The 83,857-nt window shown below is 71.8% G+C and carries 70 protein-coding genes; 31 read left to right on the forward strand and 39 right to left on the reverse strand.

All coding sequences use genetic code 11. The features are described 5' to 3' along the window. The first annotated feature begins 387 nt into the window (after positions 1-387). The 4 genes from JXZ78_RS32070 (at position 388) to JXZ78_RS32085 (ending at position 6,161) form a co-directional block, all read left to right on the forward strand. Complete coding sequence (locus JXZ78_RS32070; protein WP_157851660.1) at positions 388-2,640, forward strand: FG-GAP repeat domain-containing protein; 2,253 nt, start codon at positions 388-390, stop codon at positions 2,638-2,640. A gap of 378 nt (positions 2,641-3,018) precedes the next feature. Next, the gene (locus tag JXZ78_RS32075; protein ID WP_030021932.1) at positions 3,019-4,299 is read left to right on the forward strand and encodes an ABC transporter substrate-binding protein; all 1,281 of its coding nucleotides are present in this window, start codon (positions 3,019-3,021) and stop codon (positions 4,297-4,299) included. Then, a complete protein-coding gene (locus JXZ78_RS32080; protein ID WP_372498458.1) occupies positions 4,296-5,252 on the forward strand; it encodes a carbohydrate ABC transporter permease in 957 nt (318 codons plus the stop codon). Before JXZ78_RS32075 ends, JXZ78_RS32080 begins: the two co-directional genes overlap by 4 nt. Before the next feature lie 3 nt (positions 5,253-5,255). Then, positions 5,256-6,161 (forward strand): carbohydrate ABC transporter permease, encoded by a 906-nt coding sequence (locus JXZ78_RS32085; RefSeq protein ID WP_238783510.1) that lies wholly within the window; start codon positions 5,256-5,258, stop codon positions 6,159-6,161. 27 nt (positions 6,162-6,188) lie between these two features. On the opposite strand, the gene JXZ78_RS32090 is transcribed toward JXZ78_RS32085, so the two are convergent. Beyond that, entirely contained in the window at positions 6,189-7,055 is an 867-nt protein-coding gene (locus JXZ78_RS32090) for an SGNH/GDSL hydrolase family protein (protein WP_033038614.1), read from the reverse strand. 139 nt (positions 7,056-7,194) lie between these two features. Between JXZ78_RS32090 and JXZ78_RS32095 the strand changes: the two genes are divergently transcribed. The 3 genes from JXZ78_RS32095 (at position 7,195) to JXZ78_RS32105 (ending at position 8,982) form a co-directional block, all read left to right on the forward strand. Next, positions 7,195-7,641 (forward strand): GNAT family N-acetyltransferase, encoded by a 447-nt coding sequence (locus JXZ78_RS32095; protein WP_030021936.1) that lies wholly within the window; start codon positions 7,195-7,197, stop codon positions 7,639-7,641. A 62-nt stretch (positions 7,642-7,703) separates the two neighbouring features. Beyond that, the gene (locus JXZ78_RS32100; RefSeq protein ID WP_157851661.1) at positions 7,704-7,844 is read left to right on the forward strand and encodes a hypothetical protein; all 141 of its coding nucleotides are present in this window, start codon (positions 7,704-7,706) and stop codon (positions 7,842-7,844) included. A 190-nt stretch (positions 7,845-8,034) separates the two neighbouring features. After that, a complete protein-coding gene (locus JXZ78_RS32105) occupies positions 8,035-8,982 on the forward strand; it encodes a TauD/TfdA dioxygenase family protein (RefSeq protein ID WP_030021937.1) in 948 nt (315 codons plus the stop codon). Between the two features lie 102 nt (positions 8,983-9,084). Here the strand turns inward: JXZ78_RS32105 and JXZ78_RS32110 are convergent, their stop codons facing one another. The 3 genes from JXZ78_RS32110 to dusB form a co-directional block, all read right to left on the reverse strand. Continuing rightward, positions 9,085-9,993 (reverse strand): ArsR/SmtB family transcription factor, encoded by a 909-nt coding sequence (locus JXZ78_RS32110; RefSeq protein ID WP_050502724.1) that lies wholly within the window; start codon positions 9,991-9,993, stop codon positions 9,085-9,087. Between the two features lie 552 nt (positions 9,994-10,545). Further along, positions 10,546-13,284, reverse strand: coding sequence for a pyruvate, phosphate dikinase (ppdK, locus tag JXZ78_RS32115; RefSeq protein ID WP_030021939.1), 2,739 nt, complete (start codon positions 13,282-13,284; stop codon positions 10,546-10,548). A gap of 430 nt (positions 13,285-13,714) precedes the next feature. Further along, the gene (gene dusB / locus JXZ78_RS32120) at positions 13,715-14,842 is read right to left on the reverse strand and encodes a tRNA dihydrouridine synthase DusB (protein WP_030021940.1); all 1,128 of its coding nucleotides are present in this window, start codon (positions 14,840-14,842) and stop codon (positions 13,715-13,717) included. A 183-nt stretch (positions 14,843-15,025) separates the two neighbouring features. Here dusB and JXZ78_RS32125 point away from each other — a divergent pair, with 183 nt between their 5' ends. After that, complete coding sequence (locus tag JXZ78_RS32125) at positions 15,026-16,516, forward strand: MFS transporter (protein WP_033038616.1); 1,491 nt, start codon at positions 15,026-15,028, stop codon at positions 16,514-16,516. Here JXZ78_RS32125 and JXZ78_RS32130 read toward each other — a convergent pair. Then, entirely contained in the window at positions 16,489-17,403 is a 915-nt protein-coding gene (locus JXZ78_RS32130) for a helix-turn-helix transcriptional regulator (protein ID WP_033038618.1), read from the reverse strand. The genes JXZ78_RS32125 and JXZ78_RS32130 overlap by 28 nt on opposite strands. 53 nt (positions 17,404-17,456) lie before the next feature. Here JXZ78_RS32130 and JXZ78_RS32135 point away from each other — a divergent pair, with 53 nt between their 5' ends. From JXZ78_RS32135 to JXZ78_RS32150, 4 genes are all read left to right on the forward strand, one after another. Beyond that, positions 17,457-18,971 (forward strand): MFS transporter, encoded by a 1,515-nt coding sequence (locus JXZ78_RS32135; protein WP_167745451.1) that lies wholly within the window; start codon positions 17,457-17,459, stop codon positions 18,969-18,971. Between the two features lie 224 nt (positions 18,972-19,195). Continuing rightward, positions 19,196-20,203 (forward strand): aldo/keto reductase, encoded by a 1,008-nt coding sequence (locus tag JXZ78_RS32140; RefSeq protein WP_030021944.1) that lies wholly within the window; start codon positions 19,196-19,198, stop codon positions 20,201-20,203. 113 nt (positions 20,204-20,316) lie between these two features. Continuing rightward, positions 20,317-20,901, forward strand: coding sequence for a TetR/AcrR family transcriptional regulator (locus JXZ78_RS32145; protein ID WP_030021945.1), 585 nt, complete (start codon positions 20,317-20,319; stop codon positions 20,899-20,901). A 74-nt stretch (positions 20,902-20,975) separates the two neighbouring features. Then, entirely contained in the window at positions 20,976-21,596 is a 621-nt protein-coding gene (locus JXZ78_RS32150) for a Uma2 family endonuclease (RefSeq protein WP_033038632.1), read from the forward strand. 18 nt (positions 21,597-21,614) lie between these two features. Here the strand turns inward: JXZ78_RS32150 and JXZ78_RS32155 are convergent, their stop codons facing one another. Together JXZ78_RS32155 and JXZ78_RS32160 are read right to left on the reverse strand one after the other, a co-directional pair. Continuing rightward, a complete protein-coding gene (locus JXZ78_RS32155) occupies positions 21,615-22,247 on the reverse strand; it encodes a response regulator (protein ID WP_030021947.1) in 633 nt (210 codons plus the stop codon). A 20-nt stretch (positions 22,248-22,267) separates the two neighbouring features. Beyond that, positions 22,268-23,479 (reverse strand): sensor histidine kinase, encoded by a 1,212-nt coding sequence (locus tag JXZ78_RS32160; protein WP_030021948.1) that lies wholly within the window; start codon positions 23,477-23,479, stop codon positions 22,268-22,270. Between the two features lie 176 nt (positions 23,480-23,655). On the opposite strand from JXZ78_RS32160, the gene JXZ78_RS32165 reads away from it, so the two are divergent. Beyond that, positions 23,656-24,063, forward strand: coding sequence for a hypothetical protein (locus JXZ78_RS32165; RefSeq protein ID WP_030021949.1), 408 nt, complete (start codon positions 23,656-23,658; stop codon positions 24,061-24,063). Positions 24,064-24,166: 103 nt separating this feature from the next. On the opposite strand, the gene JXZ78_RS32170 is transcribed toward JXZ78_RS32165, so the two are convergent. Beyond that, positions 24,167-25,549: a glycine--tRNA ligase gene (locus JXZ78_RS32170; RefSeq protein WP_030021950.1), complete on the reverse strand. Its 1,383-nt coding sequence runs from the start codon at positions 25,547-25,549 to the stop codon at positions 24,167-24,169. Positions 25,550-25,748: 199 nt separating this feature from the next. Here JXZ78_RS32170 and JXZ78_RS32175 point away from each other — a divergent pair, with 199 nt between their 5' ends. From JXZ78_RS32175 to JXZ78_RS32190, 4 genes are all read left to right on the forward strand, one after another. After that, positions 25,749-26,747 (forward strand): metal ABC transporter substrate-binding protein, encoded by a 999-nt coding sequence (locus tag JXZ78_RS32175; RefSeq protein ID WP_030021951.1) that lies wholly within the window; start codon positions 25,749-25,751, stop codon positions 26,745-26,747. 67 nt (positions 26,748-26,814) lie between these two features. Continuing rightward, positions 26,815-27,588 (forward strand): metal ABC transporter ATP-binding protein, encoded by a 774-nt coding sequence (locus JXZ78_RS32180; RefSeq protein WP_030021952.1) that lies wholly within the window; start codon positions 26,815-26,817, stop codon positions 27,586-27,588. 16 nt (positions 27,589-27,604) lie between these two features. Next, on the forward strand, positions 27,605-28,513 hold the full coding sequence (locus JXZ78_RS32185) for a metal ABC transporter permease (protein ID WP_030021953.1): 909 nt from the start codon (positions 27,605-27,607) through the stop codon (positions 28,511-28,513). A gap of 99 nt (positions 28,514-28,612) precedes the next feature. Beyond that, positions 28,613-29,041: a Fur family transcriptional regulator gene (locus JXZ78_RS32190; RefSeq protein ID WP_030021954.1), complete on the forward strand. Its 429-nt coding sequence runs from the start codon at positions 28,613-28,615 to the stop codon at positions 29,039-29,041. A 79-nt stretch (positions 29,042-29,120) separates the two neighbouring features. Here JXZ78_RS32190 and JXZ78_RS32195 read toward each other — a convergent pair whose 3' ends face one another. The 4 genes from JXZ78_RS32195 to leuA all read right to left on the reverse strand — a co-directional run bounded on the left by JXZ78_RS32195 (position 29,121) and on the right by leuA (position 33,603). Then, on the reverse strand, positions 29,121-29,939 hold the full coding sequence (locus JXZ78_RS32195) for an isoprenyl transferase (protein ID WP_030021955.1): 819 nt from the start codon (positions 29,937-29,939) through the stop codon (positions 29,121-29,123). A gap of 96 nt (positions 29,940-30,035) precedes the next feature. Beyond that, positions 30,036-30,782, reverse strand: coding sequence for a DNA repair protein RecO (gene recO, locus JXZ78_RS32200; protein ID WP_030021956.1), 747 nt, complete (start codon positions 30,780-30,782; stop codon positions 30,036-30,038). Positions 30,783-30,839: 57 nt separating this feature from the next. Continuing rightward, complete coding sequence (locus tag JXZ78_RS32205; protein ID WP_030021957.1) at positions 30,840-31,565, reverse strand: TerB family tellurite resistance protein; 726 nt, start codon at positions 31,563-31,565, stop codon at positions 30,840-30,842. Between the two features lie 250 nt (positions 31,566-31,815). Then, positions 31,816-33,603, reverse strand: coding sequence for a 2-isopropylmalate synthase (gene leuA / locus JXZ78_RS32210; RefSeq protein WP_030021958.1), 1,788 nt, complete (start codon positions 33,601-33,603; stop codon positions 31,816-31,818). Positions 33,604-33,907: 304 nt separating this feature from the next. Between leuA and JXZ78_RS32215 the strand changes: the two genes are divergently transcribed. The 4 genes from JXZ78_RS32215 to JXZ78_RS32230 all read left to right on the forward strand — a co-directional run bounded on the left by JXZ78_RS32215 (position 33,908) and on the right by JXZ78_RS32230 (position 38,067). Next, the gene (locus JXZ78_RS32215; RefSeq protein WP_030021959.1) at positions 33,908-34,972 is read left to right on the forward strand and encodes a M4 family metallopeptidase; all 1,065 of its coding nucleotides are present in this window, start codon (positions 33,908-33,910) and stop codon (positions 34,970-34,972) included. Between the two features lie 61 nt (positions 34,973-35,033). Beyond that, positions 35,034-35,300: a protealysin inhibitor emfourin gene (locus JXZ78_RS32220; RefSeq protein ID WP_030021960.1), complete on the forward strand. Its 267-nt coding sequence runs from the start codon at positions 35,034-35,036 to the stop codon at positions 35,298-35,300. 77 nt (positions 35,301-35,377) lie between these two features. Continuing rightward, positions 35,378-36,769: a GH1 family beta-glucosidase gene (locus JXZ78_RS32225; RefSeq protein ID WP_033038623.1), complete on the forward strand. Its 1,392-nt coding sequence runs from the start codon at positions 35,378-35,380 to the stop codon at positions 36,767-36,769. Then, entirely contained in the window at positions 36,766-38,067 is a 1,302-nt protein-coding gene (locus tag JXZ78_RS32230) for an MFS transporter (protein ID WP_372498459.1), read from the forward strand. The genes JXZ78_RS32225 and JXZ78_RS32230 overlap by 4 nt, the downstream gene beginning before the upstream one ends. Positions 38,068-38,083: 16 nt before the next feature. On the opposite strand, the gene JXZ78_RS32235 is transcribed toward JXZ78_RS32230, so the two are convergent. The 5 genes from JXZ78_RS32235 to JXZ78_RS32255 form a co-directional block, all read right to left on the reverse strand. Further along, complete coding sequence (locus JXZ78_RS32235) at positions 38,084-39,082, reverse strand: GTPase Era (RefSeq protein WP_372498460.1); 999 nt, start codon at positions 39,080-39,082, stop codon at positions 38,084-38,086. Positions 39,083-39,166: 84 nt separating this feature from the next. Beyond that, positions 39,167-40,435: a cation:proton antiporter gene (locus JXZ78_RS32240; RefSeq protein ID WP_030021963.1), complete on the reverse strand. Its 1,269-nt coding sequence runs from the start codon at positions 40,433-40,435 to the stop codon at positions 39,167-39,169. A gap of 103 nt (positions 40,436-40,538) precedes the next feature. Continuing rightward, positions 40,539-41,981 carry a cytochrome P450 gene (locus JXZ78_RS32245; protein WP_030021964.1) on the reverse strand — a complete coding sequence of 481 codons (1,443 nt, stop codon included), beginning with the start codon at positions 41,979-41,981 and terminating at the stop codon, positions 40,539-40,541. Further along, the gene (locus JXZ78_RS32250; protein ID WP_106968844.1) at positions 41,978-43,069 is read right to left on the reverse strand and encodes an alpha-hydroxy acid oxidase; all 1,092 of its coding nucleotides are present in this window, start codon (positions 43,067-43,069) and stop codon (positions 41,978-41,980) included. Before JXZ78_RS32250 ends, JXZ78_RS32245 begins: the two co-directional genes overlap by 4 nt. After that, entirely contained in the window at positions 43,066-44,667 is a 1,602-nt protein-coding gene (locus JXZ78_RS32255; RefSeq protein ID WP_030021966.1) for an NAD(P)-binding domain-containing protein, read from the reverse strand. Before JXZ78_RS32255 ends, JXZ78_RS32250 begins: the two co-directional genes overlap by 4 nt. Positions 44,668-44,975: 308 nt before the next feature. Here JXZ78_RS32255 and JXZ78_RS32260 point away from each other — a divergent pair, with 308 nt between their 5' ends. Beyond that, the gene (locus JXZ78_RS32260) at positions 44,976-46,526 is read left to right on the forward strand and encodes a class I adenylate-forming enzyme family protein (RefSeq protein WP_078624461.1); all 1,551 of its coding nucleotides are present in this window, start codon (positions 44,976-44,978) and stop codon (positions 46,524-46,526) included. A 96-nt stretch (positions 46,527-46,622) separates the two neighbouring features. Here JXZ78_RS32260 and JXZ78_RS32265 read toward each other — a convergent pair whose 3' ends face one another. Together JXZ78_RS32265 and JXZ78_RS32270 are read right to left on the reverse strand one after the other, a co-directional pair. Beyond that, entirely contained in the window at positions 46,623-46,976 is a 354-nt protein-coding gene (locus JXZ78_RS32265; RefSeq protein ID WP_033038654.1) for a cytidine deaminase-like protein, read from the reverse strand. An 86-nt stretch (positions 46,977-47,062) separates the two neighbouring features. Next, positions 47,063-47,893, reverse strand: coding sequence for a helix-turn-helix transcriptional regulator (locus JXZ78_RS32270; protein WP_238783516.1), 831 nt, complete (start codon positions 47,891-47,893; stop codon positions 47,063-47,065). Between the two features lie 233 nt (positions 47,894-48,126). On the opposite strand from JXZ78_RS32270, the gene JXZ78_RS32275 reads away from it, so the two are divergent. After that, positions 48,127-49,668: an MFS transporter gene (locus tag JXZ78_RS32275; RefSeq protein ID WP_030021972.1), complete on the forward strand. Its 1,542-nt coding sequence runs from the start codon at positions 48,127-48,129 to the stop codon at positions 49,666-49,668. Here JXZ78_RS32275 and JXZ78_RS32280 read toward each other — a convergent pair. Continuing rightward, complete coding sequence (locus tag JXZ78_RS32280) at positions 49,650-50,426, reverse strand: AraC family transcriptional regulator (protein WP_030021973.1); 777 nt, start codon at positions 50,424-50,426, stop codon at positions 49,650-49,652. The genes JXZ78_RS32275 and JXZ78_RS32280 overlap by 19 nt on opposite strands. A 103-nt stretch (positions 50,427-50,529) precedes the next feature. Here JXZ78_RS32280 and JXZ78_RS32285 point away from each other — a divergent pair, with 103 nt between their 5' ends. Next, positions 50,530-51,762: an MFS transporter gene (locus JXZ78_RS32285; protein ID WP_238783512.1), complete on the forward strand. Its 1,233-nt coding sequence runs from the start codon at positions 50,530-50,532 to the stop codon at positions 51,760-51,762. An 88-nt stretch (positions 51,763-51,850) separates the two neighbouring features. Here the strand turns inward: JXZ78_RS32285 and JXZ78_RS32290 are convergent, their stop codons facing one another. From JXZ78_RS32290 to JXZ78_RS32305, 4 genes are all read right to left on the reverse strand, one after another. Next, positions 51,851-53,167 carry a hemolysin family protein gene (locus JXZ78_RS32290; protein ID WP_030021975.1) on the reverse strand — a complete coding sequence of 439 codons (1,317 nt, stop codon included), beginning with the start codon at positions 53,165-53,167 and terminating at the stop codon, positions 51,851-51,853. Positions 53,168-53,181: 14 nt separating this feature from the next. After that, positions 53,182-53,679 (reverse strand): rRNA maturation RNase YbeY, encoded by a 498-nt coding sequence (ybeY, locus tag JXZ78_RS32295; RefSeq protein WP_030021976.1) that lies wholly within the window; start codon positions 53,677-53,679, stop codon positions 53,182-53,184. A 20-nt stretch (positions 53,680-53,699) separates the two neighbouring features. Beyond that, positions 53,700-54,728 carry a PhoH family protein gene (locus tag JXZ78_RS32300; RefSeq protein ID WP_030021977.1) on the reverse strand — a complete coding sequence of 343 codons (1,029 nt, stop codon included), beginning with the start codon at positions 54,726-54,728 and terminating at the stop codon, positions 53,700-53,702. Positions 54,729-54,957: 229 nt separating this feature from the next. Then, positions 54,958-56,190, reverse strand: a complete 1,233-nt coding sequence (locus JXZ78_RS32305; protein WP_372498461.1) for a carbohydrate kinase family protein — start codon at positions 56,188-56,190, stop codon at positions 54,958-54,960. Between the two features lie 48 nt (positions 56,191-56,238). On the opposite strand from JXZ78_RS32305, the gene JXZ78_RS32310 reads away from it, so the two are divergent. Beyond that, positions 56,239-57,576, forward strand: coding sequence for a family 4 glycosyl hydrolase (locus JXZ78_RS32310; protein WP_030021979.1), 1,338 nt, complete (start codon positions 56,239-56,241; stop codon positions 57,574-57,576). A 31-nt stretch (positions 57,577-57,607) separates the two neighbouring features. Here JXZ78_RS32310 and JXZ78_RS32315 read toward each other — a convergent pair whose 3' ends face one another. The 4 genes from JXZ78_RS32315 to JXZ78_RS32330 all read right to left on the reverse strand — a co-directional run bounded on the left by JXZ78_RS32315 (position 57,608) and on the right by JXZ78_RS32330 (position 61,575). Next, complete coding sequence (locus tag JXZ78_RS32315) at positions 57,608-58,246, reverse strand: MBL fold metallo-hydrolase (RefSeq protein WP_030021980.1); 639 nt, start codon at positions 58,244-58,246, stop codon at positions 57,608-57,610. After that, positions 58,246-59,331 (reverse strand): S-(hydroxymethyl)mycothiol dehydrogenase, encoded by a 1,086-nt coding sequence (locus JXZ78_RS32320; RefSeq protein ID WP_030021982.1) that lies wholly within the window; start codon positions 59,329-59,331, stop codon positions 58,246-58,248. Before JXZ78_RS32320 ends, JXZ78_RS32315 begins: the two co-directional genes overlap by 1 nt. Before the next feature lie 104 nt (positions 59,332-59,435). Then, positions 59,436-60,779: an enolase C-terminal domain-like protein gene (locus tag JXZ78_RS32325; RefSeq protein ID WP_050502727.1), complete on the reverse strand. Its 1,344-nt coding sequence runs from the start codon at positions 60,777-60,779 to the stop codon at positions 59,436-59,438. Between the two features lie 154 nt (positions 60,780-60,933). Continuing rightward, positions 60,934-61,575 carry a flavin reductase family protein gene (locus JXZ78_RS32330; protein WP_030021984.1) on the reverse strand — a complete coding sequence of 214 codons (642 nt, stop codon included), beginning with the start codon at positions 61,573-61,575 and terminating at the stop codon, positions 60,934-60,936. 170 nt (positions 61,576-61,745) lie between these two features. Here JXZ78_RS32330 and JXZ78_RS32335 point away from each other — a divergent pair, with 170 nt between their 5' ends. Then, positions 61,746-62,549 carry an HAD family acid phosphatase gene (locus JXZ78_RS32335; protein ID WP_030021985.1) on the forward strand — a complete coding sequence of 268 codons (804 nt, stop codon included), beginning with the start codon at positions 61,746-61,748 and terminating at the stop codon, positions 62,547-62,549. Positions 62,550-62,579: 30 nt separating this feature from the next. Here JXZ78_RS32335 and JXZ78_RS32340 read toward each other — a convergent pair whose 3' ends face one another. From JXZ78_RS32340 to JXZ78_RS32350, 3 genes are all read right to left on the reverse strand, one after another. Continuing rightward, positions 62,580-63,485: a ribonuclease Z gene (locus JXZ78_RS32340; RefSeq protein WP_238783513.1), complete on the reverse strand. Its 906-nt coding sequence runs from the start codon at positions 63,483-63,485 to the stop codon at positions 62,580-62,582. A gap of 24 nt (positions 63,486-63,509) precedes the next feature. Then, positions 63,510-63,866: a histidine triad nucleotide-binding protein gene (locus tag JXZ78_RS32345; protein ID WP_030021988.1), complete on the reverse strand. Its 357-nt coding sequence runs from the start codon at positions 63,864-63,866 to the stop codon at positions 63,510-63,512. Positions 63,867-64,056: 190 nt separating this feature from the next. Next, on the reverse strand, positions 64,057-64,848 hold the full coding sequence (locus JXZ78_RS32350; protein ID WP_208870191.1) for a hypothetical protein: 792 nt from the start codon (positions 64,846-64,848) through the stop codon (positions 64,057-64,059). A 184-nt stretch (positions 64,849-65,032) separates the two neighbouring features. Here JXZ78_RS32350 and JXZ78_RS32355 point away from each other — a divergent pair, with 184 nt between their 5' ends. After that, a complete protein-coding gene (locus JXZ78_RS32355) occupies positions 65,033-65,461 on the forward strand; it encodes an OsmC family protein (protein ID WP_030021991.1) in 429 nt (142 codons plus the stop codon). Between the two features lie 91 nt (positions 65,462-65,552). Here the strand turns inward: JXZ78_RS32355 and JXZ78_RS32360 are convergent, their stop codons facing one another. The 4 genes from JXZ78_RS32360 to hrcA all read right to left on the reverse strand — a co-directional run bounded on the left by JXZ78_RS32360 (position 65,553) and on the right by hrcA (position 69,873). Then, complete coding sequence (locus JXZ78_RS32360; protein WP_030021992.1) at positions 65,553-66,296, reverse strand: 16S rRNA (uracil(1498)-N(3))-methyltransferase; 744 nt, start codon at positions 66,294-66,296, stop codon at positions 65,553-65,555. Further along, entirely contained in the window at positions 66,293-67,444 is a 1,152-nt protein-coding gene (locus JXZ78_RS32365) for a nitronate monooxygenase (protein WP_030021993.1), read from the reverse strand. The genes JXZ78_RS32360 and JXZ78_RS32365 overlap by 4 nt, the downstream gene beginning before the upstream one ends. 275 nt (positions 67,445-67,719) lie before the next feature. Then, the gene (gene dnaJ / locus JXZ78_RS32370; RefSeq protein ID WP_030021994.1) at positions 67,720-68,856 is read right to left on the reverse strand and encodes a molecular chaperone DnaJ; all 1,137 of its coding nucleotides are present in this window, start codon (positions 68,854-68,856) and stop codon (positions 67,720-67,722) included. Continuing rightward, positions 68,857-69,873: a heat-inducible transcriptional repressor HrcA gene (gene hrcA / locus JXZ78_RS32375; RefSeq protein WP_030021995.1), complete on the reverse strand. Its 1,017-nt coding sequence runs from the start codon at positions 69,871-69,873 to the stop codon at positions 68,857-68,859. 252 nt (positions 69,874-70,125) lie between these two features. Between hrcA and JXZ78_RS32380 the strand changes: the two genes are divergently transcribed. Beyond that, positions 70,126-70,860, forward strand: coding sequence for an MBL fold metallo-hydrolase (locus JXZ78_RS32380; protein ID WP_030021996.1), 735 nt, complete (start codon positions 70,126-70,128; stop codon positions 70,858-70,860). A 28-nt stretch (positions 70,861-70,888) separates the two neighbouring features. Next, positions 70,889-71,716, forward strand: a complete 828-nt coding sequence (locus JXZ78_RS32385; RefSeq protein WP_030021997.1) for a DUF3097 domain-containing protein — start codon at positions 70,889-70,891, stop codon at positions 71,714-71,716. Between the two features lie 15 nt (positions 71,717-71,731). On the opposite strand, the gene JXZ78_RS32390 is transcribed toward JXZ78_RS32385, so the two are convergent. From JXZ78_RS32390 to JXZ78_RS32400, 3 genes are all read right to left on the reverse strand, one after another. Beyond that, on the reverse strand, positions 71,732-72,322 hold the full coding sequence (locus tag JXZ78_RS32390) for a Uma2 family endonuclease (protein ID WP_030021998.1): 591 nt from the start codon (positions 72,320-72,322) through the stop codon (positions 71,732-71,734). Positions 72,323-72,428: 106 nt separating this feature from the next. Next, entirely contained in the window at positions 72,429-73,661 is a 1,233-nt protein-coding gene (gene hemW / locus JXZ78_RS32395) for a radical SAM family heme chaperone HemW (RefSeq protein ID WP_033038663.1), read from the reverse strand. A 189-nt stretch (positions 73,662-73,850) separates the two neighbouring features. After that, positions 73,851-75,929 carry a SpoIIE family protein phosphatase gene (locus JXZ78_RS32400; protein ID WP_372498462.1) on the reverse strand — a complete coding sequence of 693 codons (2,079 nt, stop codon included), beginning with the start codon at positions 75,927-75,929 and terminating at the stop codon, positions 73,851-73,853. Between the two features lie 587 nt (positions 75,930-76,516). Between JXZ78_RS32400 and JXZ78_RS32405 the strand changes: the two genes are divergently transcribed. Further along, entirely contained in the window at positions 76,517-80,641 is a 4,125-nt protein-coding gene (locus JXZ78_RS32405; RefSeq protein WP_238783515.1) for a HAMP domain-containing hybrid sensor histidine kinase/response regulator, read from the forward strand. After that, on the forward strand, positions 80,638-81,234 hold the full coding sequence (locus JXZ78_RS32410; RefSeq protein ID WP_030023021.1) for a response regulator: 597 nt from the start codon (positions 80,638-80,640) through the stop codon (positions 81,232-81,234). The genes JXZ78_RS32405 and JXZ78_RS32410 overlap by 4 nt, the downstream gene beginning before the upstream one ends. 247 nt (positions 81,235-81,481) lie before the next feature. Here JXZ78_RS32410 and JXZ78_RS32415 read toward each other — a convergent pair whose 3' ends face one another. Then, positions 81,482-83,371, reverse strand: coding sequence for an AMP-dependent synthetase/ligase (locus tag JXZ78_RS32415; RefSeq protein WP_030023020.1), 1,890 nt, complete (start codon positions 83,369-83,371; stop codon positions 81,482-81,484). Positions 83,372-83,857 lie beyond the last annotated feature (486 nt).

Here is an 83,857-nt window from a genome sequence, read left to right on the forward strand (position 1 = left end):
CGGCTCGATTCTGGACCACAACTCATCGTCCACCAGCCACGGTCGAGCACTTCGCTTACTCACACCCCAGCAACTGACGCAGCCATCCGAAGGACACGGCTACTTACGTTGCGTTAGGAGCTCTTAGAGCGGCATCTGTGATCAGCACGGTGTCATTCCCGTCAGCCGTCACCGGAGGCGCCGCTCCTTGCGCCGATGTCCCGCTGAGCCCCGCCACTGCGCCCCGCCTCTGCGGGGCCATACGCCCGTAATCCCCTGACCTCCCCATTGTTAGGATTTGCCGGACCTAGGGGGGCTCGTACATTCGTCGGTCGGGAGAGGAATGACCTCTTCCTGCCCTCCGTCGCACACCGTGGCGCTCCGCGCCACGTCTGGCCAGGAGGGCACATGAGAAGACGTTCACCCGCACCGGGAGCGAGACGATACGGTCCGTTCGGGAAGCTTCTGGGCGGAGCCGTCGCGCTCGGCCTCGCGGCGAGCGGAGGGGCGCTCGCGTCCCCCGCTGCCGCCGCTCCCGCGGCCCCAGCTCTGAAGATCGCGCCGGGGTCGGAGATCGTGAGCGCCGGCGCCACCGGCTTCCTCTCCGTCGACCCGAAGAACACCCTCCGGTGGACGCGTTACGCCGACGGCACGACGACCGAGGTGGGCCAGGACAGCGGCCAGCACACCCAGGACATCGCGCATGGTGCCGCGTCCGACGTGGTGGCGGTGGGCGACAACACCACCATCTCCGCGTCCCGCAAGATCACCCTGCGGGACATGGCCTCGGGGTCGTCCACCCTCGTGGACCTCGGCGCGTACGGCTACATGTACGAGGGCGCGGTCGGGCCCTGGGTGATCGCGGTCAAGAACCTGGAGGGCCGCCAGGAAGCCCACGTCCTCGGGCTCGTGGACGGCAAGCTCACCGACCGGGAGATCGCCGGGCTGCCGGAGAAGACGCGGAAGTTCACCGCGGTCGCCGGGACGCCGGGCTCGGCCCTGGTGCGGTTCACCTCCGGGATCTCGGACCACTCCCCTTACAAGTCCAACGACTACGCGGTGATCGACCTGGCCGCTGCGAAGGTCAGCGACAACGGCGGGCTGATGACCGACGACTGGGCCGGTGCCGCCCTGTCGCCGACACACATGGCCTCGCTCGGCTCTCTCTACGAGGGCAACCGGCGCGTGACCCTCGCCGTCTCGAAGCGCGGGCCGCAACGGCAGCCGTGGAGCAAGGAACAGAGCGGCGTCTACAGCAACATGGTCGGCCTGGTCGGCAACTGGGTGCTGCACGGGAACAAGAACAAGGCGTCGGAAGGGTACTCCGCGTGGTCCTCGGCCCTCCGCGCCAACTTCACCGGCGGCTCCTTCGCCATGGAACGCAAGGTGCTGGACCACGCCACCTCCACCACGCCCACGCCCGAGGGTGACCTGCTGGTGATGGGCGGCTCGGTCGACCAGGGCGAGGGCCTCTACCGGGTCTCCCCCGGGGCGGACGGCGCGCCCGTCACCAAGCTCGTCGCAAGCACCGGCGAACCGACCAGGATCACCCTCCTCAAATCTGCCGTACCCGCAGTCGCCGACCTGGACCGTGGCCGCTGGGAGCCGCGCTGGCAGCTTTCGCGGCTCAACGCCCACGTGACCCTCACGCTGCGCCACACTGCCTCGGGCAAGGAGCGCGCCATCGATTGGTTCCGGAACGTGAGGGAGCCGGGGCCGCAGTGGCTGAACATGGAGTGGGACGGTCTGCTCGACTCCGACGGCGAGCCCACGGCCGCTCCCAACGGTGACTACACCTGGAAGCTCACCGCCGAGCCCGACAACGAAATCGGCCCCGCAATGAACGCGGAAGGCAAATTCACCGTCCGCCGCAAGGCCGCGCCGCACGACTACACCGACAACGGTTCGCCGGACGTGCTGTTCCGTGACTCGGCGGGCAACCTGTCGCTCCAGGACACCTACCACGACTCGCGGAACACGCCGCACCTCAAGGGCACGTGGTCGAAGTCGGCCGGCTGGGGCTGGAACATCTACGACAAGGTCGTCGCAGTCGGTAACGTGGCCGGTGCCTCCGCCGGTGACGTGGTGGCACGGGACTCCGCAGGTGTGCTGTGGCTGTATCTCGGCAAGGGTGACGGAACGTTCGACGGACGGCTGAAGATCGGCGCCGGCTGGAACGCGTACGACGAGCTCACCGGCGGCAGCGACCTCAACGGTGACGGCCGCACCGACCTCCTGGCCCGCGACCGGTCCGGTGTGCTGTGGCTCTATGAGGGCACCGGCAACTGGCGGGCCCCGTTCGCGCCGCGCAAGAAGGTCGGCGCCGGCTGGGACATCTACGACAACATCACCGCCGTCGGCGATGTGGCCGGTGCCTCCGCCGGAGACCTGGTGGCCCGCGACCGTGACGGCGTCCTGTGGCTGTTCCTGGGCAAGGGGGACGGAACCCTCGACGGGCGCGTGAAGATCGGTGCCGGCTGGGGCGGCTACCGTCAGATGATCGGCATCGGTGACGCGAACGGCGACGGCCGTGCCGACCTCCTCGTCACCACGCCGGACGACAGCTCGTACGTCTACCACGGCACGGGCAGCTGGCGAGCCCCGTTCGCCCCGCGCGAGCTGACCGGCATCAGGACGCCGTCGTACGAGACCATCGTCTGACGAGGAACGGCAGCAACGCCGGGCACGCCCGCCCATCGGGGTCGGGACCAGGAGCACTCAGGTTGTGGGTGCCTGGTCCCGGCCCCGCTGTCGTTCAGAGGGTCGCGCGCAGAGGGCCTCGGCACGGGACGTTCGGTACGTACCCGCCTCCGCTTCGGCGGTACGCCGCCCCGGCCACGGGAACACCGCAGCGCGCCCCAGTGCTCACTCCTACGACGCGCTCACCGGCGTTTTCGCGCAGGTGCAATGCGTTCTTCACGGTCGTGCGGCAAAGTAGGCGCTCGCGGCGGACGGTGATCCACGATCTCCGGAGCGGCACGACAGCCGGACGACGACCAGCGCGCGACGCGCGACGGGCTACGGAGGGGGCGATCGGGCATGACTCGCGACATCGGCAGACGGCGGCTGTTCGGGATGGCCGGAGGGGTGGCTGGAGGAGCGGCCCTCACGGTGGCTCTGGCGGCCTGTGGGTCCAACACCGGGCGTAGCGGCAAGGGTTCGGGGCCGGCGCTGAGCCAGTGGTACCACCAGTACGGGGAGCCGGGAGCCGAGCAGGCCGTCAAGCGGTACGCGGCCGCGTACGACAAGGCGCGGGTCAGCGTGCAGTGGCGGCCCGGGGACTACGACCGGCAGACCGCCGCCGCGCTGCTGACGGACTCCGGTCCGGATGTCTTCGAGGTCAACGGGCCGAAGCTGGACCAGATCAAGGGCGGGCAGGTCGTGGACCTGACGGCGGAGATCGAGGCCGTCAAGGGCGACTTCAACCAGGCGGTGCTCGCGCCGAAGATCTGGCAGGACAAGGTCTGGGCGATTCCGCAGACCATAGACACGCAGTTGCTGTTCTACCGGAAGAGCATGCTCAAGGCGGCGGGTGTCGAGCCGCCGCGCAGCGTCGACGAGCTGGTGGAGGCCGCGAAGGCCCTGACCGCGCGGCACCGGAAGGACAAGGTCAAGGGGCTGTTCCTGGGGAACGACGGCGGGGCGGCGGTGCTGGGCGGTACGCCGCTGTTCGCCGCGGGGCTGAGTCTGATCACGGAGGACGGGAAAGTCGGATTCGACGATCCGGCCGCCGCCCGCGTGCTCGGGAAGGTCCGGCAGCTGTACGCCGATGAATCGTTGCTGCTCGGGGCGCCGACGGACTGGTCCGACCCGGCGGCCTTCGTGCAGGGGCTGGCCGCCATGCAGTGGTCGGGCCTGTGGGCGCTGCCGCAGGTCGAGAAGGCGCTGGGGGACGACTTCGGGGTGCTGCCGTTCCCGAAGGACGGCGCCGGGAAGCCGGCCGTGCCGGTGGGCGCGTACGGCTCGGCGGTCAGTGCGCGCAGCAAGCACCGCAAGGAGGCCCGGGCGTACGTGAAGTGGCTCTGGGTGGACGGGACCGACAAGCAGGAGGACTTCGCCCTCGCGTACGGCTTCCACATCCCCGCCCGCACCTCGCTCGCCAAGAAGGCGAAGCAGCTCCAGGAGGGCGCGGCGGCCGACGCGGTCTCGTACGCCACCGAGTACGGCCACGCCGAGCCGCTGCTGTGGACGACGCCGAGCAGCACCGCCTACCAGGACGCGCTCAACCGCATCATCAAGGGCGGCGCGAACCCGGAGAGCGAGCTGAAGGGCGTGGTGCGCAAGGTGGAGGCCGAGTTGCAGCGGGCGAAGACGAAGTGAGAGCGACGAAGGCGGCCGCCGGTACGGGTACGGGCGGACTCCTCGCGCGCCTCCGGGGCCGGCAGAACCGGAACCTGTGGTTCTGGGCGTTCGTGGGCCCGTTCGCGATCGGCCTGGCACTGTTCACGTACGTACCGCTGGCCTGGAGCGTCTACCTCAGCTTCTTCGACGCCCACAACACCGTCACCCCGACGGACTTCGTCGGGCTGGACAACTACACGGCGATGCTCGGCGACGACGCCTTCGTGAGCAGCCTGGGCACGTTCCTGCTGTTCACGGCGTTCATCGTGCCGGCCACGTACGTGCTCTCGCTCGGCCTCGCGCTCATGGTCAACCGGCTGCGCTTCGCCCAGGCGTTCTTCCGCTCGGTCTTCTTCCTGCCGACCGCCTGCTCGTACGTGGTCGCGGCGCTGGTCTGGAAGCTGTCGATCTTCAACGGGGTACGGTTCGGGCTGGCCAACACCGTGCTCGGGTGGTTCGGCGCGGACCAGACCGCGTGGCTGTCCACGACCGACCCGCCCTGGTACTGGCTGGTGATCGTGACCGTACGGCTGTGGTTGCAGGCGGGTTTCTTCATGATCCTGTTCCTCGCCGGACTGCAACGGATCCCGCCGCGCCTGTACGAGGCCGCCGCGGTGGACGGCGCGCGCCCCGGCTGGCAGACGCTCCGGTACATCACCCTGCCGCAACTGCGCGCCACCTCGGTCGCCGTCGTCCTGCTGCTGGTGATCAACGCGTTCCAGGCGTTCGACGAGTTCTACAACCTGATGTCCGACGCCCGCGGCTACCCGCCGTACGCCCGCCCGCCGCTCGTCTACCTCTACTACACCGCCCTCGGGCAGGAACAGAACCTCGGCCTGGGCAGCGCGGGCGCGGTGATCCTGGCCCTGATCATCGCCGTGGCGACCGTCGTCCAGGCCCGCTGGTTCGGCCTCGGACGGAAGGAGGACTGAGCGATGGCCATCAGACGTACGGAGACGACGTCCAGGTCCACGGAAACGGGACGGGTACGGAGGGCGCGCGCGCCGCGCGACCCCCGCGTGCGCGCCGGGCGCGCGCTGCGCGTGGTGACCGTCACCGTCCTCGCCGTCCTCTTCCTCATCCCGTTCTACCTGCTCGTACGCAACGGCCTGGCCACCGAGCAGGACATCACCGCCCCCGACTGGACGTTCTTCCCGCGCGACCTCCAGTGGTCCAACCTGACCGAGGTCTTCGGCGACCCGAACCTGCCGATGGCCCGCGCGCTGCTCAATTCCACCCTGATCGCGGTCTCCACGACGGTGGGCACGGTGCTGCTGGCGTCGCTGGCCGGGTACGGCCTGGCCCGCATCCCGTACCGGCACGCGAACCTCGTCTTCTACGCGATCCTCGGCACCCTGATGGTCCCGGCCGCCGTCACCTTCGTCCCCAGCTTCGTCCTCGTCTCGTCACTTGGCTGGATCTCGACCCTGCGCGGGCTGATCGTCCCGACGCTCTTCAGCGCCTTCGCCTGCTTCATGTTCCGCCAGTACTTCCTCGGCTTCCCACGCGAACTGGAGGACGCGGCGCGGGTGGACGGGCTGGGGTACTGGCGCACGTACTGGCGGATCGTGGTGCCCAACTCGCGGCCCGTCTTCGCGGCCATCGGCACGATCGTCTTCATCGGCGCCTGGAACGCGTTCCTGTGGCCACTGGTCATCGGCCAGGACCGGGAATCGTGGACGGTGCAGGTCGCGCTCTCCACGTTCACCACGGCGCAGAACCTCAACCTGCACGAACTCTTCATCGCCGCGGCGATCTCGATCGCGCCGCTGGTGGTCGTGTTCGTGCTGTTGCAGCGGTACATCGTGGCCGGGGTGGAGCGGTCGGGGATCGACGACTGAGCGAGGGCTGAGGAGCCCACGAGGAGTTCACGGCGAGCCGATGGTTTCGGCCACCGTCGCGCCCGCGTGCGCCATGCCGGTGCCGTTCGGGTGGAACGGGGCCGCCGCCGAGACCGGCAGCAGCCCTTCCATCCACTTCTCGCCCGGCGCGGCGCACACTCCGTGCTTGGCACTGGGCGTACGGAGATCGACAAAGCCCGCGCCGCCCGCGGCGGCCCGCTCGGCCAGCATGGTGTGCAACCGGTCGAAGGTGTTCTGGAGGTAGTCGGCGTCGCCCGCCCAGACGGGCTCCCTGGGCCAGCAGCCGCCCGGCTGGAAGTACGTGCCGTACGAGACGACGTACACCTTCGCGCGCGGGGAACGGCGGTGGATCTGTCCGAGGGCAGAAGTGATCCTGGGGGCTGTGCGGGTGATCCGTTCGGCGAGCCGGTCCCGGCCGCCTGCCGTGTAGACCGACTCGCACGTCCGGCCCAGGCCCGCCGACTGCGGGTGCAGCCGGGCGCAGGACGGCAGGGCGGTACCCAGGCTGATGTCGTTGGCGCCGACAGCCAGGGTGACCAGGTCGGTGTCCGGCCGCAGCGCGTCCAGCTGGGGCGGTACGAGGACGAGCCGCCGCCCGGCCAGGTCCCTGGTGGTCGCGCCGCTGCACGTGACGTCGGTGAGGTCGGCGCCGAGGCGTGCGGCGGCGACGGCCGGCCAGTTCCGGTTCGAGCGCAGGCAGGGGAGGCTGGTCTGGGCCGGGATCAGCGGGCCGGCGGCCGAGGAGTCGCCGAGCGCGACGTAGTGGGGTTGTCGTACGGAGACCGGGTCCGCGACGGCTACGGGCACGCCGAGTGCGGCCAGTGCGGCGGCCGCCGCGACAACGCATCCGGCACGGCGCGGGTTTCGGGCCATCGCACTCTCCTGCTGCTCGTGTGGAGGGACAACCGTGACGACCACGGGCAAGGAAGACTCCCCGTCCGGCTCGCCCGCCAAAAGCGCCGGTGCGGAAACTCGGTGGCGATGCGTGGGGAACCTGTGGGAGAACTCAGGCATGAGCGATGCCACCGCCCCGGCGCAGAAGACGGCACTCACGATCGGCGGTCACGACGCCGGCCTGGACAAGCGCCTGGAGGACGAGCTCGATGCCTTCAATGCCGCTGCCACGGTCGGCGCCGAGCGGGCCGAGTTCTCGGTGCAGGTGACGGACGCGGAGGGCGAGTTGATCGGCGGGCTGAGCGCCTGGGTGTGGGGCGGGCTGTGCGGAATCCATCTCCTGTGGGTACGGGAGGACAGCCGGGCGGCCGGCTGGGGCGCGAAGCTGGTGCGCGCCGCGGAGGAAGAGGCGGTGCGGCGCGGCTGCGACCGGGCCACGGTGTCCTCGTACACGTTCCAGGCGCCGGGGTTCTACGAGCGGCAGGGATACACCGAGGTCGGGCGCGTGCCGGGGATGCCGGGCGGGCACGCGGACGTGTATCTGTACAAGGAGCTGAAGGGCTGAGGCGGGCGGGGGCGGGCGGTGCCCCGTTCCCCGGGTCTCCCGCATGAGGTACGGTGCGTGCCATGACCACGTACTCGACCTTCCGTGAGGCGGAGCCGCTGCGCAGCGGCCCCCACGGCGAGTGCGCGCCCCGCGGCATGACGTTTCTGCGCCGCCGCGGCCGGGTGGGTTCACCCCCGGCCGCCGCTTTCCGCTGTCGGTGACATTCCGGGCGTAACGACCCTCCCGACAGCAGCACCCGCGCACCGCGGCAGCTTCGCACCCGTACGGCAGCGGCGCCTGATTCCGTGATCCCGGTGTTCCTCGGATGCCGGGTACTGGATGCCGGACGCCGGTACGGGCGTCGCGCGCCTCTCTTCGTACCTTTCGCTCCTCTCCCACCAGGAGGACCCCTTGACGGCCACCGCCGACCACACCGCCCCCGCCTCCGCCTCCGCCGCTCTCCGCGACCACCGCATCCCCGCCGACGGCCTCTACGAGGGCACCCGTGTCCTGCGCCGCACGCCGGAGGGCTGGGAGGACCGGCCCTACGAGCGGTTCGAGATCGTTCCGCAGGCCGCGACGATCGGCGCGGAGATCCGCGGTCTCGATCTTTCCCGTCCCCTCGACCCGGCGTTGCGCGAGGAGTTGAACCGTGCGCTCCTGGAGTGGAAGGTGCTGTTCTTCCGGAGGCAGCACCTCACCTCGGCCGCGCAGCGCGCGTTCGCCCGCAACTGGGGCGAACTGGAGACCAATCCGCTGCTGGCCACGGGGGACGCCGAGGACGTCGTACGGTTCGACCGCAGCGCGGTGTCCACGTTCGAGAACGTCTGGCACACGGACGTGACGTTCCGCGAACGTCCGGCGCTGGGCGCGGTGTTGCAGCTGCGCGAGGTGCCGCCGTCCGGCGGCGACACCATGTGGGCGGACATGGCGGCCGCGTACGACGATCTGCCGCAGGACGTACGGGACCGTATCGACGGCGCGACCGCCGTGCACGACTTCCTGCCGGGCTTCGCGCGCTTCTACTCCGCCGAGCGGCTGGCGCCGTTCCAGGAGCAATTCCCGCCGGTGGAACACCCGGTCGTACGGCGGCATCCGGAGACCGGCCGCCGGATGCTGTTCGTCAACACCTCCTTCACCACCCGCATCGTGGGATGGGAGCGGGCGGAGAGCGACCGGATGCTGCGGCTGCTCTTCCAGCAGGCGCACGTACCGGAGTTCCAGGTGCGGTTCCGCTGGCAGGCGGGGGACGTCGCCTTCTGGGACAACCGGGCCACGCAGCACTACGCGGTCAACGACTACGGGGCGGGGCGCCGGGTCGCCGAGCGGGTGGCGATCACGGGCGATCGGCCGTACTGACGCGGGAGGGCGGGAGGCAGGGGGCGGGTGGAGCGGTTGGCGTCCCCTGCCCGTCCTCCCGGGCGCGGAACCCGAACCGCCCGCCCCCAGACCGCCGGAACGTTACTGCACAGCCCCCGCCCCCGGCACCCGCACATCCGCTCCCCGCGCCTCCAGCGCCGATATCTCCAGCCCCCGGGTGTCCACCCCGCGCACGTCCACCTCCGGACCGCCCCGCAGCAGCGCCGCCCCCAGCGGCGTCAACGTGTGGAGTACGGCGTTCCCGTGCCGCAGCGTCAGCAGCAGGCCCGCATCCCGCAGCACCGTCGCGTGCTGGCTGGCCGAGGCCAGTGAGACATCGACGCGGCGCGCCAGTTCGCTCGTCGTGCAGCCGCCGCCCACGCCGTGCAGGATCGCCGAGCGGGTCCGGCCGACGAGCTTGCCCAGCGAGTGGCCGGGCGCGACCGTCGGCATCACGCGCGGCGCGGGGTGCTCCAGGGGGTAGACGAGGACGGGTGTGAGGTCGGGGTCGGCGAAGGTGACGGGCGTGTGACGGCAGAAGAACGACGGGAGCAGGAGCAGTCCCCGGCCGTTCAGGAACAGGTCGCGGTCCACCGGGTAGTCCACTTCCAGGACGGGCGGCCGCCAGCGCATCGCCGGCGGGAGCGAGGCGAGCAGATGGTCCGCGCCACCGTCCAGCAGCGCCCGGCCGCGGGCGGCGCGGTCCGCCTCGATACGGGCCTGGAGCAGCGGCCAGTACGGCTCGACGGCGTTCTCGTAATAGCTCCGCAGCGCGCCGGCGAGCCGGCCGAGCGCCGCGGAATCGCCCTCGCTCAGTTCCCGCAGCCATGCCGGCAGCGGCCGGGTCGCGGGCAGTCGCGAAAGTTCGGCGTGCAGTCGGGCGGGCGGGGTTGCGCGGAGCGCCGCCAGCCCTTCGTCGATGCCGAGCAGCCCCTCCGGAGGCGTCAGGAAATCCGGAAAATAGCCGCGCGTGGGAACGAGCGGCGCCAGCAGCCGTGTTTCACCATTCAACCTGCAACGTGCTTCGGAGCGCCATTTGCCGAAGGCCGTGCCGGGCCGCCGGTCGCGTAGTCGGTGAAAACTTAAAACGGTCTCCCACAGCACGTCAGGGCGCGCGGCAATGCGCACCCGGGCCAGATCCGGTCCACTGAAATGGACGCGTAGCACCGAACCCCCACCAATGCTCCCTAGTCGACCCCCGGCCATCTGAGTATGCACGCAGACACAGCCTGTCACCACGCCCTTTTGGCCAGAGTTGAAAGGGGTCGCGCCAACACGGCGCGCAGGGAAAGCTGTAACTCAATTCGACGGCAGTGCGAATGGAACGGATTGCTCGATCCCGTGGGGGGTGACGAGGCAATGACCGACCGCTCAGCATTTGCCGTGGAAGGCCGTCAACCAGGCCGACATGGCTGACGGCAGCTCCCGAGGGGGGAGTCCGGAGAAAAGCGAGGGCGGCACCTCCGCACAGGTGCCGCCCTCGTCGGGTTCCGGAGCCGGTGTCAGGGTGAGGGTCGGTACGGTCTGACACCAACTCCGGTTGGCCTACCGGGTGTTACGGGTTCAGCGGCTGTCGCTGCCCAGGGACTCCGCCGCCGCGCGGCCCGCTTCGAGGCGGGCGACCGGGATGCGGAACGGGGAGCAGGAGACGTAGTCCAGGCCCACCTCGTGGAAGAAGTGCACCGACTCCGGGTCGCCGCCGTGCTCGCCGCAGACGCCGAGCTTGAGGTCGGGGCGGGTGGCGCGGCCGGCCTCGGCGGCGCTGCGGACCAGGGAGCCGACGCCGTCCTTGTCGATGGTCTCGAACGGGCTGACGCCGAAGATGCCCTTCTCCAGGTAGGCGGTGAAGAAGCTGGCCTCGACGTCGTCGCGGCTGAAGCCCCAGACCGTCTGGGTCAGGTCGTTGGTGCCGAAGGAGAAGAAGTCGGCGGACTCGGCGATCTGGCCGGCGGTCAGCGCCGCGCGGGGCAGTTCGATCATCGTGCCGAGGGTGAGCTTGAGGTCCACGCCGCGGGCCTGCTCGACCTCGGCGATGACCTGCTCGGCCTCCTCGCGGACGATCTCCAGCTCCTGGACGGTGCCGACCAGCGGGATCATGATCTCGGCGCGCGGGTCGCCCTTGGCGGCGTTCTTGCGCTCGGCCGCGGCCTCGGCGATGGCCCGTACCTGCATGGCGAACAGGCCGGGGATGACCAGGCCGAGGCGGACGCCGCGCAGGCCCAGCATCGGGTTCTGCTCGTGCAGCTTGTGCACGGCCTGGAGGAGGCGCAGGTCGTTCTCGTTGGCGTCCTTGCGGGACTCGGCGAGGGCGACGCGTACGGAGAGTTCGGTGATGTCGGGCAGGAACTCGTGCAGCGGCGGGTCCAGGAGGCGCACCGTCACCGGCAGGCCGTCCATCGCCTCGAACAGCTCGACGAAGTCGGCCTTCTGGAGGGGCAGCAGGCCGCCGAGGGCCGCCTCGCGGTCGGCGTCGGTGTCGGCGAGGATCAGGCGCTCGACCATCTCGCGGCGCTCGCCGAGGAACATGTGCTCGGTGCGGCACAGGCCGATGCCCTGGGCGCCGAAACGGCGGGCGCGGGCGGCGTCCTCGGCGTTGTCGGCGTTGGCCCGTACGCGCAGCCTGCGTACCCGGTCCGCGTACGCCATGATCCGGTGTACGGCCTTGACCAGCTCGTCGGCGTCGTCGGCGCCCGCGTGCATCCGCCCCTCGAAGTACTCGACGACCGGGGACGGCACGACCGGCACCTCGCCGAGGTACACCTTGCCGGAGGAGCCGTCGATGGAGACGACGTCGCCCTCCTCGACCACGATGCCGCCGGGCGCGGTCATGCACCGGCGCTTGGTGTCGACCTCCAGCTCCTCGGCGCCGCAGACACAGGTCTTGCCCATGCCGCGGGCGACCACGGCGGCGTGCGAGGTCTTGCCGCCGCGCGAGGTGAGGATGCCCTCGGCGGCGATCATGCCGTTGAGGTCGTCGGGGTTGGTCTCGCGGCGGATCAGGATGACCTTCTCGCCGGAGCGGGACCACTTGACCGCGGTGTAGGAGTCGAAGACGGCCTTGCCGACGGCGGCACCCGGCGAGGCGGCGATGGCCCGGCCGATCTGCTGCGTCTTCGCGTTCTCGTCGAAGCGCGGGAACATCAGCTGGGCCAGCTGCGCGCCGTTGACCCGCTGGAGCGCCTCGGCCTCATCGATCAGACCCTGGTCGACGAGCTGGGTGGCGATGCGGAACGCGGCGCCCGCGGTGCGCTTGCCGACGCGGGTCTGGAGCATCCACAGCTTGCCGCGCTCGATGGTGAACTCGATGTCGCACAGGTCCTTGTAGTGCGTTTCGAGGGTTTCCATGATCTGCATCAGCTCGTCGTAGGACGGCTTGTCGATGCCTTCGAGGTCGGCGAGCGGCACGGTGTTGCGGATGCCCGCGACGACGTCCTCGCCCTGCGCGTTCTGGAGGTAGTCGCCGTAGACGCCCTGCTGGCCGCTGGCGGGGTCGCGGGTGAAGGCGACGCCGGTGCCGGAGTCCGGGCCGAGGTTGCCGAAGACCATGGAGCAGATGTTGACGGCGGTGCCGAGGTCGCCGGGGATGCGCTCCTGGCGGCGGTAGAGCTTGGCGCGGTCGGTGTTCCACGAGTCGAAGACCGCGCGGACGGCGAGGTCCATCTGCTCGCGGGGCTCCTGCGGGAAGTCCCGGCCGGTCTCCTTGGAGACGATGTCCTTGAACCGGCCGACGAGGTTCTTCAGGTCGGCCGCGTCCAGGTCGACGTCGACGCGGACGCCCTTGGCCCGCTTGGCCTCCTCCAGCGCCTCCTCGAAGAGGTCGCCGTCCACGCCGAGCACGGTCTTGCCGAACATCTGGATGAGACGGCGGTAGGAGTCCCACGCGAAGCGCTCGTCGCCGGCCTGGGCGGCGAGGCCGGAAACCGACGCGTCGGACAGGCCGATGTTCAGCACGGTGTCCATCATGCCGGGCATCGAGAACTTCGCCCCGGAACGTACCGATACGAGAAGGGGGTTGTCGGCCTGGCCGAGCTTCTTGCCCATGGTCGCTTCGAGCGCTTCCAGGTGCTTCGACACCTCGGCACGCAGTGCCGCGGGCTCCTGGCCGCTGTCGAGGTAGACCTTGCACGCCTCGGTGGTGATCGTGAACCCGGGCGGAACGGGAAGCCCCAGGTTGGTCATCTCGGCGAGGTTGGCGCCCTTGCCGCCGAGAAGGTCCTTGAGGTCCTTGTTGCCCTCGGTGAAGTCGTAGACGAACTTCGAAGGCTCGGACGGGGTTACGTGGGGATCTTGTGTTTCCGGCACGGGACTCTCTCCTCGCCGCGGGCTGCCCTGACGGCGAGGAACATACCCAGATCGAAGGCGTCTGGGTACGTCCACTCGGTCGACATACGCCCGTAACCCGTCGTCGGCCAGCAGATCGAAAGTCGCCGCGGACGGAGGTCAGGCTTCACGTCCTGAAGACATGGTGGCGCAGCGCGAGCATCGGCGCGCCGAACGGTTACGGAATGCGATGTTCACTTGAACCTGCGAACACGAGATGGGTGGCACCCAGTGCCACCTATTGGAGAGGTGCACTCCCCCGCGAAACGCTCATCTGAGCGTGACCCCTATCAGAGGTGGCGAGAATCACGCCGTCGCGCCGGGCCCGGCACCGCCGTGCGGACCCGGAATCGGACCTGCCGAAAGCCGGGAGGCCGGGCATGCGCCCGGCCTCCCGCGTCGCGTTTACTCCTCAGCCGCCCGAAGTGTCCAGTTCCGCGTCGGCCGTGACGCCCGTACGGTCGTACGGGTCGTCCAGCCAGCCGTCCGGCAGGACCACCCGGTTCCGGCCAGATGTGCGGCCACGGGGTCCGTCGGCGCCCACGGGCCAGGGCTGGTCGAGATCCAGCTCGCTCAGCAGAGCGTCCATTTCGTCCAGCGACGAGGCGATTGCCAGCTTCTTACGGGACTCCGAGCCGATCGAGAAGCCCTTGGTGTACCAGGCGACGTGCTTGCGGAAGTCGATGACACCGCGCGCCTCGTCCCCGATCCACTCCCCCAGCAGCGTGGCGTGCCGCAGCATCACGGCCGCGACCTCCTTGAGGGTCGGCTTCGCGTACGTACCAGTGCCCTCGAAGGCCGCCACCAGGTCGCCGAAGAGCCACGGCCGCCCGAGGCAGCCGCGCCCCACGACCACCCCGTCGCAGCCGGTCTCGCGCACCATCCGCAGCGCGTCGTCCGCCGACCAGATGTCCCCGTTGCCCAGCACCGGGATCTCCGGCACGGCCTCCTTCAGGCGCGCGATGGCCTCCCAGTCGGCCGTACCGCCGTAGTGCTGGGCCGCGGTCCGGCCGTGCAGCGCGATGGCCGTGACGCCCTCCTGGACCGCGATCCGGCCGGCGTCGAGGAAGGTGATGTGGTCGTCGTCGATGCCCTTGCGCATCTTCATGGTGACCGGCAGGTCACCCGCGTTGCCCACCGCCTCGCGCAGGATGGAGCGCAGCAGGTGCCGCTTGTACGGGAGGGCCGAGCCGCCGCCCTTGCGGGTCACCTTCGGTACCGGGCAGCCGAAGTTCAGGTCAATGTGATCGGCCAGGTCCTCCTCGGCGATCATGCGGACGGCCTTGCCGACGGTGTCCGGGTCGACGCCGTACAGCTGGATGGAGCGCGGCTTCTCCGTCTCGTCGAAGTGGATCAGCTGCATGGTCTTCTCGTTGCGCTCGACCAGCGCCCGCGTCGTGATCATTTCGCTGACGAACAGGCCCTTGCCGCCCGAGAACTCCCGGCACAGCGTCCGGAAGGGGGCGTTGGTGATCCCGGCCATCGGCGCGAGGACCACGGGCGGCTGCACCGCGTGCGGGCCGATCTGCAGCTGAGTCATGAGGAGCGGGTTTCCTTCGGCGGTCGACGGGCGGACTGAGCGACCTCCCATTGTCGCGCACTCCCGCGGCTGCTCCGCCAGTGCCGTAGGTCCCCTGGTCACAGGCGCCCGCGGCGGCCCGCCGCGCCCTCGCCCGGCGGCCGCTCCGGAGTCGCCCGCACCCGTTCGTTGTACCGTTCACCTATGCCCGAGCCGAGTCCCGAGCCGAGTCACCGGCGGCGCCTGCTCGTCCTGGCGATCTGCTGCATGAGCCTGCTGATCGTCAGCCTCGACAACACCGTCCTGAACGTCGCCCTGCCGTCCATGCAGAAGGATCTGGACACCTCGGTCTCCGGGATGCAGTGGACGATCGACGCCTACACCCTGGTCCTCGCCTCGCTGCTGATGCTGGCCGGCTCCACCGCCGACCGGCTCGGCCGGCGCCGGGTCTTCCAGGCGGGCCTGGTGGTCTTCTCGCTCGGCTCGCTGCTGTGCAGCCTGGCGCCGAACCTGGAGTGCCTGGTCGCGTTCCGCATGGTGCAGGCCGTCGGCGGCTCGATGCTCAACCCCGTCGCCATGTCGATCATCACCAACACCTTCACCGAGCCGAAGGAGCGGGCCCGCGCGATCGGTGTGTGGGGCGGCGTGGTCGGCATCAGCATGGCGGCCGGGCCGATCGTCGGCGGGCTGCTGGTGCAGACCGTCGACTGGCGCGCGATCTTCTGGATCAACGTCCCCATCGGGGCGCTCGCCCTGTTCCTGACCCTGCGCTACGTGCCGGAGTCGCGCGCGCCCAGGCCGCGGCGCATCGACCCCGTCGGCCAGCTGCTGGTGATCGTGCTGCTCGGCGCGCTCACGTACGCGATCATCGAGGCCCCGGCCGCCGGCTGGGCCTCGCCGCTGATCCTCGGCTTCGCCGCGGCGGCCGTCGCCGCGCTCGCCGGACTGCTGCTGTACGAGCGGCGCCGCACCGAACCACTGATCGACCTGCGGTTCTTCCGCAGCGCGCCGTTCAGCGGCGCCACGGTCGTGGCGGTCTGCGCGTTCGCCGCGCTCAGCGGCTTCCTCTTCGTCAACACGCTCTACCTCCAGGACGTGCGGGGCCTGTCCGCCCTGGACGCGGGCCTCTACATGCTGCCGATGGCGGGTATGACGCTGGTCTTCGCGCCGCTGTCCGGGCGGCTGGTCGGCTCGGTGGGGCCGCGGCTGCCGCTGCTGCTGGCCGGGCTGGCGATGGCGGCCAGCGGGGTGCTGTTCGCGGGCTTCGAGGCGGAGGCGAGCACACCGCTGCTCTTCACCGGGTACGTGCTCTTCGGCATCGGCTTCGGGCTGGTCAACGCGCCCATCACCAATACGGCGGTGTCCGGCATGCCCCGTACCCAGGCCGGTGTGGCCGCGGCCATCGCCTCCACCAGCCGGCAGGTGGGCAGCTCGCTGGGGGTCGCGGTGATCGGCGCCGTACTGGCCGGCGGCACCCGTGTCGCCGCCACCGGCAGCCGGTTCGTCGAGGCGAGCCGTCCCGCCTGGTGGATCATCGCCGGGTGCGGCGCGGCCGTGCTGCTGCTGGGCGCGCTGACCACCGGCCGCTGGGCACAGGGCACGGCGCGCCGTGCCGCGGAACGCCTGGAGTCCACGGGGGACCAGGCCCCGCCGCAGGGACCTGGCGGTCAGCCTTCCGCGCGGATCAGGGCCTGAAGCTGTTCCAGCTTCTCGCGCGTCGCCTCGTCGTCGGGCGTGTAGGTGATCATCTTGGGCCCTGGGCCGGGACCGGTGTACAGGTTGGTGGAGGACAGCCGCAGCAGGCCGACGTCCCGCTGGCGGAAGAGCTTTGACTGGCTCACCGGCCGTACGACCTCCTGGCGCGCCCAGATCTCGCGGAACTCCGGCGAGGCCGCCTCCAGCCGCGCCACCAGCGCCTTCCAGGGCGGCTCGGCGACATGGCCCGCCATCGAGGCGCGGAACTTGGCGGCCATCACGCGCAGCGTCTTGTCCAGGTCCACCAGGCTCGCCCGCCATTCCGCGTGGGTGAACGCCAGCCACAGGCAGTTGCGGTCCTCTTCGGGCAGCGCGTCCACGTCGCACAGCAGCCGCCCGTAGGTGCTGTTGTAGGCGAGGAGGTCGAACCGGCTGTTCTGGACGGCGGCGGGGAACGGCGCGAGCCGGTCGAGCATCTGCCGCATCGCCGGTGACACGCCCGTGCACTCGCTGCCCCGCACCGGATCGGTCACACCGGCCAGCGCGAAGAGGTGGCCGCGCTCGGCCCGGTCCATCTGGAGCGCGCGGGCCACGGCGTCCAGCACCTGGGGCGAGACCTTGATGTCGCGCGCCTGCTCCAGCCACGTGTACCAGGTGACACCGACGGCGGAGAGGTGGGCGACCTCCTCACGGCGCAGGCCCGGTGTACGGCGGCGGAGGCCGCGCGGCAGACCGACCTGCTCCGGGGTGATCCGCTCGCGGCGGCTGCGCAGGAAGGCGGCCAGCTCGCCGCGCCTGACGTCGCCGTCGGTCCGCGCGGGCCCTGTTCTCTCCGGCGTTCTCTCCGGCGATGTCTCCGGCGATGTCTCCGGCATGGTGGCGGTCATGATCCCAGGATGCCGGAGTGCTCAGCGGGTTGCCAGGTAGCACCGGTACCAGGATGAAGAGACTCTGGTACCCCCCTGGGCGGCGGACGATCGTCGTCCTCGTGAGCGATACCGACGTACGCGACGTACGAACCGTCCCGACGCGGGCTCCCGAGCCCGCCCCCATCAGCACCACTCGTTCCACCCACCCCGCACTGACCACCCTCGGCCTGGTCACCGTGCTCCTCGGCGCCGCCCTGCCGATGATCGACTTCTTCATCGTCAACGTCGCGCTGCCGACCATCGACCGCGACCTGCGCGCGGGCCCGGCCCTGCTGGAGATGGTCGTCGCGGGCTACGGCGTCGCGTACGCGGTCCTGCTCGTCGTCGGCGGACGGCTCGGCGACATGGTCGGCCGGCGCCGGCTCTACCTGTGGGGGCTGGCGGCCTTCGGGCTCACCTCGCTCGCCTGCGGCCTGGCGCCGGACGCCTGGACGCTGGTGGCGGCGCGCGTCGCCCAGGGCGCGGCGGCCGCGCTGCTGCTGCCGCAGGTGCTGGCCACCATCCAGGCGACGACGAGCGGGGCGCGCCGGGCCAAGGCGGTCAGCCTGTACGGCGGTACGGCCGGCGTCGCCAGCGCCGTCGGGCAGGTGCTCGGCGGGCTGCTGGTCGCCGCCGACCTCGCCGGGACCGGCTGGCGCGCGGTGTTCCTGGTCAACGTGCCGATCGCCGCGGTGGCGCTGCTGCTCGCGCTGCGCACCGTACCCGAGACCCGCTCGCCGCACCCCAGCCGGGTCGACGTGCCCGGCACCGTGCTGCTGGCCGTCGCGATGGTCAGCCTGCTGCTGCCGCTGACCGAGGGCCGCGCGGCGGGCTGGCCGGTGTGGTCCTGGCTGCTGCCGGTCGTCTTCCCGTTCGCCGCCGCGGCGTTCGTCGTCGTGGAGCGGCGCGCCGAACGGGCCGGACGCACCCCGCTCGTCCCGCCGTCCCTGCTGCGCCTGCGCTCCGTACGCAGCGGCCTGAGCGTGATCCTGCCGTTCTCGGTCGGCTTCGGCGGGTTCATGTTCGTGCTGGCCGTCGCCCTCCAGGACGGTCTGCGGTACGGGCCGCTGGCCGCCGGGCTCGCGCTCGCCCCGCTGTGCGTGACGTTCTTCTTCGCGTCACTGGCCGGACCGCGGCTGGTGGCCCGCTTCGGGCGGCGGGTGGTGCTGGCCGGGTCGCTGATCCAGGGCGCCGGGCTGCTCGCGCTGGCGCTCGTCTTCCGTACGCAGTGGCCCGGCGTGTCCGCGCCCGCCCTGGCGGCGGCCATGGCGGTGCTCGGCGTGGGCCAGGGTCTCGTCCTGCCGGTCCTGCTGCGCATCGTCCTCAGCGAACTGCCCGCGGCGCAGGCGGGAGTGGGCAGCGGCGCGATGGTCACCACCCAGCAGGCCGGTCTGGCCCTGGGCGTCGCGACGCTCGGCACGCTCTTCCTCACGCTGCTGCCGTCACTGGGCGTGCAGAACGCGCTGATCGTCGCACTCCTCGCGCAGGTGGCGACGGTGGGGCTCAATGTGGCGCTCACGTTCCGGTTGCCGCGCGTGGTGCGGTAGGGGCGGGGGTGCGGGGCGGGGCGGGGGCGGCTCCGACCGGCCGACCGGCTGACCGGCTGACCGGCCGAACGACTGACCGGCCGACCGGCACCGAAATGACAGATATTGAAATCTGTCATCGCACATGCCATGGTTGAGGAGGGCCGCCGCCACGTGCCGTGTTCCCCCGCGGCACGTGGCGGCCCGCCACCCACCTCCCCTCCCCCGTTCCTGAGGAGCACCCCGTGGAGACCCGCACCCTCGGCACCACAGGCCCGCAGACTTCGGCCCTCGGCCTCGGCTGCATGGGCATGTCCGCCCTGTACGGCGACCCGGGCGACCGCGGCGAGTCCGTCGCCACCCTTCACGCGGCCCTCGAAGCCGGCGTCACCCTGCTGGACACCGGCGACTTCTACGGCATGGGCCACAACGAGCTGCTGATCAACGAGGCGCTGCGCACCGCGCCGGCGGCCCGCCGCGAACAGGCGCTGACCAGCGTCAAGTTCGGCGCGCAGCGCACCGTGGAGGGCGACTTCATCGGCTTCGACGGCCGGCCCGCCGCGGTGAAGAACTTCGCCGCGTACTCCCTCCAGCGCCTGGGCACCGACCACATCGACATCTACCGGGTGGCCCGCGTCGACCCCGACGTGCCGATCGAGGAGACGGTCGGCGCCATCGCCGAGCTGGTCGAGGCCGGTCACGTGCGGCACATCGGGCTGTCCGAAGCCGGCGCGGACACCCTGCGCCGGGCCGCTGCCGTCGCCCCGATCTCCGACCTCCAGATCGAGTACGCGATCATCTCCCGCGGCATCGAGGAGAAGGTCCTGCCCACCGCGCGCGAACTGGGCATCGGCATCACCGCGTACGGCGTGCTCTCCCGTGGCCTGCTCAGCGGCCACTTCGCGCGCGACCGCAAGCTGTCCGCCGACGACTACCGCGCGGCGAGCCCGCGTTTCCAGGGCGAGAACCTGCACCGCAACCTCGACCTGACCGACGCACTGCGCGTGATCGCCGAACAGAAGGGCGTCACGGTCGCGCAGATCGCCATCGCCTGGGTCCTCGCCCAGGGCGAGGACATCGTGCCGCTGGTGGGCGCCCGTCGCCGGGACCGGCTGACGGAGGCGCTGGGCGCGCTGGACGTCACCCTGGACGCCGACGACCTCGCGGCGATCGAGCGCGCCGTCCCGGCGGACGCCGCGGCCGGCGACCGCTACCCCGCACAGCAGATGGCCCTTCTGGACAGCGAGCGCTGACCTTAGGGGCACGGTCGGGGAGCGTACGGGTACGGTCCGTGGAAGGACGCCTCCGCGTCCGCACCAGGACGCCCTGCCCGGCGCCCCCGACCCGAAAGGCCCGTACGCCCGCCATGCCACCAGCCGAGACCCTGACTCCCGAACGCATCCTCGAAGTGACCGAGGACGTGCTGCGCCGCTATGGCCCGGCCAAGGCCACCGTCGTCGACGTGGCGCGCGCGCTGGGCGTCAGCCACGGCAGCGTGTACCGGCACTTCCGCACGAAGACGGCGCTGCGCGAAGCGGTCACGCAGCGCTGGCTGGACCGTGCGAGCAAGCAGCTCCAGGCGATCGTCGCCGAGGACGGCCCGGCGCCGGAACGGCTGAGCCGCTGGGTGCGCACGCTGTTCACCGCGAAGCAGCACAAGGCGGGCGACGACCCCGAACTGTTCGCGACCTACATGACGCTGGTCGGCGAGAGCGGCGGCGTCGTGGAACAGCACGTCGCCGACCTGACCGGCCAGCTGGCGGCGATCATCCTCGACGGCATCGAACAGGGCGCTTTCGCGCCGGGCGACTCGGCGACCCTGGCCCGCGCGGTCTTCGACGCGACCGGCCGCTTCCACGACCCGTGCTACGCGGCGGAGTGGTCGCGGCCGGGGATCGAGGAGGCGCTGGGGGCGGTGGTGGGGTTGGTGTTGCGGGGGTTGCGGAGTTGACGTAACGGCGACGATTGTCAGCGGTGCCCACTACGCTGAGTGTTGACTGGATCACTTCGCGGGAAGGGCGCATCATGACAGTGATGCTCGAACGACCGAAGATCATAGACGTCCCCCACGGCTCGGCAGCCTTCCAGGAGCTGTGCCGCACCGTCCTGAGCATGGACGTGCCCGATGGATACCGGGCGGAAGTCATCGGGGGAAAGATCGTCATGTCGCCGCGGTCAAGGCCCTACTACTCGGCCATCATGCTCTCGATCGAGGAACAACTGAGGCCGCACGCTCCAGAAGGTCACACCGTTGCAGGTTTCCCCAACCTGGTCGCTTTCCCCGAGCAGGAGCGATGTTACGGGCCCGATCTCTACGGCGTCCCCAGGAAGGTGTTCAAGGGGAAGCGCCGGAAGTTCGTCGACCGCGAGGCGCTTTCGCTGGCCGTCGAACTGACCTCTCCCTCAACACGGAACCAGGACTGGAAAGACACGCTCCAGGTGTACGGGACAGCTGGTGTGCCGGTGTATCTGCTGGTGGACATGCTGGATGAGATGGTCACCGTGTTCTGGGAGCCGGGTGAGAACGGGTACGCCAAGCGCGACACCGTCGAGTTCGGCGATCCGCTGCACATCCCCGCCCCCTTCGACTGCCAGCTCGACACGACCGACTTCGTCGATGCCCTCCTGGACGACGAGGAAAAGTAGGAGACGCACGGCGCCCCCTCACACCCCCAAGAACCGCAACACCGCCAGCACCCGCCGATGATCCGCGTCCGCCCTCGGCAGGTCCAGCTTGGCGAGGATGTTGTTGATGTGCTTGGCCACCGCCGACTCGCTCACCACGAGCGCTCCCGCGATGCCCGCGTTCGACCGGCCCTCCGCCATCAGGGCCAGCACCTCCCGTTCGCGTTCGGTCAGCCGCTCCAGCGGGTCACTGCGGCGCCGTACCAACAGCTGCGCCACGACCTGCGGATCCAGTGCGGTCCCGCCGTCGGCCACCCGGCGCAGCGCCTCGATGAACTCCTCGACGTCCGCGACCCGTTGCTTGAGCAGATAGCCGATACCACTGGTGTTCGAGGCGAGGAGGTGGGCGGCGTACCGTTCCTCCACGTACTGCGACAGCATCAGTACGGCGGTGTCCGGCCACCGCTCCCGGATCTCCAGCGCCGCGCGCACCCCCTCGTCCGTGAAGCCGGGCGGCATCCGTACGTCCACCACCGCGAGGTCGGGGCGGTGCTCCGCCACCGCCGTCAGCAGCGCCTGCGCGTCACCCACCTCGGCGGCCACCTCGAAACCGGCCGTCTCCAGCACCTTCACCAGCCCGACCCGCAGCAGGACGGAGTCCTCGGCGATCACGGCGCGGCGTACGGCGGGTGTCAGGTCGTGCACGGCAACTCCACGGTCATGGTGGTCGGGCCCCCGACGGGGCTGCTCATCCGGAACGCCCCGTCCACGGAGCGCACGCGCTGGGCGAGCCCCTTCAGACCGCTCCCCCGTGCCGGATCGGCACCGCCCACCCCGTCGTCGGCGACGACCACCCGCAGTATCTCGCCGAGGCGGGTCACGGTCACCTCGGCCCGGGTCGCCTCCGCGTGCTTGGCCACGTTGTTGAGGGCCTCGGAGACGACGAAGTAGGCGACCGCCTCGACGGCGGGCGCGGCCCGGTCGGGCAGCTCCGTCCACAGCCGCACCGGCAGCGGCGCCCGGACCGCCAGCCCCGACAGGGCGGCGTCCAGGCCGAGTTCGTCCAGCACCGCCGGGTGCAGGCCGCGTACCAGGCTGTTCAGCTCCTCGATGGACTCCTTCGCCTCGCGGTGCGCCTCCTCGATGACCTGCCGCGCCTCGGGCGGCAGGTCCTTGAGCGTGGCCTTGGCCAGCCCCAGGTTGAGCGCGAGCGCGACCAGCCGCTGCTGCGCGCCGTCGTGCAGGTCCCGTTCGATACGGCGGCGTTCGGCGTCGGCGGCGTCGACCGCTCCGGCCCGGCTCTCGGTCAGGTCCTCGACGCGCCGTTCCAGTTCCTCGGAGCGGCTGACGCAGAGGACGGCGCGTCCGACGATGTTCTCCAGCCGTACGAGGCCGCCGGCCAGGGCGGGGACGGCGGCCAGGACCAGCAGGCCCGCGACGGTCGCGTACCCGAGCGGGGTGGCGTACCCGCGGTGCTCCACCCGCCAGTGCCAGTCCACCGCGAAGATCCACACCAGGCTGGTGGCCGCCGCCAGTGCCGTCACCAGCACCGCCAGCACGGCGAGTTCGAGGAGCCCGAAGAGCGGCCCGATCAGGCAGTTGTAGCCCCACTGCCGCTTCCCCTCACGCAGGCGCAACCTTGGCAGGTCCACGCCGCACAGGGACCGGAAGCGCCACCGCTGGGCCTCGGTCAGGCCGTAGGCGGAGAGGACGAGCAGCGTCAGCGGGATCGGGAGCCCCAACGTTCCCCAGTCGGTCGCCGGCCCGAGGATGTCGCCGACGTGCAGGCATGCCCAGATGCTCAACAGGGGCGGTATGCCGTGCAACGGCGCCCCGGCGCCGATGAAGAGAAGGTCGCGGCGCAGCCGTACGAGAACACGGCGCAGCCGCGGCGGAATGGTCATGAGCAAACGGTATGCGGATGCCTGACAGGCGAGCCATGAAGCCACTGCCCGCTCCCGGGGTGCAACTGGTGCCACCCCGAGTCGGACACCGGCGTTACTGACCGCGACCGCTCTCGCCGGGAGAGTGGATCACGAGCCCGAAAGCCGGGCCGGCCCGACCCGGAAGAGGCGCACCCATGGCACTCATCGCCTTCAACTCCCCTTGCACGGCCCGCCCGTTCACCCTCGTGGCGACCCGCCGCATCTGGGCGGGCCGCATCCTGACCGGCGCCGGGCTGGTCCTGCTGCCGTGGATGGGCTATCTCGCGGGGACGCTGCCGCCCGCGGAGGCGGCGGCGTGGGTGGCGCTGGACGCGGTGGAGGCGGCATGCCTGCTGACCGCCGGTACCCGGCTGATGAACGGGCGGTCCGGTCACCGGGCCGCCGCGGCGGCGGCAGCGGTGCTGCTCGTCACCGACGCGTACGCCGACGTGGCGACGGCCGGGCCGGGCAGCGAGCTGCTGGGCGCCATAGCCATGGCGGTCGGCGCCGAGCTGCCGCTGGCAGCGCTGTGCGGGGTGCTCGCCGCGCGGACGGTCCGGTGAAAGACGGCCTCAATCACCGGCCGGGCTGCGATGTCCAGGCGCACACGCATCGGCCGGGCCGGGGAATCCCCGGCCCGGCCGATGCGCTAAAAACCGACTGGCGTCAGCACCCCAGCAGACGCGCACCCAGGTACGCCTGGATCTGGTCCAGCGACACCCGCTCCTGCTTCATCGTGTCGCGCTCGCGCACGGTGACCGCGTTGTCGTCCAGGGTGTCGAAGTCGACGGTGACGCAGAACGGCGTGCCGATCTCGTCCTGGCGACGGTAGCGGCGGCCGATGGCGCCCGCGTCGTCGAAGTCGATGTTCCAGTTCTTGCGCAGGTCCGTCGCCAGGCCCTTGGCCTTCGGCGAGAGCTGCGGGTTACGGGACAGCGGCAGCACGGCGACCTTGACCGGCGACAGGCGCGGGTCGAGGCGCAGCACCGTGCGCTTCTCCATCTTGCCCTTGGCGTTCGGCGCCTCGTCCTCGTTGTACGCGTCGAGCATGAAGGCGAGCATCGCCCGGCCGACACCGGCCGCCGGCTCGATGACGTACGGGGTGTAGCGCTCGCCGGCCTCCTGGTCGAAGTACGACAGGTCCTGGCCGGACGCCTTGGCGTGCGAGGACAGGTCGTAGTCGGTGCGGTTGGCGACACCCTCCAGCTCGCCCCACTCCGAGCCGCCGAACTGGAAGCGGTACTCGATGTCGGCGGTGCGCTTGGAGTAGTGCGAGAGCTTCTCGGCGGGGTGCTCGTACCAGCGGATGTTCTCCTCGCGCAGGCCGAGGTCGCGGTACCAGTTGTACCGCTGCTCCATCCAGTACTCCTGCCACTGCTCGTCCTCGCCCGGCTTGACGAAGAACTCCATCTCCATCTGCTCGAACTCGCGGGTGCGGAAGATGAAGTTGCCGGGCGTGATCTCGTTGCGGAAGGACTTGCCCATCTGCGCGATGCCGAACGGCGGCTTCTTGCGGGAGGTCTGCTGGACCTGGGCGAAGTTGGTGAAGATGCCCTGCGCGGTCTCGGGACGCAGGTAGGCGACGGAGCCGCTGTCCTGGGTCGGGCCGAGGTGGGTGGAGAGCAGGCCGGAGAACTGCTTGGGCTCGGTGAACTGGCCCTTGTTGCCGCAGTTCGGGCAGTTGATGTCGGCCAGGCCGTTCTCGGGCAGCCGGTTGTGCTTGGCCTCGTACGCCTCTTCCAGGTGGTCCGCGCGGAACCGCTTGTGGCAGGCGGTGCACTCGGTGAGCGGGTCGGTGAACGTCGCGACGTGACCGGAGGCGGACCACACCTCGGGGGCCAGGATCACCGACGAGTCGAGGCCGACCACGTCGTCGCGCGAGGTGACCATGGAGCGCCACCACTGGCGCTTGATGTTCTCCTTGAGCTCGACGCCGAGCGGACCGTAGTCCCAGGCGGCGCGCTGGCCGCCGTAGATCTCACTGCACGGGTATACAAAGCCACGGCGCTTGCTCAGGCTGACGATGGTGTCGATCTTGTCGGCGGCCACGGTGCTCTCTTCATTGCGACGACGAACGGGTGGACAAGGCGGCGCCCTGCGCCTCGACGAGGGGCGGCGGTCGGGATACGCGCGGGCGAATAACTCAGGTTACCGGCGGCCCTGCCCCCCGGATCAAATCGGTTCCCCGGCAGCCCTCCCCGGAGCCCGTTGTTGACAATCGTTTCCACTTTTGTTGAAAATGAGTGTCATGAACGTACGACGTCACATACCCACCGCCGTCCTGGCCGGAGCCTCCGTACTCGGCATGCTCACCCTCTCCGCCTGCTCCGACTCGGGCGGGGGCAAGGCCGACGGCAAGCTGAACGTGACGGCGTCGTTCTACCCGATGGAGTTCCTCGCCAAGGAGATCGGCAAGGACCACGTCCAGGTCACCGATCTGACCAAGCCCGGCACCGAGCCCCACGACCTGGAGCTCAGCCCGCGCCAGATCGCCGACCTCGGCGAATCCGACGCGATCGTCTACCTCAAGGGCGTCCAGCCCGCCGTCGACAAGGCCGTCCAGCAGTCCGGTGTGCAGCACACCGTCGACGCGGCGTCCCTGACCGAGCTGAAGAAGCACGGCTCGGAGGTCGACGGCCACGACCACACCACCGGCGACAACGGCACCGGCCACGACGAGCACGGGCACGAGGGGCACGAAGGCCACGATCACGGGGGCGACGGCAACGACCCGCACATCTGGCTCGACCCGGTGAAGCTCGCCCAGGTCGCCAAGGGAGTCGGCAAGACCCTCGCCGACGCCGACCCGGCCCACCAGGCCGACTACGCCCGCAACACCGACGACCTGGTCAAGAAGCTCGACGACCTGAACAAGAAGTTCGAGGACGGGCTGAAGAACAAGAAGTCGGACACCTTCATCACCACCCACGCCGCCTTCGGCTACCTCGCCGAGCGCTACGGCCTGACCGAGGAAGCCATCAACGGCATCGACCCCGAGTCGGGCGACGTCAGCGGCAGCCGGATGAAGGAACTCCAGAAGCTGGCCAAGGACCACCACGTCAACACGGTCTTCTTCGAGACGCTGACCAGCCCCGCGATGGCCAAGACGCTCGCCAAGGACCTCGGCGTGCAGACCGCCGTGCTCGACCCCATCGAGGGGATCACCGAGAAGTCGCAGGGCAAGGACTACGTCCAGGTCATGGAGGCCAACCTCGCGGCGCTGCAGAAGGCGCTCGGCGCCAAGTGACCGGACGCGCGGAGCGGCCGGGTACCCGGCGGGACACATACGTACGGCACGACGGGAGGACCCGGCCATGAAGGACCAGGACACGGTCATATCCCTGCGCGGGGCGGGTGCGGCGCTCGGCGCACGCCCCGTCCTGCGCGGCGTCGATCTGACCGTACGGCGCGGCGAGGTGGTGGCCCTGCTCGGCGCCAACGGCTCCGGCAAGTCCACCGCCGTCCGCGCGGTGGTCGGCCAGGTGCCGCTGACCAGCGGCGAGCTGGAGCTGTTCGGCACCCCGCAGCGCCGGTTCCGGGACTGGGCGCGCATCGGGTACGTCCCGCAGCGCACCACCGCGGCGGGCGGCGTGCCCGCCACCGTCCGCGAGATCGTCGCCTCCGGCCGGCTCTCCCGTACGAAGCTGAAGTGGCCCGGGAAGGCCGACCGGGACGCCGTCCACCGGGCCCTGGACCTGGTGGGCATGGCGGACCGCGCCAAGGACTGCGTCGAGGCGCTCTCCGGCGGCCAGCACCAGCGGGTGCTGATCGCCCGCGCGCTGGTCGCCTCCCCCGAGCTGCTGATCATGGACGAGCCGATGGCCGGGGTCGACCTGGCCAGCCAGGAGGTGCTGGCCGAGACGCTGCGGGGGCAGGTCGCGGCGGGCGCCACCGTGCTCCTCGTCCTGCACGAGCTGGGCCCGCTGGAGCCGCTGATCGACCGCGCGGTGGTGCTGCGCGACGGCTGTGTGGTGCACGACGGCCCGCCGCCCGAGGCGGTCGGCCAGCACGCCCTGCCCGGCCACGACCACGTCCACCCGCACGCGGACCCGGCCGCCGAGCCGGTCCGGACCGGGCTGCTGACCTGAGACGGACTGACCTGACATGGACCTTTTGAACTACGCCTTCATGCAGCGCGCGCTGCTGGCCGCCCTCCTGGTCGGCGTCACCGCGCCGGCCGTCGGCATCTACCTCGTACAGCGCCGCCAGGCGATCATGGGCGACGGCATCGGCCATGTCGCGCTGACCGGCGTCGCGCTGGGCTTCCTGCTGCGCACCTCGCCCGTGTGGATGGCCGTGCTGGTCGCCGCGCTCGGCGCGATCGCCATGGAACTGGTGCGCTCCAAGGGCCGTACCCGCGGGGACATCGCGCTGGCGATGCTCTTCTACGGCGGCATGGCCGGCGGTGTGCTGATCGTCAACCTGGCACCCGGCGGCTCCACCGCCAACCTCACCAGTTTCCTCTTCGGCTCGATCACCAGCGTCTCCGCCGAGGACGTCACGGTCACCTGTCTGCTGGCCGCCTTCGTGATGGCCGTCACCCTCGGCCTGCGCCGGCAGCTGTTCGCCGTCTGCCAGGACGAGGAGTTCGCCCGGGTGATGGGCCTGCCCGTGCGGTGGCTGAACCTGCTGCTCGCGGTCACCGCCGCGCTCACCGTCACGGTCGCGATGCGCGCCGTCGGTCTGCTCCTGGTCAGCGCGCTGCTGGTGGTGCCGGTGGCCGCCGCGCAGCAGGCCACCCGCGGCTTCGCCATGACCCTCGCGCTGGCCGTCGCCATCGGCGTCGTCGTCACCCTCTCCGGTACGGTCTTCTCCTTCTACGTGGACGTGCCGCCCGGCGCGAGCATCGTGCTGCTGGCCATCGCGGTCTTCGCGCTGATGGCGGCACTGGCCGCCCCGCTGGCCAGAAAGCGCGCGCGGGCCGCCGCCGCGGCCGCCGAACAGTGCACTCTGGATCTGCCCGGCGGCCGCTCCCCCGGCGACGATGTCAGCGTGCAAGGGGCCAAGGGATAGGTACGTACGCGTAAGCGTTGCACCCGGGCTCCGGTCATCACCTGGCACAATGGCCGGACTGATGTGCAGGGGGACGTCCCGAGACCTAGGGAGGCAACGGTGGCGAGCGCTGGATCTCCGGTGCGCGGCCGGTCGACGCGGCAGCGGGCCGCCGTGGCAGCGGCACTGGACGAAGTGGACGAGTTCCGCAGCGCGCAGGAACTGCACGACATGCTCAAGCACCGGGGGGACTCGGTCGGCCTGACCACCGTCTACCGGACGTTGCAGTCCCTCGCCGACGCGGGCGAGGTCGACGTGCTGCGCACCAACGAGGGCGAAGCCGTCTACCGGCGGTGCAGCACCGACGACCACCACCATCACCTGGTGTGCCGCAACTGCGGCAAGGCCGTCGAGGTGGAGGGCCCGGCCGTGGAGAAGTGGGCGGACCAGATCGCCGCCGAGCACGGCTTCCAGGACGTCGGGCACACCATCGAGATCTTCGGTACGTGCGGTGAGTGCGCGGCCAAGGCGGCCGCCGGCTCCGCCTGACGCGGAGCAGGCCGGCAGCGGCACGGAAAAGCGGCCGGGTCCCTGAACCAGGGGCCCGGCCGCTTTCGTACGCGGACTCTCACTGCTGCGGCGCGGACTCCGCCTCCGGAGCGGCACCGAAACGGCGGTCCCGCTTGGCGTATTCGAGGCAGGCGTCCCACAGGTTCCGCCGGTCGAAATCCGGCCAGAGAATGTCCTGGAACACCATCTCGGCGTAGGCGCTCTGCCAGATCAGATAGTTGGACGTGCGCTGTTCGCCCGACGGCCGGACGAACAGGTCCACGTCCGGCATGTCCGGGTAGTACAGGTACTTGGCGACGGTCTTCTCGCTGACCTTCGACGGGTCCAGCTTCCCGGCCCGCACATCGGCCGCGATGGCCGCCGCCGCGTCCGCGATCTCCGCCCGGCCGCCGTAGTTGACGCAGAAATACAGCGTCATGGCGTCGTTGTCCTTGGTCTGCTCCTGGGCGACCTGGAGCTCCTGCACCACGGACTTCCACAGCTTCGGCATCCGGCCGACCCAGCGGATACGGATGCCCAGCGCGTCCATCTCGTCCCGGCGGCGGCGGATGACGTCACGGTTGAAGTTCATCAGGAAGCGGACCTCGTCGGGCGAGCGCTTCCAGTTCTCCGTGGAAAAGGCGTACAGCGACAGGTTCTTGACGCCCATCTCGATGCAGCCCTTGAGCACGTCGAGGACGACGCCCTCGCCGACCTTGTGGCCCTCGGTGCGGGGCAGGCCGCGCTCCTTGGCCCAGCGGCCGTTGCCGTCCATGACGACCGCCACGTGGTTCGGGACGAGTTCGCCGGGGATCTTCGGGGGACGCGCACCGGACGGGTGCGGCTCGGGCGTCTCGTACTCGCGTCGGCCGCGCCCCAGGAATCCGCGTCGTGCCATCCGGTCCACATCTCCTATGCCGTAGTGCGTGGTGCGGTCGGGTCCGAGCCGCCGCCGTCTCCGGGCGGGCGCTCGCCCCCGAACTGCTGAGCCTATCTATTTCTCTACGTACCGCAGCGAGCGCAGGCCGCGCTCCAGGTGCCAGTGCAGGTAGGCCGCGACGAGCCCGCTGCCCTCCCGGACGTGCCGGGGTTCGCACGCGTCCGCCGTCGCCCAGTCGCCGGACAGCAACGCCGCCAGCAGCCCGATGGCCTCGGAGGAGGGTACGACGCTGCCGGGCACCCGGCAGTCACCGCACACCACACCGCCCGACCCCACGGAGAAGAAACGGTTCGGGCCGGGCAGGCCGCACTTGGCGCAGCCGTCGAAGCTGGGGGCGTAGCCGTTGACCGCGAGCGAGCGCAGCAGGAAGGCGTCCAGCACCAGGTGCGGTTCGTGCTCGCCGCGCGCGAGCGTGCGCAGTCCGCCGACCAGCAGCAGGTACTGCTGCACGGCCGGCTCGCCCTCGTGGTCGGTGAACCGCTCGGCGGTCTCCAGCATGGCCGTGCCGGCGGTGTAACGGGCGTAGTCCGTGACGATGCCGCCCCCGTAGGCGGCGATGGTCTCGCTCTGCGTGCACATGGGCAGTCCGCGTCCGACCAGCTCGCTGCCGCGGGCGTAGAACTGCACGTCGACGTGGGAGAACGGCTCCAGCCGGGCGCCGAACTTGGACTTCGTACGGCGTACGCCCCGGGCCACGGCGCGTACCCGGCCGTGACCGCGCGTGAGGAAGGTGATGATCCGGTCCGCCTCGCCCAGCTTCTGGGTGCGCAGCACGACGCCGTCATCGCGGAACAGACTCATGCCGTCCATTCTCGCGCACCCGGCGGCGGCCCCGGTCCCGGCCGGTCCGCACCGCCCTCAGGACGGCGTACGGGCCGCCGCCAGCAGCCGGGCGGTGTCGTCCGGGCACAGCAGCAGGGCCGCGCCCACGGTGGTCAGGACCTCGCGCTCGGACGGCAGGTACGGGCCGTCGGCCAAGGCGATGCGGGCGCCCTGGAGGAGCAGCGACTCCCGGCCCGCCGGGGCCAGGTGCGGCGCCAGCGGCTCCAGCGCCTCGTGCAGCTCTATGGCCAGCGCCGTACCGCACGGGTCGAGGCCGCCGCCGGGACGGCCGACGCTCCCGGAGGCGGCGCGCGACAGGGCGCCGTCGTGCGCGCCGGGCAGCCGGCCGGTGTCCGCGGCGAGCGCGGCGAGCAGCGTCAGCAGCTGGTCCTCCGTGCAGTCCGCGAAGCCCGCGGCGCGCACCGTGCCCACCGCCGTGCCGCGCACCCCGGGCGAGGCCGTGCCGCCGGCGGCCAGTACGGCCAGCGTGACGGTGTGCACGGCGTCCCGGAGCATCGCCGAGAAGCGCGTGGTGGTGGGGTGGTCCAGGGCGTCCAGCGCGAAGTGGCCGCGGCAGGCGGAGCACTCGACGACCGGGCCCGCGGTGCCGCGCGGCAGCAGCGGCACGCCGAGGACGGTCAGACGCCGGCGGCCGGTCCGCCGGAGGTAGTTGCGGTCCCCGCCGCACTCGGGGCAGAAGAACTCGCCGTCGGCGACGGTGCGCCAGGACGTCCGCACACCCATCACAGCCAGCTTGTGCATCACGTCGACCCTCCGTAACGCTCCGGCATCTTTGCCGCGTTGACGTGATGTTAGCCACATCCGTGATGCGGCGTCAGTAGTGCGGACCGGACAAGACGGCCGTTTAAACCGGTTGAACGCCCGAGCGCCCCCCGGCGCTCGCGGAAAGAGCCGGGGGACGCTCGGTACGTCGCAGGTCACAGCCGGTGTGCGGCCCGGAGCCCGGTCCGGCCCGCAGGCCGGGGGCGCGGACCGCACAACGGCCCGGTGATCAGCGGCTCGCGCGGTTGACCGCCGAGACGGCCGCCTTGATCGAGGCGCGCACGATGTTCGCGTCGATGCCGACGCCCCACAGCACCTTGTCGCCGATCGCGCACTCGATGTACGCGGCGGCCTGGGCGCCGACGCCCTCGCTCATCGTGTGCTCGACGTAGTCCAGCAGCCGTACGTCCACGTCGATCGCGTGCAGCGCGTCGAAGAACGCCGCCAGCGGGCCGTTGCCGGTACCGGTCAGGACCGTGTCGGCGCCGCCCACGACCGCCTCGACGGTCAGCGCGTCGGTGCCCTCGGTCGTCGTGGAGGTCTGCGCGCTGCGCAGCGCGATCCGGCCCCAGGCGTTCTCCGGGGTCGGCAGGTACTCGTCCTGGAAGACCGACCAGATCGCGTCCGGCGTGACCTCGCCGCCCTCGGCGTCGGTCTTCTCCTGGATGGTCTTGGAGAACTCGATCTGCATCCGGCGCGGCAGGTCCAGCTTGTGGTCGTTCTTCAGGACGTACGCGATGCCGCCCTTGCCGGACTGCGAGTTGACGCGGATCACGGCCTCGTAGGAGCGGCCGACGTCCTTGGGGTCGATGGGCAGGTACGGGACGGCCCACTCCAGGTCGTCCACGCTCTTGCCCTGCTCCGCGGCCTGGACCTCCATGGCCTCGAAGCCCTTCTTGATGGCGTCCTGGTGGGAGCCGGAGAAGGCGGTGTAGACCAGGTCGCCCGCGTACGGGTGGCGCGGGTGGACCTCCATCTGGTTGCAGTACTCGGCGGTCCGGCGGACCTCGTCGATCTGCGAGAAGTCGATCTGCGGGTCCACGCCCTGGCTGAACAGGTTCATGCCCAGGGTGACCAGGTCCACGTTGCCGGTGCGCTCGCCCTGCCCGAACAGGCAGCCCTCGATCCGGTCCGCACCGGCCATGATCGCCAGTTCGGCGGCGGCCACCGCGGTGCCGCGGTCGTTGTGCGGGTGCACGGACAGGCAGATGTGCTCGCGCCGGGACAGGTTGCGCGACATCCACTCGAAGCGGTCGGCGTGCGTGGAGGGGGTGGAGCGCTCGACGGTGGCCGGCAGGTTCAGGATGATCTCGCGGCCCGCCTCGGGCTGCCAGACGTCCATCACGCCCTCGCAGACCTCCAGGGCGAAGTCCAGCTCGGTGTCGGTGAAGATCTCCGGGCTGTACTGGTAGCCGAACGCCGTCTCCGGGCCCAGGATCTTCTCCGCGTACTCCACGACCAGCCGCGTACCGTCCACCGCGATCTGCTTGACCTGCTCGCGCGAGCCGCGGAAGACCACCCGGCGGAAGACCGGCGCGGTGGCGTTGTACAGGTGGACGGTGGCCTTGTGGGCGCCGCGCAGCGACTCCACGGTCCGCTCGATCAGCTCCTCGCGGGCCTGCGTCAGGACGGAGATCGTCACGTCCTCGGGGATCGCACCCTCTTCGATGATCGACCGTACGAAGTCGAAGTCGGTGGCGCCGGACGAGGGGAAACCGACCTCGATCTCCTTGTAGCCCATCTTCACCAGCAGGTCGAACATCTCGCGCTTGCGGGCCGGCGACATGGGGTCGATCAGGGCCTGGTTGCCGTCGCGCAGGTCCGTGGAGAGCCAGCGGGGCGCCTGGGTGATGCGGTTGTCCGGCCAGGTGCGGTCCGCGATGTCGACGGCCTCGTAACCGCCGTAGCGGTGCACCGGCAGGCCGGAGGGCTTCTGGGTGCGGGTCGCGTTCGTGATCGGGGTGGGGCGGCCGACGGAGTTCTCAGCGTGCTGGGCGGCGATCGACGGATTCGTCATGGTGGCGCGGGGCTCCTCGTGTGTCCGCGGGGGGGGAGAGGCCGACGGGGCGAAAATCGCAACACCGAATCCCGCGGGGAGGGGGTCGGCCTACGACAACAGACCCTCGCCGCGGCAGCTAAGGAGAAGCAGCCCGTAACGCATGATGCACAGCACCCTAGCCGAGGTGACGCGGAATCTGCGGCCCCGTATCAGTATGCGGGACCGGGCCCACGTAACCCCCGAACAGCGATCTACCACACGTTTTCAGGAATCATGACGCCAGGGCGTGACACGCTGATGACCCAGTGCCACATTGCCGTGCATGAACCCTGAAGCCACTGAGAGCCACCCGGTCTTCTGCACGATCGTGCCGCCCCACGTCCTCGACCACCTCTCGCAACTGGAGGACGGGGGCCGTTCCGAGCGCGCCCTGCGCACCCTGGAGCACGACGCCCTGCAGCGCACCCGCCGCCGCATCACCACCGTCCGCGGCATGGCCGCGCCCACCGGCGCCCCGTCGGACAAGCCGAACCGCACGATCTACGACGCGCGGCACCTGGAGACGCTGCCGGGCAAGAAGGTGCACTCCGAGGACGACAAGCCGTCCAAGGACGCCTCCGTCAACCGCGCGCACGCGGGCCTCGGCGCCACCTTCGACCTGTACCTGAAGGTCTACGGCCGGCACTCCATCGACGACTCCGGCCTGCCGCTGAACGCGACCGTCCACTACGGCGAGAACTACGACAACGCCTTCTGGGACGGCCAGCGCATGGTCTTCGGCGACGGCGACAACGACCTGTTCCTCGACTTCACCATCCCGGTCGACGTCATCGGCCACGAGCTGACCCACGGCGTCACCCAGCACACCGCCAACCTGGACTACTTCGGCCAGTCCGGCGCGCTCAACGAGTCCATGTCGGACGTCTTCGGCGCCCTGATCAAGCAGTACGCGCTGGGCCAGAACGCCTCCCAGGCCGACTGGCTGATCGGCGCCGGGCTGCTCGGCCCCAACGTCACCGGCGAGGCGCTGCGCTCGATGAAGGCCCCGGGCACCGCGTACGACGACGACGTCCTGGGCAAGGACCCGCAGCCCGCGACGATGGACGACTACGTCAAGACCTCCCGCGACAACGGCGGCGTGCACATCAACTCCGGCATCCCCAACCACGCCTTCTACCTGCTCGCCACGGCCCTCGGCGGCAACGCGTGGGAGCGGGCCGGACAGATCTGGTACAAGACGCTGACCGGCGGGGAGCTCGACAAGGACGCCCAGTTCGACGACTTCGCACGCCTGACGGTGGCCACCGCGCGCACCGAGTACGGTGAGGGCGACGTCCTCCAGGCCCTGACGAAGGCATGGTCGCAGGTGGGAGTTCCCACCACCTGATCCGCCACCATCTGGCCCGATCTGTCCGTTTCCCCGCACCCCACTGGGTAGGAAGCCCGTCATGCGGATTCAAGTACGACGCACCGGCGGCTTCGCCGGTATCGAGCGCCACGCCGAGGTCGACACCTCCGGCCGCCCCGATGCCGCGGAATGGCACGCCCTGGCCGAGCAGGCAGCCGCCGCCGGCCGGGGCACGCCCCCGGTAGGCGTCCCCGACGGTTTCAGCTACCAGATCACCATCGACGGCCACACGGTCTACGCCTCCGACCCCCGGCTCACCACGGAACAGCGCAAGCTGATCAGCAGAGTACTGAAGGAGGGCTGCTGACCGGCCGCCCGGCCGGCAACTCCGCTTCCGTGCATGCCCCTTGACACAGGTTCCCGCCGGTAACCAGGATCCGGCCCATGGACGGATCACGTGCGCCGGGTGGGTCCTCGTCGGGTGCGTTGCCCCGCTTTCCGGCGGGGTTCGTGTGGGGGGTGTCGACGTCCGCGTACCAGATCGAGGGGGCGGTGGACGAGGACGGCCGCGGGCGGTCGGTGTGGGACGCCTTCGTGGAGCGGGCCGGGCGGGTCAAGGACGGCTCCGACGGCCGGGTGGCGACCGGGCACTACCAGCGGTACCGCGAGGACGTCGCGCTGATCGAGGAGCTGGGAGTCGGCGCGTACCGGTTCTCGGTGGCCTGGCCCCGGGTGATGCCGGACGGTGGCCCGCGGGTCAACGCGGCGGGGCTGGACTTCTACGACCGGCTGGTCGACGCGCTGTGCGCGGCGGGCGTCCGGCCGGTGCCGACGCTCTTCCACTGGGACACGCCGGAGGCCGTCGAGGCGGCGGGCGGGTGGCTGGAGCGGGACACTGCGTCGCGGTTCGCGGCGTACGCGGACGCCGTGGCGGCGCGCCTCGGTGACCGGGTGGACCGGTGGATCACGCTCAACGAGCCCGCCGAGCTGACGCTGCTGGGGTACGGGCTGGGGCAGCACGCGCCGGGCCGGGAGCTGGGCTTCGGGGCGCTGCCCGTGGCGCATCACCTGCTGCTGGGCCACGGCCTGGCCGTGCAGGCGCTGCGGGCGCGGGGTGCGGGCGGCATCGGGATCGCCAATTCGCACGGGCCGACGTGGGCCGCCTCGGAGTCGGCCGCCGACCAGGAGGCGGCCGGGCTGTACGACCTGCTGCTGAACCGTCTGTTCGCGGAGCCGGTGCTGCTGGGGCGCTATCCGGAGGAGGAGCTGACGGCGCCGCTGCTGTCCGGGACCGGTCCGGTGGACGAGGACCTGCGGATCATCGGCGAGCCGCTGGACTGGTACGGGGTGAATTACTACCAGCCGACGAAGGTGGGGGCGCCTGCGGCGGAGGGCGCCGGAGGGGGCGACTTCGCGGGGATCGAGCTGCCGCCGGGGCTGCCGTTCGCGCCTCGGGAGATCGAGGGGTATCCGCGGACGGACTTCGGGTGGCCGGTGGTGCCCGCGGCGCTGACCGAGCTGCTGACCGGGTTCCGCGACCGGTACGGCGACCGGCTGCCGCCCGTGGTCATCACCGAGAACGGCTGCTCGTACGACGGTGTCGGGGACCGGGAGCGGATCGCCTTCCTGGACGGGCACCTGCGGGCCCTGCACGACGCGATCACCGCCGGGGTGGACGTGCGCGGCTACTTCGTCTGGTCGCTGCTGGACAACTTCGAGTGGGCGGAGGGGTACGCCCGCAGGTTCGGGCTGGTGCACGTCGACTACGACACGCTGGTCCGGACCCCGAAGGCTTCGTACTACTGGCTGCGGGACGCGCTTCGGGCCCAGCGGTGACCGGTGCGGGGGCCGCGGGCACGCCCGGGGTCCCCTCGGGCACGCCCGGGGCTCCCGCCGGCACGTCCGGGGCCCTCGCCGAGCCGGTCGAGCGGGTGGGCGGCGGCTGGACCGCGGCGCTGGCGCTGGCCAACGGGGCGGTCTGGGTCGGCTGGTACGGGCCGATCCAGATCCTGCTGGCTCTCCAGGCGGCCGAGCTGGCGCCGCCGGGCACGTCGAAGGAGTCGGTGCTGGCGTGGGTGACGGGCCTGGGCGCGGCGGTGTCGCTCGTCGCCAATCCGGTCTTCGGCGCGCTGTCGGACCGTACGGTGTCGCGGTTCGGGCGCCGTACGCCGTGGATCGCGGCCGGTGTGCTCGGGGGTGCGGGGGCGCTGTGCCTGTTGGCTGCCGCCCGGAGCGTCGCCGCCATGGCGGCCGGGTGGTGTCTGGTGCAGCTGGCGCTCAACGCCGCGTTCGCGGCGGTCACCGCGGCCGTACCGGACCGCGTCCCGCACCTCCAGCGCGGCGCGGTGGGCGGCTGGCTGGGCGCGGCGCAGATCCTGGGCGTGGTGGTTGGTACCGGCCTGGCCACCGCCGCGGGCGGCGTCGCGGCGGGGTACGCGGCCTGCGCCGCTTTCACCGTGCTGGCCACGCTGCCGTACGTCCTGCGCTACCGGGACCTGCGGATCGGGCCCGGTGACCGGCCGCCGTTCGCGTGGCGGCCGTTCCTCGCCGGGTTCTGGATCAGTCCGCGCCGCCACCCCGACCTGGCGTGGGCGTGGCTGACCCGCTTCCTGGTCAACCTCGGCAACGCGATCGCGCTGCTGTACCTGCTCTACTACCTGCGCGATGTGCTGCACCGGCCCCGCCCGGGGGACGGCGTGCTCATCCTGACCGCCGTCAACGGGGTGATGCTGCTCGCCACCGTCGTCGTCGGCGGGGTGTGGTCGGACCGTTCGGGCCGCCGCAAGCCGTTCGTGCTCTGGTCCGGCGTGATCATGGCGGTGGCCACCGCGCTGCTCGCCGGGTGGCAGACCTGGACCGGCGCGCTGGTCGCCGCCGCGCTGCTGGGCGTCGGCTTCGGCGTCTTCACGTCGGTGGACTTCGCCCTGATGACGGACGTGCTGCCGGCCGCCGCCCACCGGGGCCGGGACCTCGGCGTCGTCAACATCGCAAACTCGCTGCCGCAGGTGGCCGCCCCCGCACTGGCCGCGCCCATCGTGACGTACCTGGGCGGCTACCGGACGCTGTACCTGGTCGCGGCGGGCATCGGGCTGGCGGGGGCGCTGCTGGTGCGGCGGATCCGCGGGGTGGCGTGAGGGCCGGTGCCGCCGGTCAGAAGCCCAGCTTGCGGAGCTGCTTCGGGTCGCGCTGCCAGTCCTTGGCGACCTTCACGTGCAGGTCGAGGAAGACCGGCGTGCCGAGCAGCGCCTCGATGTGCTTGCGGGACTTCACCCCGACGTCCTTCAGACGCTTGCCCTTCGGGCCGATGATGATGCCCTTCTGGCTGGGCCGCTCGATGTAGACGTTGGCGTGGATGTCCAGCAGCGGCTTGTCCGCCGGGCGGTCCTCGCGCGGCAGCATCTCCTCGACGACGACCGCGATGGAGTGCGGCAGCTCGTCCCGTACGCCTTCGAGCGCGGCCTCACGGATCAGCTCGGCGACCATGACCTGCTCGGGCTCGTCGGTGAGGTCGCCCTCGGGGTAGAGCGGGGGGCTCTCCGGGAGCATCGGCACGAGCAGGTCGGCGACGAGCTGCACCTGGCCGGCCCCTCGCCCACCATCACCCCGATCGGAGGGGCTTCGCCCCGCCCCTTCTGATTCCGCCGCCGAGACCGGAATGATCTCCGCCCACTCGATCCCCAGCTCCCGGCCCAGCTGGTCGACCGCGAGCAGCTGCTCGGCGAGCTGCTTGGAGTCCACCAGGTCGGTCTTGGTGACGATGGCGATCTTCGGGGTCTTCTTGATGCCGGCCAGCTCGCCCGCGATGAAGCGGTCGCCGGGGCCCAGCTTCTGGTCGGCGGGCAGGCAGAAGCCGATCACGTCGACCTCGGCCCAGGTGGTCCGTACGACGTCGTTGAGCCGCTCGCCGAGCAGGGTGCGCGGCTTGTGCAGGCCCGGGGTGTCGACCAGGACGAGCTGGGCGTCCGGGCGGTGCACGATGCCGCGCACGGTGTGCCGGGTGGTCTGCGGGCGGTTGGAGGTGATCGCCACCTTCGTGCCGACCAGAGCGTTCGTGAGGGTCGACTTGCCCGCGTTCGGGCGGCCGACGAAGCACGCGAAGCCGGCGCGGTGCTGGGCGGAGGACTCTGTACGAACGCTCATGGCGCCCATTGTCCCCGATCGGCGGGCGGGCGCGGACCACCAGGTCCGGACGGCGGCCGCACGGGCGGACGGCCCGGCCCCGTACGGCGGGGCTCAGGGCGCGGCGCCGACCCGCTCCGCCCGCGTCCGTCCCGGCGTCCGGCGCGCGTCGAGGCGGTCCCACAGGGTCAGCATCGGGGACGCCATCACCGTCGTCACCAGCGCGACCACGACCAGCACCGCGAACATCGACGGGGTGACGATGCCGGCCGCCAGACCGATGTTGATCGCGATGAGCTGCATCAGGCCCCGCGCGTTCATCAGCGTGCCGATGCGCAGCGCCACCCCGGCCTCCTCGCCGGCCAGCCGCGCGGCCAGCCAGCAGGCACCCAGCTTGCCGAGGACGGCCACGGCGACACAGCCCGCGGTGAACAGCAGCAGTCCTGGCGAGGCCAGCAGCGCGAAGTCGGTGTTCAGGCCGGAGTAGGTGAAGAACAGGGGCAGGAAGACGATCCGGCTGATCGGCGCGATCGTCTCGACGGCCCGGTCCACCGCTGCGGAGCGCGGGAAGACCACGCCCAGGCTGAACGCGCCGAAGACGGCGTACAGGCCGATGCGGTCGGTGTACCAGGCGGCGATGAAGAGGACCACGATGGTGATCAGCAGCAGCTCGTCGGGACTGCGGCGGTTCACCAGGCCCGTGAGCCGGGTCCCGGAGCGGGCGAGCAGGGCCAGTACGACCACCAGGCCGGCGCTGCCCACGAGGGCGACGACCAGCGGCCCGGTACCGGTGCCGGTCAGGCCCAGCACCCCGGCGAGCAGCACCCACGCCAGCGCGTCGTCCACCGCCCCGGACGCCAGGGACAGCGAGCCGAAGCGGGTGCCGGTCAGACCCCGCTCGGTGATGATGCGGGCCAGCATGGGGAACGCGGTGATGGCCAGGGTGACGCCGACGAAGAGGGCGGAGACGGTGACGGACACGTCGTCCGGGAAGACGTCGACGCGGCCGTGCACGGCGTAGGTCAGCCCCACACCCAGCGCGAGCGGTACGAAGATCCCGGCGCCCGAGATCATCGCGGCCGGCCCGGCCACCGCCCGGATGCCGGCCGACCGGAACTCGTACCCGGTCTGGAACATGAAGACGACCAGGCCGATCTGCCCGGCGACGTACAGCGCGGGCCGCAGCTCCGGCGGGAACAGGGCCGTCTCCAGACCGGGCGCCAGCAGGCCCAGCACGGACGGCCCGAGCACCACGCCGGCGACCATCTCCCCCACCACGGGCGGCTGGCCCAGCGCTCGCAGGGCGCGCCCCACGAGCCGGCAGACGAGCAGGATGACGACGACGGCCAGGAAGAAGACCGGCCCTAACTCCGTGACGGTCATGGCGGAGGGTCCTTCGGCTCATGGGGCTGATGTGGGGGCGAGGCGTACGGGCCGGGGGCGCGGATCAGACATACGGACCGGGCGTGTGGTTCAGGCGTACGGCTCAGGCGTGCGGGTACGGGCAGCGCGCCGGTCCGCCGGTGCCGGCCGGCAGCGGGGCGCCCTGGGTGTCGTGGGCGGCGAAGTACCGCTCGGCCGGGCGCAGCCGGCGGGCGTCCAGCACCATCCACGTACCGAGGACGAGCTGGACGCAGCTGCGCCACACGTCCTCCCACCGGTCGCGCACCCGCAGGAAGACGCGGGCGGCGAGCAACCGGTGCGGCGGCAGCGGACGGCCGCGCCGGACCAGCAGGCAAGGGGCGCGGTGCGGGATGGAGCGGGTGTGCGCGACGTCGGAGTGGAGGGTGAAGCGGCTCAGCACCTCGCGGGTCGCGGCGCGCATGACCAGCGGGGCCAGCCGCCAGGCGGGGCAGGGCCGGTTGGCGGCGACGCCGAACGGGATGTGGTGCTGGTTCTTGGCGACGAGGTGGTCCCAGCGGCCGGGATCGAAGACGTCGGGGTCGGTGTAGCCGGTGGCGTGGTAGTCGGGGTAGTTGAAGCACAGGACGGAGCCGGCGGGGAGGACGGCGTCCGGGCCGAGCGGGATGTCGTCCGTGCTGATGCGGTGGGCGACGCCGAAGAGCGGGTAGAGGCGCAGCGTCTCGTCGAGGACGTTGGCGAAGTAGCGGTCGTCGTCGGGCGCGGCGGCCAGCTTCCGCTGTACGTCCGGGTGTTGGCCGAGGACGAGCAACAGGTGGGCCATGGCCTCGGACAGCTGCACGACGGCCGTGTTGAAGAAGGTGCCCTGGAGGTAGTGGGCCTGCTCGTCGGGTGAGAGGGAGCCCGGCAGGTGGCGCGGCGGTACGTGCCCGGCGGCGATGCGCTGCCGCAGGTGGCGGGTGAGGCGGGTGCGGCGGGCCAGGTGGCGTGGCCGGGTGCACTTCAGGGAGTTCACCACGTCCTCGGCGTTGTCGACGATCAGGCGCCGGACGTCGGCCGGGCACGGTTCGCGGAAGACGAGGCCGTAGAAGAATTCCGCCCAGACCGGCATCATCAGGTCGCGCAGCCGTACGAACGTGGCGCGGCCGACGCCCCGTTCGTCGAGCACGGCGGCGGTACGGCGGGCCGCCGCCGCGGACAGGTCCTGGCTGGGGCCGGCGAGCACGGTGAGGGTGGTGCGGGCGACGTCGTCGTAGCGCGGGCCGTCCTCCAGGTGTTCCTGGTGCACTTCGGGGCCGGGCGCGAGCCAGTACCAGAAGAGGTCCGAGAGGGCGGCGCCGCGGCTGCGGCCGTTGGCGGCCGGGTGGGAGTAGACCTCCTGGAAGCGTTCGGCGGGGACGGCGGCGTTCGGGAAGGCGATGCCCTCGTCGCCGTTGATCCGGGCGAAGAGCGCGACGCGGGCGGCGACGACCGTGCGCGGCAGCCAGTACGGGACGGAGAGGGCGGCGGCCGTGGCGGCGAGCAGCCGGAGGGTGCGGGGGCGGGCGGAGAGCCGGGGACGGTTCATCGGGCCTCCCCGCTCCGGACGCTCCCCCGCGCGACGACGAGGTCCGGTCCGAGGTCGGCCGGGCTGCCGCCGCCGCACAGCGCCAGCACGTGGTCGAACTCCGCGCGCAGCAGCTCCAGTACGTGCCGGACGCCCTTCTCGCCGTCCGCGGCCAGGCCCCACAGCACCGGGCGGCCGACGCCGACGGCCGACGCGCCCAGCGCGAGGGCCACGGCGGCGTCGGAGCCCCGGCGGACACCGCCGTCCAGCAGGACCGGCACCCGGCCCGCGACGGCCTCGGCCACGGCGGGCAGCGCCTCGACGCTCGCCGGGGCGGCGTCGAGCTGCCGGCCGCCGTGGTTGGAGACCAGCAGCCCGTCCACGCCCTCGGCGACGGCGATCCGCGCGTCCCCGGGGTGCAGGACGCCCTTGAGCAGCACCGGCAGCCGGGTCTGTGCCCGCAGCCTGCGCAGGTCGTCCCAGGAGAGCCCCGGGGACATGGCGATGTCGCGGGGGCGGTCGTCGAGGGCGCCGGGCAGGCCGCGCATGTTCTCGGCGGTCAGGCCGTCGGGCAGGTCGTCGAAGCCGTGCCGGGCGTCCCGTTCGCGGCGGCCGAAGACGGGTGAGTCGACCGTGACGACCAGTGCCGTGCAGCCGGCCCGCTCCGCCCTGCGCACCAGGGCGAGGGTGACCTCCGGTTCGGGCTGGAGGTAGAGCTGGAACCAGACGGCCGCGTCGGCCTGTACGGCGCGGGCGGCGGCGGTGACCTCGGCCACCGGCACGGTCGCGGCCATGCCGGTGACCAGGACCGTGCCGGCTGCCGCCGTCGCGCGGGCGGTGGCCAGCTCGCCCTCGGGGTGCGCGAGGCGGTGGAAGGCGGTGGGCGAGACCAGGACGGGCATCGCCAGGCGGTCGCCGCACAGCGTCACGGACAGGTCGCGGGCGGCCGCCCCGCGCAGGACGCGCGGCAGCAGGGCGAGCCTGCGGAACGCCGCCTCGTTCTCGTGGAGCGCCGTCTCGCCCCCGGCGCCCCCTGCGAAGAAGTCGTACACCCGCGGGTCCAGCCGCTCCCGGGCCCGCTCGCGCAGGTCGGCGAGGGTGGGGATCACGGCCGGGCCGCCGGTTCCGGGCCGGTGAGCCGGGGGCGCAGGAAGGACCGCAGGGGTGCGCGGTGGACCTCCTCGCTGTCCCACTCGTTCTCCAGGTTCTCGGTGAGGTGGTGCTCGGCGGTCGCCTTGCCGGGCGCGGCGCCGTCGAAGACGCGGACCACCGGGTGCAGATAGCGGCCGTCCAGGCCGGTGGTGTCCTGCTGGGAGACCCGGCCGGCGGAGATGTCGAACGGGTTGACCTTGTCGTGGCCCTCGCCGTATTCGAGGGTGACGGTGCAGTAGGAGCCGACCTCGCCGAAGCCGCCGTCGGCGACGGCGGTGTGCAGGTGGTCGACCGGCACTTCCTCGCAGTAGCGGACCGTGCCGTCCCGGTCGACGAGCACCGCGTCGCCGAGGAAACCGAAGACCTGGAAGAGCGCCGAGCTGCGGTTGACGCGGGCGATCACGGCGTCGGTGACCGCCTCGGCGGTGGCGGGCAGGGCGCGGGCGGGCCAGGGGCGGCCGTGGTGGCGGGCTTCGAGGATGCGGTGCAGGGCCCGTACGCCGTACCGGAACCCGTGGATGAAACCACTGGTGGATTTCTTGAAATCGCGTACCTGGGTGATGGTGCCGGCGAAGTACAGTCCGGGGACGTTCGGCGATTCCCAAGCGTCGGTCTGGGCCGGGAAACGGTCGTTGACGGTGAGTTCGGGGCGGCACTCCGGTGCGAATACCGACGGGTCGAAGCGGAATCCGGTGGCGAGGATGACCCGGTCGTAAGTGATGTCCTTGACCACCTCGTTGACCCGGGAAAAGGAAACGGAGACCACGTATGAGCCGTCCGGCTGCTGCCGGATACGTTCGATGTTTCCGTCCAGCACCGCGTTCTGCAATTTCAGCTGATAGGTGTCGAGGAAGTTGTTGTTGACGGCCCGCAGGTGTCCGACGAAATGGGTCTGCCAGGCGAGCTTCAGCGAGCCGGGTCCGGCGACGTGGATGACGGCGGCGGTCTCGATGAGGTTGTCGGCGGTCTCGAACGCGGAGTTGGCACGGCCGATGATCAGCACGCGCTGCCCGGTGAAGCCGGCCGGGTCGACGGAGACCTCGTCGTAGCGCTCGACCGTCTCGACGCCCTCGATGGCGGGGATGTACGGGCGGGTGACGCCGGTCGCCATGATCAGCCGCCGTGCGCGGTAGGCGGTGCCGTCGGCGGCGCGGGCGAGGAAGTCGCCGGGTCCGTCCGGCCCGCCGTACGGGCGGGATATCTCGGTGATACGGGTGTGGTGGCGGATGCGCAGGCGGTGGGTGGCGGCGAAGTCGGCGAGGTAGCCGACCATCTCGTCGGCATCCGGGAAATAGCGTGGGGTACGGGCGGTGAACAGCGGGGTGTGCTCGTCGGAGAGCAGCGAGTTCCAGTCGGTGCGCATGTTCAGCTCGGGGTCGTCCCAGCCGGTGTGCACCTTGTTGATCGAGATGAGGGTGCGATGGCGGGGGAAGCGGGTGAAGAACTCACCGGGAGCCGCGCCCGACTCCACGATGAGATGACTGCGTCCGGTCTGTTGCAGGAAATATCCGGCTTGTAATCCCGCGGGGCCGGCGCCGACCACCAGATAGTCCATCGTTTCGTCGTGGCTCACGCAATTCTCCTGTCACCTGCGGGGGGTATGGAGATGGAGCGGAATCCGACAGTACTTGAGCATTAAAGAACGACACCAGGGCGCAAATAAGTGATCTGCGTCACACTCAATCCAAGGTTTACGAGTACGCTGCACAAGCCAGTGTCACAAGGTCCGGGACTTTTACCTGGAACGCCCTTCTGTCGCGTCCCGGCGGGTCGCCGCATTACTCTCCCGTACTCCCGGCCCCGCTCGCCCCGCCGGTCCCGTGACGCATTTCAGCCGTTCACACCCACCGGAGCGGACACGAAATGAGCCAGCTCACCGCAAGCCCTTTCCCGCAAGCCCTCGTCGACGCGTTCCACCGGCAGCCGGACGTACCGGCGTTTGAACATCGGGGGCGCGCCGTTCCGCGCCGCGCGGTCCTGGACCTGACCGGCCGTTGTGTGCGCGGGCTGCGCGCGGCGGGCGTCGGCCCGGGGTCGTCCGTCGCGGTGGCCGCCGGCGCCACCCCCGAGGCGTTCGCCCTGCACCTCGCGGTGCATCTGCTGGGCGCCCGGCTGACCGGCCTCCGTCCCGGCCTGCCGCCGGGCCACCTCGCCCGCGTCCTGGCCGACGGCATCGACGTCCTCGTGCACGACGAGCCGTCGGCCACTTCCGAACTCCTCGCGGCGGGCGCCCCCGACACCACCCGGCTCGGCCTGGAGAAAGACCTGCTGAACACGGCGGAACCGGCCTCCCCCGACGACCTCGTGGCCCGCGGCCGCCCGGACGACCTCGCCCTGATCACCCTGACCAGCGGCAGCACCGGACAGCCCAAGGAGTGCGCGCACACCTACCGCAGCCTGACCGCGAGCTGGTCGTGGCAGCCCGCCCGCTGGTCCGCGCGGACCAGCGCCCTCGCGGCGGCCTACGCGCGCTTCCTGCTCTTCGGCACCCTCACCAGCGCGGTGATCTTCGAGCACCTGGGGCTGTGCCTGCTGGGCGGCGGCACCGCCGTCATCGCGGACCCGCCGCTGTCCTTCCCGGAGGTCTTCGCACGGCACCGCATCACCGCCTGCCTGCTGACCGTCCCCCGGTTGCACCACATCCTCAACACCCTGCGCACCGACCCCGCCAACACCGTCGATCTCACGAGCCTCCGAGCTCTGCTCGTGGCCGGATCTCCCCTCTCGCCCCACCGCCTCGCGGAGGCGGCCGAACGGCTCGGCCCGGTCGTGCACCAGGGGTACGGGCAGACCGAGACCGGCATGCTGACCCTGCTCACCCCCGACGACCTGGCCCGCCGGCCGGACACGGCGTACGGCTCGGTGGGGCGCCCCCTGGACGGGGTGGACATCGGCGTGCGGGACCCGGCCGACGGGCGGCCGCTCCCCGAGGGCGCCACCGGTGAGATCTGGGTCCGTACGGCCGGAGCGCTGGCCGGCTACCGCCGGGACGAGGAGGAGACCCGCGCCGTACTGCGGGACGGCTGGGTCCGCACCCGCGACCTCGGCCGCCTCGACGAGCACGGCTTCCTGCGGCTCACCGGGCGCACCCGTGACGTCATCATCGTCAACGCCGTGCTGCATTACGCGGGCGCCGTCGAACAGGCCCTCGCCGGGCACCCGGACGTCGACCAGGCGTACGTCGTGGGCGCGCCCGACGAGCGGACCGGCGAGGCCGCCCACGCGTTCGTCGTCCCGGCGGCGGACCGGCGGCCCGACCTCACGGCACTGCGCGATCACGTCGCGGCCGTGCTGGGCCCGGCGAGCGTGCCCGCCACGATCACCGTCATGCGGGAGGTGCCGGTGGCGGCGAGCGGCAAGCCGGACAAGAAGGCGCTGTTGGGGCGGGTGCGGGCGGGCCGGGCGGCGGAGTGAGGAGCGCGGCCTCACGCGGGCCCCTTCACCCCGTCAATCCGCCCTGACGCCGGCCGTCGCCCCGTCAGCCGCCCGGTCCGTCAACCGCCCGGCCCGTCAGCCCGCCTGGACCGAGGCCCGCAGCGTGCCGTCCGGACCGGCGACCAGCACCGGCGTCCCGGCGCCGCCGAGGTCTCGTACGGCCGCGCGGTCCTCGTCCGAGGCGGACTCCGCCTCGGTCACCACGGCCGCCGCCTCCAGCGACTGCGCGCCGCTCGCGACGGCCATGGCCACCGCCGTACGCAACGCGCTGAGCCGCAACGATTCCAGGGCGACGGTCCCCGCGACATAGGTGCGCCCGGTCTCGTCCCGGACGGCGGCGCCCTCCGGCACCCCGTTGCGGGCGCGCGCGGAACGGGCCAGCGTGATGATCTTGCGGTCTTCCGGGTCCAGCGGTGCGGCTTCGCTCATACGGGCGAGCATATGCGTCCCGCGGCCCGGCGGGCACGAAGGGGCGTACGGCGACGGCCGGACCCCGTCACCCCCTCCACCCCCCGTCACCCCGCCACCGAGTACATCCCGCCCCGGCGGCCCTCCGGCGACGTCAGCCACTCCAGCTTCGCCGCCGTGTCGACCTCCGCCGACCGGCGCGGGTTGTGCAGCACGATGGTCAGGTCCGGGCGGGCCGGTACCCGCAGCTGGGTGGTCTCGAAGAGCAGGGCGCCGACCAGCGGGTGCTCCAGTTCCTTGTGGACCTGCCCGCCGTCCTGGACGTCGCCGCGCGCCCACAGTTCCGCGAACTCCTCGCTGACCGCGGACAGTTCCCGTACGACCGACTCGTACCCCTCGTCGCCGGGCCGGCCCGACCAGGCCGCCCGGTACTGGGCCACCACCCCCGGCGCGTTCCGCTCCCAGCTGGCGGCGCGGGCACGGTAGACCGGGTCGGTGAAGAAGGCGATCACGCAGTTCATGGCGACGCCTTCGTGGCCGTGGTTCAGGACGAGCCGCGCGGCCTCGTTGTAGGCGACGTTGTTCCAGTACGGGTCCAGGATGTGGGCCGGGAACGGCATCCACGCGTCGATCAGCCGCTGGAGCCCCTCGCACATGTCGAGCACCGCGGGATCCGGGTCCTGCCGCAGCGGCGGGTTGAGCCCGGCCAGCACGTACAGGTGCCGCCGCTCGGTGTCGCTCAGCCGCAGCACCCGCGCCACGGAGTCCAGCACCTGCGGCGAGACGGTGATGTCACGCCCCTGCTCCAGCCACTGGTACCACGAAGCGCCGACCCCGGCGAGCACCGCGACCTCCTCCCGGCGCAGCCCCGGCGTCCGGCGGCGCCCGCCGTCGGGCAGGCCCGCCTCGGCCGGGCTGACCCGGGCGCGGCGGCTCATCAGGAAGTCCCGCAGCTCCTGGCGACGGCGCGGCTTGGCGCCGGCCGGGCCACCCGTCTCCCCTGTCGTCGGTACGGATGCCGCCCGCGCGGACTCGCTCACGCCGTTCCCCCTGTTGACCGTGGTTCGCCGGCCGCCGACGCGGCCGCCGCGTCCGGACCGTTCCTGGTGGTCCGGACACCACGATAAGTTCCCGCTCCCCACGCCGTATTCCTGGGCCGCAGGCTCCTCGTATGCCGACCGAGACACTTCCCTCCCCTCCGCCCGGCCGCACCGGCGAGCCGGCGGCCGCCCCTGTTCCTGGCCCCGGACCCGCATCCACACCCGCCTCCACGCCCGTTCCCGCCCGGATGACCGGCCGCGCCAAACTGGTTCTTCTCCTGCTCTGCGCCGCGCAGTTCATCGTCGCGCTGGACTTCTCGATCCTGAACGTGGCGCTCCCGGTCCTCGGCCGGGACCTGGGGATGGGACAGGCCGACCTCCAGTGGGCGATCACCGCGTTCGCGCTGCCGTCCGGCGGTTTCCTGCTGCTGTTCGGGCGGATCGCCGACCTGTACGGGCGGCGACGGCTCTTCCTCACCGGACTCGCCCTCTTCACGGCGGCCTCCCTGCTGGCCGCGCTCGCCTGGAGTCCGGCCGTCTTCCTGGCCGGGCGCGCGCTGCAAGGACTGGGCGCCGCGGTCATCGTGCCCACCGGCATGTCCCTGCTGACCACCACCTTCACCGAGGGCCCGCAGCGCGAACGCGCCCTCGGGATCAGCGGCACCCTGCTCTCGACGGGCTTCACCATCGGCATGGTGCTCGGCGGTGTGCTGACCGACTCGCTCGGCTGGCGGTCGACGATGGGCGTCCTCGCGGTCGCCGGGATCGCCGTGCTGGCGGTGGCGCCCGCGCTGCTCACCGAATCCCGGCACCCCGAGCGTCCCCGGATCGACATACCGGGCGCGGTGACCGTCACCGGTGGCCTGCTCGCCCTGATCTACGCCCTGTCCACCGCCGCCGAGGCGGGCTTCGGCCGCCCGGACGTGCCGGTCACGCTGGTCCTCGGCGCCGTCCTGCTCGTCGCGTTCGCCGTCGTGGAGTCCCGGGCCGCCCAGCCGCTGGTCTCGCTGCCGATGCTGCGCCGCCCGACGGTGGCGTGGGGCAACCTGGCGGGCCTGGTCACCTTCGCGATGATGAGCGCGGTGATCTTCCTGCTGACGCTCTACCTCCAGGAAGTGCTGCACCTCTCCGCCTTCCTCAGCGGCCTGGTCTTCGGCGTGCAGGGACTCTTCGCGGTGGTCGCCGGCCTCGTCGCGCCGAAGGTGATCGGATGGATCGGCGCCCGCCGGGCCCTGGCCACCGGACTGGCCGTCCAGGCCGTCTGCACCGCCGCGCTGCTGGGCCTGGGCACCGCCTCGTCCGGCGTCTGGCTCGCGACGATCGCCACGACGGTCGCCTGCTTCGGCCACCTGTGGGCGATCGTCTCGTACGGAGTGATCGTCACCTCCGGTGTGCCGGACACCGAACAGGGCCTGGCCACCGGTCTGGTCACCAGCGCCCAGCAGATCGGCCTCACGGTCGGCATCCCGCTGCTGAGCGCCCTGGCGTCGGCCCGCGTCACGGCCCTGCGGGAGGACGGCGCGGGATTCGCGGACGCCACGCTCGGCGGCATCAGGCTGGGCCTCGGCGCGGACGCGCTGCTCGTCGCGGCGGTCGCCGTGCCGGCCGCCGCCGGGCTCTCCCGGGCGGCCCGCCGGTCCCGGTCCCGTACGGACTACGCGCCCGCGAAGTAGGCCGACGGAGTGGTGCCCAGCGCCCGCCGGAACATGGCGGTGAAGGCGCTGGGGGTGGCATAGCCGAGGCCGGTGGCGACGGAGGTGACCGGCGTCCCCCTGGCCAGCAGCGTGACCGCGTGGACGAGCCTGGCCTGCTGCACCCAGCGGGCCGGGCTCATCCCCGTGGCGGCGGCGAACCTGCGGTGCAGGCTGCGCGTGCTCAGATGGGCGCGGGCCGCGGCGTACGGGGTCGTCCAGTCCTCGCCGGGGCTGCGCCGGATCGCCGCGCACAGGTCGCGCAGCCGGGGGTCGTCCGGGGCGGGCAGGTGCAGGGCCGGTACGGGGCGCGGCGCGAGTTCGTGCAGGAGCAGGTTCATCACCGTGCCGTCGCGGCCCCGTACGTCGTACTCCACCGGAAGCCGGGTGGCCTCGTCGATCAGCTCCCGCAGCAGCGGGGAGACCGAGACGACGGTGGGGGCGTCGGGCAGCCGCCAGGCGGACTGCGGCTCGATGTAGAGGGTGCGCATGGCGACCGCGCCCGCGCAGGTCATCGCGTGGGTCAGCCCGGCGGGCACCCACACGCCACGGGTGGCCGGCACCACCCACACGCCGTGACCGGTGGCCACCGAGATGGCGCCGGTGGTGCCGTAGATCAGCTGCGCCCTGAGGTGCCGGTGATCGGGGATGTGGTGGCCGTCGGGCAGGTCACGGGCCATCGCGGCGACCGGCCGGGGCACCTGCTGGTAGTCGTCCCGGTCCTCGCTCTTGCCGTACACGCCGCCTCGCCTCCCGCCTGCTTCCCCGTCTGGCACGTTCTCGACAGAACCTGGCACTCCCGCACAAGCCTGCCACGCCCGCCCCGGCCTAGCGTCGGCTCATGTGATCGAACCAGCTTCCGCTCCCCCGCGCACCGACCGCCCGCCCCGCTCCGGCCTGACCCGTCCGACGGCCCTGCTGCTCGCCGCCACCAGCGCCGTCACCGCCGCCAACGTCTACCTGAACCAGCCGCTGCTGGGCGCCGCCGCCCACTCCTTCGGGGTGGCCCCGGACGTCCTCGGCGCGGTGCCCACCGCCACCCAGCTCGGCTACGCGGCGGGCATCCTGCTGCTCGTCCCGGCGGGCGACAGCCACGACCGGCGGCGGCTGATCCTGGGCCTCGGTGCGGCGTCCGCGCTCGCCCTCGCCGCCTGTGCGCTCGCGCCCAGCGTGACCTGGCTGGTGGTGGCCGGCTTCGCGGTCGGCCTGCTCTCGCCCGTACCGCAGCTCATCACGCCGCTCGCGGTGGCCCTGGCCGCCGGCGGTGGCAACGCCGACCGGGGCCGGGTCGTCGGCACCGTACAGGCCGGCCTGCTGGTCGGGGTGCTCGCGTCCCGCGCGTACTCGGGGGCGCTGGCGGAGCAGGTGGGCTGGCGGGCGGTGTTCGGCTGCTCGTGCGTCCTGACGCTGCTGACCGTGCTGGTCCTGAGCCGGGCCCTGCCCCGCGTCCCGGCGGCCGCGGCCGCCTCGTACCGCTCGACGCTCGCCTCGCTGCCACGGCTGTTCGCCGCCCACCCGCCGGTCCGGCGGATCACCGTGTCCGGCGCGCTGGTGGGGATCGCGTTCGGCGCGTTCTGGACGACCCTGACGTTCCTGCTGGAGGGCGAGTACGGGTACGGGTCGACCGAGATCGGCCTGTTCGGGCTGGTGGCCGCCGCGAGCGCGCTGGCCTCCCCGTACGCCGGACGGCTGGCCGACCGGCTCGGGCGGCGCGGCGCGCTCGCGGCGCTGATCGGCCTGGTGATCGCGGGCTGGCTGCTCCTGCTGCCGGGCGGCGGCTCGCTCTGGTGGCTGCTGGCGGGCGTGATCGTGCTGGACGTCGGGGTCTGGGGCAGCCAGGCCGCCTCGCAGACGTCACTGTTCAGCCTCGACCCGGCCGTGCACAGCCGCCTGAACACCCTCTACTTCACCCTGCGCTTCTCCGGCATCGCCGTCGGATCGCTGGCCGGCACGGTGGCCTGGTCGGGCGGCGGCTGGCCCGCCGTGGTGATCACCGGGACCACCACGGCGCTCGCCGGGCTGTGCGTCGCGGCCGGCCCCGACCGCTTCCCGTTCCGCCGCCGCGGTCGGTCCTGACCGTCACCCCGTCACCGCGGCCAGTGCTGACCGCTTCGCACCCCGTCATCGCAGCCGTTCCCGACCGCTTCCCGCTCCGCCGCCGCGGTCAGTCCTGACCGGCCGCGCCGTCGTCGCCCCTGACCGGCTCGCACAGCACCGTGACGATCTTGTTGCGGCGGCCGGCCGGAGCCTCCGCGGTCAGCCGCAGCGCCTTCGGCGAGAGCGCGGACGCGTTCTCGCTGAGGTCGATCTCGGCCGTGGCACCCGCGATCGGCACCCGGCCCAGATGCTTGGCGAGCAGCCCGCCGACCGTCTCCACGTCCTCGTCGTCCAGCTCCGCGAAGCCGTACAGCTCACCGAGGTCGCCGATGTCCAGCCGCGCGGTCACCCGGTAGCGCCCGTCGCCCAGGTCCTCCACGGGCGGCAGCTCCCGGTCGTACTCGTCGGTGATCTCGCCGACGATCTCCTCCAGGATGTCCTCGATCGTCACGATGCCGGCCGTACCGCCGTACTCGTCGATGACCACCGCGACGTGATTGCGGTCCTGCTGCATCTCGCGCAGCAGGTCGCCGGCGTTCTTCGTGTCGGGCACGAAGACGGCGGGCCGCATCGCCGTGGAGACCAGCTCGGTCTCCGCGTCCCGGCTGATGTGCACCTTGCGGGCCAGGTCCTTCACGTACACGACGCCCACCACGTCGTCCTCGTTCTCGCCGGTCACCGGGATACGGGAGAACCCGGAGCGCAGCGCGAGGGTCAGCGCCTGGCGGATGGTCTTGAACCGCTCGACCGAGATCAGGTCCGTCCGCGGCACCATCACCTCCCGCACCAGGGTGTCGCCGAGCTGGAAGACGGAGTGGACCATACGGCGCTCCTCGTCCTCGATCAGCGACTCCTTCTCCGCGAGGTCCACCAGCGAGCGCAGCTCGGCCTCGGAGGCGAAGGGGCCCTGGCGGAAGCCCTTGCCCGGGGTCAGCGCGTTGCCCAGCAGGATCAGCAGCCGCGGGATCGGCCCCATGATCCGGGCCAGCGGCAGCAGCACGTACGCCGCGGCGGTGGCGGTGTTCAGCGGATGCTGGCGGCCGATCGTACGAGGAGAGACGCCCACCGCGACGTACGAGACCAGCACCATCACCGCGATGGCCACAGTCAGCGCCTGCCACGTCTGCTCGAAGGAGCGCAGACAGGCGTACGTCACCAGCACCCCGGCCGCCATCTCGCAGCCGACGCGCACCAGCAGCGCGACATTCAGATAGCGCACGGGATCGGCGGCGACGGCGGCCAGCTTCGCGCTGCCCCGCCGCCCCGACCGCACGGCTTCCTCGGCACGGAAGCTGGTCGTACGGGCGAGCCCCGCCTCGGCACACGCCGCGAGCCACGCGACGACGACGAGCAGGACCGCGACCGCGATCAGCTGGGTGGTCACCGGATCTCCCGCCGTCAGGTGACGGTCGGGGCCGGCGACGGACCCGTCAGCCCGCGCTCGGCACGCCAGCCGTCGACGATCGCCGCCTGGAGGCCGAACATCTCGGCCTTCTCCGAAGGCTCCTCGTGGTCGTACCCGAGCAGGTGCAGGACGCCGTGCACGGTCAGCAGCTGGAGCTCCTCGTCCATGCTGTGCCCGGTCGGCGCCTCCTCCCCCTGCTTCTTGGCGACCTCCGGGCAGAGCACGATGTCACCGAGGAGCCCCTGCGGGGGCTCCTCGTCGTCCTTGGCCGGCGGACGCAGCTCGTCCATCGGGAAGGACATGACATCGGTCGGACCCGGCAGGTCCATCCACTGGAGGTGGAGCTGTTCCATGGCGTCGGCGTCGACGACGATGACCGACAGCTCGGAAAGCGGGTGGATACGCATCCGGGCCACGGCGTAGCGGGCGACGTCCAGGATCGCCTGCTCGTCGATGTCCGTTCCGGACTCGTTGTTGACGTCGATCGACATGTGGTGCTGCTTCTCGTTTCTCAGGTGCGCCGGCCGTTGTGGCTGTTCTGGCCGTTCTGGCTGTCGTACTTCTCGTACGCATCGACAATACGGCCGACGAGCTTGTGCCGGACGACGTCCTGGCTGCTGAGCCGCGAGAAGTGCACGTCGTCCAGTCCCTCCAGGATCTCCTGGACCTGCCGCAGCCCGCTCTTCGTACCGCCCGGGAGGTCGATCTGCGTGACGTCACCGGTGATGACGATCTTCGAGTCGAACCCGAGGCGGGTGAGGAACATCTTCATCTGCTCGGGGCTGGTGTTCTGCGCCTCGTCGAGGATGATGAAGGCGTCATTAAGCGTACGTCCCCGCATATATGCGAGCGGCGCCACCTCGATCGTCCCCGCCGCCATCAGCCGCGGGATCGAGTCCGGGTCGAGCATGTCGTGCAGGGCGTCGTACAGCGGGCGCAGATACGGGTCGATCTTCTCGTAGAGGGTGCCGGGGAGGAAGCCCAGGCGTTCGCCGGCCTCGACGGCGGGGCGGGTCAGGATGATGCGGTTGACCTGCTTGGACTGCAGGGCCTGGACCGCCTTGGCCATGGCGAGGTAGGTCTTGCCCGTGCCGGCGGGACCGATGCCGAAGACGACCGTGTGGTGGTCGATGGCGTCGACGTAGCGCTTCTGGTTCAGGGTCTTGGGTCGGATGGTGCGGCCGCGGTTGGAGAGGATGTTCTGGGTGAGCACCTCGGCGGGGGTCTCGCTCGTCGCGCCCTCGCCGTCCGCCGCCGAGCGCAGCATGGCGATGGAGCGTTCCACCCCGTCCTCGGTCATCGGCTGGCCGGTGCGCAGCACCAGCATCATCTCGTCGAAGAGGCGCTGGACGAGGGCGACTTCCGCGGGGTCGCCGGTCGCCCGGATCTCGTTGCCCCGGACATGGATGTCGGTGGCCGGGAAGGCGTTCTCGATGACCCGCAGCAGGGCGTCTCCGGACCCCAGGACCGTCACCATCGGGTGCTTGGCGGGGACGGTGAACTGGGCGTGCGCCTGCGGTCGTGTAGGTGTCTGAGTCATGGGCCGGCTCTCTGGCCTGCTCATCCCCCATTCGTTGCGCTGCAAAGACGGTGCCCGGCAGCTCGGCTCCTTGGGACACCCAGGGTACGACGGTGCACTGACAAGCCCGAAGCCTTTTCCGGCGTTCTCCTGTTCTCGTGTTCCTCCGGTGACGGAGTGCGCACGGGCGCGCGTTCCGCGGTTGGCCGGCCGTTCACGCGGGGCGCGCGGCACCGCCGCACGCGGGCTCTCACGCGGGGCGGCGGAAGCCGAGCGTCGGGAGGGCGCGGGCCAGCGGCCAGGTGCGGTCCGCGGTGGGCAGCAGGGCGTCCAGGAAGGCGTAGCGGCGGCGCAGCGCGGCCGCGTCCTGGGCGCAGGCCGCCGAGGTGGCGCAGCCGTCCGGGGGGCGTCCGTACGCCTCCGCCCGCACGACGCGCTGCCACCAGGCGGCGATCTCCACCCAGCCCGGCGCGGACAGCGAGCCGCCGAATTCCTGTACGGAGAGGGCGGCGGTCAGTCCGGCGAAGGCGAGCCGGTCGGCCAGCGGCCAGCCGGCCAGTGAGCCGGTGACGAAGCCCGCCACGAAGACGTCGCCGGCGCCGGTCGGGTCCATGGCCTCCACCGCGATGGCGGGCACCTCGGCGGTCTCGCCGGTGCGCCCGTCGACCGCGTACGCGCCCTCGGCGCCCAGGGTGACCACGGCGATCGGCACCCGGTCGGCCAGCTTGCGCGCGGCGGCGCGCGGGCAGTCCAGGCGGGTGTAGCGCATGGCCTCCTCCGCGTTAGGCAGGAAGGCCTCGCAGTGCTCCAGTTCGGCGAGGTCGGCCGGGTCCCAGCGGCCGGAGTCGTCCCAGCCCACGTCGGCGAAGACGCGGCTGCCGCGGCGGGCCGCGCAGCCGAGCCAGCCCTCGGGGCGGCCCGGCTCCAGCGAGGCGACACAGGCCCGGGACGGCGGCGGGCAGCCCGGCGCGTGCTTGCCGTCGAAGGCGGTGCGGGCGGGGCCGCTGGGCGCTTCGTGGCCGTGCGAGACCATGGTGCGCTCGCCCTCGTACGCCATGGAGACGGTGACGGGTGAGTGCCAGCCCGCGACGGTGCGGGACAGCGACAGGTCGACGTGTTCGCCGCGCTCCAGCGCCTCCCAGCAGTACTCGCCGTACATGTCGTCGCCGAAGGCCGCGGCGAGCGAGGTGCGCAGGCCGAGGCGGGCCAGCGCGGTGGCCATGTTGGCGACGCCGCCGGGGCTGGAGCCCATGCCGCGGGCCCAGGACTCCGTGCCGCGTACCGGGGCGGAGTCCAGGCCGGTGAAGATGATGTCCAGGAAGACCGTGCCGGTGAGGTACACGTCGGTGGCCGGATCGCCTCCGGTCCGTACGGCGGCCAGGGGGTCGAGCGCGGGCGCGGGGCCCGGCGGGACGTGACCGGCCGGGCCGTTGCCCGGGGTCCGCTGGACATCGTGTGCGCTCACCGTGCCTGCCCCTCTCATCCGTGCGCGTGACGCCAGTCTGCCCGATGCTGGGGTACGTTCCGGCCCATGAGGCTCACGATTTTGGGCGGCGGGGGTTTCCGGGTACCGCTCGTGCACCGCGCGCTCCTGGACGATCCCGCGCAGGCCGTCACCGAAGTGACCCTGTACGACACCGATCAGCGGCGGGTGGCCGTCATCGCCTCCGTGCTGGCCCGGCAGGCCGAGCGGCGGGCCGGGCCGGGCCGGCCGTCCCCCGTCCGCGTACGGGTCGCCGCGTCGCTCGACGACGCGCTGCGCGGCACCGACTTCGTCTTCTCCGCGATCCGCGTCGGCGGCACCGCGGGGCGGATCGCGGACGAGCGGATTCCGCTGGACGCGGGGGTGCTGGGGCAGGAGACGGTGGGGGCGGGCGGTGTGCTGTACGGGCTGCGCACGGTGCCCGTCGCGCTGCACATCGCGGAGCGGGTGGCGGCGCTGGCGCCGGACGCCTGGGTCGTCAACTTCACCAATCCGGCCGGGATCGTCACCGAGGCGATGGCGCAGGTGCTGGGCGATCGGGTGATCGGTATCTGTGACTCGCCGGTCGGGCTGGTGCGGCGCGCCGCGCGCGCGGCGGGCGCCGATCCGGACCGGGTGACGTACGACTACGTGGGTCTCAACCACCTGGGCTGGCTGCGCTCGTTGACCGCGGAGGACGGCACGGACCTGCTGAAGGGCCTGCTGTCGGATGCCGATGCGCTCACCTCGTTCGAGGAGGGCAAGCTGTTCGGAGCCGACTGGCTGCGCGCGCTGGGCTCCATCCCCAACGAGTACCTGCACTACTACTACTTCCGCCGCGAGACGCTCGCCTCCGTACGGAACACGTCAGAAACCCGTGGAGAGTTCCTGGACCAGCAGCAGGGCGGCTTCTTCGAGGCGGCCTCCGGCGTCTCGCCCGAGGAGGCGTACGCGCTCTGGGAGCGCACCCGGCAGGAGCGCGAGGAGACGTACATGGCCCACAGCCGGGAGGCGTCCGGCGGCTGGGAGCGCGACACCTGTGACATGGAGGAGGGCGGCGGCTACGACCAGGTGGCGCTGGCCGTCATGCGTGCGGTCTCGGGTGACCGGCACGCGCGTCTCATCCTGAACGTGCGCAACGGCACGACCGTGCCGCAGCTCGCGCCCGAGGCGATCATCGAGACGGTGTGCGAGGTGGACGCGGACGGCGCGCGGCCGCTGCCGTGCGCGCCCCTGCGCGAGGATCAGCTGGGGCTGATGCTCCAGGTCAAGGCCGTCGAGCTGGCGACGGTCGAGGCGGCGGAGTTCAAGGACCGGGACGCGGCGCTGCGCGCGATGGCGCTGCATCCGCTGGTGGATTCCCCGGCGGTGGCCGCCCGCATCCTGGAGCGGGCGGCCACGGACTGACCCGGCGGCCACGGGCTGACCGGGCGGGGGCTCAGTGCCCCCGCTTCACCCACTCGTCCAGGTGCGGCGCCTCGGCGCCGATCGTCGTCCCGTCGCCGTGTCCGGTACGGACCTCGGTCCGCGGGGGCAGCGTCAGCAGCCGGTCCCGGATCGAGCCGACGATGGTCGGGAAGTCGGAGAACGACCGGCCGGTGGCGCCGGGGCCGCCCTGGAAGAGGGTGTCGCCGGTGAAGACCGTGCCGTGTTCCCCCAGGTCCGGTGCGTACAGGCAGACCGCGCCCGGCGCGTGGCCGGGGGTGTGCAGCACGGTCAGGTCGACGCCGGCGATGGTGAGCACCTGACCGTCCGCCAGTGCCTCCTCCGGTGCCCGGCCCGGGTGGGTCTGCTGCCAGAGCGGCAGGTCGTCCGGGTGCAGGTGGACGGGGGCGCCGGTGCGGTCGGCGAGGGCCGGGGCCGCGTCGATGTGGTCGTTGTGCGCGTGGGTGCAGATGATGGCGCGCAGCGTACGGCCGTCGAGCGCGGCGAAGATCGCGTCGGCGTCGTGGGCGGCGTCGATGACGACGGCCTCGATGTCGTCGCCGACGATCCACACGTTGTTGTCGACGTCCCAGGTGCCGCCGTCGAGCGCGAAGGTGCCGGACGTGACGAGGTGGTCGACGCGGGCCGCCATCAGAGCGTCACCACCGAACGCAGCACGTCGCCCTGGTGCATCCGCTCGAACGCCTGCTCGATGCCGTCGATGCCGATGGTCTCCGTGACGAAGCCCGCCAGGTCGATCCGGCCCTGCTGGTGCAGGTCGACCAGCATCGGGAAGTCGCGGGACGGCAGGCAGTCGCCGTACCAGGACGACTTCAGCGCGCCGCCCCGGCCGAACACGTCCAGCAGCGGCAGCTCCAGCTTCATCTCCGGCGTCGGCACGCCGACCAGGACCACCGTGCCGGCCAGGTCGCGGGCGTAGAACGCCTGCCGGTAGGTCTCCGGGCGGCCCACCGCGTCGATCACCACGTCGGCGCCGAAGCCGCCGGTCAGCTCGCGGATCGCCTCGACGGGGTCGGCGGCGCGCGAGTTCACGGTGTGGGTGGCGCCCATCGTCTTGGCCATGGAGAGCTTGCGGTCCTCCACGTCCACGGCGATGATCCGCGCCGCGCCGGCCAGCCGGGCGCCGGCGATCGCCGCGTCACCCACGCCGCCGCAGCCGATCACCGCGACGGTGTCGCCGCGGCTCACGGCGCCCGTGTTGATCGCCGCGCCGATGCCGGCCATCACGCCGCAGCCCAGCAGCCCGGCCACGGCGGGCGACACCTCGGGATCGACCTTGGTGCACTGTCCGGCCGCGACCAGCGTCTTGTCGGCGAACGCGCCGATGCCGAGGGCGGGGGTCAGCTCCGTGCCGTCCTTCAGCGTCATCTTCTGCCGCGCGTTGTGGGTGTCGAAACAGTACTGCGGCCGTCCGCGCTTGCAGGCGCGGCACTTGCCGCACACCGCACGCCAGTTGAGGATGACGAAGTCCCCGGGCTCGACGTCGGTCACGCCCGCCCCGACGGACTCCACGACGCCCGCCGCCTCGTGCCCGAGCAGGAACGGGAACTCGTCGTTGATCCCGCCCTGCTTGTAGTGCAGGTCCGTGTGGCACACCCCGCACGCCTGCACCTTCACCACGGCCTCGCCCGGTCCGGGATCCGGCACCAGGATGGTCTCCAGCCGCACCGGCTCGTTCTTCCCCGGCGCGATGACGCCGCGCACTTCCTGTGCCATCGGGACAGCTCCCTCCAAAGATCACGTACGGGATGAATACGGTACGCGTCCCCGGCGCCGGAAGCGCCGGTGCGTGGGTGCTCCGGGCGGTCACGGGGCGCCGCTCACCACCGCGGCACCCGGGGTGTCACCCACCCCGGGCCGGCGGCCCGCATCGCCGCCGCGTCGTCGCGGTCGCGGAACGTGCCGTCGTCGGCCAGCCAGCGCGCGTGCAGGGCCGCCAAACGGTCACGGTCGAGCGTGACGCCGAGGCCCGGGGCGTCGGACACCGGCAGTGCGCCGTCGGTGAAGGCGAGGCGTTCGGTGAGGACGTCCTCCGTCTGCCAGGGGTAGTGGGTGTCGCAGGCGTAGCGCAGGTCGGGGACGGTCGCGGCGACGTGGTTCATGGCGGCGAGGCTGATGCCGAGGTGGGTGTTGGAGTGCATGGACAGGCCGACGCCGAAGGCGCGGCAGATCGCGGCGAGTTCACGGGTGTTGCGCAGGCCGCCCCAGTAGTGGTGGTCGGAGAGGACGACCTGGACGGCGTTCCGGGTGAACGCTTCCCGGATCTCGGCGAAGGTGGTCACGCACATGTTCGTGGCGAGCGGAAGAGACGTACGGGAGGCGACCTCGGCCATGTGGGCGGTGGTGGCGGCGGGGTCCTCCAGGTACTCGAGGACGTCCTGGAGCTCGTGGGCGACCTTCAGCGACGTCGGAACGCTCCATGCGCCGTTCGGGTCCAGGCGCAGCGGGTGGCCGGGGAAGGCGGCGGCCAGCGCCCGGACTGCGGCGGTCTCCTGCGCGGGCTCGAAGACGCCGCCCTTGAGCTTGAAGGAGCGGAAGCCGTACGTGTCACGGAAGCGGCGGGCCTGGGCGACGATGCCGGGCGGGTCGAGGGCCGCGCCCCAGTCGTCGGGTTCGCCGCGGCCGCCGGGGTGTGCGGCCCAGCGGTAGAAGAGATAGGCGCTGTAGTCGACACGGTCGCGGACCTTGCCGCCGAGCAGGGCGTGGACGGGCAGGCCGGTGAGCCGCCCCCAGGCGTCCAGGCAGGCGACCTCGAAGCCGGAGAGGACGGAGAGCCGCAGCTTGTCGGCGGTCTGCACACCGCGCAGGCCGCCCGCGGTGACCGCACCGGCCCCGGTGGCCGCCGGGGAGTCGCCGCACACCTCGGCGGCCAGACGCGGCAGTACGTTCAGGTCCGTGACCGGGCGGCCGATCAGCGCGTCGGCCAGCGGACCCGCCAGGTCGAGGTACTTCGTGTCCCCGTAGGTCTCGCCGAGGCCGGTCGCCCCGCCCGCCGTGGTCACCTCGACGATCAGGCGGGGCGTGTAGGGCTGGTGGACGCCCTGGGTGTTCAGCAGGGGCGGGTCGGCCACGAGGACCGGGGTGAGCCGGATGGCGGTGATGGTGGTGGGAGCGGCCGGCGCCGGGGGCGCCTCTGTCTGCGTATGTAGACGTGATCCGTCCATGAGGACGGAGAGTAGGGAGGCGGGTCCTCGGGCGTCAATGGGGGCTCGCGCAAGTCCGGCGGGGAGATGGCGAGTTGGGTGCGGCACCGGCGGTGCGGTTCCGGCGGACGCGGCTCCGGTGGGCGGTTCCGGCGGACGGCTCCGGCGGGCGCGGCTACGCGTCGCGGGGCGTCTGTGTGCGGTACGAGTGCCCCAGCTCCGGCCCGAGTCCGAAGTAGTGGCGGAAGTTGTAGACGAGCGGGCTCCAGGCGGCGGGGTCGATGTGGTCGGTGCCGGGGACGACGATGCGGGGATCGGCGTGGACCACGCTCACGACGGTCTCGACGAGGACGAAGTCGCCGGAGACGTCCGGCCGCACCCGTTCGGCGCGGGCCTCCATCTGGAGCGGGCACTCGGCGACGCGGGGCGGCCGTACCGAGCGGGACGGTACGGCGGTGAGCCCGGCAGCGCCGAACTTGTCCGGCTCGTAGCGGCAGCCGGCGGGCTTGCCCGGCGGCACCGGGTCGCGGCCGGTGAGCGGCGCCAGCCGCTCCACCGCGGGCCACAGCCCGGGGCCCGGCAGGCTGAGCACCAGCCCGGGCCGGCTGCCGAGGTTGTGCGCGGTCTGCCCTTCGCGGCCGAGTCCGAGGACGACGGTCCGGCCGAGTGCCCAGACGGAGGAGAGGGGAGCGAGGTTGAACGTTCCGTCCTCGTTCTCCGTGGACACCAGGACCACCGGTGTCCCGAAGTACAGGACGCTGGGCGCTATCTCCAGGTGGGTGGCGGCGGGCGCGGCGGCAGGGGGTGCGGTGTTCATGGCGGGGAGCCTAGGAGCCGGTCGTTTCGGTGCGGACCGAAGCGTCAGCACGCCCGGCACTGGTCCATTCGGGCCAGCCTTTGCCAATCGTTGAATCTTCGCGCGTAGATGTCCGTGTAAACGCTCTGTTAAACCTAGGTGGCCCCCACCGGTCCACCTAGGAGCAGCACATGCGCCACCCTCTCCTCTCCCGTCGCGGTGTCCGTCTCGGTGCCGCGGCCGCCACAGCGGTCGTCGCCGGTACCGCGGCGTTCGGCGTCGGCCAGGCCACCGCCGAGCACTCCGTACCGCGTACGGACAAGGAGATCCCCAACCTCACCCAGGTGCAGGACAAGATCAAGGCGTACTACGGCGACACGGTGACCGCGGACGGGCAGCACTACGCCTCGCCGCGCAGCAACTACGCCAAGCAGGTGCGCGGCATCACGGACTCGGCCCGGCGCTACCTCGACAAGGTCGCCAAGGACGCCGGCAAGCACCACCACGGCAAGAAGCCCGCCATCGTCCTGGACATGGACGACACCACGCTGCTCACCTACAACTACGAGCTCCAGGTCGGTTTCCACCACACCGAGGCGGCCCAGGACAAGTACCTGGCGAGCACCGACATGGAAGCGGTCTACGGCATGGACCGCCTCGTCAACCGGGCGCACCGCCAGGGCATCGAGGTCTTCTTCGTCACCGGCCGCAAGGAGGCGCAGCGCGAGTGGAGCGTGCGCAACCTCAAGAACGTCGGTTACGGCGTTCCGCTCGACCGCGCGCACGTCTACCTCAAGGACAAGAAGAACCCGCCGGCCTACCTGCCGTGCGGCGCGAAGTGCTCGACGGTCGAGTACAAGGCGGGCACCCGTAAGCACATCGAGTCGCGCGGCTACAACATCGTCGCCAACTTCGGCGACCAGTACAGCGACCTGAACGGCGGCTACGGCGACAAGACGTTCAAGCTGCCGAACCCGATGTACTTCCTGCCCTGACCCGGCACGGCCCCCGGGCCGGGAAGCTCCTCAGGTGCGCTTGGGCACCGGGACGCGCATCAGGTCGCGGGCGATGGTGAGTTCGCCCGCGAAACCGGCCGCCCGTGCCTGCCGCTCGAACTCCGAAGGGTCCGAGTAGCGCTGCGAGAAGTGGGTGAGGACCAGGTGGCGCACGCCCGCGCCGGCCGCGGCGCGCGCCGCCTGGCCCGCCGTCAGGTGCCCGTGGTCGGCGGCCAGCCGCTCGTCCTCGTCGAGGAACGTCGACTCGATGACCAGCAGGTCGCAGCCCTCGGCGAGGGCGTGCACCCCGTCGCACAGCCGGGTGTCCATGACGAAGGCGAAGCGCTGGCCCCGCCGTACCTCGCTGACGTCGTCGAGGGCGACGCCGTTCAGCTCGCCCTCGCGCTGGAGCCGGCCGACGTCCGGCCCGGTGATGCCGTGCGCGGCGAGCCGCTCCGGCAGTATCCGGCGCCCGTCCGGCTCGACGAGGCGGTAGCCGAACGACTCGACCGGGTGGGAGAGCTTGCGCGCCTCCAGGACGTACGACGGGGTACGGGCCAGCACCCCGTCGGCGGCCACCGGCTCCTCGCCCAGCCGTACCGTCTCGCGGTAGGCGGTGGCGTACCGCAGCCGGTCGAAGAAGCGCTGCCCGCTCGCCGGGTAGTGCGCGGTGACCGGATGCGGCACCCGGTCGAGATTGATGCGCTGGATGACGCCGGCGAGCCCCAGCGAGTGGTCACCGTGGAAGTGGGTGACGCAGATCCGGTGCAGGTCGTGCGCGGCGACCCCGGCCCGCAGCATCTGCCGCTGGGTGCCCTCACCGGGGTCGAACATGATGCCCTCGCCGTCCCAGCGCAGCACGTAACCGTTGTGGTTACGGTGCCGGGTGGGCACCTGGCTGGCGGTGCCGAGGACGACGAACTCGCGGACGGACACGGTGCTGCGGCTCCTTCGCCCCGGTCAGACCAGGTGCTGGAGGTCGCGGCCGCCCAGCACGTGCGCATGGGCGTGGAAGACGGTCTGGCCCGCGCCCGGGCCGGTGTTGAAGATGATCCGGTAGCCGGTCGCGTCGACCTTCTCGTCGGCGGCCACCGCGGCGGCCTCGCTCAGCACCTCACCGGCGATCCGCGGCTCGGCGGCGGCCAGCTCCCCGGCGTTCGCGTAGTGCACCTTGGGGATGACCAGCACATGGGTCGGCGCCTGTGGGCTGATGTCCCGGAAGGCGACGGTCGTCTCGGTCTCCCGCACGATCGTCGCGGGCACCTCGCCTGCCACGATCTTGCAGAACAGGCAGTCGGCCTGCGGTTCTCCCGCCACCGGTGGGCTCCTCCCGGGTCGCCGGCCGGCACGCGGCGGCCCCGTCCGTCCGGAGCCGGGCCGCCCGTACCGCGCCGTGTCACATCACCATCACGTCTACGGGACCGGATGTTACCGGGCCGCCCGTGGGCGGTGGTGCGGCGGCCGGGCCGGTGACGGGAGGAGCCCGGGGCGGCGCGCCGGACGGTGGTCAGTGTTCGGCGGCCCAGGTCTGCTTCTGGCCGTCGTTTCCGTCGTGATTGCTGCCGCCGTCGTGGTCGCTGCCGCCGTCGTAGTTGCCGCCGCCGTCGTGGCCGTTGTCGTGCTGGCCGTCGTGGTCGTGCGAGTCGTCCGAGCAGGTTTCGCTGGGCGACGGGTCCGGGTCCGGGTCCGGGTCGGGGTCCGGATCCGACGGCTGAGCCGTGACCGTGACCGTGACGGGCGGTGTGTACGGCGGCTCGTGGGACGTGTGGCCGCTGCTGGGCGGCTGGACGGTGCGGGTGACGGTCGGGCGCGGGGTGCCGGTCGGCTCGTCCTGGTCGCAGTTGCCGAGCACGCCCACCTTGAAGACGACCTGCCCGGCGACCCGTGCGGTCAGCCGCCCGCGCACGCAGCGGCCGTCGACCTCGGAGGTGACCCGGCCGGTGATGGTGATCTTGCTGCCCCGGGCGGTCTGGCCCTGGCAGTCGACGGTGACGACGGTGTGGCGGGACGCCGTGGCGGTGGCGTTGCCGGTGGCCTGCTGGTCCCGCGGCACGGTCGCCGTACAGCTCAGCCAGCTCACGTTCACACCGATGCGCTCCAGCGCCACGGTCCCCGCCTGATCGGTGGTGTAAGCGATCGACGAGGTGTTCAGTCCGCCGGCCGGCTCACAGGCGGACACCGCGACGACCGCCGCGCCCGCGGCGCCCACCGTCGCGAGCAGCCGGCCGCGCCGGGTCGATCCGGCCCGGGACCTGCCGGTCCGGGCGAGCCGCGTCCGTACGTCTCGTAAGCGCCCCATGGACCCCATGCCCGGCAGCGTCCCACCACGGCCCCCCGACCAACAGTCCCGGCTCGGCCAGTGTGCGCCACCGCCCGTACGGGCCGCCTCGTGCCGCCTGTCCGGGTGTCGCCGTACGCCGTGCCGGAATCACTAAGCTGATCCACACAGCCCGCCATCACCCCACGACCAGGAGTCATCCATCATGGCAACGACCCGCACCGCGCAGACCCACTGGGAAGGCAACCTGCTGGAGGGCAAGGGCAGCGTCGCCCTGGCCTCCTCCAACGTCGGCACCTTCGACGTGAACTGGCCGGCCCGCGCCGAGCAGCCGAACGGCGTCACCAGCCCCGAGGAGCTGATCGCGGCGGCCCACTCGTCCTGCTACTCGATGGCCTTCTCGCACGGCCTGGCCGGCCAGGGCTACACCGTCGCCGCGCTGGACACCAAGGCCGACGTGACCTTCCAGCCGGGCGAGGGCATCACCGGCATCGTGCTGACCGTGAAGGCCAGCGTGCCCGGCCTGTCCGAAGAGGACTTCCAGGCCGCGGCCGAGGACGCGAAGAAGAACTGCCCGGTGAGCCAGGCGCTGGCCGGCGTCAAGAACATCACCCTCCACGCCGAGCTGGTCTGATCCGGCGGCAGCAGTGAGCGGCGGGGCCGCGGCGTCACGCGCGCCGCGGCCCCGCCGTCGTCCGTCGTCTCATCCGCGCCAGGGGCCCGGGTCAGCTCCAGCGGCCGGTACGGCCCAGCAGCAGCGCGGTGGCCGCCGTACCCGCCGTCGACGTCCGCAGTACGCTCCACCCGAGCCGGTACGCCTTGGCGCCCGCCTCCTCGAAGGCCGCCAACTCCTCCGGTGACACGCCCCCTTCGGGCCCGACCACGAGCACGATCCGTCCGCTCGACGGCAGTTCGGCGGCGGCCAGCGGGGCGCTGCCCGCGTCGCGGTCCTCGTGCAGTACGGCGGCGAACTCCGCCTCCGCGAGGAGCGCCGCGACCTGCTTCGTCGACATCGGGTCGGCGACCTCGGGGAAGCGCAGCCGGCGCGCCTGCTTGCCCGCCTCGCGGGCGGTGTTGCGCCACTTGGCGAGGGACTTCGCGGCCCGCTCGCTCTTCCACTGCGTGATGCACCGGGACGCGGCCCACGGGACGATGGCGTCCACACCGGTCTCCGTCATGGTCTCCACGGCCAGTTCGCCGCGGTCGCCCTTGGGGAGTGCCTGGACGACGGTGATGCGCGGCTTCGGCTCCGGCTCGGTCTGCGTACCGGTCACCTCGACGACGAGGCGGTCCTTGCCCTCGGCGGCCCGCACCACGCCCACCGCGCCGCTGCCCTGCCCGTCCGTCAGCACCACGGGTTCCCCCGCACGGAGCCGCCGTACGGAGACCGCGTGCCGCCCTTCGGGCCCGTCCAGCACGGTCTCTCCCGTGCCCGGGACGCTCTCGACGAGGAACACCGGCGCCGTCACAGCACACCTCCCGGCTCACCCGGGAGCCCCGGACCGGCCTGATAGCTCTCCTGCGCGCCGGACCCGCGCACGTCGTCCCGGCCCGACCCGGCGCGTGCCGCCTCCAGTTCGGCCACCAGCACCTCGACCAGCTGCCCGGCCGGCATCTCCCGCGCCATCCGGTGCCCCTGGCCCGCCCACAGGGCCATGCCCTGTGCGTCGCCGGTCTTGGCGGCGGCCTTGCGCAGGCCCGAGGTCAGGTGGTGGACGGCCGGGTAGGCGGCCGGGGCGTACGGGCCGTGCTCACGCAGGAAACGGTTCACCAGGCCGCGGGCCGGGCGCCCGGAGAAGGCCCGGGTCAGCTCCGTACGCGTGAACAGGGGGTTGGTCATCGCCTGCTTGTGCAGCGGGTCGGCGCCGGACTCCGGGGTGACCAGGAAGGCCGTACCGAGCTGCGCCATCGAGGCGCCCGCCGCCAGCACCGCGGCGATCTGCGAGCCGCGCATCAGCCCGCCCGCCGCGATGATCGGTATCTGCACGGCCTCCCGCACCTGCGCGATCAGCGACAGCAGTCCGACACCGGCGCCGGTGCCGTCGGCCTGCGGGTCGTCGCGGTGGGTGCCCTGGTGGCCGCCGGCCTCGACGCCCTGCACACAGACCGCGTCGGCGCCGGACCACTGCGCGGCCTGCGCCTCGGCCGCCGTGGTGGCGGTCACGATCGTGTACGTACCGACCTTGGCGAACCCGTCGAGGACCGCGCGGGACGGACACCCGAAGTGGAAGGAGACGACCGGCACCGGGTCCTCGCGCAGGATGGCGAGCTTCGCCTCGTACCCGTCGTCGACGCCTTCGTACGGGTCGACGTCGTCCAGCGCGGTCTCGTACCAGGCCGACTCGCCCGCGAGCTGCTCCCGGTAGACCTCGACGGCCGCGTTCTCGGCGAGCGAGGGCTGCGGCATGAAGAGGTTCACGCCGAAGGGGCGGTCGGTGAGCCCGCGCAGCTGTTTGATCTCCTGATACATGCCGTCCGCGGTCTTGTACCCGGCGGCCAGGAAGCCGAGTCCGCCGGCGCCGCTGACGGCGGCGGCCAGCTCCGGGCGGGCGACGCCGCCTGCCATGGGGGCCTGCGCGATCGGATAGCGGCAGAGATCGGTCAGCGCTGTGGGCATGACCACATCGTGTCACGCCGCACGCGAGGCCCCGAACCGGGCCCGGACCCACCAAGATCAAACACGTCCGGCCATCAGGGCAGTTCGGGCAGGGGCCGGGGGCTTCGGGGCAGCGGACGGCGAACGGCGGCCGGGCTCCCGCCCGACCGCCGCCGTATGCCGTATGGGGGTCACCGCCCGTTGAAGGCGTCCTTCAACCGCGAGAACAACCCCTGCTGCCCCGGCTGACAGTACCTGCCCGGGGGACAACCCCCGGGCCCCCGGCACACCGACGCCTACCGCCCGTTGAAAGCGTCCTTCAACCGCGAGAACAGACCCTGCTGCCCCGGCTGGAACTGCCCTGTCGGGCGTTCCTCGCCACGGAGCTTCGCGAGGCGCCGCAACAGCTCCTCCTGCTCCGCGTCCAGCTTGGACGGCGTGATGACCTCGACGTGCACGATGAGGTCGCCGCGCCCGTTGCCGCGCAGGTGCGTGACGCCGCGGCCGTGCAGCGGGATCGACTGGCCGGACTGGGTGCCGGGCCGGATGTCGATCTCCTCCATGCCGTCCAGCGTCTCCAGCGGGCACTTGGTGCCCAGCGCCGCCGCCGTCATCGGGATGGTGACCGTGCAGTGCAGGTCGTCGCCGCGCCGCTGGAACGTCGGGTGCGCCAGTTCGTGGATCTCCACGTACAGGTCGCCGGCCGGGCCGCCGCCGGGGCCGACCTCGCCCTCGCCCGCGAGCTGGATGCGGGTGCCGTTGTCCACACCGGCCGGGATCTTGACCGTCAGCGTGCGGCGCGAGCGGATGCGGCCGTCGCCGGCGCACTCCGGGCACGGGGTCGGCACGACCGTACCGAAGCCCTGGCACTGCGGGCACGGCCGCGAGGTCATGACCTGGCCCAGGAAGGACCGGGTGACCTGCGAGACCTCACCGCGGCCGCGGCACATGTCACAGGTCTGCGCCGAGGTGCCCGGCGCCGCGCCCTCGCCCGAACAGGTCGTACAGACGACGGCGGTGTCCACCTGGATGTCCTTGGTGGTCCCGAAGGCCGCCTCGTCCAGTTCGACGTCCAGCCGGATCATGGCGTCCTGGCCGCGCCGCGTACGGGACCGCGGTCCGCGCTGCGACGCCGTGCCGAAGAACGCGTCCATGATGTCGGAGAAGTTGCCGAAGCCCGCGCCGAAGCCGCCGGCCCCGCCGCCGCCACCCGCCTGCGAGAGGGGGTCGCCGCCGAGGTCGTAGACCTGCTTCTTCTGCGGGTCCGACAGCACCTCGTAAGCGGCGTTGATCTCCTTGAACCGCTCCTGGGTCTTCGGATCGGGGTTCACATCCGGGTGCAGCTCGCGGGCCAGCCGCCGGAAAGCCTTCTTGATCTCGTCCTGCGAGGCATCGCGTCGTACGCCCAGGACCGCGTAATAGTCCGTGGCCACTTACGACTCCGCGAGGATCTGTCCGACGTAACGTGCCACTGCGCGTACCGCTCCCATCGTTCCGGGGTAGTCCATGCGGGTCGGTCCGACCACGCCGAGTTTGGCGACTGCCTCGTCGCCCGAACCGTAGCCGACCGCGACGACCGATGTGGACGTCAGGCCCTCATGGGCATTCTCATGCCCGATGCGTACGGTCATGCCGGAGTCCTTGGCCTCCCCCAGCAGTTTGAGGAGCACCACCTGCTCCTCCAGTGCCTCCAGCACCGGCCGGATGGTCAGTGGGAAATCGTGCCCGAAGCGCGTGAGATTGGCGGTACCGCCGATCATCAGCCGCTCCTCGGTCTCCTCCACCAGAGTCTCCAGCAACACCGACAGGACTGTCGAGACCGTGCCCCGGTCCTCCTGCTCGAAGGACTCCGGGAGGTCCTGCACGAGCTGCGGCACGTCCGTGAACCGCCGCCCCACCACGCGGCTGTTCAGCCGCGCCCGCAGGTCCGCCAAGGAGGTCTCGCCGAACGGCGCCGGGCAGTCCACCATGCGCTGCTCGACCCGGCCGGTGTCCGTGATCAGTACCAGCATCAGCCGGGCCGGCGCCAGCGACAGCAGCTCCACGTGCCGCACCGTGGACCGGGTCAGCGACGGGTACTGCACGACGGCGACCTGCCGCGTCAGCTGCGCCAGCAGCCGTACCGTACGGCCCACCACGTCGTCCAGGTCGACGGCGCCGTCCAGGAAGTTCTGGATGGCGCGCCGCTCGGGGCTGGAAAGCGGCTTGACGCCGGCCAGCTTGTCGACGAAGAGGCGGTAGCCCTTGTCCGTCGGGATGCGCCCGGCGCTCGTGTGCGGCTGGGCGATGAAGCCCTCGTCCTCCAGCGCGGCCATGTCGTTGCGGACCGTGGCGGGTGAGACACCGAGCTGGTGCCGCTGGGTGAGCGCCTTGGAGCCGACCGGCTCCTCGGTCCCGACATAGTCCTGGACGATGGCGCGCAGCACTTCGAGTCTGCGTTCACTGAGCATCGCGCACACCTCCAGTCCGGCCGTGTCACCGGCGCGCGGCCGGGTTCTTCCGGGTCGTCTTCCCTGGCACTCATCAGGGCCGAGTGCCAGACCCTGACCAAGTGTACGGCCGGGTCGCACGGGCAGGGCAAGGGCGGCGGTACCCCGGTCGTGCTCCGGGGTCCCGCGAAATGCGTACCCCGGGCACCGGCGGGCACTCGGAATCCCCCGGTCCGGCGGGCAACGCTATCGCGATACGGCTAGCGTCGCGGTATGCGTACGACTTGGGAAGAGGCCGGGTGGGAACGGCTCGGCACGGGCGTCGGGCGGCGCCGGATGCCCGGCTGGGACGAGACGGCCGGTGCCGTCGTCGGCTCGTCCGGCGTGCTGATCGTCGACACCGGCGCCACCCTCCGCGACGGCGCCGAGCTGCGCCGGCAACTGCGCGACATCGCGGGACGGAACGTGACACATGTCGCGCTGACCCATCCCCACTTCGATCATGTGCTGGGCACCGCGGCCTTCGCGGGCGTCCAGGTCTTCGGCGCGGCCGGGCTCGACGAGTTCCTGCCGCGCGCCCGGGACGACCTGCGGCGCGACGCGGTGTCGCACGGTGTGGACCCGGACGCCGCCGCGGAGGCCGCCGACCTCCTCGTCCGCCCGCACCACCTGGTCTCCGGCGAACGCACCGTCGACCTCGGCGACCGGCAGGTCGTGCTCGCCAACGTCGGCCCCGGCCACACCGCGCACGACCTGGTCGTCCTGGCCCCCGGCACGCACGGCTCGCCCCCGGTCGTCTTCTGCGGCGACCTGGTCGAGGAGTCCGGCGCGCCCCAGGCCGGACCGGACGCGATCCCCGGCCAGTGGCCGGCCGCCCTGGACCGGCTGCTGGCCCTCGGCGGCGAGGACGCGGTGTACGTGCCCGGGCACGGAGCTGTCGTGGATGCCCGATTCGTCCGTGACCAACGCGACGCGCTGAGCCGCCGCTTCGGCGTGTCGCGGCACTGACCGGCCATCCCTTCTTATCGTCTGTCCAATGCGCAGCAGAGAGTACGGCCCGGACCTCACCCCGCCGTGGAAGAAGCAGCAGCCGGCCCCCGAGGTCGAGGCCGAGCCGGACCTCGTCGTCGAGGAGGTGCTCACCGGGTTCTGCGGCGCGGTCGTCCGCTGCGAGAAGACCGCCGAAGGCCCGACCGTCACCCTCGAAGACCGCTTCGGCAAACACCGGGTCTTCCCGATGCCCCCGCGCGGCTTCCTCCTGGAGGGCAAGGCCGTCACCCTCGTACGGCCCACGGCCCGCCCCGCCACACGCGGCCCGGCCCGCACCGCCTCCGGCTCACTGGCCGTCCCCGGCGCCCGCGCACGGGTCGCCCGCGCCGGGCGGATCTACGTCGAGGGGCGCCACGACGCCGAACTGGTCGAACGCGTCTGGGGCGACGACCTGCGCATCGAGGGCGTCGTCGTCGAGTACCTGGAGGGTGTCGACGATCTCCCGGCCATCGTCCGCTCCTTCTCCCCCGGCCCGGACGCCCGCCTCGGCGTCCTCGTCGACCACCTCGTCCCCGGCTCGAAGGAGTCCCGCATCGCGGCCTCGGTCACGGACGAGAACGTCCTGGTCGTAGGCCACCCGTACATCGACATCTGGGAAGCGGTGAAACCGTCCGCGGTGGGCATCCGCGCCTGGCCGTCCGTCCCCCGAGGCCAGGACTGGAAGACCGGCGTGTGCCGGGCCTTGGGCTGGCCGGAGAACACGGGCGCGGCGTGGCAGCGGATCCTCGGCTCGGTCCACTCGTACAGGGATCTGGAGCCGGCGCTGCTGGGGCGGGTGGAGGAACTGATCGACTTTGTTACGGCACCGGACTGAGCGACTTCGGACCCGTTACGGGCGGGAGTGGGGTTTGGCGTCGGGGAGGGTTTGGAACTCGCTGGTGTCCAGCTCGACGCCGAGGAGGTCGAGCGGTACGGGGTCGCCGAACTTTGCGATGCGCTGCACGGCGTAATCGGCGTACTCACCGGTGCCGGCGGGCTCGGTGAGCAGGACACAGTGGGCCATGATCGGGTCGATGATCAGGTAGGCGGGGATCTTGCCGGCGGCGTAGATGCTGCGCTTGGTGCCGTAATCACGGTCGACGCTGGTCTTGGAGACGACTTCCACGAGCAGGGTGATCAGCTCGGTCGGCATGAGCCTCCCGGACTCCGGACCGGCGCCGCGCTCCAGAATCACAAGGTCGGGCTGAGGCTCACTGGCTTCTTCGAGGATTCCGACATCCTGGGTCTGGAGACGCTCCCAGCGCTCCCTCGGAATTTGGTCCTGGACGTCCTGGACGATCCGGTTGTGGACCATGTCAGGCCCGGCCATCATCACAATTTCCCCCCGCAGGAGTTCCGTCTTATATCCCTCGGGAACCTCAAGTTCCTCGAAGAACGCGACGAGGGGGTGAGTGGTCGGTCGGTCATCCACAGCCGTCATCTCCGTGGTCCTCCGCTTCACGCCGTCGCCCATGAGTACGACAGCAGGCTAGGGACCAGCGTAGGGCGATCCGCACGGGAAGCACATGATTCACCCAGCCGGGTGATCAGTCCACCAGATCCCGCACCACCGCGTCCGCCAGCAGCCGCCCCCGCAGGGTCAGGACGGCGCGGCCCTCCTCGTAGGGGCCCGGTTGCAGGAGGCCGTCGGACAGGGCGCGGGCGGCGGCCTTCGCGCCCGCCGGGGCGAGGAGGTCCAGGGGGCAGCCGGCCGCGAGGCGGAGTTCGAGGAGGATGCGTTCGACGCGGCGGTCCTCGTCGGTCAGGAGTTCGCGGCCCGCGCCCGGGGACCGGCCCTCGGCGAGGGCCTGTGCGTACGCGCCGGGGTGCTTCACGTTCCACCAGCGGACGCCGCCCACGTGGCTGTGCGCGCCGGGGCCCGCGCCCCACCAGTCCGCGCCCGTCCAGTACAGCTCGTTGTGGCGGCAGCGGCCCGCCTCCGTCGTGGCCCAGTTGGAGACCTCGTACCACTGGAAGCCGGCCGCCGACATCGCCTCCTCGGTGATCAGGTAGCGGTCCGCGTGCACGTCGTCGTCGGTCATCGGGACCTCGCCGCGCCGGATCCGGCGGGCCAGCTGGGTGCCCTCCTCGACGATCAGCGCGTACGCGGAGACATGGTCGGGCGCCGCGCCGAGCGCCGCGTCCAGCGTGGCCCGCCAGTCGTCGTCGGACTCGCCGGGCGTCCCGTAGATCAGGTCGAGGTTGACGTGCTCGAAGCCCGCCGCGCGCGCCTCGGCGACGCACGCTTCCGGGCGGCCCGGTGTGTGCGTACGGTCCAGGATCTTCAGGACGTGCTGCCGGGCGCTCTGCATGCCGAAGGAAATCCGGTTGAAGCCGGCCTCCCGCAGTTCGGCGAGGTAGCGCGGGTCGACGGACTCCGGGTTGGCCTCGGTGGTGACCTCGGCGCCGTCCGCCAGCCCGAACTCGTCACGGATCGCGGCGAGCATCCGCCCCAGGTCGGCGGCCGGGAGCAGGGTCGGTGTGCCACCGCCTACGAAGACCGTCTCGACCGGCCGGGGGTCGTCGCCGAGCACCTTGCGGGCGAGCCGGATCTCCTCGGCGACGGTGTCCGCGTAGTTCTCCCGCGAGGCGAGCGCGCCGCCCGAGCCGCGCAGCTCGGTGGCCGTGTACGTGTTGAAGTCGCAGTAGCCGCAGCGCGTCGCGCAGTACGGCACGTGCAGGTAGAACCCGAGCGGCCGGGCGGCCGCCCCCGTCAGGGCGTGACCGGGCAGCGCCCCGTCTTCGGGCATGGGCTCACCGTCGGGGAGTGCGGAAGGCATGTGGTCCATTGTCCGGCATCGGGCGGGGAGCGAGGGGGGCGCCTGCGGGCGGACGGTACGGGGGCAGGACCGGGGCGGTACGGGAGGGCGGTACGGGGGCAGGACCGGGGCGGTACGGGAGGGCGGTACGGGGGTGCACGGTGGGCGGCCGGCGCAGGGCCGCCCGGCCGCCTCCGCCCGCCCCGTCCGCTATCGCTCCCCGGTCGCCTGGAGCACCAGCAGCGCCAGGTCGTCGTCCGGCGGCGTGTCCGCGAACGCGTGCACCGCCCGCCGGATGTGCTCGGCGACCGCGGTGGCCCCCAGGCCGGTGCAGGCGGCCAGGTGGTGGGCCAGGCCGTCATCGTCGTCGAACTGGCGGTGGCCCGAGCGCCGCTCCGTCACCCCGTCCGTGACGCACAGCAGCGTCTCGCCGGGGGCCAGCTCGAAGGACTCGGACTCGTACGACGTGTCCTCCACCACTCCGACCAGCATCTGCGGCGCCGCGGCGATCCGTACCGCGCCGTCCGTGCCGAGGACCAGCGGCAGCGGGTGCCCGGCGCTGGCCAGGGTGCACCGGGCGCCCGCCGTGCCGTCGGCGTGCGGCACGATCTCGCCGTACAGGAGGGAGAGGAAACGGGTCTGCTCGCCCTCGGCGCGCAGTTCGAGGGACGGGTCCAGGCCGCTGCCCGCCGCCGCGACCGCCGCCGTCACGGCGGCCACCGAGTCCGCGGCCTCGCGCGCCATGGTCTTGTTGAGCCGGTCCAGCACCTCACCCACGCCGAATCCGTCGCGGGCCAGCAGCCGCAGGACCGGGCGGGCGAGGCCGGTGACCGCCGCGGCTTCCGGGCCGTTGCCGCACACGTCGCCGAGGGCGAAGCACCAGCGTCCGTTCCCGGCGTGGAACAGGTCCCAGAAGTCGCCGCCGGCCCAGGCGCCCTCCCGCGGCTCGTACACCACGGAGGACTCCAGGCCGGGGACGGCGGGCCGGCCCCTGGGCAGCAGGCGGCGCTGGAGCACCTGGCTGATCCGCTCCTGGTTGCGGTACGCGCGGGCCGTGGCCAGGGCACGGGCGACCCGGCGGGTCAGATCCTCTATGAGACCCACGACCTCGTCGGGGAAGCGCATCAGCCCGGCCCGCCCGATCAGCAGTGTGCCCTGGTCGCGGCCGCCGGCCATCAGGCGGCAGGCCAGTGCGGCGCCACCGGGCCCGTACCCGCTCGGCTCCTGCGGCCAGGGCCACGGCACGGCGGCCCCGGCACCGTCCCGCTGCGGTCCGGGGGCCGGCACCATCGGCGGGTCCTTCTCCAGAGCCATCCGCAGGGCGTCGATGCGGCCCTCGCTGGAATGCCAGACGCGGGCGAGCCGCGGGGCCTCGCCCGCGCCCTCCCGGCCGCCGCCGTGCAGCCAGACCGCGCACCAGTCGGCGAGGCGCGGTACGACCAACTGGGCGGCGAGCAGCGCCACCTGCTCCTCGTCGAGCTGGCCGGACAGCAGGTCGGACGCCTCCGCGAGGAAGGACAGGGCGCCGTGGTTGATCCAGTCCGCGTCGGTCCGGCGCGCCGGGGAGCGGCGGGCGGGCGCGGGGGCGAGCAGTTCGGCGGCGCGCAGCCCGCGCTGCAGCTCCAGGTCGTGGTGGGAGAACCGGGCCGGCGGCCCGTAGGCACGGTGCCGCGGGCCGGCCTGGAGCCGGAACCACACGGTCTTCAGGTCGCGCCGGTACGTGATGCCCCAGGACTCGGCGACGGCGCCGACCAGTTGCAGGCCGTGGCCCCGGCTCTCGTTCGGGGAGGCCGACTGGCGCGCCCGTACGGCACGGGCGGGGTGGTGGTCGGAGACCTCGATGACGATCGCGGTGCGTGGGCTGTTCGGGGGTGGGTCCGGGGGTGCGTCCGGGGCTGGGGGCGTGTCCGGGTGCGGGGTGGTGTCCGGGTGCGGGGGCGTGTCCGGGTGCGGGGTGGTGTCCGGGTGCGGGGGCGTGTCCGGGTGCGGGGTGGTGTCCGGGTGCGGGGGCGTGTCCGGGTGCGGGGTGGTGTCCGGGTGCGGGGCTGCGTCACCGGCATCCGTAGCCGCGCCGGCGCCCGCGGTCGTGCCCCCGGCCGTATCCGCTTCCGTGCCCGCGTCCAGGTCCGTTTCCAGGTCCGTTTCCAGACGGCACAGCAGTTCCACGGTGGTGCCCGCGTGCACCACGACGTTCGTGACCAGCTCGCTGACCAGGAGGACCGCCTCGTCGGCGAGGCGGTCACCGAGGGCGTCCGCGCCGGGCAGCGACCGGGACACCCAGTCGGCCAGGACGGCCCGTACGAACTGGCGCGCCGCCGCGGCCGCACGCGGATTGCCGGGCAGGCTCGACCGGCGGACGCTGTCCCGCCCGTCGGTGGCGGGTCCGGCGCCGGGGCCGGAAGCCGGTCTGGAGGGCGGGGCGGCGGGAGCCTCCACGGGAGCGGGTTCGGCGGGAGCGAGCTCCGCGGCTCCGGCATCAGCGGGAGCAGGTTCCGCGGGCACGGCTTCGGCGGATCTCACCTCACTCTCCCCCGCCCCGGTGGCCGGATCCGTCGCATCCGGCGCGCCGGCCGTCTCCCCGGCTGGGTCCGTGTCCGCCTCCGTGCGGGAATCCACCGGCCTGCCTCCCTCGGAACGAGCGTCGGTGAACTCCTCGTGAGGCCCGCCAGGAGCCACCGCCCCGCCGGGACCGCCGCGCCCGGGGCGGAACGCCGCCCGGGCCACCGCGGCGCCCCGGGCCGGGGCGTCCCTGTCCGACGAAGTTGTCGTCCTCATTGAGCAACTCCCGAGCAGTTCCGCAATAGCGCCGAATACGCCACTCACAGAGTGACAGACTGAGCGCACCCATAAGCACCGAGTTACTGAAGTGGGGAGACATGGCGGTCGATTCGGCAGTGCCCCGAGTGTCCCTCGATCCGGGTGGTGACGTCGTGCGCGCCGCCGATCTCAGACCGCTGCTGACCGCTTTGACGTCGATGGCGGCCGGAGACTTCCGCACCCGGCTGCCGGTGGCCCAGGAAGGCCTGCTGGCCGAACTGTCCGCGGTCTTCAACCAGATAGCTTCCCGCAACCAGCACCTGTCCGACGAGCTGTTACGCCTGCGGTCGGAGGTCGTGCGCCAGGGCCGGCTGGACGAACGGATGTCCGCCAGCCCGGGTCCCGGCACCTGGGCCACCTCCGTACAGGCCGCCAACGCCATCATCGACGCGCTGGTCATCCCGACCACCCAGGCCACCCAGGTGCTGGACGCGGTGGCGGGCGGCGACCTGACCTTGCGGGTGGACCTGCACGACGGCAACCGTCCGCTGCGCGGCGACCGCCGGCGCCTGGGCCGGGCGGTGAACCGGATGGTCGACCAGCTGTCGCTGTTCACCGGCGAGGTCACCCGGGTGGCCCGCGAGTCCGGCACGGAAGGCCGGCTCGGCGGGCGCGCCAAGGTGGCCGGGCTGTCCGGGAGCTGGCGGGACGTGACCGAGGCGGTCAACACCATGGCGGCCAGGCTGACCGCCCAGGTGCGGGACATCGCGCTGGTGACGACGGCGGTGGCGCGCGGCGACCTGACCCGGCAGGTGACGGTGGAGGCGGCGGGCGAGCTGCTGGAGCTGAAGCTGACCGTCAACACGATGGTCGACCAGCTCTCCGCCTTCGCCGACGAGGTCACCCGCGTCGCCCGCGAGGTCGGCACCGAAGGGCAGCTGGGCGGCCGCGCCCAGGTGCGGGGCGTGTCGGGCGTCTGGAAGGACCTCACCGACAACGTCAACTTCATGGCGTCCAACTTGACCAGCCAGGTGCGCAACATCGCCCAGGTGACCACGGCGGTGGCCAACGGTGACCTCAGTCAGAAGATCACCGTGGACGCGCGCGGCGAGATCCTCCAGCTGAAGCTGACCGTCAACACGATGGTCGACCAGCTCTCCGCCTTCGCCGACGAGGTCACCCGCGTCGCCCGCGAGGTCGGCACCGAAGGGCGGCTCGGCGGCCGGGCGCACGTACGCGGCGTGTCGGGCGTCTGGAAGGACCTCACCGACAACGTCAACTTCATGGCCGACAACCTCACCTCCCAGGTGCGCAACATCGCCCTGGTGGCGACGGCGGTCGCGGAGGGCGACCTGGGCCGGAAGATCACGGTCGAGGCGAAGGGCGAGATCCTGGAGGTGAAGTCGACGATCAACACGATGGTCGACCAGCTCTCCGCCTTCGCCGACGAGGTCACCCGCGTCGCCCGCGAGGTCGGCACCGAAGGGCAGCTGGGCGGCCGCGCCCAGGTGCGGGGCGTGTCGGGCGTCTGGAAGGACCTGACCGACAACGTCAACTTCATGGCGTCCAACCTCACCTCCCAGGTGCGCAACATCGCGCAGGTGACCACGGCGGTGGCCGACGGCGACCTGTCCAAGAAGATCACGGTCGACGCGCGCGGCGAGATCCTGGAGCTGAAGGACACCGTCAACTCGATGGTGGAGCAGCTGCGGGCGTTCGCCGACGAGGTCACGCGGGTGGCGCGCGAGGTCGGCACGGAGGGCAACCTGGGCGGCCGGGCGCAGGTCCGGGGCGCGTCCGGGGTGTGGAAGGACCTGACGGACAACGTCAACTTCATGGCGTCCAACCTGACGACGCAGGTGCGCAACATCGCGCTGGTGGCCACCGCGGTCGCCCAGGGCGACCTGTCCAAGAAGATCGACGTGGACGCGCGCGGCGAGATCCTGGAGCTGAAGACCACGCTCAACACGATGGTCGACACCCTGTCGTCGTTCGCGTCCGAAGTCACCCGGGTCGCCCGCGAGGTGGGCAGCGAAGGGCAGCTGGGCGGCCAGGCCCGGGTGGAGGGCGTGTACGGCACGTGGAAGCGGCTGACGACGAACGTCAACGAGCTGGCGTCGAACCTCACCACCCAGGTACGGGCCATCGCCGAGGTGGCCTCGGCGGTGGCGGCCGGCGACATGACCCGTAACGTGACCGTGGAGACCCAGGGCGAGGTCGCCGAGCTGCGCGACAACATCAACCTGATGGTCTCCAACCTCCGGGAGACCACCCGCGCCAAGGACTGGCTGGAGTCGAACCTCGCGCGGCTGGCCGGGCTGATGCAGGGCCACCGGGACCTGATGGAGGTCGCCGACCTGATCCTGCGGGAGCTGACACCGCTGGTGAACGCCCAGTACGGCGCCTTCTTCCTGGCCGACACCGACCGCGACGACCTCCAGATGGCCTTCATCGCCGGGTACGGGTCGTCCCTGGACACCACGATCGACACGCCGGGCTCCATGGACCACGGCCTGGTGCGCCAGGCCGCGCTGGAGAAGAAGCGCATCCTGGTGGAGGACGCCCCGCCGGACTACATCAAGATCAATTCGGGACTGGGCGAGGCCAACCCGGCGACCGTCGTCATCATCCCGGTGCTGTTCGAGGACCAGACGCTCGGCGTCATCGAGCTGGCGTCCTTCTCCCGCTTCTCCGACGTGCACCTGGCCTTCTTCGACCAGTTCGTGAACACCATCGGCGTGGCCATCAACACCATCGTCGCCAACTCCCGTACCGAATCCCTGCTCGGCGAGTCGCAGCGGCTGGCCCGCCAGCTCCAGGAGCGTACCGACGAGCTCCAGCGGCGGCAGGCGGAGCTCCAGCGGTCGAACGAGGAGCTGGAGGAGAAGGCGGCGCTGCTGGCCAGTTCCTCCCAGTACAAGTCCGAGTTCCTGGCGAACATGTCGCACGAGCTGCGCAACCCGCTGAACTCGCTGCTCATCCTCGCCCGGCTGCTCGCCGACAACCCGGACGGGCACCTGAACGAGCAGGAGGTGCAGTTCGCGATCACGATCCACCGGTCCGGGTCCGACCTGCTCCAGCTCATCAACGACATCCTCGACCTGTCCAAGATCGAGGCGGGCCGGATGGACGTACGGCCCAAGCGGCTGCCGCTGATCAAACTGCTCAACTACGTCCACGACACGTTCCGGCCGATGACCCTCGACCGGGGGCTGGCCTTCGAGGTGTCGGTGAGCGAGAACGTGCCCAAGGAGCTGTTCTCCGACGAACAGCGCCTCCAGCAGGTGCTGCGCAACCTGCTGTCCAACGCGGTGAAGTTCACCGCCGCCGGCAAGATCGACCTGCGGGTGGACCGCTCCGGGGACGGCACGATCGCCTTCACCGTCACGGACACCGGCATCGGTATCGCGCCGGAGAAGCTGCCGGTCATCTTCGAGGCGTTCCAGCAGGCGGACGGCACCACCAACCGCAAGTACGGCGGTACCGGCCTGGGCCTGTCGATCAGCCGGGAGATCGCGGGGCTGCTCGGCGGCCGGATCACCGCGAGCAGCCGCCCCGGCATCGGCAGCGTCTTCACCCTGCACGTCCCCATCGACTGCCCCGGGTACACCCCCGAACCGCTGGACAGCGCCGAGCAGCGCGCGGACGGTGCGCTGCACCTGGCGAAGACGCCGCGGCACCACCCGCGCTCGGGGCCGCCCGCCCCGCGCGACGAGGCACCGTGGCCGACCACCACCCGGCTGGAGGACTGGGTGAGCGGGCCCTCGGGCAGCCTGCTGTCCGGCTGCCAGGTCCTGGTCGTCGACGACGACATCCGCAATGTCTTCGCGCTCACGAATGTGCTGAGCCGGGTCGGCATGCGGGTCCTCTACGCCGAACACGGCCGGGAGGGCATCGAGATGCTGGAGAAGAATCCCGGTGTCAACCTGGTGCTGATGGACATCATGATGCCGGAGATGGACGGTTACGAAACCATTCGCGCGATCCGGCGTACGCCACGCTTCGCGGATCTGCCCGTCATCGTTCTCACCGCGAAAGCGATGCCCGGCGACCGTGAGAAATCCCTGGAGAGCGGAGCCAACGAATACGTCCCGAAACCCGTCGACGTGGACCGCCTGCTGGCAGTGACCGTCGATCTCCTGTCCCGGCACGGCTCCGGAAATCCGGCCCCGGGCGGTGAATCAGGCAAGCACGACCCCGACGCGACCTCTTCGAGGTCCCAAGGCACCGAAGGCCCATCATGACCCACGCACCCGACACCGGCGCCGGCGCCGGAACCGACGACCGGGCGGGCATCCTTCTCGTCGACGACATGGAAGACAATCTCGCCGCGCTCGAAGCGGTCCTGGGCTCCCTCGGCGAGCCGCTGGTCCGGGCCCGGTCCGGCGAGGAAGCGATGAAGGCACTGCTCCGGCAGGAGTTCGCGGTCGTCCTGCTGGACATTCTCATGCCCGGCATGGACGGCTTCGAGACCGCTTCCAACATCAAACGTCTCGACCAGACGAAGGACATCCCGATCATTTTTCTGACCGGGACGGACAGCGACTCCGGATTCGCCTTCCGCGGGTATTCGACCGGCGCCGCCGACTACCTCACCAAACCATTCGATCCCTGGGTGCTCCGCGCGAAGGTGAACGTCTTTCTCGACCTGCACCGCAAGAACCGGCAGTTGCGACGACTCATAAAGCAGGACCATGCCCGGATGGGCGAGTTGGCGGACCGTATCTCCGAGATCGAGCGCCGCCTTTCCGGCAGCTCCGTGCCCGGTGAGCGCGATCTGAGCGAGAGCGTGGCCCGCATGGGCGAATCGGTACGGGCGTTGCGGCGGGGGCGGTAGCGGAGCCGGGTTCCGGTGGGGGAATCGGTTTCCGGGAGGGGAATCGTATTTCGGCAGGGGGCTCGTACGGGCCCCGGGCGGTACGGGCACCGGCGGGCACCGGTGCTCGTACCGCCCGGAGTCGGCGCGGCCGCCGCCGTCAGGGGTGCCAGCCGCTACGTCTCGCGGGGCGGCCGCCCCTTGGGCACGGTCCGTGACGTCCCGCGGGGCACGGGCCGTCACGACTCGCGAGGCGCGTCGCGGGCCGTCACGACTCGCGGGCGCCCTCATACATCTCCTCCAGCAGGTCCTTGAAGGCCCGTTCCACCACCGGCCGCTTGATCTTGAGGCTGGGCGTCACCTCGCCGTGCTCGATGTCCAGGTCCCGCGGCAGCAGCCGGAACTTGCGGATCTGCTGCCAGCGCTGGAGCCCCTCGTTGACCCGCTCCACGTACCCCTCGATCAGCTCGCGGGTCTGCGCCGCGGCCACGACCTCGGCGTACGGCCTTCCCCTGAGGCCGTGCTCGGCGGCCCAGCCCATGATCGTCGGCTCGTCGAGGGCGATCAGCGCGGTGCAGAAGTTCCGGTTGGCGCCGTGCACCAGCACGTTGGAGACGAACGGGCAGACCGCCTTGAACTGCCCCTCGACCTCGGCCGGCGCGATGTACTTGCCGCCGGAGGTCTTGATCAGGTCCTTCTTCCGGTCGGTGATCCGCAGATAGCCGTCCGGGGACAGCTCGCCGATGTCGCCGGTGTGGAACCAGCCGTCCGACTCCAGCACCTCGGCCGTCTTCTCGGGCAGCCCGTGGTAGCCCTCCATGATGCCGGGCCCGCGCAGCAGCACCTCGCCGTCCTCGGCGATCCGCACCTCCGTGCCGGGCAGCGGCTTGCCGACCGTGCCGGTGCGGTACGCCTCGCCGGGGTTCACGAAGCTGGCCGCGCTGGACTCGGTGAGGCCGTACCCCTCCAGGATGTGGATACCGGCGCCGGCGAAGAAGTAGCCGATCTCGGGGGCGAGAGCCGCGGAGCCGGAGACCGCGGCACGCAGCCGGCCGCCGAAGGCTTCGCGGAGCTTGGCGTAGACGAGCGCGTCGGCGATCTTGTGCTTGGCGCCGAGGGCGAACGGGACGGAGGCGTTGCCGGTGCGGCGGAAGTTCTCCTGGGACGCCTTGGCGTACTCCCGTGCCACCCCCGCCGCCCACTGGAAGATCTTGTACTTGGCGGCGCCGCCCTCCCGGGCCTTGGACACCACGCCGTTGTAGACCTTCTCGAAGATCCGCGGCACGGCCGCCATGTAGGTGGGCTGCACCACCGGCAGGTTCTCGATGATCTTGTCGACCCGGCCGTCCACCGCGATCACATGCCCGACGGAGATCTGCCCCGCCGTCAGCACCTTCCCGAAGACGTGCGCCAGCGGCAGCCAGAGGTACTGCACGTCGTCCTCGGTGACCAGGCCGGTGGCCTGGATCGCCCGCGCCATGTACGACCAGCAGTCATGCGGCAGCCGTACGCCCTTGGGGCGGCCGGTGGTGCCCGAGGTGTAGATCAGGGTCGCGAGCTGGTCGGCGCGCAACGCCGCGATCTGCTCCCGTACGCAGTCCGGGTTCTTCTCCAGGTGGGCGGCGCCGCGCCGCTCCAGCTCGGCGAGGGAGAGCACCCAGTCCTCCGGGTCACCCTCGGCGGGCTGCGCGTCGGCTTCCCGGATCACCACGACATGGGCCAGTTCCGGCAGGTCGGCGCGCTTCCCGCGGGCCTTGGCGAGCTGCCCCGCGTCCTCGGCGATCAGCACACGGCTGCCGGAGTCGGCGAGGATGTACGCCGTCTCGTCCGCGTTGGTGCTGGGGTAGACGGTGGTGGTGGCCGCGCCGGAACACAGCACACCGAGGTCGCTGAGGATCCACTCGACGCGGGTACTGGCGGCGAGCGCCACCCGCTCCTCGGACCGGACGCCCAGCGAGATCAGCCCGGCGGCCACCGCGTACACCCGCTGGGCGGCCTCGGCCCAGCTCAGCACCTTCCAGTCGTCGGGCCCCCGGCCCGCGGCGGGCGGCACCGGATAGCGGTACGCCTCGTGGTCGGGGGTGGCCGCGACACGCTCCAGGAAGAGGGTCGCCACGGAAGGTGGCCGGTTCTCGATCAGCGTCTGGGTGTCCGTCACGGCATCCTCCGGGGCCCGCTACGTTGCTGGTGACTCGCGAGTAACCTTCGAGCAGTGATCAGACTAGAGCGCGTTGCGCCATGGCGTAAGGGGCTGCGGGGGACGGGTTCAGGAGGGGCCCGGCGCGGTGGGTGCCTGATACACGTTTCCTTCCGACCGGGTGCCCGGTGAGTCTCCGGCGGGCCGTTGGGGCGGATGCACGAGCCGCTGACCAGCGTTGATGCCGGTCGGCCGGGGTGCGGGCGGCGCGGTCGGCCGGTGTCGGCAGGGAGCCCACCAGTACGGGCGGGAGGCGGCCTGCGGTGTGAGCAAGGTCGCCGGGCTCGTGCGGCACTCGGATTGCGGACACGCCGTACGCCGTTCGTGGGGCGGTACGTCAGTCGTTCGTGTGAGGTGGGTCGTTCGTGTGCTGCGGGTGTGCGCCGCCGCCCGCGCGCCCGCCCGGGGCGGCCGCCGGGTGCGCGGGGCGCCCGCCGGGCGCGCGGG

The sequence above is a fragment of the Streptomyces monomycini genome, from assembly GCF_022271435.1.
Lineage (GTDB): Bacteria > Actinomycetota > Actinomycetes > Streptomycetales > Streptomycetaceae > Streptomyces > Streptomyces monomycini.

Coding starts and splice junctions, on each gene's coding strand:
- JXZ78_RS32410 (WP_030023021.1), top strand. CDS start 80,638: ATGACCCACGCACCCGACACCGGCGCCGGCGCCGGAACCGACGACCGG.
- JXZ78_RS32265 (WP_033038654.1), bottom strand. CDS start 46,976: ATGAGCGAAGCCGCACCGCTGGACCCGGAAGACCGCAAGATCATCACG.
- JXZ78_RS32100 (WP_157851661.1), top strand. CDS start 7,704: ATGACCACGTACTCGACCTTCCGTGAGGCGGAGCCGCTGCGCAGCGGC.
- JXZ78_RS32275 (WP_030021972.1), top strand. CDS start 48,127: ATGCCGACCGAGACACTTCCCTCCCCTCCGCCCGGCCGCACCGGCGAG.
- ybeY (WP_030021976.1), bottom strand. CDS start 53,679: ATGTCGATCGACGTCAACAACGAGTCCGGAACGGACATCGACGAGCAG.
- JXZ78_RS32085 (WP_238783510.1), top strand. CDS start 5,256: ATGGCCATCAGACGTACGGAGACGACGTCCAGGTCCACGGAAACGGGA.
- JXZ78_RS32095 (WP_030021936.1), top strand. CDS start 7,195: ATGAGCGATGCCACCGCCCCGGCGCAGAAGACGGCACTCACGATCGGC.
- JXZ78_RS32220 (WP_030021960.1), top strand. CDS start 35,034: ATGCGGATTCAAGTACGACGCACCGGCGGCTTCGCCGGTATCGAGCGC.
- JXZ78_RS32320 (WP_030021982.1), bottom strand. CDS start 59,331: ATGGCACAGGAAGTGCGCGGCGTCATCGCGCCGGGGAAGAACGAGCCG.
- JXZ78_RS32195 (WP_030021955.1), bottom strand. CDS start 29,939: ATGGCACGACGCGGATTCCTGGGGCGCGGCCGACGCGAGTACGAGACG.
- JXZ78_RS32380 (WP_030021996.1), top strand. CDS start 70,126: ATGCGTACGACTTGGGAAGAGGCCGGGTGGGAACGGCTCGGCACGGGC.
- JXZ78_RS32185 (WP_030021953.1), top strand. CDS start 27,605: ATGGACCTTTTGAACTACGCCTTCATGCAGCGCGCGCTGCTGGCCGCC.
- JXZ78_RS32270 (WP_238783516.1), bottom strand. CDS start 47,893: ATGAGCCGCCGCGCCCGGGTCAGCCCGGCCGAGGCGGGCCTGCCCGAC.
- JXZ78_RS32315 (WP_030021980.1), bottom strand. CDS start 58,246: ATGGCGGCCCGCGTCGACCACCTCGTCACGTCCGGCACCTTCGCGCTC.
- hemW (WP_033038663.1), bottom strand. CDS start 73,661: ATGCCTTCCGCACTCCCCGACGGTGAGCCCATGCCCGAAGACGGGGCG.
- JXZ78_RS32135 (WP_167745451.1), top strand. CDS start 17,457: ATGAAGAGACTCTGGTACCCCCCTGGGCGGCGGACGATCGTCGTCCTC.
- JXZ78_RS32365 (WP_030021993.1), bottom strand. CDS start 67,444: ATGCCCACAGCGCTGACCGATCTCTGCCGCTATCCGATCGCGCAGGCC.
- JXZ78_RS32300 (WP_030021977.1), bottom strand. CDS start 54,728: ATGACTCAGACACCTACACGACCGCAGGCGCACGCCCAGTTCACCGTC.
- JXZ78_RS32070 (WP_157851660.1), top strand. CDS start 388: ATGAGAAGACGTTCACCCGCACCGGGAGCGAGACGATACGGTCCGTTC.
- JXZ78_RS32130 (WP_033038618.1), bottom strand. CDS start 17,403: ATGACCGCCACCATGCCGGAGACATCGCCGGAGACATCGCCGGAGAGA.
- dusB (WP_030021940.1), bottom strand. CDS start 14,842: ATGACTCAGCTGCAGATCGGCCCGCACGCGGTGCAGCCGCCCGTGGTC.
- JXZ78_RS32205 (WP_030021957.1), bottom strand. CDS start 31,565: ATGCACAAGCTGGCTGTGATGGGTGTGCGGACGTCCTGGCGCACCGTC.
- JXZ78_RS32125 (WP_033038616.1), top strand. CDS start 15,026: ATGCCCGAGCCGAGTCCCGAGCCGAGTCACCGGCGGCGCCTGCTCGTC.
- JXZ78_RS32310 (WP_030021979.1), top strand. CDS start 56,239: ATGAGGCTCACGATTTTGGGCGGCGGGGGTTTCCGGGTACCGCTCGTG.
- JXZ78_RS32090 (WP_033038614.1), bottom strand. CDS start 7,055: ATGGCCCGAAACCCGCGCCGTGCCGGATGCGTTGTCGCGGCGGCCGCC.
- JXZ78_RS32390 (WP_030021998.1), bottom strand. CDS start 72,322: ATGACGGCTGTGGATGACCGACCGACCACTCACCCCCTCGTCGCGTTC.
- JXZ78_RS32385 (WP_030021997.1), top strand. CDS start 70,889: ATGCGCAGCAGAGAGTACGGCCCGGACCTCACCCCGCCGTGGAAGAAG.
- leuA (WP_030021958.1), bottom strand. CDS start 33,603: ATGACGAATCCGTCGATCGCCGCCCAGCACGCTGAGAACTCCGTCGGC.
- JXZ78_RS32165 (WP_030021949.1), top strand. CDS start 23,656: ATGGCACTCATCGCCTTCAACTCCCCTTGCACGGCCCGCCCGTTCACC.
- JXZ78_RS32325 (WP_050502727.1), bottom strand. CDS start 60,779: ATGGACGGATCACGTCTACATACGCAGACAGAGGCGCCCCCGGCGCCG.
- JXZ78_RS32255 (WP_030021966.1), bottom strand. CDS start 44,667: ATGGACTATCTGGTGGTCGGCGCCGGCCCCGCGGGATTACAAGCCGGA.
- JXZ78_RS32330 (WP_030021984.1), bottom strand. CDS start 61,575: ATGAACACCGCACCCCCTGCCGCCGCGCCCGCCGCCACCCACCTGGAG.
- JXZ78_RS32180 (WP_030021952.1), top strand. CDS start 26,815: ATGAAGGACCAGGACACGGTCATATCCCTGCGCGGGGCGGGTGCGGCG.
- JXZ78_RS32225 (WP_033038623.1), top strand. CDS start 35,378: ATGGACGGATCACGTGCGCCGGGTGGGTCCTCGTCGGGTGCGTTGCCC.
- JXZ78_RS32160 (WP_030021948.1), bottom strand. CDS start 23,479: ATGACCATTCCGCCGCGGCTGCGCCGTGTTCTCGTACGGCTGCGCCGC.
- JXZ78_RS32245 (WP_030021964.1), bottom strand. CDS start 41,981: ATGAACCGTCCCCGGCTCTCCGCCCGCCCCCGCACCCTCCGGCTGCTC.
- JXZ78_RS32215 (WP_030021959.1), top strand. CDS start 33,908: ATGAACCCTGAAGCCACTGAGAGCCACCCGGTCTTCTGCACGATCGTG.
- JXZ78_RS32150 (WP_033038632.1), top strand. CDS start 20,976: ATGACAGTGATGCTCGAACGACCGAAGATCATAGACGTCCCCCACGGC.
- hrcA (WP_030021995.1), bottom strand. CDS start 69,873: ATGCTCAGTGAACGCAGACTCGAAGTGCTGCGCGCCATCGTCCAGGAC.
- JXZ78_RS32175 (WP_030021951.1), top strand. CDS start 25,749: ATGAACGTACGACGTCACATACCCACCGCCGTCCTGGCCGGAGCCTCC.
- JXZ78_RS32235 (WP_372498460.1), bottom strand. CDS start 39,082: ATGGGCGCCATGAGCGTTCGTACAGAGTCCTCCGCCCAGCACCGCGCC.
- JXZ78_RS32240 (WP_030021963.1), bottom strand. CDS start 40,435: ATGACCGTCACGGAGTTAGGGCCGGTCTTCTTCCTGGCCGTCGTCGTC.
- JXZ78_RS32405 (WP_238783515.1), top strand. CDS start 76,517: ATGGCGGTCGATTCGGCAGTGCCCCGAGTGTCCCTCGATCCGGGTGGT.
- recO (WP_030021956.1), bottom strand. CDS start 30,782: ATGAGTCTGTTCCGCGATGACGGCGTCGTGCTGCGCACCCAGAAGCTG.
- JXZ78_RS32260 (WP_078624461.1), top strand. CDS start 44,976: ATGAGCCAGCTCACCGCAAGCCCTTTCCCGCAAGCCCTCGTCGACGCG.
- JXZ78_RS32145 (WP_030021945.1), top strand. CDS start 20,317: ATGCCACCAGCCGAGACCCTGACTCCCGAACGCATCCTCGAAGTGACC.
- JXZ78_RS32305 (WP_372498461.1), bottom strand. CDS start 56,190: ATGAGAGGGGCAGGCACGGTGAGCGCACACGATGTCCAGCGGACCCCG.
- JXZ78_RS32355 (WP_030021991.1), top strand. CDS start 65,033: ATGGCAACGACCCGCACCGCGCAGACCCACTGGGAAGGCAACCTGCTG.
- JXZ78_RS32075 (WP_030021932.1), top strand. CDS start 3,019: ATGACTCGCGACATCGGCAGACGGCGGCTGTTCGGGATGGCCGGAGGG.
- JXZ78_RS32350 (WP_208870191.1), bottom strand. CDS start 64,848: ATGGGGCGCTTACGAGACGTACGGACGCGGCTCGCCCGGACCGGCAGG.
- JXZ78_RS32335 (WP_030021985.1), top strand. CDS start 61,746: ATGCGCCACCCTCTCCTCTCCCGTCGCGGTGTCCGTCTCGGTGCCGCG.